Annotated in this window: 81 protein-coding genes and 3 tRNA genes; 21 read left to right on the top strand and 63 right to left on the bottom strand. The window is 37.9% G+C overall.

The window, feature by feature from the left end:
• The 11 genes from tuf to Q0Q99_RS09040 all read right to left on the bottom strand — a co-directional run.
• Positions 1-1,083 (bottom strand): elongation factor Tu (gene tuf, locus Q0Q99_RS09090; protein WP_293894618.1); only part of this gene is annotated, 1,083 nt, incomplete at its 3' end.
• 56 nt (positions 1,084-1,139) lie between these two features.
• A tRNA-Thr gene (locus Q0Q99_RS09085) sits at positions 1,140-1,211 on the bottom strand.
• Between the two features lie 202 nt (positions 1,212-1,413).
• A tRNA-Tyr gene (locus Q0Q99_RS09080) sits at positions 1,414-1,494 on the bottom strand.
• 24 nt (positions 1,495-1,518) lie between these two features.
• Positions 1,519-1,592 (bottom strand) — tRNA-Thr (locus Q0Q99_RS09075).
• Positions 1,593-1,683: 91 nt separating this feature from the next.
• Positions 1,684-1,986 carry a ribosome-associated translation inhibitor RaiA gene (raiA, locus tag Q0Q99_RS09070; RefSeq protein WP_293894615.1) on the bottom strand — a complete coding sequence of 101 codons (303 nt, stop codon included), beginning with the start codon at positions 1,984-1,986 and terminating at the stop codon, positions 1,684-1,686.
• 32 nt (positions 1,987-2,018) lie between these two features.
• A complete protein-coding gene (locus Q0Q99_RS09065) occupies positions 2,019-2,915 on the bottom strand; it encodes a tyrosine-type recombinase/integrase (RefSeq protein WP_293894612.1) in 897 nt (298 codons plus the stop codon).
• 73 nt (positions 2,916-2,988) lie between these two features.
• Positions 2,989-3,183 carry a 30S ribosomal protein S21 gene (gene rpsU / locus Q0Q99_RS09060; RefSeq protein ID WP_293894610.1) on the bottom strand — a complete coding sequence of 65 codons (195 nt, stop codon included), beginning with the start codon at positions 3,181-3,183 and terminating at the stop codon, positions 2,989-2,991.
• A gap of 212 nt (positions 3,184-3,395) precedes the next feature.
• Positions 3,396-4,565: an acyl-CoA dehydrogenase family protein gene (locus Q0Q99_RS09055; protein ID WP_293894607.1), complete on the bottom strand. Its 1,170-nt coding sequence runs from the start codon at positions 4,563-4,565 to the stop codon at positions 3,396-3,398.
• Positions 4,566-4,592: 27 nt separating this feature from the next.
• Positions 4,593-5,474, bottom strand: coding sequence for a helix-hairpin-helix domain-containing protein (locus Q0Q99_RS09050; protein WP_293894604.1), 882 nt, complete (start codon positions 5,472-5,474; stop codon positions 4,593-4,595).
• A 3-nt stretch (positions 5,475-5,477) separates the two neighbouring features.
• Entirely contained in the window at positions 5,478-5,705 is a 228-nt protein-coding gene (locus Q0Q99_RS09045) for a PspC domain-containing protein (RefSeq protein WP_293894601.1), read from the bottom strand.
• A gap of 22 nt (positions 5,706-5,727) precedes the next feature.
• Positions 5,728-6,996, bottom strand: coding sequence for a DUF2851 family protein (locus Q0Q99_RS09040; protein ID WP_293894599.1), 1,269 nt, complete (start codon positions 6,994-6,996; stop codon positions 5,728-5,730).
• A 55-nt stretch (positions 6,997-7,051) separates the two neighbouring features.
• Here Q0Q99_RS09040 and Q0Q99_RS09035 point away from each other — a divergent pair, with 55 nt between their 5' ends.
• Positions 7,052-8,695: a PNGase F N-terminal domain-containing protein gene (locus Q0Q99_RS09035; protein WP_293894597.1), complete on the top strand. Its 1,644-nt coding sequence runs from the start codon at positions 7,052-7,054 to the stop codon at positions 8,693-8,695.
• A gap of 78 nt (positions 8,696-8,773) precedes the next feature.
• Here Q0Q99_RS09035 and Q0Q99_RS09030 read toward each other — a convergent pair whose 3' ends face one another.
• The 5 genes from Q0Q99_RS09030 to Q0Q99_RS09010 form a co-directional block, all read right to left on the bottom strand.
• Positions 8,774-10,135, bottom strand: coding sequence for a pyridoxal-phosphate dependent enzyme (locus Q0Q99_RS09030; protein ID WP_293894595.1), 1,362 nt, complete (start codon positions 10,133-10,135; stop codon positions 8,774-8,776).
• A gap of 298 nt (positions 10,136-10,433) precedes the next feature.
• Positions 10,434-12,350: a putative porin gene (locus Q0Q99_RS09025; protein ID WP_293894592.1), complete on the bottom strand. Its 1,917-nt coding sequence runs from the start codon at positions 12,348-12,350 to the stop codon at positions 10,434-10,436.
• Between the two features lie 105 nt (positions 12,351-12,455).
• Complete coding sequence (locus Q0Q99_RS09020) at positions 12,456-15,350, bottom strand: M4 family metallopeptidase (RefSeq protein ID WP_293894589.1); 2,895 nt, start codon at positions 15,348-15,350, stop codon at positions 12,456-12,458.
• An 89-nt stretch (positions 15,351-15,439) separates the two neighbouring features.
• The gene (locus Q0Q99_RS09015; protein WP_293894586.1) at positions 15,440-16,885 is read right to left on the bottom strand and encodes a RagB/SusD family nutrient uptake outer membrane protein; all 1,446 of its coding nucleotides are present in this window, start codon (positions 16,883-16,885) and stop codon (positions 15,440-15,442) included.
• Between the two features lie 11 nt (positions 16,886-16,896).
• A complete protein-coding gene (locus Q0Q99_RS09010) occupies positions 16,897-19,908 on the bottom strand; it encodes a SusC/RagA family TonB-linked outer membrane protein (protein WP_293894583.1) in 3,012 nt (1,003 codons plus the stop codon).
• A gap of 181 nt (positions 19,909-20,089) precedes the next feature.
• On the opposite strand from Q0Q99_RS09010, the gene Q0Q99_RS09005 reads away from it, so the two are divergent.
• Entirely contained in the window at positions 20,090-20,746 is a 657-nt protein-coding gene (locus Q0Q99_RS09005; protein ID WP_293894580.1) for a ribonuclease HII, read from the top strand.
• On the opposite strand, the gene lipB is transcribed toward Q0Q99_RS09005, so the two are convergent.
• Positions 20,705-21,418, bottom strand: coding sequence for a lipoyl(octanoyl) transferase LipB (lipB, locus tag Q0Q99_RS09000; RefSeq protein ID WP_293894577.1), 714 nt, complete (start codon positions 21,416-21,418; stop codon positions 20,705-20,707). The genes Q0Q99_RS09005 and lipB overlap by 42 nt on opposite strands.
• Positions 21,419-21,722: 304 nt before the next feature.
• Here lipB and lysS point away from each other — a divergent pair, with 304 nt between their 5' ends.
• The 3 genes from lysS to Q0Q99_RS08985 all read left to right on the top strand — a co-directional run bounded on the left by lysS (position 21,723) and on the right by Q0Q99_RS08985 (position 24,351).
• Complete coding sequence (lysS, locus tag Q0Q99_RS08995; RefSeq protein ID WP_293894574.1) at positions 21,723-23,414, top strand: lysine--tRNA ligase; 1,692 nt, start codon at positions 21,723-21,725, stop codon at positions 23,412-23,414.
• A gap of 100 nt (positions 23,415-23,514) precedes the next feature.
• Positions 23,515-23,952, top strand: a complete 438-nt coding sequence (locus tag Q0Q99_RS08990) for a hypothetical protein (protein ID WP_293894571.1) — start codon at positions 23,515-23,517, stop codon at positions 23,950-23,952.
• Positions 23,953-24,021: 69 nt separating this feature from the next.
• Positions 24,022-24,351, top strand: coding sequence for a hypothetical protein (locus tag Q0Q99_RS08985; protein ID WP_293894568.1), 330 nt, complete (start codon positions 24,022-24,024; stop codon positions 24,349-24,351).
• A gap of 53 nt (positions 24,352-24,404) precedes the next feature.
• Here Q0Q99_RS08985 and hemL read toward each other — a convergent pair whose 3' ends face one another.
• The 4 genes from hemL to Q0Q99_RS08965 form a co-directional block, all read right to left on the bottom strand.
• Positions 24,405-25,691, bottom strand: coding sequence for a glutamate-1-semialdehyde 2,1-aminomutase (gene hemL / locus Q0Q99_RS08980; RefSeq protein WP_293894565.1), 1,287 nt, complete (start codon positions 25,689-25,691; stop codon positions 24,405-24,407).
• A gap of 19 nt (positions 25,692-25,710) precedes the next feature.
• On the bottom strand, positions 25,711-26,613 hold the full coding sequence (locus Q0Q99_RS08975) for a glucosaminidase domain-containing protein (RefSeq protein ID WP_293894562.1): 903 nt from the start codon (positions 26,611-26,613) through the stop codon (positions 25,711-25,713).
• Positions 26,606-27,508, bottom strand: a complete 903-nt coding sequence (locus Q0Q99_RS08970) for a 1-aminocyclopropane-1-carboxylate deaminase/D-cysteine desulfhydrase (RefSeq protein WP_293894559.1) — start codon at positions 27,506-27,508, stop codon at positions 26,606-26,608. The genes Q0Q99_RS08975 and Q0Q99_RS08970 overlap by 8 nt, the downstream gene beginning before the upstream one ends.
• Positions 27,509-27,589: 81 nt before the next feature.
• Complete coding sequence (locus Q0Q99_RS08965) at positions 27,590-27,916, bottom strand: hypothetical protein (RefSeq protein WP_293894556.1); 327 nt, start codon at positions 27,914-27,916, stop codon at positions 27,590-27,592.
• A gap of 27 nt (positions 27,917-27,943) precedes the next feature.
• Between Q0Q99_RS08965 and Q0Q99_RS08960 the strand changes: the two genes are divergently transcribed.
• The 3 genes from Q0Q99_RS08960 to Q0Q99_RS08950 all read left to right on the top strand — a co-directional run bounded on the left by Q0Q99_RS08960 (position 27,944) and on the right by Q0Q99_RS08950 (position 30,774).
• Positions 27,944-28,120 (top strand): DUF5522 domain-containing protein, encoded by a 177-nt coding sequence (locus Q0Q99_RS08960; RefSeq protein ID WP_293894553.1) that lies wholly within the window; start codon positions 27,944-27,946, stop codon positions 28,118-28,120.
• A 79-nt stretch (positions 28,121-28,199) separates the two neighbouring features.
• Entirely contained in the window at positions 28,200-30,176 is a 1,977-nt protein-coding gene (locus tag Q0Q99_RS08955; protein WP_293894550.1) for a urocanate hydratase, read from the top strand.
• A 64-nt stretch (positions 30,177-30,240) separates the two neighbouring features.
• A complete protein-coding gene (locus Q0Q99_RS08950; protein ID WP_293894547.1) occupies positions 30,241-30,774 on the top strand; it encodes a DUF4136 domain-containing protein in 534 nt (177 codons plus the stop codon).
• Between the two features lie 168 nt (positions 30,775-30,942).
• Here the strand turns inward: Q0Q99_RS08950 and Q0Q99_RS08945 are convergent, their stop codons facing one another.
• From Q0Q99_RS08945 to Q0Q99_RS08840, 22 genes are all read right to left on the bottom strand, one after another.
• A complete protein-coding gene (locus Q0Q99_RS08945; protein ID WP_293894627.1) occupies positions 30,943-32,988 on the bottom strand; it encodes a thiamine pyrophosphate-dependent enzyme in 2,046 nt (681 codons plus the stop codon).
• Between the two features lie 123 nt (positions 32,989-33,111).
• Positions 33,112-34,179 carry a branched-chain amino acid aminotransferase gene (locus Q0Q99_RS08940; RefSeq protein ID WP_367175018.1) on the bottom strand — a complete coding sequence of 356 codons (1,068 nt, stop codon included), beginning with the start codon at positions 34,177-34,179 and terminating at the stop codon, positions 33,112-33,114.
• A 4-nt stretch (positions 34,180-34,183) separates the two neighbouring features.
• Positions 34,184-35,458 carry a dihydrolipoamide acetyltransferase family protein gene (locus tag Q0Q99_RS08935; protein WP_293894544.1) on the bottom strand — a complete coding sequence of 425 codons (1,275 nt, stop codon included), beginning with the start codon at positions 35,456-35,458 and terminating at the stop codon, positions 34,184-34,186.
• 1 nt (position 35,459) lies between these two features.
• Positions 35,460-36,056 carry a transferase hexapeptide repeat family protein gene (locus Q0Q99_RS08930; RefSeq protein ID WP_293894541.1) on the bottom strand — a complete coding sequence of 199 codons (597 nt, stop codon included), beginning with the start codon at positions 36,054-36,056 and terminating at the stop codon, positions 35,460-35,462.
• Between the two features lie 79 nt (positions 36,057-36,135).
• Entirely contained in the window at positions 36,136-36,885 is a 750-nt protein-coding gene (locus Q0Q99_RS08925; protein WP_293894538.1) for an enoyl-CoA hydratase/isomerase family protein, read from the bottom strand.
• 123 nt (positions 36,886-37,008) lie between these two features.
• Positions 37,009-39,504 (bottom strand): phenylacetic acid degradation bifunctional protein PaaZ, encoded by a 2,496-nt coding sequence (paaZ, locus tag Q0Q99_RS08920; protein ID WP_293894536.1) that lies wholly within the window; start codon positions 39,502-39,504, stop codon positions 37,009-37,011.
• A gap of 25 nt (positions 39,505-39,529) precedes the next feature.
• The gene (gene pcaF / locus Q0Q99_RS08915) at positions 39,530-40,732 is read right to left on the bottom strand and encodes a 3-oxoadipyl-CoA thiolase (protein WP_293894533.1); all 1,203 of its coding nucleotides are present in this window, start codon (positions 40,730-40,732) and stop codon (positions 39,530-39,532) included.
• 113 nt (positions 40,733-40,845) lie between these two features.
• Positions 40,846-41,253, bottom strand: coding sequence for a hotdog fold thioesterase (locus Q0Q99_RS08910; protein WP_293894530.1), 408 nt, complete (start codon positions 41,251-41,253; stop codon positions 40,846-40,848).
• The gene (locus tag Q0Q99_RS08905) at positions 41,253-42,419 is read right to left on the bottom strand and encodes a 3-hydroxyacyl-CoA dehydrogenase NAD-binding domain-containing protein (protein ID WP_293894527.1); all 1,167 of its coding nucleotides are present in this window, start codon (positions 42,417-42,419) and stop codon (positions 41,253-41,255) included. The genes Q0Q99_RS08910 and Q0Q99_RS08905 overlap by 1 nt, the downstream gene beginning before the upstream one ends.
• Before the next feature lies 1 nt (position 42,420).
• Positions 42,421-43,200, bottom strand: a complete 780-nt coding sequence (locus Q0Q99_RS08900; RefSeq protein WP_293894524.1) for an enoyl-CoA hydratase-related protein — start codon at positions 43,198-43,200, stop codon at positions 42,421-42,423.
• Between the two features lie 7 nt (positions 43,201-43,207).
• Positions 43,208-43,708, bottom strand: coding sequence for a 1,2-phenylacetyl-CoA epoxidase subunit PaaD (gene paaD, locus Q0Q99_RS08895; protein ID WP_293894521.1), 501 nt, complete (start codon positions 43,706-43,708; stop codon positions 43,208-43,210).
• Position 43,709: 1 nt separating this feature from the next.
• Positions 43,710-44,462, bottom strand: coding sequence for a 1,2-phenylacetyl-CoA epoxidase subunit PaaC (gene paaC, locus Q0Q99_RS08890; protein ID WP_293894518.1), 753 nt, complete (start codon positions 44,460-44,462; stop codon positions 43,710-43,712).
• A gap of 1 nt (position 44,463) precedes the next feature.
• Positions 44,464-44,745, bottom strand: coding sequence for a 1,2-phenylacetyl-CoA epoxidase subunit PaaB (gene paaB, locus Q0Q99_RS08885; protein WP_293894515.1), 282 nt, complete (start codon positions 44,743-44,745; stop codon positions 44,464-44,466).
• A 70-nt stretch (positions 44,746-44,815) separates the two neighbouring features.
• Positions 44,816-45,772: a 1,2-phenylacetyl-CoA epoxidase subunit PaaA gene (gene paaA, locus Q0Q99_RS08880; protein ID WP_293894512.1), complete on the bottom strand. Its 957-nt coding sequence runs from the start codon at positions 45,770-45,772 to the stop codon at positions 44,816-44,818.
• 117 nt (positions 45,773-45,889) lie between these two features.
• A complete protein-coding gene (gene paaE, locus Q0Q99_RS08875) occupies positions 45,890-46,963 on the bottom strand; it encodes a 1,2-phenylacetyl-CoA epoxidase subunit PaaE (RefSeq protein WP_293894509.1) in 1,074 nt (357 codons plus the stop codon).
• Positions 46,964-47,078: 115 nt separating this feature from the next.
• Positions 47,079-47,654: a TetR/AcrR family transcriptional regulator gene (locus tag Q0Q99_RS08870; protein ID WP_293894506.1), complete on the bottom strand. Its 576-nt coding sequence runs from the start codon at positions 47,652-47,654 to the stop codon at positions 47,079-47,081.
• Positions 47,655-47,691: 37 nt separating this feature from the next.
• Positions 47,692-48,339, bottom strand: a complete 648-nt coding sequence (locus Q0Q99_RS08865) for a response regulator transcription factor (RefSeq protein WP_293894503.1) — start codon at positions 48,337-48,339, stop codon at positions 47,692-47,694.
• Positions 48,329-50,104, bottom strand: coding sequence for a sensor histidine kinase (locus Q0Q99_RS08860; RefSeq protein WP_293894500.1), 1,776 nt, complete (start codon positions 50,102-50,104; stop codon positions 48,329-48,331). The genes Q0Q99_RS08865 and Q0Q99_RS08860 overlap by 11 nt, the downstream gene beginning before the upstream one ends.
• Before the next feature lie 384 nt (positions 50,105-50,488).
• Positions 50,489-51,913 carry a hypothetical protein gene (locus Q0Q99_RS08855; RefSeq protein ID WP_293894497.1) on the bottom strand — a complete coding sequence of 475 codons (1,425 nt, stop codon included), beginning with the start codon at positions 51,911-51,913 and terminating at the stop codon, positions 50,489-50,491.
• A 62-nt stretch (positions 51,914-51,975) separates the two neighbouring features.
• Positions 51,976-53,814, bottom strand: a complete 1,839-nt coding sequence (locus Q0Q99_RS08850) for a PQQ-binding-like beta-propeller repeat protein (RefSeq protein WP_293894494.1) — start codon at positions 53,812-53,814, stop codon at positions 51,976-51,978.
• Positions 53,815-53,856: 42 nt separating this feature from the next.
• Positions 53,857-54,246, bottom strand: coding sequence for a hypothetical protein (locus Q0Q99_RS08845; RefSeq protein ID WP_293894491.1), 390 nt, complete (start codon positions 54,244-54,246; stop codon positions 53,857-53,859).
• Positions 54,247-54,322: 76 nt separating this feature from the next.
• Positions 54,323-55,264 (bottom strand): GSCFA domain-containing protein, encoded by a 942-nt coding sequence (locus Q0Q99_RS08840; protein WP_293894488.1) that lies wholly within the window; start codon positions 55,262-55,264, stop codon positions 54,323-54,325.
• 145 nt (positions 55,265-55,409) lie between these two features.
• On the opposite strand from Q0Q99_RS08840, the gene Q0Q99_RS08835 reads away from it, so the two are divergent.
• Complete coding sequence (locus Q0Q99_RS08835) at positions 55,410-57,161, top strand: ABC transporter ATP-binding protein (protein ID WP_293894485.1); 1,752 nt, start codon at positions 55,410-55,412, stop codon at positions 57,159-57,161.
• Positions 57,162-57,250: 89 nt separating this feature from the next.
• On the opposite strand, the gene alaS is transcribed toward Q0Q99_RS08835, so the two are convergent.
• Positions 57,251-59,884 carry an alanine--tRNA ligase gene (gene alaS, locus Q0Q99_RS08830; protein ID WP_293894482.1) on the bottom strand — a complete coding sequence of 878 codons (2,634 nt, stop codon included), beginning with the start codon at positions 59,882-59,884 and terminating at the stop codon, positions 57,251-57,253.
• A 179-nt stretch (positions 59,885-60,063) separates the two neighbouring features.
• Between alaS and Q0Q99_RS08825 the strand changes: the two genes are divergently transcribed.
• The 7 genes from Q0Q99_RS08825 (at position 60,064) to Q0Q99_RS08795 (ending at position 65,343) form a co-directional block, all read left to right on the top strand.
• Positions 60,064-61,044: a M23 family metallopeptidase gene (locus tag Q0Q99_RS08825; protein WP_293894479.1), complete on the top strand. Its 981-nt coding sequence runs from the start codon at positions 60,064-60,066 to the stop codon at positions 61,042-61,044.
• Complete coding sequence (locus Q0Q99_RS08820; protein WP_293894476.1) at positions 61,044-61,376, top strand: MerR family transcriptional regulator; 333 nt, start codon at positions 61,044-61,046, stop codon at positions 61,374-61,376. The genes Q0Q99_RS08825 and Q0Q99_RS08820 overlap by 1 nt, the downstream gene beginning before the upstream one ends.
• A 36-nt stretch (positions 61,377-61,412) precedes the next feature.
• Entirely contained in the window at positions 61,413-62,006 is a 594-nt protein-coding gene (locus Q0Q99_RS08815) for a LemA family protein (protein ID WP_293894473.1), read from the top strand.
• 5 nt (positions 62,007-62,011) lie between these two features.
• A complete protein-coding gene (locus Q0Q99_RS08810; RefSeq protein WP_293894470.1) occupies positions 62,012-62,452 on the top strand; it encodes a TPM domain-containing protein in 441 nt (146 codons plus the stop codon).
• Positions 62,449-63,246: a YgcG family protein gene (locus Q0Q99_RS08805; protein WP_293894467.1), complete on the top strand. Its 798-nt coding sequence runs from the start codon at positions 62,449-62,451 to the stop codon at positions 63,244-63,246. Before Q0Q99_RS08810 ends, Q0Q99_RS08805 begins: the two co-directional genes overlap by 4 nt.
• A gap of 103 nt (positions 63,247-63,349) precedes the next feature.
• A complete protein-coding gene (locus Q0Q99_RS08800; RefSeq protein WP_293894464.1) occupies positions 63,350-64,726 on the top strand; it encodes a hypothetical protein in 1,377 nt (458 codons plus the stop codon).
• A gap of 11 nt (positions 64,727-64,737) precedes the next feature.
• Positions 64,738-65,343, top strand: coding sequence for a DUF6705 family protein (locus tag Q0Q99_RS08795; protein WP_293894461.1), 606 nt, complete (start codon positions 64,738-64,740; stop codon positions 65,341-65,343).
• Between the two features lie 40 nt (positions 65,344-65,383).
• Here the strand turns inward: Q0Q99_RS08795 and der are convergent, their stop codons facing one another.
• The gene (gene der, locus Q0Q99_RS08790) at positions 65,384-66,694 is read right to left on the bottom strand and encodes a ribosome biogenesis GTPase Der (protein ID WP_293894459.1); all 1,311 of its coding nucleotides are present in this window, start codon (positions 66,692-66,694) and stop codon (positions 65,384-65,386) included.
• A gap of 121 nt (positions 66,695-66,815) precedes the next feature.
• Positions 66,816-67,700, bottom strand: a complete 885-nt coding sequence (era, locus tag Q0Q99_RS08785; protein ID WP_293894457.1) for a GTPase Era — start codon at positions 67,698-67,700, stop codon at positions 66,816-66,818.
• Positions 67,701-67,938: 238 nt separating this feature from the next.
• Between era and Q0Q99_RS08780 the strand changes: the two genes are divergently transcribed.
• Positions 67,939-68,712, top strand: coding sequence for a S1/P1 nuclease (locus tag Q0Q99_RS08780; protein WP_293894454.1), 774 nt, complete (start codon positions 67,939-67,941; stop codon positions 68,710-68,712).
• Positions 68,713-68,767: 55 nt separating this feature from the next.
• Here Q0Q99_RS08780 and Q0Q99_RS08775 read toward each other — a convergent pair whose 3' ends face one another.
• From Q0Q99_RS08775 to ligD, 4 genes are all read right to left on the bottom strand, one after another.
• A complete protein-coding gene (locus Q0Q99_RS08775) occupies positions 68,768-69,706 on the bottom strand; it encodes a T9SS C-terminal target domain-containing protein (protein WP_293894451.1) in 939 nt (312 codons plus the stop codon).
• Between the two features lie 69 nt (positions 69,707-69,775).
• Positions 69,776-70,354, bottom strand: a complete 579-nt coding sequence (locus Q0Q99_RS08770; protein ID WP_293894621.1) for an HD domain-containing protein — start codon at positions 70,352-70,354, stop codon at positions 69,776-69,778.
• Positions 70,355-70,464: 110 nt separating this feature from the next.
• The gene (locus tag Q0Q99_RS08765) at positions 70,465-70,902 is read right to left on the bottom strand and encodes a hypothetical protein (protein WP_293894448.1); all 438 of its coding nucleotides are present in this window, start codon (positions 70,900-70,902) and stop codon (positions 70,465-70,467) included.
• 232 nt (positions 70,903-71,134) lie between these two features.
• Positions 71,135-73,816 (bottom strand): DNA ligase D, encoded by a 2,682-nt coding sequence (ligD, locus tag Q0Q99_RS08760; protein ID WP_293894445.1) that lies wholly within the window; start codon positions 73,814-73,816, stop codon positions 71,135-71,137.
• Between the two features lie 245 nt (positions 73,817-74,061).
• On the opposite strand from ligD, the gene Q0Q99_RS08755 reads away from it, so the two are divergent.
• The gene (locus tag Q0Q99_RS08755) at positions 74,062-74,481 is read left to right on the top strand and encodes a response regulator (RefSeq protein ID WP_293894442.1); all 420 of its coding nucleotides are present in this window, start codon (positions 74,062-74,064) and stop codon (positions 74,479-74,481) included.
• Between the two features lie 144 nt (positions 74,482-74,625).
• On the opposite strand, the gene Q0Q99_RS08750 is transcribed toward Q0Q99_RS08755, so the two are convergent.
• Positions 74,626-75,825 (bottom strand): kelch repeat-containing protein, encoded by a 1,200-nt coding sequence (locus Q0Q99_RS08750; protein WP_293894439.1) that lies wholly within the window; start codon positions 75,823-75,825, stop codon positions 74,626-74,628.
• Between the two features lie 264 nt (positions 75,826-76,089).
• Positions 76,090-76,527 carry a hypothetical protein gene (locus tag Q0Q99_RS08745; protein WP_293894436.1) on the bottom strand — a complete coding sequence of 146 codons (438 nt, stop codon included), beginning with the start codon at positions 76,525-76,527 and terminating at the stop codon, positions 76,090-76,092.
• A gap of 583 nt (positions 76,528-77,110) precedes the next feature.
• Between Q0Q99_RS08745 and Q0Q99_RS08740 the strand changes: the two genes are divergently transcribed.
• Positions 77,111-77,860 carry a hypothetical protein gene (locus tag Q0Q99_RS08740; RefSeq protein ID WP_293894433.1) on the top strand — a complete coding sequence of 250 codons (750 nt, stop codon included), beginning with the start codon at positions 77,111-77,113 and terminating at the stop codon, positions 77,858-77,860.
• Between the two features lie 73 nt (positions 77,861-77,933).
• Here Q0Q99_RS08740 and Q0Q99_RS08735 read toward each other — a convergent pair whose 3' ends face one another.
• From Q0Q99_RS08735 to Q0Q99_RS08725, 3 genes are all read right to left on the bottom strand, one after another.
• On the bottom strand, positions 77,934-79,040 hold the full coding sequence (locus Q0Q99_RS08735) for a HigA family addiction module antitoxin (RefSeq protein WP_293894430.1): 1,107 nt from the start codon (positions 79,038-79,040) through the stop codon (positions 77,934-77,936).
• Positions 79,041-79,054: 14 nt separating this feature from the next.
• Complete coding sequence (locus Q0Q99_RS08730) at positions 79,055-79,378, bottom strand: type II toxin-antitoxin system RelE/ParE family toxin (protein ID WP_293894427.1); 324 nt, start codon at positions 79,376-79,378, stop codon at positions 79,055-79,057.
• A 199-nt stretch (positions 79,379-79,577) separates the two neighbouring features.
• Entirely contained in the window at positions 79,578-82,577 is a 3,000-nt protein-coding gene (locus Q0Q99_RS08725) for a type I restriction endonuclease subunit R (protein WP_293894424.1), read from the bottom strand.
• 76 nt (positions 82,578-82,653) lie between these two features.
• On the opposite strand from Q0Q99_RS08725, the gene Q0Q99_RS08720 reads away from it, so the two are divergent.
• Together Q0Q99_RS08720 and Q0Q99_RS08715 are read left to right on the top strand one after the other, a co-directional pair.
• Complete coding sequence (locus Q0Q99_RS08720) at positions 82,654-83,496, top strand: HipA family kinase (RefSeq protein WP_293894421.1); 843 nt, start codon at positions 82,654-82,656, stop codon at positions 83,494-83,496.
• Between the two features lie 3 nt (positions 83,497-83,499).
• Positions 83,500-84,384, top strand: coding sequence for a hypothetical protein (locus tag Q0Q99_RS08715; RefSeq protein WP_293894418.1), 885 nt, complete (start codon positions 83,500-83,502; stop codon positions 84,382-84,384).
• Positions 84,385-84,408: 24 nt separating this feature from the next.
• Here the strand turns inward: Q0Q99_RS08715 and Q0Q99_RS08710 are convergent, their stop codons facing one another.
• The 8 genes from Q0Q99_RS08710 to Q0Q99_RS08675 form a co-directional block, all read right to left on the bottom strand.
• Positions 84,409-85,659 (bottom strand): restriction endonuclease subunit S, encoded by a 1,251-nt coding sequence (locus Q0Q99_RS08710; protein WP_293894415.1) that lies wholly within the window; start codon positions 85,657-85,659, stop codon positions 84,409-84,411.
• Positions 85,660-85,766: 107 nt separating this feature from the next.
• Positions 85,767-87,416, bottom strand: coding sequence for an ATP-binding protein (locus Q0Q99_RS08705; protein WP_293894412.1), 1,650 nt, complete (start codon positions 87,414-87,416; stop codon positions 85,767-85,769).
• Positions 87,417-87,433: 17 nt separating this feature from the next.
• Positions 87,434-88,156 (bottom strand): hypothetical protein, encoded by a 723-nt coding sequence (locus tag Q0Q99_RS08700; RefSeq protein ID WP_293894409.1) that lies wholly within the window; start codon positions 88,154-88,156, stop codon positions 87,434-87,436.
• Between the two features lie 2 nt (positions 88,157-88,158).
• Positions 88,159-89,829, bottom strand: a complete 1,671-nt coding sequence (locus tag Q0Q99_RS08695; RefSeq protein ID WP_293894406.1) for a class I SAM-dependent DNA methyltransferase — start codon at positions 89,827-89,829, stop codon at positions 88,159-88,161.
• 447 nt (positions 89,830-90,276) lie between these two features.
• Positions 90,277-91,242, bottom strand: coding sequence for a hypothetical protein (locus Q0Q99_RS08690; protein WP_293894404.1), 966 nt, complete (start codon positions 91,240-91,242; stop codon positions 90,277-90,279).
• A 96-nt stretch (positions 91,243-91,338) separates the two neighbouring features.
• Entirely contained in the window at positions 91,339-92,259 is a 921-nt protein-coding gene (locus Q0Q99_RS08685) for a peptidoglycan-binding protein (RefSeq protein WP_293894402.1), read from the bottom strand.
• Between the two features lie 461 nt (positions 92,260-92,720).
• Positions 92,721-93,461 carry a phosphatase PAP2 family protein gene (locus Q0Q99_RS08680; protein WP_293894399.1) on the bottom strand — a complete coding sequence of 247 codons (741 nt, stop codon included), beginning with the start codon at positions 93,459-93,461 and terminating at the stop codon, positions 92,721-92,723.
• A gap of 148 nt (positions 93,462-93,609) precedes the next feature.
• Positions 93,610-93,872: T9SS type A sorting domain-containing protein (locus Q0Q99_RS08675; RefSeq protein WP_293894396.1), on the bottom strand; the 263-nt coding region annotated here is incomplete at its 5' end.

The following is a 93,872-nucleotide window of genomic DNA, read 5'->3' as shown; positions in this document are numbered from 1 at the left end:
ATCAATAGTTAAGTTATCACCAGGCATAACCATTTCAACTCCTGTAGGTAGAGTAATAACTCCTGTTACGTCAGTAGTACGAACGTAAAACTGTGGACGGTAATTATTATGGAATGGTGTATGACGACCACCTTCTTCTTTTTTCAAGATATAAACCTCTGCTTTAAATTTAGCGTGTGGTTTAACAGAACCTGGCTTACAAATAACCATTCCTCTTTTAATATCTTCTTTTGCAACACCTCTTAACAAGATACCTGCATTATCTCCAGCCTCACCTCTATCTAAGATTTGACGGAACATTTCGATTCCTGTTACTGTAGAAGTTAATTTCTCAGCACCCATCCCGATGATTTCAACAGGATCCCCTGTATTACAAATACCAGTTTCTATACGACCTGTAGCAACAGTTCCACGACCAGTAATTGTAAATACATCTTCAACCGGCATCAAAAATGGTTTTGCTACGTCACGAACTGGCTCTTCAATCCAGACATCAACAGCAGCCATCAATTCAAGAATTTTTGGAGTCCAAGCTGGATCATTATTCAATCCACCTAAAGCTGAACCTTGAATTACAGGGCTATTATCTCCATCATAATCATAGAAAGATAATAAATCTCTGATTTCCATTTCAACAAGTTCTAATAACTCTTCATCATCAACCATATCCACTTTATTCATGAATACAACGATTCTTGGAATACCTACCTGACGACCTAAAAGGATGTGCTCACGAGTTTGTGGCATTGGTCCGTCAGTAGCAGCTACTACCAAAATAGCACCATCCATTTGAGCAGCACCAGTAACCATGTTCTTTACATAATCCGCGTGACCTGGACAGTCAACGTGTGCATAGTGACGGTTAGCTGTTTCATACTCAACGTGTGATGTATTGATAGTAATACCTCTTTCTTTTTCTTCTGGAGCATTATCAATTTGATCAAATGATTTTGCTTGACAGTAACCTGCATCTGATAATACTTTTGTAATTGCAGCCGTTAATGTAGTTTTTCCGTGATCCACGTGCCCAATTGTACCAATATTAAGGTGTGGCTTGTTACGATTAAAATTTTCTTTTGCCATTTTAATTAATTTTAAACTTAGTTATATATATTTATTAGTGTTCAATTTTTAATTTGAGCCAACTACGGGAATTGAACCCGTGACCTCTTCCTTACCAAGGAAGCACTCTACCCCTGAGCTAAGTCGGCTAATGCCTAGTCCAGAAGTTAGATATTAGGATTCAGAAAGACCAAATTCCCATTTCTAAATTCCATTTTTGGATTATCAACTTGACAATCCTGATGGGATTACCGCCTTCGGCGATGATCCTGATAAGGCGTTGCCTTATCCAAACTTTAAAACAGATTTACTCGAAAGTGAACTTTCGGATAAATCCTTTTTTAAAGTTTGTGGGGAGAGCAGGATTCGAACCTGCGAAGTTCTCACAGCAGATTTACAGTCTGCCCTCGTTGGCCGCTTGAGTATCTCCCCTAACCATATTTCAATAAAAAAAAGAGCCGGCGGAGGGACTCGAACCCACGACCTGCTGATTACAAATCAGCTGCTCTAGCCAACTGAGCTACGCTGGCAATATCAATAAAAAAAGTCCGCTATTTCTAACGGACTGCAAATGTATATGTTTTTGTCTTTTAATCAAAACATTTTTTGAAAAAAATTATTTTAAATATGTGTTCTGATTTTTTCTTTTCTTTTAATCAATAATCGCTCTAATGATTCTGCCGAAACCTCTATTGCTTCCTCAAAAGTTTTGCATTGCTTTTTTACCATAAAATCGTCTCCTGGTACATGAATTTTAACCTCAACTACTTTATTTTCTTTATCACTTGTCTTTTCAACCTTCAAAAAAACGTCAGCTGAGACAACTTTATCATAAAATTTCTCTAGTTTACTCAATCGTTCTTGAATAAAATCTACTAGCTTTCTGTCAACAGCAAAATTAACCGCATTAACACTTACCTTCATAATCTACTATTTTATTAATTAAACATTTAGAATTATTTTTTATTTCTAGGATGAGCACCATTATATACTTTTTGGAGTTCGGCTAAACTATTGTGTGTGTAAACTTGTGTCGAAGCTAAACTAGAATGTCCTAATAATTCCTTTACTGAATTTATGTCTGCCCCATTATTTAGAAGGTGTGTCGCAAAAGTGTGCCTTAATATATGGGGACTTTTTTTTACCTTCTCTGAGACATTACTAAAGTAATAATTTATTAACCGATAAACAAACGAATCGTTTAATTTAACTCCATTTAATAGTAGGAAAAAAAAATCGCCATCTTTAACATCTTGAATACTTGATCTTTCAGACAAATATTTTTTTACCTGTTCTTCAATTATTGTTAAAATTGGAATTATTCTTTCTTTGTTTCTTTTTCCCAATACTTTGATAGTATGGCTCGTCAAATCAATGTTCTTTAATTTTAAATTTATTAATTCTGTTCTTCTTATTCCGGTAGTATAAAACAGGTCGACTATTAATTTATCCCTTATACCTTCATATCCTTCTTTATAGATTATTTGATTCAAAACCATATCCAGTTCCTTTTCCGAAAAAGGAATTTGGATTTTTTTTGGTGCTTTTAATGCTTTGTGTTTTAAGAGCGGACTTGAATCAATTTGCTTTGTCTTTAGCAAAAATTTATAGAACGATTTTAGTGAAGAAATTTTTCTGTTAATCGAAGTATTTGAAATTCCATCATCAGAGAGTGAAACAATCCAGGACCGGATTTGGTTGTAATTTACGGTAAGCAAATTATCATCATCGTATTCATTAGCTAAAAAAGATTCAAAAAAACCTAAATCATTTATATAAGCAGTGACCGTATGCTGAGAGTAATTTTTCTCTAACAATAGATAATCAAGAAACTTATTTTTAGAATTCTCCATAAAAAAACCGTTAGCATCAAAGTTATAAAACTTTAATAACTAACGGTTAGTATATTTTCAGAAAAGTTAGTGACTAACTTTCTAATCCGTCTTTCATGTTCTGGATATAAGCAGCTTTTTGAACTTGTGCTCTTTTTACCACTGAAGGTTTGATGAAAGCCTGACGTGAACGCAACTGACGAACAGTTCCGGTCTTATCAAATTTTCTTTTATAGCGCTTTAATGCTCTATCGATATTTTCTCCGTCTTTAATTGGTATAATTAACATAATATAGACACCTCCTCTCGTTAAGGGTGCAAAAGTAATAATTATTTTGAATTATGAATTATAAATTTTAAATTATTTTGGCGTTTCCCTTCGGGTCGCGCTTTCCGCAGTGCATGGCACTTTGCTTCAATCTCTAACGCAAATAAAAAAGACCAAATCACAATCCTGCAAATTTGGTCATTTTCTATTCTCTATTCATTATTTTCTCAACCCTACTTCACCGCCGGCTTATAGTTTTGTTTGTCAATAATCATTTTTGACAAGATTTCTCTAAGAATTTCTGAAGTTCCACCACCTATTGGTCCTAAACGGCTGTCTCTTAATAAACGAGCCAATGGATATTCTTCCATATAACCATAACCGCCCAACATTTGCAAACAACTGTAAATTGCTTCATCGGCTACTTTTGTAGATTTTAATTTAGCCATAGTAGCTTCTTTTACTACATATTCGCCTTTGTTTAATCGAGCAACAGCAGCGTAATTAAACACTTTACAATGTTCTACTTCTGTGGCATGGTCAACCATGGTATGTCTTAATGCCTGAAACTTATTGATTGTAGTTCCAAACGCTTGTCTTTGCGACATGTAATCTATGGTATATTCTATAGCATATTCGGCTCTTGCGTGTGCATTTATTGCCATAATTAATCTTTCTAAAGCGAAATGCTGCATAATATAAGGAAATCCTTTTCCTTCTTCTCCCATTAAATTTTCTTCAGGAATTTCAACATTATCAAAAGCAATCTCAGCAGTATCTGAAGCTCTCCATCCTAGTTTATCCAACTTTGTAGCCGTAATTCCTTTTAAGTTTGTATCCATTAGGAACATACTTATTCCTTTATTCCCTAAATCCGGACTTGTTTTTGCCGCCACTACATAATAATCGGCGTATATCCCATTAGTAATAAATGTTTTAGATCCGGTTATAATATATTTATTTCCTTTTTTAACGGCAGTTGTTCGCATACCTGCAACATCACTACCACCAAAAGGTTCAGAAATACACAAAGCACCTATTTTATCTCCGGAAATACTTGGCGCTAAATAATTCTGTTTAATTCGTTCATCTCCTTCGGCATTTAGATGCGTCATTGCTAAATAAGCGTGTGCCCACATGGCAGCTGCAAAGCCCGAAGATTTTATTTTTTGAAGTTCTTCCAGGAACACTACGGTATAAAACAGATCAAGATTCAATCCACCATAAGCTTCAGGATATGCCAGTCCAAAAAAGCCCATTTCACCAAACTTCTTCCAAATAAAGCGCTCAATCGTTCCAGTTTTTTCCCATTTCTCAATATGCGGAACTACCTCGGTACGCAAAAAATCTTTCAAACTGGCTCTGAATAATTCGTGTTCTTCTGTAAAGTAAATTGAATTCATATAACTAAGGCTATTTTTATCTTAATTTTAGAATTCCAAATATAAGGCTATTATCTTGATTTTTTCTACGGGAAAACCTTTAATTTTTGTCAAATCCTCAATCTTAATTTCGCCTTTCATGGTTCTGTAAATAACAATATCCTTTGCTAATTGATATCTGAAAAAGGGGAATTGACTTAACTCTTTGACTGACGCATTATTAATATTAATCTTTTTGGCATTTACGGTTGATTTTATCACAAAAGATGTTTTCAGTTTTTCTATTACTTCTGGTGACAATCCCCAAATATCATTCATCTGTTCTATAGAAACGAAAGCGCCATATTTTTGTTTCTCACCCAAAATTCTATCGGAAATTTTATCACCAATTCCATAAACCTTCATCAAATCTTCTTTTGAAGCCTCATTAATATCCATAACAATGACTTTTTCCGGCTTTGAAAAATCTTTTTTTGCAAATGTTTGAAAACTGTTCTTTTTATTAGTAACCCAATCCGGAAATTTAAAATAAGGCGAAAAGGTTCGCAGTAAAGAATCGGAAACTTTTGTCACTGCCTGAAATTCTTCGGCAGAATTAACAAATTTATTTTGATTTCTAAAGGCAAGTAAGCGATCGATTTCATCAACAGACATTCCGAGTTTGTATCCTTTGAAATCAGTTATGAAATTGGGATTGAAGGGATAAATAGTTGGTTTATAATTTTTGTTATTGCCTTTTAAACTATCTATTGTGCTTTGATTCGCCAACCATTTAAATTGTTCTTTGTCAATGGTTTCCTTAATTGTAAAGTCATAGAAAAAATAAATTCCCTGAACCAGAATGATAATCCCAAAAAACAATAGGATTCCAATCCGTTGACTTTTCGAATAGGTTAAAAAGGATTTTATTATTGAATCATTTGTTTCCAAACTTTACAAATCAAAAACAGACGTTCGTTTGCCCCGAATCAAATCTTTCAACCTAATCCAAAAAGCTAAAGTAAGATACACCCCAAACCACAAACCGGCCGTTACGAAAGTGATGTAGATAAAAAACAAACGCACATTGGAAGCCCGCATTCCAAGCTTATCCGCCAAACGGGAAGAAACATCAAAACCGTATTTTTCGAAGAAATATTTTAATTGAATAACTACTGACATTCGTTTTATTTAAAAATTAAAATTACGATTTTAAAAGTTGAATTCCAACAACGCATTGTAAACATTTACTGTAATTGCAATACTCGTTTTTGAGTTGCAATAACGATTGGGCTTCAAAAGCATTCTTTGCTTTAATTCCAAAATTGGAAAATTTTTCTATAATTATATTTTTCTCGGCAGCAATTTCCCGAAGTAAATCCAGTAAAGATTCCGATGTCTCTTTTCCATGACTTTTGGCATACGCAAACTGAATTGGGACAATGGTGTTGATGACCAGCAAATCGATGAATGACTTGGAAAACTGTTTTTTCTTCTTTGGACTTTCTTTATCAAACTGATAATGCGTTTGCCAATATTCAGAAATTGTAATTTCAAATAGTTGATGTAACTCTTTTAACGTTTTAGAGGCAATCACTTTCGAAAATAAATTTTGCTGTTTATGATATAACATTGCCAATTGTGCCAACCGTATCGTCGGAAAATTATCGGGCCTATGTTTAAAAAACTGAACAGGTTCAATGATTATCTTTTTCAACTTGTGCTTTTGAGAGGTATATTCAAATCGGTTTTTTAAATCTTTAGTATAGTTGTCCTGAATATCGAACGGAAATAAATCGGCTGTTCCAAAAAGTAGGCTTTCTAAATTTTCGACTTCAGCACTTTCCTTTCTAATTATTGAAAACGGAAATGATTTGGCTATTTTAAAGAACGTTTCTCCATTGGTATTCAACCCGAAGTTCTTTGCCAGCATACAAAACAAAACCGCTTCCCAATTATTTTCTGTCTCCTCTAGCAATTGTTCAATCGGAATATATTTTCGTTCCAGCCTTTCAATAAATAACCGTTGCTGCCAATTCAACAAAACAAAACTATCAACAGTCGCAATTTGACTTTCACAATAAATCCAGGATTTTGGCGACACTAATGCCTGATAATTTTCTAAATCTTTTTTAGATATGTAATTCTTAAGTTCCAAAACAGGAATTTCAGAATTGTCTTTTCTGAAGACTGGCGTGTCGTGGTTCCAAACGACATGCAGAATTACATTCTCATAATTCGGGTCTTTCTCGTGATGATGCAGATACCAATCAGAAGATTTTATATGGATTTCAATATTTCCGGCCCATTTTTGATTTCCTATAACAATTTGAGCGTTAAAAAAATCCGGTCCACTTTGTTGCAAATAATTACCACAATGCGTTATCGTTAATAATTCTCCGGAAACGGTTGTTAGGTTAGAAAAGTCAAACTTCTTATATTGCCATAAATAATGGAGAAAATCTTCTTTCACGTTTCCAAATTTTCATCTAAAGTAAGAAATTTACTTTAATAAAAATCATTTTGTAATGAAAAATTTACTTTTATTTGTTTTGTTGATAGTTACCACAAAATTATTTTCACAAAGTTATAAAATCAGTTACCTGAAAAGTTCTAACGGGAGTTTGATTGAGGAACAAGATCGAATTGTTGTTTTTGCCGGAACCACACATACGCTATTGATGACTGAAAACATTAATAATCAAAATGAAACTTATCCTTTTGAGCATACCTGGATAAATAGGACAACTAATTCTTTTAAGCAGTTTGCCTCCTTAAAACGTGGCGTGATTTATACGAAAGATACCGTTTCATTAGCTGCACAGACTTTCGATTATTTGAATGAAACAAAAAAAATATTAGGTTATACCTGCAAAAAAGCAAAGACCATTGTCAACTCTAATACGATTGAGTTGTGGTATACGAATGATTTAAAAGTAAAAGGTTCTCCAATAATCTTGGGACAAAATTTAGGTTTGGTATTGGAAATAATACGAAATGGAAATTTTGTAATATCAGCAGTTAAAATAGAAAAAAATAAAGATTTAGATACTACCGAAATACGCGGTAAAGAAGTTGATGCCTTAACTTATAAAGACTTGCTGTGGAAAAGCCGCTTTACTACAATCAATGTTTTTAAAGACCAAATTATCAACTTTTCGGATGCTTCCAAATCAAACGATACTATTCTTCGATTTGCTAATGGAACTATTGCTGTTAGAAAGATTAAAATTCCACAAATAAAAGTTGGTAGCCAGATTTTTGTAGACGTAACGGAACAATCCAATGGCGATGCTTACGACAGAACGGGTTCATTTTTCATTATCCCGACGGATAGAGGAAAGTCATTTTTGGATGGCTTAAAAAACGGAGCAAAAACATTACCAATGTATAACAACGGAAATGGAAAGGAATATCAAGGAGTTGTTGCAACAGAAGATTATAGCCCGATTGTAGAATTGATGCGGTTCTTTACTCCTTTTGGCGTAAAGCAATACAACACATTACAACTTAAGGATAAAACATGGGCAGAAAATGTGCTGTATCGTCAGGATGTTTCCGATTTGAGAACCTTGTTGAGCAATCAGGAAGTTTGGATTGGAATCAATATTGGTAATTATGACAAAGGCGGTCACAAAGTGTCGGCTAATATTACGATTCATGAAGAAGAAAGCAAAGTTATTCCAACTCTAATTGTTCCTCTTTTCTGCACTACTAATATTATGGAAATGGCCGGGCAGGAATATGGAACGATGTTTAGTTCAGATAAAGGTTTGGAAGTTACTTTCAAATTAAACAAGCCAATGAAAAACTGCAAACTTCGTTACATAGCTACAGGTCACGGCGGTTGGGAAAATGGAGATGAATTTGTGACAAAGAAAAACTCAATTTATTTAGACGGTGCTGCAACATTTAGTTTTACGCCCTGGCGACAAGATTGTGGTTCCTATCGTTTGTCAAATCCAGCATCTGGAAATTTCCCTAACGGATTATCATCATCCGATTACAGTCGGGCAAATTGGTGTCCGGGAACGGTAACCAATCCAATTTTTATTGATTTAGGAAACTTAGAAGCAGGAACTCATACCATACAAATTAAGATTCCGCAAGGATTACCTGAAGGAAGCAGTTTCAGTTTCTGGAATGTTTCGGGAGTTTTGATTGGAGAATAAGAATTAAATAAAAGAAAAAAGAGGCAAGAAAAAAGATATTACTCTTGCTTCTTGCCTCTTATATCTTGCTTCTAAAAATTACTTGATAGAGCTGATAATATCGTGTTTCGTAATAATGTGATGTTTTCCGTTGCCTAAATCTACCAAAACGGCTTGGTTATCTTTGTTGATTAACTTAGACAGTTCTTCAATTGGCGTATTTGCTTTCACAATTGGATAAGGTTTACCCATGATCTCACGAATTGGCTTGTCAGCAATATCGCTGTCTTCTACGTAACTTCTGAACAAATCTGTTTCATCTAAGCTTCCCACAAAACCAGTGATATCAATTACCGGAATCTGAGAAATATTATATTTTTTCAAGCGCTCGATAGCATGTGAAACCAATTCTTCTGTACGCACAATTACCAACGGTTTGTCTTTGTGATCTTTGATAACGTCTTCAGCTGTTGTAATGTTTTCGTCCAAAAAGCCTCTTTCACGCATCCAATCATCATTGAACATTTTCCCAACATAGCGACTTCCCGAATCGTGGAATAAAACCACCACGACATCGTCTTTAGTAAAATGCTCTTTTAACTGGAGTAATCCTTTTACACATGACCCCGCAGAGTTACCCACAAAAATTCCCTCTTCCAAGGCAATTCTTCTTGTGTAAACTGCAGCATCTTTATCGGTTACTTTGGTAAAACCGTCAATGATTGAAAAGTCTACATTTTTTGGCAAGATATCTTCTCCAATACCTTCGGTGATATACGAATAGATTTCGTTCTCGTCAAAAATTCCCGTTTCATGGTATTTTTTAAATACAGAACCATAGGTATCAATTCCCCATACCTTAATATTTGGATTTTTTTCTTTCAGATATTTTCCAATTCCGGAAATAGTTCCGCCAGTTCCCACTCCAACGACGAAATGTGTAACCTTCCCATCGGTTTGTTCCCAAATTTCAGGTCCGGTTTGTTCGTAATGTGCCTGGGCATTTGATGGATTGTCATATTGATTTACGTACCATGAATTTGGAATTTCGGTGCCTAATCTTTTGGATACGGAATAATACGAACGCGGGTCAGTTGGTTCAACATCTGTAGGGCAAACAATAACTTTAGCGCCAACAGCACGTAGAATATCCATCTTTTCCTTGGATTGTTTATCTGTAATTACAAAAATACATTTGTAACCTTTTACAATGGCAGCAAGTGCTAAGCCCATTCCTGTATTTCCTGATGTTCCTTCGATGATGGTTCCTCCTGGTTTTAATCTTCCGTCAGCTTCGGCATCTTCAACCATTTTAACAGCCATTCTGTCTTTGGTGGAATTTCCCGGATTGAAGGTTTCTACTTTGGCTAAAACCAAGGCGTCAATTCCTTCTATAACTTTGTTAAGCTTTACTAATGGCGTGTTACCGATAGTTCCTAATATGTTTTCTGCGTATTTCATTATTTAGAGAATAGAGTAAAGAAGAAAGAAAAAAGATTTTCTTCTTATTTTCGACAAATGTACTGTCTATTTTGACGGTTTCCAAAAATTCAAATGGATTATCGTCTAACCCTGATTATTTGATATTAAGTGGAGGACTGCCAGTGGCAGTCAGGTATGTTTTTGTTTACAAAAAATAAAATGGTTTAATAACTAACCCTGATTGGAGAGTTTGCCGTGCAAACCGTAAAGCAGGAATTACGCCGGCTGATAATGCCCGAACCTTTCGTTCTAGATTGTTTCGAGCTTCGCAATGACTTTATTGAAAGAAATTCCAAACCAAACCAAACCGGATCATGAAATCACGATACGGATAATTTGGTGCTGTGTAGAAATTGTTTCCTGTTATTTTGGAGTTGAAATGTTCTGCTTTTAAGAAAATCCTGGTCTGACGAATCCTTGCATTGATAAAGAAATCCAGCATGGGAAAATCACCAACTTTTGTTTGATTCTGCACAAACGCTTCGGTAGTTACCGGATTGTAATCGTTAATATAATATTTGGTAAAATAATTAAACGTAAAACCCGTTTGCAGATACAGTGCTTTTTTGAAGTAATAGTTGGTAAAGTAAAGTGAATTCCTGGTCACGATTTTTGGTACATTCAGCACGTCATCTTGTTGGTCAACCTGCTGATATAATACTGTATTGTCTAAAGCCAATTTCCACCATTTGAATTCGCGGCTTACTTTCACCGACAAGTAATTAATGGTTTTATCGTATTGTTTTGGCGAGATAATTTGCTGCTGCGGGTCGGTGGCATCGTTGCTAAAATACAAATGGTCATTGATGGAACTTACCTGCAATGAAGCATCAAGCCATTGGGTTTTGGCCGTAGCTTCGATGTTATTTATTTTTTCATTTTTGAAATCATTGTACCAATTATAATCAACATAACTACTTTGATACAGATTATAAATATGATCCGGAATTTTACTTATCATTTGGTATTGAAAAACAAACTCGTTTTTATCATTGAGTTTATAGTTCAGTTTGGCATCAAAATTTGACATCGGCTGATTAGAAATCGAATTGGAATAAGTAAAGGTTCCGTTCCATTTGTTTTTTCTGTAGTCGTATTGCCCACCAACAGTGTTGATCTCGTCATTCAAAGAACTTGGAATTGTTCCTGAATTTAAAATCAATATTTTGTCGTAGTAATAATTATACCTGAAATTCTCGGCAAAAAACTGGAATTTTCCAAGCAACGAATTTTCATAAATGGCGCCAACTTTATTATACAATCTGTTATAACGTGTGTGGTCATTAATGTTTGAAGTAACATAGGAAGTGCCAAAACGTTTTACGTCATCGAGATCGCCAACAGTAGAAAGAACCGTTTGTTGATTGTATTCAAAGAATTTGTTTTCGTAATTGAATTGGTGTGTTATGTATAAATTGTTATCGGCCTTTTTGGCATTAATCCTGAAATTATGATCAAAGAAAATCCTTTTACCCTTCATAAAAGATTTGGCATCCTTTAAGTATACTTCAAGTCGGGCGCGGTTTGAATAGGCTCCATCCGCGCTTTCGAAATTCTCAATGGTAGTAATTCCGCCGTTTTCTCCATTTAAAAAATCCTGTCCGGTGAAATGAAAATTTAGATAATACCTTTTGTTCAGCGTATTATAACTTGACGTAAACCTAAAATTTCCTGTGCTTGAAAGTTGGTTGATATATTTTCCCAAAGAACGCAATCCTTTGAAAGCAACTGACATGTTAAATCGTTCCGAAGTATTTACCGTAATAAAAGCATCAAGAGATTGTCCTTGTTCCATCACGGTTTTGAAATACAACTCGGTAACCGGCGTTGCGACAGAATAATATTTAATATCGTTAACCCCTAAATAATTAAATTGTTTCCCTGAAAAGCCAATTTCAGGAAAGGAATTAAAGTTTTTCAATCCGAAATCGAGAACTGTATAGGTTTGCCCTTCGTTAGCAAAAGGCAGAAGCCCGAAAATGTCCTTGCGCAAATAATTGTATTCGTATTCTTTTTTGATGGTCAAAGAAGTGTCTACATAAGTAGTATCCTTTTGCAACGTGATAATCCTATATTGGTTGAAAGCTGCTTTAGGTTGCTTCTTTGGGACGCTTTTAGCAGCAACAGTTTGACCATCCTGAGAAAAACCAACTGAAACAATCAATAAAAAGAGTACGGTTAATAAGTATTTCATCTTAAAATATTACGGAGCAAAAATACACAAAACTATTTGTAATAAAATCATAAAAAAACCACCCCAATTAACTGGGATGGTTTTTTTAATATAATTGATTAAAAGTTACTCTTTAATAAATTTCTTACTAACCGAACCTTTGTCAGATTTAAATGTTACAAAATAAACTCCCGAAGAAAGGCTGGAAACGTCTATTACGTTATTAATCGTATTTCCTGATTTGTATATCTCTTTACCCGAAACATCATGAATGGTAATGGCGGTTAAAACAACCTGATCACTAATAGTGTAATTTAAAATTCCTTTTACCGGGTTTGGATATATGTTAGTATCGTTAATTAAAAATTCATTAGTACCTAATGAAGTTTCAATTACGAAATTATCTATAAGTGCCCCATCGTAGCTATCTGTAGCATCTGATTGGAAAACAAATCTGAATAACATATTTGACTGCGGACTTGGCGATGTAGCACCAAATGCGGAAAGATCATAACTATATTCCCTTTTTGTGCCATTGGTTGAACCACTTGCATTCATACTACCTGCATCACCCGTCCATTCACTGCCAATGCAATTTGCACAACCTGAGTTACTTGTATACCAATTAGTATTCGAATCTGTACCTAATAAATTCCATGAATTACCTCCATTCGCTGAATATTGCATGTACAAAATATCAGCACTGTATTGTAAATCAAACGCCATATCAAACTTTAAAATAGGATTTTGTGCCTGGGACAAGTCATAGCATCTTGAAGTTAGGTAAGATTTGGTGTCCGATGGATAAGGATTCGTTAAACCAGTGGCATATACATTTGAGCTGTCTGTTAAATTGGGCTTGTTCATAATACCTCTTTGCCAAACTGACAAAACAGAAATAGGTTCATTAGACGCCAATAAATTATCTGATGCTGATTCAAATGTATTTATCTGGTTAACACTTGCTGATTGATTAACAAAAATATAAGTCGATTTAGCATTATTTGAAACAACTGCATCACCTGATGTAGTGGTAGTAACATTTAATATATGTGTTCCTGCCGATAAACTTGATGTGTTGATTGTTATTTGTTGACTCCCTGTTGCGCAAGTGGAAAGACTTCCATTCCAAACTATGTTTGTATTTGTTCCTCCATCTAAGTTATAGGATATGGTAACAGATGTAAGTGTACTTGTCCCAAGATTTTTAAAACTAACAGTTTGTATAACACTTGTAACACCACAGTTCACAGAGTTATTTACGGGAAGGCTTTCCTGACTAACATCATTTGCAACACTAACATAACTATTTCCAACATTTACAGCAAACCATGCATTAGTAACTCCAGCCACTTCAGGACTGGCACTACAGTACAAACTTTTAGCTACTTCAATTGTGGCATCTCTAGCATCAAAATAAGTGGAATTTGGTGTTAGATAATCTCTTTCTGCATAATAAGCAATTTGAGACGATTTAACAATTCCTATACCTGTTACATTGTAAGTATCTCTATCTGCAATAGGAGCATTATTCGTACCTGAAGCACCCATTGTCAAAACATAAAACCAACGATTCATAACACCACTATTGCTATGTACACCACAATAATCATTTGATGTGCCTGATGGTATACAGGTTCCTTCATCTCCTGTTACTTTCCAGTTTGTCCCTTGAAAACAATCTGGATCCCCATTTGTATTTGGAGTTACCATAGAACGTAAACCTCCACTAGTAATATCTTCGCCTATTTTCCATACGGAAGCAGCTGGAACGCCTGAAAAATTTCCGGTTTTTCCAAAATGTTCAATACAGGCTCCCCAAATATCAGAATATCCTTCATTCATGGCACCAGATTGATTTTGATAAGCAAGATTTACTGTATAGGTACAAACAGCATGTCCTATTTCATGCCCACATATATCTATAGCAGTAAATGGTTTGTTAACACCGTCTCCATAGCTCATAACAGAGCCATTCCAAAAAGCATTGCTTAAAGTAGCCGCAGTTCTCTGAAAATGAACATAGTTTTTAATGATTGCATTATTGTTGTCATACCCATTACGGTTAAAAATGATTTTCCAAAAATCATATGTCATCTCAGCACCCCAATGGGCATCCAAAGCAGCATTGTCAAAGTATGAATTGGCATGTTCTGTGCTTGTCCAATTATTATCATTATCCTGAAAGTGAACATTTTGATACGTATTAACCAGTCTTTCGCAATTATAGGTCACGACCCCATTTCCTCTTGTAATATCAGATAAAACATATTTACCTAAACTGGTATTAAAAACGGTTTCAATACTTCTTGAACCACTATACTTAGTCGCAGCAGTCCCAGTTAACAATGCCTCTAATGATATCGCATTTTCATTTATACTTTTAGTTGTTTCGGATAAATGTTTAATGATTGGATTTTTATATAGTATTTTGCCCGAATGTGCATCTACAAAAATTTCTATTCTTGATAGTGGTTCTATAGAGTAGATATCAAACTTATAAGCCAATGTTATCTCACCTGTTTTAACAATTGGGAAAAACACCAGTTCTCCATTTGGCTTTTCGTAATCCATTATTTTGGCTTGCTCATTATCCTCCCAAAGGTATTTTTGAGCCCCAATATTCAACAATGCTTTATTGAAAGCAATTTGTGAAGTTAATGTTGGTACACTATTTACAGATTTAGGATTATATAACTCTGAATTGATAGAGATAACATTCCCGTTTAAGGTATGTGTTATCAATGTTCCGAATTCAATTTTAATTCCTTTGTAAAATTGTTGGTTTCTTTGGTGAACCATTCCACTTTGATCTGTTGTTTCTTTTTTTGATACAAAAGAAACCTCTGTATCTAAGCCATTCCTTTTCAAATAAAAAGCAATAGCCTCTCCCCTATTAACGGTGTTATTGAATTTATAGGATTTCTGAATACCGCTATTCTCGTTGTATTTTGTTTGTGAATTACACAAATTAAAGGAAGAAAAATAAACAACTAATAAAATTATATAATACTTTTTCATGACACAATTTTTTATTCGGGCTAAATTACAAAAAAAAAATAAAAAAGCCGACTTAAAAAAGTCGGCTTTAAAACTATAAATCAAAGTTATTAGTAACCTGGATTTTGTTGAAGATTTTCATTGATATCTATTTGATCCTGTGGAATAGGAAATTGCCATCTGAAATCACCAGCCGGTAGGTTGGTAAATTCTGCAGGTGTTCCCGTTCCATTAGAATAATGTCCATCAGTTGCACTTCTTACAACTGGTAAATTTAATCTTTTCAAAGTATAAAATCTATCCATCTCAAAAGCAAACTCCAAACGTCTTTCTAGTTGAATGGCATCATACAGTGCCTGACCTGTTTCTCCTCCGGATACAAATGGAGAATATCTATTGGAACGTATTTTATCTAATGAAGCTAAACCACCACCGTTTAGGTTGTATTCAGCCTCGGCTTTATTCAAATATACTTCTTCAATTCTCAATACTTTTATATCAACAAGATTTCTCGTTCCCGTACCTCTACCATCATATTTAGATATGTTGTTATAAGTATTCCCGGAAAAAGGACCTGTTTTTATGTAAGCCGCTTTTCTAATATCTGTAGCTAGGAATTTATCATAGAATTCTTTAGAAACTACATATTCTGATTTTATTTGAGCTCCTGCAGCTTGAGAATAAGCAACTCCTGGTGTTACACCATCAACAACATCTAATCTCAATTTGAACAATACACCCGCAGCATTAGAGTCCTCCCACAAACCATTAGTTGCGCTGGTATAGAATTGAGCACGTGTAGCAACATCTCCTGAGAAAGTTGAAATAGCTAAGTTAGCGTTATCAATACAGTTTTGCCATTGTCCCATGTATAAATATACCCTAGACAATAATGCATAAACTGCCGCTCTTCCAGGGTGACCAGTAGTAATTGTATTATCACCGATTTTATCTTTTGCAATCAATAAATCAGCTAATACCTTATCATATGACTCCTGAACTGTTAATCTTGAAGGTTTTGAAACAGGATCAACTACTTCATTATAAGCAATACCAAGTGATGCCAAGGCATCAGCAGATTGTGTTGGAATCTTTCCATAATTTCTTAATAATTCAAAGTGGTTGATTGCACGAATAAATCTTGCCTCTCCTTCAATATTATCTTTAAAAGTTCCAGCTTCTAAAACATCAAGTCTTTGTAATGTTAAATTTGCCATATTTATAGCTCTGTAACCAGAATAATAAAAATCAAAATGGCTACTACTTGGTGTAGAAGTAAATCTAAAACCATCTTTATTGGACTGTCTGCCTTGAGGATTAAGAATCAAGTTGTCTGTTGCAACTTCTGAGTCAATTAATAATTCTTCACCAAAACCATCAGCCCCACCTCTTTTAATCATGTAAGCGTAAGCTCCATTAATTGCATTGGTAAAGTCTGCTGGTTTAGCTAAAACTGTTGCATCACTTACAGCATTATATGGATAAAATGTTATATCATCTTTATTGCAAGAAATAAAAGACAATAACAAAACCGAAAATAAAAATATTTTTTTCATATTTTTTAATATTAGAAATTAATTGTTAAACCAAATAAAACAGACTTAACAGTAGGGTAGGAATATCCAGCATATGTACCAGGTATAGCAGTACCTGATTCACCATTACCAATACCAATCTCAGGATCTCCATTAAATTTTGACCAAGTGTGTAAGTTCTGCATTTGTGTGTAGATTCTAACTTTGTCTAAAGGCAAATTTTTTAATAATTTTTTACCAAAAGTATAACCAAAATTTAAGTTTCTGAAACGAATATAACTTGCGTCTTCTAGGAATCTTGTTGAATCTTGATTATTATCAACACCCGATAATTGCAATGGTGCTGGTTGTGATGCGTCTGTATTAGTTGGAGTCCAATAATCTAAAGCAGCGGCTGCTTGATTATCAGCAATAGAAACACCATCCGTTAATAAATCTCTGTATCTTAAGTTATATGTATAGTTGCCTTCTTTGAATACAAAGTCCGTAGAAACATCAAAACCTTTAAATTCAAATTCCATACCGAAACCACCTTCATATTTTGCATAAGGAGTTTTATCATCTAATAAAACTCTATCGTTAGCACTGTACACATTTGTGACAGCACCATTAACATCATAATACAAAGCATCTCCATTTGTTGAATCAACTCCTGCGTAACGAACTAGGTAAAATGAATCCGGGCTATATCCAATTCTATTTATTGTAAATCCTCTAATTGCTTCAGTAGTTGGATCATTCAATTTAATGATGTGTCTATCAAACTTTGCAGCATTAACATAGAAAGATAAGTTTACATCTTGGCTCTTAATTGCAAAAGCTTTTAACTCAATTTCAAATCCTTTTGCTTCCCAGTCACCAGCATTTCTTGTAACATTGAGTTCTTCTCCTGGAGTAGTAACATCTGCAAAAAGGAAGGCTTTCCTTTTGTCTTTAAAATAAGATGCCGTTAAAGCAATATAGTCTTTGAATAATCTGGTTTCAAAACCAAGATCTAATTTTTCTACTTGTTCAAATCGCAGAGAAGTATTACCAATTCTATCATTATTATATACAGTACCTATACCTCCACCATAGTTAGTAGTTACATAAGTTGATATGTTTCCATATCTAACAGCTCCGTTTGTTGAGTTTAATTGTCCTAACGAAGCTCTTAATTTCAAGAAAGTAATTGGTTTGAATTTAAAGAAACTTTCTTTGGATACAACCCAACCAATGGATCCTGCTTTTGCAAAAATATTATTAGTGTTAGCACCTAATAATGAAGACCAGTCATTTCTTCCACTAACAGACAATAAATATTTGCCTTTATAATCATAATCAACAACACCTAGAATTGCATAAGCTGCTTCTTCTGATCTTCCTGAAGTGGCAGCTGTTGGTATAGTTCCAGCTGTTGGATAATCCCCTGCAAATCCTTTTCGGGTGGCAGCATATGATCTAAAATTGCTATAAGTATAATCATAAAGACCTCTAACATCAAAATTGTGGTTTTCACCAATTTTAAATTTGTAGTTAGCAGTGTTAGTCCATTGCATATCTATATTGTCATAACCATTATCCGTTTTAGAACCTGGTGCTGTTGGATCTCCCACATAACCATCAAGAACAGAACCTGGTTTGTTAAAATACTCTCTTTGGTATCTTTCGTAATTGATAGCAAAACTAGTATTAAAAGTTAATCCTTTTAATAGTTTTAACTCAATATAAGGTCTTACATATGATCTGAAAAATCTTGTTTCTTCAGGATTGTTTCTTAATGCTTCGCCAATAGGGAAACCAGTATGTGTTAAATTATAAGTCGGATTACCATCCGCATCTAAAACTAATTCACCAGTATCAGGATCACTATCAAACTCAGGCTCATAACCATTATACCACATCATAGCAGCAAAAGGGTTTTGCGAATTGTATCTATCTCTTGGTAATGTGTTAGTTTCATAAGATCCTCTAACGCTAAAACCAAATTTAAAATAATCCGTAGCTTGGTAATCACTATTAAATGCTGCAGTTATTTTATTGTAACCTTTGATTCCTTTAATAATACCTGTATCTTTATTATATCCTAATGAAAAGAAATTAGAAGTTTTCTCAGTCCCACCACTAACAGAAAAACTAAAATTCTGTAAAGCACCATGTCTAAGTAATGTATTCTGCCAATTATGATCAAACGATTGTAATATGGCTAATTGAGCCGGAGTAGCATCAAAACCTGGCCCCTCACCTAAATCTTGCTCATATTGTAATTTTTGAGCTGTAGTCATCATGTCAAAAGGATCTTTAAGTCTTTCAGTATAGCCAATTGAATTTGTTATTTCAAATTTAGCTTTTGAACCCGTTTTACCTCTTCTGGTTGTAATGACAACAACACCATTACCTCCTTTTGCACCATATAGAGCAGCAGCAGCAGCATCCTTAATAACAGATACCGTTTCAATATCTCCCGGAGCAATAGCTGAAGCCTCAGATTCACTTACATAAGCACCATCTACCACATAAGCAGCACCTGCATATCCGCCCGTAATACTCACGTTACCTCTAATAGTAACATAAGCGCCTTGACCTGGCATACCATTTCTAGCTGTTACCTGTACACCTGCAGCTTTTCCTTGAAGCGCATTTGTGAAGGCTAACGAAGGAGTCTGCTTTGTAAATTCCTCACCTGAAACAGTTGAAATTGAAGAAGTAACCTTGTTAGCGTCTTTCTTGAAATAACCTAAATTGGTTTGAATTACAACTTCGGCAAGTTCCACTCCTTCCTGAAGTTTAACGTTAACGTTGTTTGCAGCCCCAACAGTAACTCTTGCGTCAGACGAACCAACATAAGAAATTACAAGAACTTCTCCTGCTTTTGCCTTAATGGAATATTTTCCATCAAAATCTGTTTGTGTACTTCTAGTTGTTCCTTTAACGACAACATTTGCACCAGGTACCGGTCCAGAATTATCCGAAACAACACCCGTTACAGTTTTCTCTTGTGCAAACGAAAACTGCATTGATAACGCTAATAATAGCGTAAAAATCCATTTGAACTTCGATCTCATATTAATTTTATTTGAGTTAGTTATTTTGCAAACTTCTTAATTATTTCTTAATTAACCAAATATTAACAGTAAATAATGGTTCTAATTAATGTTAATGTTTTCGTTTGTTTTGTAACTCTCGATGATGATACAATTATTTGTGAAGGGTTGCGTCCGTTTTTATATTTTTGCAAAAAAATAAATGCTCAAATTTAAGTTTTCAGATTTTGGGGTGGAATGTGGTACTGATGAAGCTGGGCGTGGTTGCCTTGCTGGTCCGGTCACCGCTGCAGCTGTTATTCTGCCTGATGGATTTGAATTAAGTTTGTTAAATGATTCCAAACAACTTTCTGAAAAAATAAGAGAACAGCTTAAACCACTAATCGAAAGCAAGGCAATCTGTTTTTCGGTCACTCATCTCGAAGCGGGTATTATTGACGAAATAAACATTTTAAATGCTTCTATTAAAGCGATGCACCATTGCATAGACAAATTGAATCCCACACCTCATTACATAATAGTAGACGGGAATAGGTTCAAGGACATAAACAACATCCCGTATTCTACCATTGTAAAGGGTGATAGTAAATTTATGAGTATAGCCGCTGCTTCTGTCTTGGCAAAAACATATAGGGACGAATATATGTGTACCATTCATGAGGAATTTCCAATGTACAACTGGAAACAGAATAAAGGGTATCCAACAATTGAACACCGCGAAGCCATAAGAAAATATGGCACAACGAAATACCATCGGATGAGCTTCCGCCTGTTACCGGAGCAATCCGAATTGGAATTTGAAAATGATGAGGCTTTTTTAGATTGCAGCGTTAAGTTTGTGAAGACTGCATTCAAATAGCGTAGCAAAATGTTTTAGTATCTTTGCTTTAACTTCTTCTTCATTGACTTCCTTTCCAAGCTCTACATGCATTGAAGTAACTGCTTTCCCTTTTATGCCACAAGGAATAATATTATCGAAGTAACCCAAATTCGCATTTACATTTAAAGCAAAACCATGCATCGTTACCCAGCGGCTGGCACGAACACCCATGGCACAAATTTTTCGGGCAAATGGTGTTCCCACATCAAGCCATACTCCAGTTTCGCCTTCACTCCTCGTGCCTATTATAGCATATTCAGCTAAAGTCAGTATGATAACTTCTTCCAGAAAACGCAAATATTTATGGATATCGGTAAAGAAGTTTTCTAGATCCAATATTGGATAACCAACAATCTGTCCCGGGCCATGATAGGTAATATCTCCGCCACGGTTAATTTTATAAAAGGTTGCGCCTTTTGCTTCCAATTGCTTTTCAGATAAAAGCAGGTTCCTCATATCGCCGCTTTTTCCTAAGGTATAAACGTGTGGATGCTCAACAAACAGAAAATAGTTGGGCGTTTCCAATTGGGTTTCGTCCCTTCGATTTTGAATTTTTATATCTACAATATGCTTAAATAATTCTTCCTGATAATCCCAGGTTTTTTTATAATCCTTATTCCCTAAATCCTGAAGTTGAATTTCCTTGTTCATTTTTTCAATATGAGATTACAAAATTACGATTTTCTATTGGGTTTTCTCCCACCTTTGTTCGGATGTTGTTCCCAAAAAAGGCCTGTTTTGCGAACAATACCCGAACGATACCCGAACAACACCCGAAGAGAGGTATAAAAACTGTCGGTTTTAGGTGTCATTAGGTGTCAAAATGCGTCGTTGGGTGTCAAAATGGACCATTAGGTGTCACTAAGTGTCATTAGCTGTGATCGTTCTGCAAAAAAAATTTCCACTTTGAAACTTTAACACTAATACCTATCTTTGCTCGCTTAAATACAAGAACATGCAACTTTCGGAACAAGAAATCATCAGAAGAGAAAAACTGAACGCACTTCGCGGACTGGGAATCAACCCTTATCCAGCGGATTTATTTCCTGTAAACCATACTTCAAAGCAGGTTAAGGAAAACTTTGAGGAAGGTAAGAAGGTTATCGTTGCCGGTCGTTTGATGAGTGTTAGAGATCAGGGAAAAGCGTGTTTTGCCGAACTACAGGATAGCGAAGGCCGAATCCAATTGTATTTAAACCGTGATATGCTTTGTCCTGAAGAAGACAAAACTTTGTACAATCAGGTTTTTAAAAAACTAACCGACTTAGGTGATTTCATTGGCATTGAAGGTGAATTGTTTACAACCCAGGTTGGTGCCAAATGCATTCGCGTGGAGAATTTTACCTTTTTAAGCAAAACATTACGTCCGTTGCCATTGCCAAAAACAGATGAGGAAGGAAATGTACACGATGCCTTTAATGATGCCGAATTGCGTTACCGAATGCGTTATGTTGATTTGGTGGTAAATCCACACGTGAAGGAAGTTTTTATGAAAAGAACAAAACTGTTCGCCGCAATGAGAACCTTCTTTAACAACGCCGGTTACATTGAAGTTGAAACGCCGGTTTTACAATCTATTCCCGGTGGAGCAGCAGCTCGTCCTTTTATAACACACCACAATGCGTTGGACATTCCTTTGTATTTGAGAATTGCAAATGAATTGTATCTGAAAAGATTAATCGTTGGTGGATTCGACGGTGTATATGAGTTTTCGAAGAACTTCAGAAACGAAGGAATGGACAGAACGCACAATCCTGAGTTTACTGCAATGGAAATTTATGTAGCCTACAAAGACTACAACTGGATGATGGAAATGACCGAAAACTTATTGGAATATTGTGCCAATGAAGTAAACGGCACTACTGAAGCAACATTTGGCGAACACAAAGTGAACTTCAAAGCACCTTATGCTAGAGTTACAATGACCGATGCCATCAAACAATTTACGGGTTTTGATATTTCGGGAAAAAACGAAGCAGAACTGTTTGAAGCTGCAAAATCAATGCATATTGAAGTGGATAAAACCATGGGCAAAGGAAAGCTGATTGATGAAATCTTTGGAGCAAAATGCGAAGGGAATTTTATTCAGCCAACGTTCATTACCGATTATCCAAAAGAAATGTCTCCGCTATGCAAAGAACACAGAAATAATCCGGAATTGACAGAACGTTTTGAGTTGATGGTCTGCGGAAAAGAAATTGCCAATGCCTATTCAGAATTGAATGATCCAATTGACCAACGAGAGCGTTTTGAGGCACAAATGGCTTTGGCAGAAAAAGGTGATGACGAAGCAAACGGAATTATAGATGAAGACTTTTTAAGAGCTTTAGAATACGGAATGCCGCCAACTTCAGGATTGGGAATTGGAATGGACCGACTGATAATGTTCTTGACCAATAATCCTTCCATTCAGGAAGTGTTGTTCTTCCCGCAAATGCGCCCGGAGAAAAAACAATTAGATTTGACCGAAGACGAAAAACTCATTATTGGGTTATTAAAAGCAGAAAATAATCAACCTATAACGCAACTCAAAGATAAATCAGCGTTAAGCGGGAAAAAATGGGATGCCGCCATGAAAGGTCTGGCAAAACATGGTTTAACCAAAGTTGCTGTTGACGGAGAAAATAAAACGGTGGTTTTGAATTAACGAAAATCTCAATTGAGTTCTTCTTCATAAAATTTCGTTAGTCATTAAACCTTTTAAAACCATCGTCGTCCTATGGACACAAATTATAAAAACATATAAAATGAAAAAAGTAATTGTCGCTGCATTATTAGTTGTTGGAATAACAGCATTTGCACAAGAAAAAGAAGGAAGAAGAGCTGGAGGAGGTGAATTAACTTCGGAACAAAAAGTTGATTTTCAGGTAAAAAAATTGACTAAGGATTTGGACTTAAACGAAAAGCAAGTCAAGGATGTTAAAGTTTTAGTGAGTAAAGAAGTAGAAAAAAGAGAAGCCAAAAGAGCCGAAATGAAAGAGCTTTTGACAAAAAAAAGAGACGAAATGAAAGCTCGAAGAGAAGCCGAACAAGCTACTCTAGCCGCAGAAATGAAAAAAATATTAACTGCGGAACAGTATACTAAATGGGAAAAGATACGTGAAGAAAGAAAAGATAACTTTAAAGAAAAGATGACAGAAAGAAGAGAAAAAAGAAAATCACACAATCTTCCGGAAAGTAAATAAAAATAAATTTTGAGTTTACACCAAAATAAATTAGTTTTGGACTTATTAATTCAACTAAAAATTTACACAATGAAAAAAATAATTGCTGCTTTAACATTTATGTTAGCATTTTCTATTAATGCAAGTGCCCAAGACAAAAACACTCCATCAGCATATGATAAGGGGAAAAAAGAAGCCGCTGAGTTAAGTGAATTTTTAGGATTAGAACAAATTCAAAGTGATAATTTCGCAAGACTTTTTGAACAAAAAATAATTGTTCTGGATGACAAAAATCTTTCTCCGGAAAGAAGAGCAGAATTTTCAAGAGTTGTCGAAGCAAAAATAAGAGCGACTTTGGACGGAAAACAAATGGAAAAATTAGAAAAAAACACAGTTTTGTTAGAAAAATTAACACACTAATATTTTCAATATTAGCAATAAAAAAAGTCCCATTAATTTGGGACTTTTTTTATTTATAACGTCTTAGCGACTTTATCTATAGCAGCAATGGTAAAATCCAAATCATCATAGGTTAAGGCATCAGTGATAAACCAGGTTTCGTAGGCCGAAGGCGCAATATAAACCCCTTCATTCAACAAACCATGAAAGAACTTTTTAAACGTTTCATTATCCCCATTCTTAGCCGTATTAAAATCATAAACGGGATTCGCGTCAAAATGTACTGAAATCATAGAACCCACTCTATTAATTGTAAACACAACATTATTAGAAGTTAGTACTTTCTCAATTCCTTTGTGTAGATACGCCGTTTTTTCATCCAATCTTGTGAAAATATCCGAATCATTATTTAAAGTCTGGAGCATCGCAAAACCGGCAGCCATTGCCAACGGATTTCCGGAAAGCGTTCCGGCCTGATAAACCGGCCCAAGCGGTGATAAATAATCCATGATTTCCTTTCTTGCTGCAAACGCACCAACGGGTAAACCGCCACCGATAACTTTACCAAAACAAACGATATCGGCTCTAACATTGAGCAATTCCTGAACGCCGCCTTTTGCCAATCGGAATCCCGTCATCACTTCGTCAAAAATCAGCAATGTGCCGTTCTCGTCACAAAGTTGTCTTAACGATTGCAAAAATCCCGCTAATGGCGGTACACAACCCATATTTCCGGCAACGGGTTCAATAATGATAGCAGCAATTTCACTTTTATTGGCATCAAATAATGCTTTTACATTTTCTACATCATTAAAAGCAGCAAGCAATGTATCCTTCGCTGTACCTTGGGTTACTCCGGGAGAATTTGGTGTTCCGAAAGTACTTGCGCCACTTCCGGCCTGAATTAAAAAAGAATCCGAATGCCCGTGATAGCAGCCGGCAAATTTTATGATTTTATCTCTTTTTGTAAAACCTCTTGCCAAACGAATAGCGCTCATACAAGCTTCGGTTCCGGAGTTTACAAAACGTATTTTATCGATATTTGGCACCATTGAAACTGCCAGTTCAGCAATCTTAGTCTCCAATTCAGTTGGCATTCCAAATGAAGTTCCTTTTTTAGCCTTGTCAATTATGGCATCAACAACGGGCTGAAAAGCATGTCCTAAAATCATTGGACCCCAGGAGTTGATATAGTCAATTAACCTATTATCATCTTCATCATAAAGATAGGCACCTTTGGCACTTTTGGCGAAAATTGGGGTTCCGCCAACACCTTTAAACGCGCGTACCGGGGAATTTACGCCGCCGGGAATAACTTTTTCAGCTTCAGCAAATAACTGACTGCTTCTTTGATAAATCATATTTGGAATGTGGATTTTATTATTTGACAATAATACTTTGACCGAGAGAAATAGTATTATCAGTTAAGTTATTTTTCTTTTTCAATTCGTCAATTGAGATGTTAAATTTCCTGGAAATAGAATACAATGAATCGCCCTTGATAACCGTATATTTTTGAACATCATCGTTGTATGCAATTGATTTACTTACAACCGTTGTGGTGGGTACAAAATCTTTTCCTAAAACTTCCGCGTCGAATTTATTTAACTGGTATTTTTCTATTAATCCAATAAGTTTGTCTGGATATTTTGAATCGGTTGCATAACCCGCTGCTTTCAGTCCATAAGCCCAACTTCGATAATCGTCTTTTTCAAATTCAAAAAGCTCGGCATATCTTGGCCTGCTGGTTAAAAAATAAGAATGATCTTTAAAAGACTCACTTGGTTGGTCGTATTTTCTAAAACATTCATCTTCAGCATCATCAGAATATTTAATACTTGGCCCCGTCCATTCCTTATGGCATTTAATACCAAAATGATTATTGGCCTGAACGCTCAACGGTCCGGTTCCCGCTCCCGATTCTAATAGTGCCTGACCCAATGTGATACTGGCAGGAATTCCTGATCTAACCATATTCTCTTTCGCAACATTTTTATAATTTTCGATGTAGGCTAAGACCATTGCAGTAGTAACTTTTACTCTTGTTGTAGCTTCTAAAACTTCAGTACCATTGGAGTAATTGGCAACATTTGGTGAATCTTTCTTTGTAATTGCAACTGAATTATTCACAGTGGCAGGTCTATAAATTGGTTTTCTGACGCGTTGAACCACCGGAGCTTCTGACTTTCTTGGGTCAGGTTTTGTTGTTCTGACAACTGAATGATTTGCACTACACGACGCAACGAAAATCATAAGCAGTACTAAAAGTGTTTTCTTAATCATAAATTGTAATTTGTAATTGTTTTTTGTGTTTCAATAAATTATTCATTCCGGCAATTCCTTGTAAACCACCGGTATGAATAACCAGTACTTTTGAGTTTTCGGGAAAATAATTCTTATCAATTAAATCCATAACCCCAAACATCATCTTTCCTGTATAAATTGGATCTAACGGGATTTTATATTTTTTATAAAATTCATTAATAAAGAGTATCAATTCTTCCGAAACTTTAGCATAACCCTCAAAATGATAGGCCGTAATCAAATCCCATTTTGTGCCGGAAACAAATTTACAAATATCTTCTCTTAGAAAATCACCTTTTAATACAGGGAAACCCAAAACTTGTTGACTATCTTTTGAACAATTTATTAGGCCCGAAACGGTTCCTCCCGTGCCAACGGCACAACAAATATAATCGAACTTGTCTTCAGTTTCTGTTAAAATTTCTTCGCAACCTTTAACCGCTAAATCGTTGGTTCCGCCTTCCGGAATTAAATAAAAGTCTCCAAATTTTTCTGTCAATAGCCGGGTGAATTCCGGGCTGCTTTTTTCTTTGTAAATTTCTCTGCGCACGAACTCAAAAACCATTCCGAGATCGCTGGCCTTTTTCAAGGTTGGGTTTTCTAAAACCTTATCTTTCAGTTCTTCTCCGCGGATGATTCCAATAGTTTTGAATCCTTGTTCTTTCCCCGCAGCCGCAACTGCCAGAATATGATTGGAAAAAGCACCTCCAAAAGTCAAAAGCGTTTCTTTATTTTCATTTTTCGCCTGCTGGAGATTATATTTTAATTTTCTGATTTTATTTCCTGAAATAAGCGGATGAAGTAAGTCTTCCCTTTTTATATAAAGCGAGATATTGGTGTTTTCTAAATTGATTTTCTGATTATAGCTTTCCAAAAAAATATTTTTTCAAAAGTAGCTTATGTAAATCATTTTACACAATTTCAATTAAATGAATCTGTAATTGTTGACCAACGCCTACAAATAGTTTAAAAACTTCCAAAAAGACCTACGCGTTAAATAGTTTAGGTCTTTTTCATTTGCATACGCTTCCCGTTCAAAAGAAATATTCCTATATGCGGCATTCTTGTCTTTATAAATAAACCATTTAACCAAATACTCTATTCCGTACCAAATAAAAAAAGGCAAAATTAATAACTGCATCTGCTGACGGATATGGATTTTTTCATGATTAATCATTACCGGATTTTGCTTCAAATGGTTTTCTGAAACGATAATAAAAGGGAACAAAGTTATCCCTCGAAAACCTTTTGGAATTAAATATCTTGAAACGATTACAAACATTTGTTATAATGCTTTAAATTTGTGGCTATGGATGAGCAAAATAATGAAAATAAACTAATCGAAGGTGAAGATTTCTATTTCACACCCGAAGGTTATAAATGTTTCACCGAAAAATATCACTTGAGACGCGGCTATTGCTGCAAAAGTGGCTGCCGTCATTGTCCATACGGATTCGATAAAAAAACAGGAACTATTAAAAAATAATTGGGCGTTACCACAAGGGTCGGGCTGTCCGCGCTACACGGTAGCCAGCTCCCATCCCTAACGCGAAACACAGCTTAAAATGACATTTCAGGAACAAATACAACAAGGAATTCCAGCTACACTGCCAAATCCTAAACCATACGAAGCCGAAATAAATCACGCGCCAAAACGAAAGGAAATCCTTTCTGATGAAGAGAAAAAACTAGCGTTGAAAAATGCCTTGCGCTACTTCGAGCCACAACATCACGCCACTTTACTTCCCGAATTCAAAGAAGAATTAGAAAAATATGGTCGCATCTATATGTATCGTTTTCGTCCTGATTATAAAATGTATGCGCGTCCCATTTCTGAATATCCGGGGAAATGTGAACAAGCAAAAGCCATTATGCTGATGATTCAAAACAATTTGGATTATGCAGTTGCTCAACATCCACACGAGTTAATTACCTATGGCGGAAATGGAGCTGTTTTTCAAAACTGGGCACAATACCTACTTACGATGCACTATTTGGCAGAAATGACCGAAGAGCAAACCTTGACGATGTATTCTGGTCATCCAATGGGATTGTATCCATCTCATAAAGAGGCACCAAGAGTTGTCGTTACTAACGGAATGGTAATTCCAAATTATTCGCAACCTGACGATTGGGAAAAAATGAATGCCCTGGGCGTTTCCCAATACGGACAAATGACTGCCGGCAGCTATATGTATATCGGCCCACAAGGAATCGTTCACGGAACAACAATTACTGTTCTTAACGGATTCAGAAAAATTAAAAAAGTACCAAAAGGCGGTTTATTTGTTACTTCCGGTTTAGGCGGAATGTCGGGCGCACAACCAAAAGCGGGAAACATTGCCGGATGCGTGACCGTTTGTGCCGAAGTCAATCCAAAAATTACACACATCCGTCACTCACAAGGCTGGATAAATGAAGTAATTGAAAACATCAACGATCTAGTTACAAGAGTCAAAAAATCGCTTCGTGATCAAGAAACAGTTTCTATCGCCTATTTAGGAAATATAGTTGATGTTTGGGAAAGTTTCGATCAGGAAAATATACATATTGATTTAGGTTCTGATCAATCTTCCCTACATAATCCATGGGCTGGCGGCTATTATCCGGCTGGAATTTCTTTTGAGGATGCCAACGAAATGATGGCGAACAATCCGGCTAAGTTCAAAGAAGAAGTCCAAAAAACTTTACGACGTCACGCCAAAGCTATCAATAAACACACCGAAAAAGGAACCTATTTCTTTGATTACGGAAATGCTTTTCTGTTAGAAGCTTCCAGAGCTGGCGCCGATGTAATGGCTGCAAACGGAATCGATTTCAAATACCCGAGTTATGTGCAGGATATTATGGGACCAATGTGTTTTGATTACGGGTTTGGACCGTTTCGTTGGGTTTGCGCCTCCGGAAATCCTGAAGATTTAGAGAAGACGGATAAAATTGCCTGTGATGTTCTGGAGGAAATGATGAAAGACTCACCTTCCGAAATCAAACAGCAAATGGCAGATAACATCCAATGGATAAAAGGCGCACAGGAAAATAAATTAGTCGTTGGTTCACAAGCCCGAATCCTATACGCCGATGCAGAAGGACGAATAAAAATCGCAGAAGCTTTCAATCAGGCAATTGCCCTTGGCGAAATTGGTTATGTAGTTCTAGGTCGTGATCATCATGACGTTTCCGGAACGGATTCTCCTTATAGGGAAACTTCCAACATCTATGACGGTTCGCGGTTTACTGCTGATATGGCAATCCAAAACGTAATTGGCGACAGTTTCCGTGGTGCTACCTGGGTTTCTATCCATAATGGCGGAGGCGTTGGGTGGGGCGAGGTAATTAACGGGGGATTTGGTATGGTTCTTGATGGATCTGCGGACGCGTCAAGACGCTTAGAGTCAATGCTTTTCTGGGATGTTAATAACGGGATTTCAAGAAGAAATTGGGCCAGAAATGAAGGAGCAATTTTTGCAATAAAAAGAGCCATGGCTACGCAACCTTTATTAAAAGTTACCATCCCTAACATAGTTGACGATTCGTTGTTTTAGTTTGGAATTAAAGTTTTTGATTCTAAGCTAAATTTTGAACTAGAAACTTAAATAAATTATAGCTATGAAAACATTAAAAATTTTACCGTTACTTCTTCTCTTTGTTTTTTCCTCATGCTGCTCTGTTAGTGTGAATTCCGATTATGACAAAAAAGTAGATTTTTCGCCCTACAAAACTTATGCTTTCCATAAAACCGGAATAGACAAAGCCGAGATTTCCGATTTAGATAAAAAGAGAATCCTTCGCTCTATTGATGAAGTAATGACTTCAAAAGGATTTACAAAAAGTGAAAACCCTGATTTGTTGATTGCCTTTTTTACCAAAGAAAGAGAGCAAGTTAATGTAAACCAATACAATGCCGGATGGGGTTATGGCTGGGGCTACGGATGGAATCCTTATTTATGGGGCGGAAACACATCAGTTTCAAGATATACAGAAGGAACTTTATACGTCGACATCATCGATGCAAAGAAAAAAGAATTGATTTGGCAGGGTGAAGGTCAGGGCACTTTGACAAAAGACACCAATAAAAAGGATGAAAAAATAAAGGAGTTTGTTTCTAAGATTTTAGAACAGTATCCACCGCAGAAGAAGTAGGCAGTTCGCAGTCACAATTAGCAAAAATAGATAACCGTAACATTTATTATTACGGTTTTTATTTTGTTTTTTCTAGCCCCGATAGTAATGGAAATCCTTTTTTGATTTTCCTGTAGCGAAGCGAAAGGGAAACCCAAAAAAGATTGCAATGAATAGCGGGAATAGCTCCTAATACTGCAACAACTCCTCCATCTTTAGCTTCACTTTATACTCATTCGGAATCATCGTGAATTCCAAAGTGCTGTTTAATGGAATAGCCGGCATGTTTTCAGAACCGATAACCATTACCGGAGCGTCGAGGTGTTTGAAACATTTTTCCTGTATCATTCCTGCCAAGCTTCTCGCAAAGGAATTATTCGTTGGTTCTTCGGTAACAACCAGGCACTTTTTAGTTTTTTTAACCGATTTCAAAATCGCTTCTTCATCTAACGGAAATAAGGTTCGTAAATCAATAATTTCTACTTGATTTTTCATCCCTGCAGAAGCGTTCAATGCCCAGTGAACTCCCATTCCGTATGTTATAACTGAGATTGTTTCTTCCGATTCCTGTCCCCAGATTTCCTGAACGATATTGGCTTTGCCAAAAGGCAGAATATAATCTTCACTTGGTTCATTTACCCGCGCAGCATCGGTACCTTTTCCTTTACTCCAATATAAGCCTTTGTGCTCCAGCATCACCACGGGATTTGGGTCGTAATAGGCTGCTTTTAGTAATCCTTTTAAATCGGCGCCGTTACTTGGATACGCTATTTTTATTCCGCGAATATTTGTAAGCACACTTTCCACCGAAGACGAATGATACGGACCACCACTACCGTACGCACCAATCGGCACACGCAAAATCATACTTACCGGCCATTTTCCATTGGATAAAAAACTGGAACGGCTCACTTCGGTAAACAATTGATTAAGTCCAGGCCAAATGTAATCAGCAAACTGTACTTCTACAATTGGTTTGAGACCAACGGCTGACATTCCAACTGTAGAACCTACAATAAAAGCTTCCTGGATTGGCGTATTGAAAACGCGCTCGTCACCAAATTTCTGGGCCAAAGTCGCCGCTTCCCTGAAAACGCCGCCCAAACGTCCGCCTACATCTTGTCCGTAAAGCAAACATTCTTTGTGCGACTTCATCAATTCTTCCACAGCAAATAAAGCGCAATCGACCATCACAACTTTATCTTCGCGTTGCGGATTTCTTTCGCCTGTTTCTTCGGTAATTGGAGTTGGTGCAAAATCATGCGTAAACAAATCTTCGGGTCTTGGATCTTCGGCTAATTGGGCTTTATCAAAATCAGCTTGTACTTTGGCTGCAACCGAATTTTCTATATTCTCTATTTCTTTTGTCGTAAATCCTGCATCCAATAATTGCTTTTCCAAAACAGGAAAAGGATCACGCGACTGTGCTTCTTCCAAATCGTCTCGATACCATTCCATACGAACGCCAGATGTGTGGTGATTCAGTAATGGTACTTTGGCATGAACTAAAAACGGTCGTCTTTCGTTTCGAATAGTAGCAACTACCTTTTGAATCGCTAAATAACTTTCGGTAAAATTGGCACCATCAATCGAAATCGCTTCAATTCCGTGGAAACCTTTGGCATACTCAAACGCATTTTGTGCTCGTGTTTCAGCCGCATTTGCTGAAATATCCCAACCGTTATCTTGTACCAAATACAAAATCGGTAATTGCTTCAATGCCGCCATTTGAAACGCTTCAGCAATTTCACCTTCCGTTACCGAAGCATCGCCAAGCGAACAAACGACAATCGGAGCTTCTTGATTTTTATCTTCAATTCCAATGTTTTCCTTATACCAAAAACCCATCGCAGCGCCTGTTGCAGGAATGGCCTGCATTCCTGTTGCTGACGACTGATGTGGAATTTTAGGTTTATCATCATCTTTCAAACTTGGGTGACAGTAATATGTTCGCCCTCCTGAAAAAGGGTCGTCTCTTTTGGCCATCAATTGCAGCATCAGATCATAAGGCTGCATCCCAATTCCGAGTAACATTGCATCATCACGATAATACGGAAAAGCATAATCCTGTGGCAGTAAATGCAGCGCCATCGCAATCTGAATGGCTTCGTGCCCGCGCGAAGTGGCGTGAACATATTTGGAAACAATCTTAAAATTATTTTCATACAAGTTGGTCATTGCTTTGGCAGTGGCCATTGTTGAAAATGCTTTTTGGAGGATGTTTTTATCTAACATTTTTTTATTTTGAGCTAAATAATGATTTGCTTTATTAACCATTAAGATATTAAGTTTCATTAAGTTTTCCTTAACTTTCTTAATATCTTAATGGTTAACAAAATTATATTTACAGTGATTAACTTACTTTGCTGCAACCAACCAGCCAAATTTATCTTCTAATTCTTGTGTTTTTATGCCTTCTAAAGTGTTCGCTACCATATCCGAAACCGGATTCTCTGCTGGGAATTTAATCGACAAATCTTTGTTTCCAATTTCTTCAATTCGAGCAATACCAACTGCAGTTCCGGCACCAAAAGCTTCTTCCAAAGTTCCGTTTTCTGAAGCTTCAATGATTTCAGTAATAGTAATCGGACGTTCGGTAACTTCATATCCTTTATCTCGCAAAATGTCAATCACGCTCATTCGGGTTATTCCCGCCAGAATTGAACCGCTCAAATCGGGCGTAATGAACTTACCTCCTATTTTGAAGAAAATATTCATCGTACCCACTTCCTGAATGTGTTCAAAATGTTGCGCATCTAACCACAACACTTGGTCATAGCCTTTTGTTTTGGCATGCTCGGTCGGACGAATAGCAGCGGCATAGTTTCCGGCTGCTTTCGCTTCTCCGGTTCCACCATTTACGGCACGAACATATTTTTTTTCTGCATATAATTTAATTTTTTTGTGAAAGAAAGGCCCGGTTGGCGATGCCATAACAATAAACTTAAAGCTAGTCGCCGCACGCATTCCGATAAAAGGTTCGTCGGCATACATAAACGGGCGCAGATATAAAGCGCTACCTTCCTGTGTCGGAATCCATTCTTTTTCTATCGCTACAAATTGTTTTAATGCTTCAACGAATAAATCTTCAGGAAACAAAGGCATTCCCATTCGGTCCGCACTGAAATTCATTCGTTTGGCATTCTCATCGGGACGAAATAATAACGGCGTTCCGTCTTTTCCCATAGTGGCTTTCATTCCTTCAAAAATCGCCTGACCATAATGCAATGCCATAGCCGCCGGATGTGTCGGAATCATAGCCAATGGTTCAATTCTCGGATTTTGCCATTCGCCATTCTGATAATCACAAATAAACATATGATCTGAAAATCGGGTTCCCATAACGATGTTGTGAAAATCAACTTCACTTGCTTTTGACTGCATTGCTTTCGTTATTTTAATTGAGTTTGTCATTACTTCCTGCATGATATTATAGAGTTGTGTTGGTATCAAATTGTTCTAAATAATCGCCTACTTTTTGCAAAAAAGACCCACCTAAAAATCCGTCAACCACCCTGTGGTCAAACGAAAGAGAAAGAAACATCATACTGCGGATGGCAATTTCATCGCCTTTGGAAGTCATAATTACTTCCGGACGTTTTTTAATGATTCCGAGTGCCAAAATCGCTACTTCCGGCTGGTTTATAATTGGCGTTCCCATCAAACTTCCAAAGGTTCCAACATTCGAAATCGTGAATGTACTTCCTTGAATTTCTTCCGGTTTTAGTTTATTATTTCGGGAAGCATCTGCCAAATAATTAACGGCTTTTGCAATAGTTACTAAATCTTTTTCGTTGGCATTTTTTACCACCGGAACGATTAAATTTCCGCTTGGCAATGCTGTCGCCATTCCAATGTTGATGTCTTTATGGACGATGATATTTTTCTCATCAACGGAGACATTAATCATCGGAAAATCCTGAATTGCTTTAGCTACAGCCTGAACAAAAACAGGTGTGAATGTTAGTTTTTCGTTGTGCTTCGATTGGAATTTATCTTTATTTTCATTTCTCCAGTTCACCAAATTCGTCACATCCACCTCAATATAAGAAGTCACGTGAGGCGACGTTTGCTTTGAATATACCATATGATCCGCAATCATTTTGCGCATACGGTCCATTTCTACGATATGGTCTTTTCCTTCTGTGAAATTTATTTTTGGTTTTGGAAAAGTTGTCTGCTGTCGGTGGGCGGTTGTCGGTTTGCTTTGAATAGGATATTTCCTATTTTTTAAATACTGAAAAACATCGCTTTTTTGGACGCGCCCGTCCATTCCTGAGCCAGTAATACTTTGCAGTTCTTCTATTGATAGATTCTCTTTTTGCGCAATTGAAATGATTAATGGGGAAAGAAAAGCATCGGGATTGGATTTGACTTGTATTTCTACTTCTGCCTTTTTGCTATCATTCGGCATTGACTTGGTTTCCGTTTTGCCAATCGTGATTTTCTTTCCTGCAACCTTCTCACTAGCATCAATTAATGCCAAAACTTCTCCAACGCCTACAATAGCATCCTTGTGAAATCGAATTTCCGTAATCGTTCCTGATATGGGTGACGGAATATCGCTGTCGACTTTATCCGTCGCCACTTCCAAGAGGGTTTCTTCGGCGTTGACAAAATCGCCTACGCTTTTCAACCAAGTGATGATTGTAGCTTCCGAAATGCTTTCACCCATTTTAGGCATTTTAAATTCGATTATTGGCATTTTATTTTTTTCTAAATTCTTCTAATGTTTTGTAAAACGCTTCCTGTGTTGGTCGATTGGTTGGAATTTCCCTTAATGGTTCTACTGCTTTTAAGGTTTCGTAACATTCCTTTGGCAATTGCTGATACAAAGCCGTTCCCTTGGTTTTCCAGTCAATCATTTCATCAGAAACATCCTTGATGATAACCGCCGGATTTCCAACAACCATTTTGCGGTTCGGGATTTCCATTCCGGCTTTGATAAAACTCAATGCTCCTATGATGCATTCATCGCCAACATTTACATCATCCATAATAACCGCGTTCATTCCAACCAAACAATTTGCCCCGATATTCGCTCCGTGAATAATCGCTCCGTGGCCAATATGCGCGCCGGCTTTTAATACCATCGATTTTCCGGGAAACATGTGGATAGTGCAGTTTTCCTGAACGTTGCAACCGTCTTCAATGATGATTTCGCCCCAATCACCCCGAATGGCAGCGCCCGGACCAACGTAAACATTTTTTCCAATAATCACATTTCCGGTTACCGCGGCTTGCGGGTGGATGAAACTGCTTTCGTGTATAACGGGGATAAATCCTTTGAATTCGTATATCATTTTTTCTTAGATAATAGATGATAGACGGATAGATAATAGATTTCTGTCTGTCATCTCTTCGTCTATTATCTCTTTGTCTTTATTTAAATTTCTTCAATGTTTCTTTTGTAAAATCAGACAGCACTAATCTTCCGCTAATGGCAGCTCTTTCGGCTAATAAATTGTCCCAATCTTCTGTTCCTCGCCAGAAAACCTTTTTCATTTCCACCATTGCCTCAGGATTGTAGGTGCATAGATGCTCGGCGAATTTTTGAACTTCTGCATCTAATGCTTCAATGCTTTCGAATATACTTACATACAAACCTTTTTCTCTTGCCCAACTTGCTTCGTAAAATGTATTGGCATCAATGGCAATTTGCGACATGGCTGAAACCCCCATTTTTCTTTCGATAGCAGGAGAAACTACAAAAGGTCCTATACCGACGTTAAGTTCACTCAATTTGATAGCGGCAAATTGGGTCGCCATACAATAATCGGTCGAAGCGGCAATTCCTACGCCTCCTCCAACGGTTTTTCCCTGTATGCGACCGATAATGAATTTTGGGCATTTTCGCATCGCGTTGATTACATTGGCAAAACCGGAGAAAAATATTTTTCCGGTTTCAGCATCGTTGATGACCATTAATTCCTTAAAGCTGGCTCCGGCACAAAAGGTTCGGTCACCGCCACTTTTAAGGATAACGACTTTTACGTCGCCATTGTTACCAACTTCTGTGATTGTGTGTGCTAATAATTTTAATATATCACTTGGCAACGAATTTTGTTCGGGATGAAAAAACTCGATTGTGGCGATGTTGTTTTGTATTTCGTGTTTAACGTATGCTTCCATTTAATTTTTATTTTTTTAGCCCCGATAGCAGTGGAAATCCTTTTTTGGATTGCCCTGAAGCGTTGGCGAAAGGGAAATGCAAAAAAGATTGCAACGAATAGCGGGATTAGCTTCCATTACTATTTATAAAATTCCGAATTGCCCAAAATGATGATTTAAATGTTTTCTTTCCAACAAATAAGATTCATATCGGTTTAGTTCTCCGAAGACCATATTTTTTAAGATGGCTTTGGGGTTTTCTTTAAAAAACGTTGTATAAGCTTCTCTTGCCTCTAAAAACTTTTCTTTGGCTGTTAAGAAATCCGGATGCATTAATTCTTCAAGTTCCCCTTTTTTCATGGTTGGAAAAGCGCTTCCTTTTGGAAACTTTTCGTAATTGTATAATGAATGGTGCACTTTCTCCAAAATATTTTCCGGTGTTGCAATCTCAAAATCCTGGACTTGTCCCGACAAAATTTTATAACCATCCTCCAAATGTTCTAATAGATGTTGCGGTGTTAAAATACCCCAGTGTGGTTTCATGTTTTCTGTCAACTTGTTAAGCCATTCTGCAATTTTCTCATCGGTTATTTCAACAAAAACTTCTTGCTTTTTCTGCACCATCGTTAAAATTGTAGCTACTGCTACCAATTCGTCTTCGGTATCAAAAACCTCCACAAACCATTTTACAATGCCGCTTGGATGCTCGGCAGAAGCAACATCCCTTTCGATTTTTTGTTTACAGGTCAAACGCACATAAACCGTATCGTTGTGATATAACGGGCGCAGGAAACGGCATTCTTCCAAACCATAATTAGCAGCAACCGGACCTTTATTCGGATGCACAAACAGTCCGGCAGCCGCGGCCAAAATGAAATATCCGTGTGCCGTTCGCTTTTCAAAAATACTTCCGTCAAGCGAGGTAATATCGGTATGCGCGTAGAAATGATCCCACGTTAAGTTGGCAAAATTGATGATATCTGTATCCGTAATGGTACGTTTGTGTGTTTTTAACGACATGCCTGGTTGAATATCCTCCCAATGATATTGGAATGGATGTTGAGCCGATTCTTTGTAGGCCGAATTCGGCTGATAAATGCCGGTGATTTCCGTTAATGTGGTTGGCGAACCTTGTACGGCACAGCGCTGCATATAATGTTTGATTCCGCGAACTCCTCCCATTTCCTCGCCACCTCCCGCGCGCCCGGGACCACCGTGAACCAATAATGGTAGCGGCGAACCGTGACCCGTACTTTGTTTCGCGTTTTCTCTATTCAACACCAAAATCCTTCCGTGATGCGTTGCAGCGTTTATTACGTACTCTTTAGCGATTTCGTCCGAATTGGTTACGATAGAAGATACCAATGAACCTTTCCCGAGTTTGGCCAATTCGATAGCTTCATCTAAGTTTTTATACGGCATAATTGTCGCTACTGGTCCGAAAGCTTCTGTATCGTGAGCTGATAAATTTGTAAACGGATTTTCTTCCCGAAGTAACATTGGACTAATGAACGCGCCTTTGCCGTTGGCTCCGATTAAATTTAATTTATCAAAATCGCCATAGACAATTTTGGCTGTTTTGGCAATTTCGTGTGTTCTGGCTTTTACTTCTTCCACTTGGTCTATAGAAACCAATGAACCCATTCGCACTTCTTTTAATCTTGGGTCACCAATAGTTACTTTATCCAATGCTTTTCCTAAAGCTATTTGAACGTCGTCCATTAATTTTTCCGGAACGATAATTCTTCTTATTGCTGTACATTTTTGACCACATTTTACGGTCATTTCGCTGCGAACCTGATTGATGAATAAATCAAATTCGGGAGTTCCGAGAATGGCATCTTCTCCTAAAATAGAAGAGTTTAATGAATCAGCTTCCATATTAAACGGCACCGATTCGTTAATGATTCTTGGATGGGCTTTCAACATTCTTCCCGTCGTGGCCGAACCGGTAAAGGTAACAACATCCTGACTTTCGACAGTATCTAAAAGTGTATTGGCTGAACCGCAAATCAATTGCAAAGCACCTTCGGGTAAAATATTGGAAGCGATGATTTCCCTAACCACTGCTTCGGTTAAATACGATGTTGATGTTGCTGGTTTTACCACTGCTGGCATTCCGGCCATCCAATTTACGGCACATTTTTCGAGCATACCCCAAATTGGAAAATTAAATGCATTAATGTGTACTGCAACACCTCGTTTTGGCACCAAAATATGATGCGCCATAAAACGTCCACCCTTAGACAAATCAATTGGGTCACCTTCTACATGGTACGGTTGGTTTGGGAATAATTTACGCAATGAGGCGTTTGCAAATAAGTTTCCGAAACCACCTTCGATGTCAATCCAACTGTCTACGCGGGTAGCTCCCGTCCTATAACTCATTTCATAGAATTGTTCTTTGCGTTTGGTCAGATACAGCGCTAGGTTTTTAATCATATTCCCTCGCTCCTGAAAAGTCATTTTGCGGAGTTTTTCGCCACCTTTGGTTCTTCCGTAGTGAAGGATTTCGCCAAAGTCTAGCCCTTGTGTAGAAGCATGACCGACGATTTGTCCAGTCACCGAATCAATTAAAGGAACGCCTTCTCCTACGCCTGATGTCCAATTTCCTAAAATGTAATTTTGTATTTTATTCATTGTGCTGAATTTAGTTCAGTAAATTTTATACTTTTTCAATTATGGCTGCGTAACCTTGTCCCACGCCAATACACATTGTAATTAATGCATATCGTTTTCCTGTTAGCTGTAATTCTAAGGCTGCGGAATACGCAATTCTGGCTCCTGTAACTCCAAGTGGATGTCCAATTGCAATCGAACCGCCGTTTGGATTTAATCTTGGGTCGTTATCCGCGATTCCCCATGCGCGTGTACAGGCTAAGGCTTGTGCTGCAAATGCTTCGTTTAATTCGATAATGTCGATTTGATCTAATGTCAAGCCTGCTTTTTCCAATGCTTTTTTAGTAGCTTCAACCGGGCCGATTCCCATAATTCTTGGTTCAACACCAACTACTGCAGAGCTTACTATTCTTGCTAAAGGTTTCAAATTGTATTTTTTTACAGCTTCTTCGGATGCGATGATAGTTGCTGCTGCTCCGTCGTTTAAGCCCGAAGCATTTCCGGCGGTTACACTTCCGTCTTTCTTGAAAGCTGTGCGTAATTTGGATAAGCCTTCTAATGTTGTGTTTGGTTTTATGAATTCGTCTTTAGAAAATTGAATTGGGTCGCCTTTGCGTTGCGGAATTTCTACAGCAACTATTTCTTTTGCCAATCTTCCTGATGTTTGAGCTGCTGCTGCTTTTATCTGACTGTTCAAAGCAAAAGCATCCTGATCTTCTCTTGAAATATTGTAGATTTCCACCAGATTTTCTGCTGTTTCTCCCATCGCATCTGTACCATACATTTGATGCAGTTTCGGATTGATAAATCTCCAACCGAAACTTGAATCGTACATTTTGGAATCGGTTCCGAAAGCAGCTGATGGTTTAGAAACTACTAATGGTCCACGAGTCATATTTTCGATTCCGCCTGCGATAAAAATGTGTCCGTCACCAGCTTTGATAGCGCGATTTGCGTGGATTATTGCCGACAGTCCCGAACTGCATAAACGGTTTACAGTTTCTCCGGGAACGCTATATGGCAATCCTGCTAAAAGCGAAGACATACGAGCTACATTACGATTGTCTTCTCCGGCTTGATTCGCACAGCCCATGATTACATCGTCGTATGCATCTTTAGGAATATTTGGATTCTTTTCAACTACGGTTTTTATAACCAATGCACCTAAATCATCCGCGCGAACCGATGCCAGTGAACCTTGGTAACTTCCGATTGGAGTACGGACTCCGTCTATGATGTATGCTTCCATTGTATTTTAAATTCTATTCAATTCATTTACTCTTTAGCCCCGATTGCAGCAAGCTGCCATGCAGCGCGGAAAGCGGGAATTACCATTACTGGAAAAGCCCGAACCAACCGCTCCTAATCCTCCCATTCTTTAGCAGTTCTGTAAACAACGCCTTTGAACAGCGCGACCATTTCGTTGCCGCGTTTTACTTCGATAATGTTGAAACCGAGTTTATTGTTTACTTTTTCGATGATGGATTCGGCCACCAGATAATCGCCTTCGTTCACGGCTTCGATATGATTGATTGACGTTTCGATGGAAACTGCGAATCTGCCATGCGTATTTGCGGCAAATCCAAAAGCGGTATCGGCCAAAGAATAAGTAATTCCGCCGTGGGCTTTATTCATACTGTTGAGCATTTCCTTGCGAACGGTCATAGCAACTCTGCAACGCCCAAGTTCACATTCGAGAATTTCGATGCCGAGCCATTGGCTGTATGGATCAAGGCTCAACATTTTGCATGGTATTTTGGTGCCATCCATTAGAAAAAAGTTTTATTAACTGCACTCATTCTTCTTAAAATCGGGCTGCAACGATAGCGGTCTTCATGGTATTCATTGTATAACGCGTCGAGTTTTTCTACGCACCATTTTATGCCTAATTCGTCTGCCCATTCCAATAATCCTTTTGGATAATTTACGCCTTTTGTCATGGCATTGTCGATGTCTTTAGCGGAAGCTATGTTCAGAAACAATGTATCAGCTGCTTCGTTGATAAGCATAACAATAACACGTTCGAATATGGTTTGTGCCAAAGCTAAATCTTCTTTGGGCCTCTCGACTGCGCTCGAGGTGACAGCTTGTTGATTGTAATTATAAAAGCCTCTTCCCGTTTTTCTTCCGAAGAAACCAGCTTCTGTCAAACGTTTTTGTGTAAATGATGGTTTAAATTTGGGGTCAAAATAGAAGGCTGTGAAAACACTTTCGGTTACGGCATAATTGACATCGTTTCCGATGAAATCCATTAGTTCGAATGGTCCCATTCTGAATCCGCCAATAGTTTTTAAACTCCAGTCGATGGTGGCAAAGTCAGCTACGCCTTCTTCATACATTCGTAGGCTTTCGCTGTAAAATGGCCTGGCGACGCGGTTTACGATAAATCCCGGAGTGTCTTTCACTACGGCAACCACTTTTTTCCAGTTGGTTATAGTTTGGATAGTAATTTTTAAAACTTCCTCGCTGGTTTGTACGGCAGGAATAATCTCAACCAACTGCATTAATGGTGCTGGATTAAAAAAGTGAATTCCAATAACGCGTTCCGGCTTATGGCAGGAAGCGGCAATGGAAGCTATTGATAATGAAGACGTATTGGAAGCCAAGATTGTTTCTGGCGACACATAATTTTCGAGTTCAGAAAACAATTTTCGTTTGATGTCAGCATTTTCGACTATGGCTTCAATCACCAAATCGGAGTGCGACAAATCGCCTAAAGCGTGAACATAGGCAATGTTTTGAGTGATTCGGGATTTTTCGCTGGCCTCGATTTTTCCTTTTTCAACTAATTTAGATAAAGTACTTTCTAAAGCCGCCTTGCTTTTGGATAAGGCATCTAGATTGGTGTCGTAAATTTTTACGTCACAACCTGCTGTGGCAGCTACCTGCGCAATACCGCTTCCCATGGTTCCGGAACCTATAACTGCTACTTTCATACTAATTTCCTTTAAACTCCGGCGTTCTTTTTTCTACAAAAGCGGTTACGCCTTCTTTGTAATCGTTGGACGAACTGGCTTCAATCTGCAAATCACTTTCCAATGCGAGTTGTTGTTCCAAATTATTGGTCATCGATTGGTTTAATAATCTTTTGGTTAAACCTAAAGCCTTTGTGGGCATTTGAGCTAAAGTCATCGCTAAATTGCAAACCTCTTCTTCAAATAGTCCCGATGCAATTATTTTATATATCATTCCCATATTAAAAGCTTCCAATGCACTTATTTTATCGCCCAACATCATTATGGCGGAAGCTTTTTGGAATCCGATTAATCTCGGAAGGAAAAATGTTCCGGCGCTGTCAGGAACCAATCCGATTTTACTAAACGCCTGGATAAAACTGGCATTTTCCGCGGCAACCACGATGTCACAGGCTAAAGCTATATTAGCTCCTGCACCAGCGGCTACACCGTTTACAGCGGCTACCACCGGTTTCTCTATGGTCCTGATTCTTTGAATAATGGGACCATAGTGTTCTTCAAGGATTTTTCTGAAACCTGGATTCAGTTCGGGATCGGTAACTTCCTTTAAGTCTTGTCCGGCACAAAAAGCTTTTCCATTTCCGGTGATTACAATAGCGCGAACGTTGGCATCATTATCACAATCGTCCAATATGTTTTGTAATGACAAAGCCATTTCACGATTGAAACTATTAAAAACTTCCGGTCGGTTTAAATTAATAAACGCGATGTTGTTTTCTATTTTAAGAAGTACTGAACTCATCTATACTTTATTTTAAACATTTGAAATAGTCAAACGGCTCCAAACAATCTTCGCATTGAAAGAATGCTTTGCAGGCTGTGGATCCGAACTGACTGACTAGTTTTGTGTTCAATGATCCGCATTGCGGACATTTCACAACTTTTTTGTTTCCTAATAATGCTTCTTTGTCTGCCTCAGCAGTTAACGGAGAAGCAATCCCGTATTTTTCTAAAGCTACGCGTCCTTTTGGCGTAATCCAATCGGTGGTCCAGGCTGGTGACAATACTAACTTAACATTGGTTTGAAACCCTTTCTGTTTGAAGGCTGATTTGATATCATCCGTAATTACATCCATGGCTGGACAACCGCTGTATGTTGGCGTAATTTCGACCTCAACTACGTCATTTACCAATATTGCCGAGTGTACTACTCCCATCTCCATGATGGAAAGTACGGGAATTTCCGGGTCTGATACTGTTTCGAGTATATCAAACAGTTGTTGGTCGATATGAAGTTCAGTTGCCGTCATTTTACCAATTCATGTTGGGATACGTTTTTTGCATGAACTGCATTTCTGTCAAAATGTAACCCATGTGTTCACTGTGAATTCCTAACTTTCCTCCTTTTTGGAAGTATTCAATGGCTGGCTGTTGCAATGTTGCTTCTTCTAAAATAGCATTTATCTTTTGATAAAAACCTGCTTTTAAAAGTGTCACATCTACACCGATTCCTTCGGTAACAATTGCTTTGTCTGCATCTGTCTGGTGGAATAATTCATCTGTAAAAATCCATAAATCATTCATCGCTGTTTGGATACGATCGTGGCTTTCTTCGGTACCATCTCCTAATCTTTTGATCCAGTCAGAAGAGAAACGCGTGTGGTATAAAACTTCCTTGATGCTTTTTTTGGCAATGGCCGAAAGCATTTCATCTTTGCTGTTTTGCAATTGTTCCAATAAAGCCAAATGAAAAATATCGAACAGGAATTGTCTTGTGATGGAATAAGCAAAATCGGTATTTGGTTGTTCAACCAGCAGTATATTTTTGTATTCTCTTTCCAAACGCAAAAAAGCGATGGTGTCTTCGGTGACGTCTCCACCTTGTAATTGCGCCGCGTATTGGTAGTAACTACGCACTTGCCCCAACAAATCGAGCGAAATATTAGTCATGGCAATATCAGTTTCCAAGCTTGGCCCGTGTCCGCAAAGTTCGCCTAAACGCTGGCCCAAAATCAGTGCGTTATCGGCAATTCCGTAGATGTATTGCACTAAATTGTCTTTCATCTTACATGTGTTTTAATTCGTCCGGAAGTTCATAAAACGTTGGATGACGGTAGGCTTTATCTTTTGCAGGATCAAAAAGCTCTGCGCTATTTTCCGGGTTGGATGCTGTGATTTGCGCTGATGGAACGACCCAAATGCTCACGCCTTCCATTCTGCGGGTATAGACATCGCGAGCGTTTTCTAGCGCCATCGTTGCATCACTTGCGTGAAGGGAACCGCAATGACGGTGTTCTAATCCGTTTTTACTTCTGATAAATACCTCCCAAAGTGGCCAGTTTTTCATAGTTTTAAAGTTGTCCGTCGTCGGTTGTCGGTTGTCCGTTTAAAACAGAGAACAGAGAACTGATAACAATTTATACTGCTCTTTCTAATTCTTTATTTGTTTGTTTTTCGGCGTAAGCCATGGCGGCATCACGAACCCATTCGCCATTGCTCCATGCTTTTTTACGGGCATCAATCCTTAGTTTGTTGCACGGTCCGTGGCCTTTAACCACCTGCCAAAACTCGTCCCAATCCAATTCGCCAAATTCGTAATGTTTGGTTTCTTCGTTCCATTTCAATGTTGGATCCGGAATGGTTAAGCCAATCATGTCCGCTTGCGGCACGGTTTGATCTACAAATTGCTGACGTAATTCGTCATTGGTTTTGCGTTTCAGTTTCCATTTCATGGATTGCTCAGTGTGAACTGAGGCGGCGTCAGTTGGTCCCAGCATCATTAATGACGGAAACCACCAACGGTTCAATGCATCTTGTGCCATCGCTTTTTGTTCGGGTGTTCCTTCAGCCAACGTCATCATGATTTGAAAACCCTGACGTTGGTGAAAACTTTCTTCCTTGCATACACGAACCATTGCACGGGCGTAAGGTCCAAATGAGGTTGCACATAAAGGCACCTGATTGATAATGGCAGCACCGTCAACCAACCAGCCAATCGCACCCATGTCGGCCCAGGTTAATGTTGGATAATTGAATATGCTGGAATATTTGGCTTTGCCTGAATGCAGTTGTTCATATAATTCTTCACGGGAAATGCCCAAGGTTTCACAGGCGCTGTATAGGTACAATCCGTGACCGGCTTCGTCCTGGATTTTGGCCAATAAGGCTACTTTTCTTCGTAGCGACGGAGCGCGCGTTACCCAATTTCCTTCGGGCAGCATGCCTACGATTTCGGAATGTGCGTGTTGCGACATTTGACGAATGTGTGTTTGACGGTATTTTTCGGGCATCCAGTCTTTGGGCTCGATTTTTTCGTCGCGGGCGATGCGGGCATCGAATTGTTCTTCTAAATTTTTAACCTCTTTCTCTGACATAATTTCTATTTAATGTTCAGTTATTGTGTACTTATCATTTCTTTTTTAGCCCCGATAGTAGCGGTATCCTTTTGTTTTTTAACAAAAGATATAGCGGATAGCGGGATCAGCTCCTAATTAACCACCAAAATCGACCACAACCTTTTTGGATGTTGGTACGGCTTGGCAACTCAGTATGTAATTTTTAGCTACTTCACTGGCGTCAAGTGCATAATTCACTTTCATTTCGGCAGTACCTTCTACAATTTTGCATCGGCAGGTGCTGCAAACTCCGCCTTTGCAGGCGAACGGCAAATCAGCTCCCGCGGCGATGGCGCTGTCGAGAATGTTGTCATAGGCTTCGTCCATAACGAAATGGAATTCTTTTCCGCCATCGATTACCGTGACTTCTGTTCCTTCGACTTTTTTCTCAACTATTTTGCTAATTCTTTGTTTGTCTTCTTCTGATATTCCTGTGTTGAACAGCTCGAAATGTATTTTTTCCTTGGGCAATCCGGCTGCTGTTAACTCATCTCGCAACAGGTAAATCATTTGTTCCGGACCGCAGATAAAACAATCGTCTGTGGATGGTATATCGATGATTTTATCGGTTAGGATTTGGAGTTTTTCTTTTGAAAATCTTCCGTTCAAAAGCTCAATGTTTCGGTGTTCTTTGGTTAAGAAATGAAAGATTTCAAAACGTCCGAAATATTTATTTTTTAGTTGCTCAATTTCCTCTTTAAAGATAATTGATTTAACGGTTCGATTAAGATAAAACAGTTTAAAAGTGCTTTTCGGTTCGGCAGCCAAATGTGTTTTGATGATGGAAAGTATTGGCGTTATTCCGCTGCCGGCGGCAAAAGCGATATAGTTTTTGGCATGCGCCGGATTGACATTTGTGTGGAAAGCTCCGTGTGGCGCAATTAAATCGAGTGAATCGCCTTTTTTTAACGTATCATTTACGAAAGTGGAAAAAACACCTTCGCTAATTTTTTTAACTGCTACCTGCCATTTGTTTTCCATTGGACTGGAGCATAACGAATAGGAACGTCTTTCATCTTTGCCGTTGATATTGGCTCTCAACGTTAGATGCTGTCCTTGTTTGAATTGGAATTCTTCCTGCAATTCCGCAGGAATATCGAACGTAATTACCGAACAATCTTTGGTTACTTTATAAACATCTGCCACTTTAATGCTGTGAAATTTTGCCATAAATCTGATTTACGATAAAACTAACAATTGTTAGTTTACTATGCAAAATTAAGGAATAATTATTAAAAAGTTACGATAACGTTTGAAAAATTAATAACCGCTGATTATCAGGAAACTAAATAACTACAATTCCGTTTAATAAAACCTTAATCATGTTTGATTTTAAGACTGCAGGATCAGGGCTTTTTTTCTTTCCGTACCAAAGATAGAGTGTACGCAACGTAGAAAGTGTGGAGAAAATAATCACTTCCAGATTGAGGTTTTTGATTTCACCGTCAGCAATTCCTTTTTTGATTATAGTTCGGAAATTTTCTTCATAATCTTCCCTCATTTTGATAAAATACGTCAATTCGGCATCAGCCAAATGCATCCAATCGTTGTTTAAACATGCCAAGGCATTGGCATCGCGCAAGGTAATATCGATGTGTAACTGGATGATCCTTTCTATTTTTTTGATGGTGGTTTCGTTAGAATTTACAACTTCGTTCATGGTGGTGGTGAATTCTTCGGCAATTTCGATAACGATTAAAACCAGAATTTCCTGTTTGGATTTGATGTGATTGTACAAACTTGCCGCTTTGATATCCATGGCTTGGGCAATGTCGCGCATGGTTACGGCGCTGTATCCTTTCTCTTTGAAAAGCTTGGCTGCCACGTTTATGATTTCGGTTTTTCTGTCGGTAATCTTCATCCTTTCAAATATAGAATTTATTTTAAACGGATTAGACTTAAATCAAATTATTGCTTCGGGCTTTTTGAATAGCTTCGAGCTTGTTGTGGACTTGGAGTTTCGTATAAATGTTTTCTATATGTTTTCTAACTGTAGATGGAGAAAGGAACAAATTATCTGCAATCACGTTATAATTCAATCCTTTACTTAATTGCTCTAAAACTTCAACTTCTCTCGGAGTCAATTTGATTTCTTCATCGTTTTTTTGTTCGAAATTTACCGGATTACGCAGCAGTTTCAATGTCTTTAAAGCTATTGAAGGATTCATGGCCGCACCGCCATTTAGTGTTTCAATTATGCCCTGATGGAGTTCCTTTGGATTTACTTCCTTTAGCAAATAGCCATCGGCACCCGCTTTTATAGCATTAAAAATGTTTTCATCATTGTCAAAAACAGTAAGCATTATGATTTTGATTTGCGGATATTTTGACTTAATAATTTTTGTGGCTTCGATACCGTTGCATTCCGGCATTTCGATATCCATCAAAATCAAATCGATGTTTTTATTTTGTTCTAATTTCTGCTGTACTTCATTACCATCATTAGCGGTAAACTTTAAAACCAAATCATCAAAAAATGATAGTTTTTCGGCAATGGCCTTTTGCAGAAAAACATTATCGTCAACAATAGCTATTCTAACCGGCATATTTTGTGGTTTTTAGATGTAATGAAACTGTAGTTCCCTTTTGTTTTAATGAAGTTACTGAAATTTCTCCGTTAATTTCTTTGGCTCTTTTCTTCAGATTATTTAATCCGTTGCCTGAAATAGTATTGACCGAATCAAATCCGGCGCCGTTATCAATAATTTCAATTTCGTAACCGGCATTTTCTCTGCGAACATTCACCGAAACCTTACTGGCATTGGCATGTTTCAGGGCGTTGTTTATAGATTCCTGAATAATTCTGTAGATGTTCATTCCTTCAATAGAAGTAAAAAAAGCATCTTCGAAATCGCCATGACATACAAACTGAAAATCGATACCGTGAGAAGCTATTTTGGCATTTTCTATAAAATTAGAAATCCTGGTTTTTAAATCCTCAAAGTTAATGGCGTCTTTGTTCATTGCCCAAATTGTATCTCGCAGTTCATAAATAGTTTCTTTGGTAAAAGAACTGATGCTGTTAAGTTTGCTTTCAAGTTTTTCGTCTTCTATTTTAAAACCGTATTTCAAATTGTCAATAGATGAGATAATAAAGGTAAGTTGCGCTCCAATATTATCGTGCAAATCTCTCGAAATACGTAAGCGTTGCTCCTGCAGTTTGTTTTGGGTTTCAATTTTTAACAATGCATCTTTCAGTTCATTTTCCTTCTGAAGCTGGGTTGTTTTTTGTTTTTGTTTGTTATAAAAAATCAATCCAATTAAAATAGCAAACATTGCCAGTGAGAATCCACCTAATATCCAGAGGTTTTTTTCGGCAATTTGGGCTCTTTGCAACAAAATTTCTTTCTCCTTTTGTTCGGTTTGGTATTCTGTATCGAGTTCCGCTTGTTTTGACCTTATGTCTAAATTCATAATGCTGTCTTTGTACAACACATGGTTTTTATAGTTCAAAAGCGCCTTTTTAAAATCGCTGTTTCGCGCATACACATCCGACAATTCTTTGTAATTATCTTCCAATAATGATGGATAATTATTTTTTTTGCTCCACGCTACTGCCTGATTAAAGTAATTTATTGCTTCTTTATCGTTTCCAATTTCTTTGAAATAGAAACCATAATAATTGAGATTTTCTGCGATGCCATAAACATCTTTAATCTTCACTCTGATTTGGTAGGCATAGTCCAAAAGTTGCTTTGCTTCCGATGGCTTTTTTTGCATCAATTTTACCAAAGCAATTTTATTAGCACTATATGGAATGCCAAGGTTGTCTTTAATTTTTTGTTTTATAGCCATAGATTTGTTGTAAAAAAACAACGCACTATCGAGTTCCTTATTCATTTCCTTCAAAACGCCATAATTATCATAAATAGCTCCTAACTGGGAATCATCTGAAACAGATTCCGCTAGTTTTATGCCTTTTTGCATATTGCGCAACGCCATTTTCATATCACGGATTTTGAGTTGATATCCATATTCTGCGTAAGCATGCGCTAATTTACTTTTCAATCCCAATTTGTCATACAACCGAATGGCATTGAGCATGCAATTGGTGTTTTTATCATATTTCCCTTGAAAATAATACACCAAACCCAAATTAGAATAGGTATCGGCAATGCCTTGCGGATATTTTGTTTTTTGAGCGTTGGATAAATTTTCAGTAAACCATTGAACCGATTTTGAAGTGTTGGCAATTTTTACATCATACTGAAGATTGTTGATGGAATCGATTTGTTTTTTGGTAACTACTTTTTGTCCCAATGCAAAATCACTCGTAAAAATTAAGAGTGCAAAAAGTATACTTAATTTCATTTTTATACTATTCATCTAAACATTTATGTGGCAATGATTAAAAAAAGGCCTTTTCAAACGTGTGATTTAGCTTGAATAAAACACAGAATGAAAAGGACAACAATAAAAACAACCTAAGTTATTTTATGATAAATATCAATACCACTTGATGAAACAAATTTGCTGAGATAATTTGACAAAAAAAATACGGCATATGCCTTATTTAAATCATTATTCACAATCTGCCAATCTATATATTCTTCAACTTTGATACTTATTTCTGTTCCTTCTTCATTTTTATTTAATAAGATAAATATATTAAAAATGTTAAAGGAAACAGATGTACCTAATTTATTTTTATGGATATAAATCTTCCATCAGATTAAAATATTTCATAAATTGTATTTAATTACTCTTAAACAGGTCTTTTGATACAGCAATACTCTTTAAAACATTACTACCGTCGGTAAATGAAATGAAGTATAGAATTTCATTTTTTTCATCATAAAATGGCAAACCATCAAATTCATTTGTATTAATCCTACTGCCAAGATTTATTGGTTCCGACCAATTCTTCCAGGTGTCATCCAATCGATAAGAAAAATAGATATCAAAATCGCCATAGCGACTGAATCCGTTGCTGCTGAATAACAAGGTCTTGTTATCAGAAAGCAGTTGGGCCATGCCTTCATCTGCCCCTGAATTGATTATTTTACCCATGTTTTGTAAAAATCCATAGGTACCATCTTCTTTTTGTTGCGCGAAATATAAATCGGTTCCACCTTGTGTAAAATCAGTCTCAATACCCATAATAAAAATTTTCTTATCAGCTGTCATTGTAGCGTCAGAAGTGTCTTCATAGTTGTTATAGGCTGTAACTTTTATTGGACCTGTCGATTCATAAGTTCCATTTTTGGTTGAAAAAACTTCATAACCTGTTTCATTTGTTCCTTTAGTGTATGCGTTTCCGCCTTTTAAGAGAAAATCAGTTCCTGCATATTCGACATAATTATATTTTGTGCCTGTATTCAAAGTAGTTTCCAATGTTTTGTTGGTCCAACTGCCATCGTCTTTTTTAGAAAAAGAATAAATCATCTCCACGTCGTTATCCACTGCGGTGATATACATTTTCCTGCCGTCGTTTGTTATTGTTGGGTTTGTTGGTGTTATTCCGTCTAAAGCTACTACAGTTGGAGGAGGCAATTTTTCAAATGAATCGTTCGTGTTTATTTTAGCATCAAGCGGCATTTCCGAATCCGAAATTCCAATAGCGTCTATTTGCTTTTGTCCTGGTAGTAATGCAAAATTGAATTCTACCCGAACACCAACGACACCGGAAACAGCATTTTCCAATATTGCGTTTTCAATTCCGGGATTGAGCACATCCGGTGCTTCCTGAATTTTTCTTCTTTTTCTCCTGAAATAGTATTTGTGGTCAGCCGGAATGGTAGCCTTGAAAGTCGGTGTTTTATAATTCATTTTTCGGGACCAAACCGTTTCATATTTCCCCGAACCTGTATCGACACCAATTTTCACCACGCAACCTGCAGTGAGGTTTTCAAAAACGGCTACTTGCTTAACAATTTGTGGCTTTTCAAAACTCACTTCTACCCATTCGTTTCCATTAAGGGCGTTCTTTGGTGTCCAGGCATTGGGGCTGCTTCCCGCCTGTGGAAAAGCATCCGGTTTTCCTAATATTCTTTTTATTCCGAATTGCTTACCGCCTAAATCGGAAGAATATTTTACCAATTTACTCGCCCATTGAACTTGCTGGGCATTAATGGAAAAAAGAAAAAAGAGGAAAGAAAAAAGGCTTAAAAATGTTTTCATAGGGTTTAATTAAAAAAGGACTGCAAATTTTAAGTTACAGTCCTTTTATTCAAACTAAAATTCTAATTATTTACTTTAATTTTCTCTACTTTTTTCCCTTTGAACGCAAAGATATATTCACCATCAGAAGTAATGTCTATTCCATTTCCGTATTTTGGACTTCCACCTTTTCCTTTAGATTCGACTGAACCTTTGGTCTCACCATTGGCCATATCTATTCCATAAATGATGTTTTTACTGTTTCTTTGATCTCTAAGGAAATAATTATCGCCGATGTGATAGAAATAATCAACTCCTTTTATTTTTTCAGAAGCATAAGCACGGGTACCATCTTTTTTGTTGTAAGCCGCCAATCCTTTTTCAGAAAGCACCACTACTTTGTCATCAAAATCAATAACATCAGTCGCTTTACCAACTTTAGCATCGTTGTGTTTTACATCGTATAGTTGGTTTCCTGTGGCAATGTCATAGCTGTAAAATTCATCACCATCTCCCACAAAAACTGTTTTTTCTCCATCCAAAATCAAGTCAGTAATTCTTTTATCAAATTTTTCTGAACGCCAGGCCGTGGTTCCGGTTTTATCATCGATACACAATACGGAATTCTTCTGTGCTTTGTAATCCCAATAAATATAAGGCACCCACTGCTTAACATTTCCGCCACCGAAACCGCCAAGTGCCGCCATTCCTCCTGCCATTCCTCCTGAACTATTCTCTAGTCGGTATTCCTGAACCTGCACTTTACCACCAACCTGAATTAGGATTTTATCGCCGGCTTTATAAATGTTCGGCATACAAAAAGCGCCCGTAATTTTCTCTGAAGCCCATAATAATTTCCCTGAAGCCATATCGTGTTTTTCAACATATTTTGTTCGGTTGCTGCCACCCAGCATTACTATGTAAACGGCGTTGTCAACAAATAAGGGATCCGCTATAGTCCTGTAATATTTTTTATGGGCACTATTTGAGAATAGTCCGCCTTTGCCTCCCATATCGTTTTCATAATTTACTGACCAAAGTTTTTGACCCGTATTATAATCGTAAACATTCATTCCGTCTAAGTACATGAATATTTTATCACCTTTAATCCATAAATCTATAATCGCTCTTCTGGTAACCAACTCTTTTTCGATAGAACCTGTGAAAGTGGCATCCCAAAGCACGTCGCCATTCGATGCGTTAATTCGGACTAACTGATTTTTAAATCCGGAAAACAAAGCACCTAACGCCGTTGGTTTGAAATTTACCATAATGATTTCATTTCGTTTGGCGTCATAAACATATTTTCCAACACCGCCTTTAAAACGATTGGTTTCCCAGATTTTTTCGCCTGTATTGGCCTTTACCAAAATCACTGAATTTCGTTGTGAAATTAAAAACGAATCCAATTCATTAATGTATTTTACCGTTTCCAATTCGCCTTCATCAGTGCCTTCCTCGGATTTTGCTCCGCCTTTCGGAATTAGATCCTGATATAATTCAGAATTCCACAGCTCTTTTCCGGTCGCTAAATCCAAAACCGCAACTCTGTCCGTTCCTAAACTTCTTTTATCAAAAAGAAAAAGGTAACCGCCTTTGTCTTTCCAGATTGTGTATTGGTATTCCGAATTATTGGTTTTGTTTGTAGTTAGTTTTTTATAATCGCCACTCCAGATAGCTTTCCCGCTCGCGTCTACCACTGTAGCTGAATTGTCATCGGTACCAATAATATAATTCCCGTCGCCATCGCACAAAGCCAATCGCGAAGCTTTGTTATCAAATTCTGATTCCCAAACGGTGGCAAAACTTCCGGATTTTTTTCCGGCTCCTTTACCTTTACCTAATAACTTCCCAAATTGAGCAGTTGCCGGTAATGTGAATGCCAAGCCTAGCATCGTCATTACTAAAATAGTTTTTTTCATTGTTTATTGTTTTTATTGTTTTTATTGTTTTTATTGTTTGTATTAAAATGTAATCGAATAACGAACCTTGTAGCGCTGTTGCTTTTGAAGTTTAAATTGGAATTTGTGCTGCAGAATATAGTCCGACATAAAATTGATGAAGTCAATATTCTTGATGTCGCTATCTACTTTGAAAAAGGAAGAAACCTTTCCGTTTTGCACTACGCCAATATCAATGACCATTGTGCCTTTGACATCAGCAAATTTTTTGTTTTTTCTTTTTAAAAAATCCGCGGATTGAAAAACTTCGTCTATTTCTTTGGTTACTGTTGCCGAAACTTCTTCCTCATCCGTAAGCACGGGTCTTTCGGTAAAAATGTTACTTTGCGCAAAGACGCTGGTAGTGCACAGCATAAAGAATGCAAATACCAGTGTAGTTCTAAAAATTTTCATGGTTTAGGTTGTTAATTACGGGAACAAACCTATAACTAAAACCTATGGGATAAAATACGGCAAATGTCGTATTTTGTTAAAATTGAAAGTGCGGAAACTTTTCTTGTAACCTGATAATCTTGTCGTTAAGATTACTAATAAATTTTAGATGACTATCAGCATCAGGGTTAAATGGGCGATGTGACAATGCTTTTTGAATGCTGCACACTTCTTCCATCATTGAAAAGTTTTCTTCTGAAATATAATTCTCAAAAAAGCGAACCCAAATATAATCTATCGCAGTCTGGCTTGGATGCAACATGTCTTCGGCATAAAATCGATAATCGCGAAGCTCGTCCATCATAATTTCGTAGGATGGAAAGTAATTGTGAATTGCGAATTGTAAATTGTGAATGGCAGTGATTAAATGAGATTTACTTCGTTGATTCTCTACAAAGCCATCTTTGATATGGCGAACTGGCGAAACAGTAAAAATGAAAGCGCAATACGGATTGATTTTTCGGATTATATCAATAGTGTTTTGAATGGATTTCTCGATAGTTTCAACCGTTAGAATCTCTTTGCCAAATTTGCTTTGCATCACTTTATGACAATTGGCTACAATTTTTCCGGACTGTTCATTTCGGTAAACCCAAGAGGTTCCGTAAGTAATTATGATGTGTGTGGAGTTGGTTATTTGGTAATGCGTTGAATCGATTAAAGCATTAAGATTGGTTATAACCATTTCTTTGTTCTGATGACGTAACGCGGAATGCACTTCAAAACAATGCCACAAATCATTGTGAAAAAAAATATCTTCTTCGGTAAATTTTTTATTAGTCACAACTCTCGAAATCAGATTTTCAATTGAAACCGGATTGAAGATTATCCCAAACGGATTGACGATGTTTTGGAATTTAAAATAGCAGAACTTCTCACCCATATTTTCGGCAAAACAAGAACCCAAAGACACAATTCTTGAATTATAATCTATCGGTTTATCTGATTTTGAAATGGGTATTTTTGTAGTGAAGTTCATTTTTCAAAAATACGAAATGATTTTAAAACCAAAACTCTCTATCGAATTATAAAGTAATGCAATCCGAACACAAACTTAGTGGCTATTTATTTTCTACTTTTGAAAAAAATTAATGAGATTGCTTCGTGCCTCGCAATGACAAAAAATGAAACTACTATACGCTTACCTCAAAAAACATAAACTGCTCTTATTTTTTGCCTTATTAATGGCTGCAATCAATATCTGCTTTAGCCTATCCGACTCAGTAATTACGGGAAAACTGATGCAACATTGTGGCGTTGAAATAGCTAAATTCAAAGGCAACCAACTCGGTTTTTTAAAAGAACTTGGTTTTTGGCTCGGACTTTCTTTAGGAGCCGCTATGATTTCGAGAATCACAAAAAACTTTCAGGATTATTTTACCAATATCGTAATTCAGCGAACCGGTGCCGAAATGTATACTGACGGAATTAAAAAATCATTGGATTTGCCTTATGAAGAATTTGAAGACCAACGCAGTGGCGAGACTTTAAGTAAGTTAACAAAAGTACGATTGGATTCTGAAAAGTTGATAACGCTTTCCATTTCGCTTATATTTCAAACCGTAATTGGGTTCATTTTCGTGATTATCTACGTTTCCCGAATAGATTACAGAATCTCACTTATCTTTTTGATTACAGCTCCGGTTATAGCGGTTATTAGTTCCTATTTGGGCAAAAAAATCAAAATCGTTTCCCGAAAGATTGTCACACAAACCAATGCGCTTGCGGGTTCAACTACAGAAAGTTTGCGAAATATTGAGTTGGTGAAAAGTTTAGGATTGACGTATCAGGAGGAAAAACGTCTTAATTTAAACACCCTAAAAATCCTGCAACTCGAACTGCAAAAGATTCGTTTTATACGAAGTTTGAGTTTTATTCAGGGAACTACGGTCCACTTTCTCAGAACATGTGTTGTATTTACCCTTTATTATTTCTTGTTTGGCGGGAAAATAATTGTTGGTGATTTATTGACAATGGTATTTTTTACTTTCTTTATTTTTGGGCCTTTACAAGAATTAGGTGCATTTATCATTGCGCTGAACGAAACCAAAGTTTCTATGGAGAATTTCAATGATTTATTAAATGCCCCAAAGGAATACCGTCCAAAAGATGCCAAACATGTAGGTTCGATTCAGGCATTACATTTCTCGAATGTGAGTTTCAAGCACAAAACCGCCAAACATCCCGCTGTGGAAGATATTACTTTCGATATAAAACAGGGTGAAACCGTTGCTTTTGTTGGTCCGTCCGGAGCCGGAAAAACAACTTTAGTAAAATTGTTGGTTGGATTGTATCCTCCGGCAAAAGGCCATGTAAAATACAATTCGATAGATTCGAGCGAAATTGATTTATTGGATTTGAGAAAACAACTCGGATTTGTAACACAGGATGCGCAGTTGTTTTCGGGAACGATTCGTGAAAACCTATTATTTGTAAAACCATCTGCAACCGATGAGGAATTACTGGAGGTGTTGCACAAAGCCAGTTGTGACAAATTATTGGAACGCGCTGAAGACGGATTAAATTCAACGATTGGGGAAGGTGGAATAAAGGTTTCCGGTGGCGAAAAACAACGATTATCCATTGCCCGTGCCATATTGAGGAATCCACATTTATTGATATTTGATGAGGCAACTTCTGCTTTGGACTCCATTACGGAAGAAGAAATCAACGCGACCATCAGGAACATTTCGGATAAAAACAGGATTACGGTTTTAATCGCACACCGATTATCCACCGTGATGCACGCGGATACCATTTTTGTTTTGGAACAAGGGAAGATTATCGAACAAGGCAGACACGAAGCATTATTAGATAAAAAAGGTTTGTATTATGCAATGTGGCGTCAGCAGATTGGGGAACGAAAAAAAGAATAGGGAACGGATTCTATTTTGTATTTCCACGAAGGCGGGAATCCATTTATAATTATAGTGGGTTCCAGCCTTCGCGGGAAAGACAAATTTATTTATTTCACAAACTCAACAGCTTTTGTCAAGGCTTCCTTAATTCCGGCTACATTCTTCCCACCCGCTGTTGCGAAGAATGGCTGTCCTCCGCCGCCGCCTTGTATGTATTTCCCCAGTTCACGAACTACGGTTCCGGCGTTAAGGTTTTTGGCAGCAACTAGTTCTTTTGAAATATAACAGCTTAATGTCGGTTTTTCGTCCTCGGCAGTAGCTAAAACAAGGAACAAATTGGTTCCCAGAGTTCCTAACTCATAAGCTAAATCTTTTGCTCCTTCCGAATTCAAATCGACTTGCGTTGCCAGGAATTTAATTCCGTTTATGTCCTGCAATTGTGAAGCAAGTTCTCCTTTTAAGCCCTTTGCTTTTTCCCTTAGTAATTGCTCGATTTGCTTTTTCAGTTTGGCATTATCATCCTGTAATGAAACAACAGCTTTTAAAGTGTCCTGCGGATTTTTCAACGTTTCCTTTATGGCATCTAAATCATTTTCCTGTTGAGTAAAATAAGCTTTCACAGCTTCACCGGTAATGGATTCAATTCTACGAATTCCCGCAGCAACTGCACCTTCTGAAAGGATTTTAAAATGCCAGATTTCGCCTGTGTTTTTCACGTGAATTCCGCCACATAATTCTCTACTCTCACCAAATTCAATCATACGAACGTTATCGTCATATTTTTCACCAAACAACGCCATCGCACCTTTTGCCATTGCTTCCCGAATTGGAAGGTTTCTATATTCAGCCAACTGTAGTTGTTCTTCAATTCTTTGGTTTACAAAATCCTCGACCTTGCGAATTTCTTCGTCAGTTACCTTAGCAAAATGCGAGAAGTCGAAACGCAAATGGTTTGGATTAACCAACGAACCTTTTTGCTCGACATGCGTACCCAAAATCGTTCTCAATCCCAAATGCATCAAATGTGTAGCCGAGTGATTTTTGGAAGTGGATGTCAGCAAATCGGTGTTGACTTTTGCTACAAAACTCGCTTCAATGTTTTCAGGAAGCTGTTTTGCAAAATGCAGAATCAGATTATTTTCTTTCTTCGTATCAATGATGTCAATCGTTTCGTTAGCCGAAACCAATGTTCCTTTATCGCCAACCTGTCCGCCACCTTCAGGGTAGAACGGAGTATTATCTAAAACTATTTGGTATAAAATGCCATCTTTTTTAGAATCCACTTTACGGATGCGGGTGATTTTTACCTCATTTTGGGTTTTGTCATAGCCAACGAATGTTTCAACGTTGCCCGGAATTAAAACTTTCCAATCTTCTGTCGAAACTTCAGAAGCCGCACGCGAACGAGCTTTTTGCGCTTTCATTGATGCATCAAATTCACTTTCGTTAAACGACATTCCTTTTTCTTTAAGAATCAAAGCCGTTAAATCTTTTGGGAAACCAAACGTATCGTATAATTCAAATGCTTTTTCGCCCGAAACTTCGATACCTTTTGTTTTGGCAACTACATTATCCAACAACTGTAAACCCTGATCTAAGGTTCTTAAAAATGAGGCTTCCTCTTCACGGATTACATTCGTAACCAATTGTTGTTGTAATTTGATTTCCGGGAAAAACTCGCCCATTTGATCGGCTAAAACTTCAACAAGCTTGTAAATGAAAGGTTCTTTGGTATTCAAAAATGTAAATCCGTATCGAATCGCACGACGCAAAATCCTCCGGATAACATAACCCGCACCGGTATTTGATGGCAACTGCCCGTCAGCAATAGCGAAGGCTACGGCACGAACGTGGTCGACAATTACACGAATGGCAATGTTGGTTTTCTCCTCGACTGCGCTCGGAGTGACAGTATTCGGAAGATATTTAAAACTTGTAATTAGTTCCACTTTTTCAATAAGTGGCATAAAAACATCAGTGTCATAGTTCGACGTTTTACTTTGTAATGCCATGCACAAACGCTCAAATCCCATTCCCGTATCAACGTGTTGCGCCGGTAGTTTTTCTAAACTTCCATCGGCTTTACGGTTGAATTCCATAAAAACATTATTCCAGATTTCAACTACCTGCGGATGGTCATTATTTACTAAACTCTTTCCTGAAACTTTTGCTTTTTCTTCTGCCGAACGAATATCAACATGAATTTCGGAACAAGGTCCACACGGTCCCTGATCGCCCATTTCCCAAAAGTTGTCTTTTTTATTTCCAAGGATGATTCGGTCTTCATCGATTAATGTTTTCCAGATATCCCAGGCTTCCTGGTCAAAAGGAACGTTCTCTTCGGGGTTTCCTTCGAAGACAGAAACGTATAGGTTTTCCTTTGGAATTTTATACACTTCCGTCAATAATTCCCATGCCCAATTGATAGCTTCCTTTTTGAAATAATCGCCAAAAGACCAGTTACCTAACATTTCAAACATCGTATGATGATAGGTGTCGAAACCTACATCTTCCAAGTCATTATGTTTTCCTGACACACGAAGGCATTTTTGCGTATCGGCTATTCTTGGGCATTTCGGAGTTCCATTGCCTAAGAAAAATTCCTTGAATTGCGCCATTCCCGAGTTATTGAACATCAGGGTTGGATCGTCCTTTAGAACGATTGGCGCCGAAGGAACAATTAAGTGTCCTTTGGATTCGAAGAATTGTAAAAACTGTTTACGAATGTCTTGTGATTTCATTTTTTGTGTTAATACGGTTATTTGGTTATACGGTGATTTGGTTTAGGTGATTTCAAATAACCGAATCCACGAATAACCACATCCACTAAAATAATTTAGGGATTGACAGAAACATTTGTTAAATTTGTTCGTATAACCATTGTTTTTAAAACTTCCACAAAAATAGCATAAAATAAAAAATGGCGAAGAAAGTAAAGTATTATTTCGATAGCGAAAGTTTGGCTTACCGAAAAATAAAAACAAAACTGTCCAAAAAGTTGGGATATATTGGTTTGTTTTTACTTGCTTCTTCACTTTTTGGATTTTTATGTTTTGTGGCCTTATTGAACTCATCTTATTTAGAAACTCCGAAAGACAGACTGCAGTCGCGTGAAATTGAAACGATGAAACTTCGCTATGCCATTTTGAATAAAAAAATGGATGAAGTTGCCGATGTTCTTGACGATGTCGCCAACAGGGATAACAATATTTACCGCGCCTATTTTAATACCTCACCCATTCCAACCGAACAGCGTAAGGCAGGTTTTGGAGGTGTGAACCGATACAAAGAACTGGAAGGATTCAACAACTCCGAATTGGTTATAAAGACTTCAAAACGTGTTGACATTATTTCCAAAGAGTTGGCGATACAGTCGAAATCCTTAGACGAAATTTTGAAACTGGCCAAGGAAAAAAATAAATTACTTGCCGCGATTCCGGCTATTCAGCCCGTAAAGAATGAGCAATTAAAACGCATTGCTTCCGGTTTTGGATACCGCAGCGATCCGTTTACGAAAGTTAGAAAAATGCACGAAGGCATGGATTTCACCGCGAGCACCGGAACGCCTATTTTTGCTACGGGTGACGGTGTTGTAGCTGCTGCCGACAATTCTAAATCGGGTTATGGAAATCACATAGAAATCCGACACGGCTACGGTTACTCAACACTGTATGGTCATTTAAGTAAATACAAATGCCGCGCGGGGCAAAGGATAAAGCGGGGCGATGTTATAGGCTTCGTGGGAAGCACCGGAAGAAGTGAAGCACCGCATCTGCATTATGAAGTCCATAAAGACGGCAAGGTGGTTAACCCAATAAATTTTTATTACGGAAATATCTCGGCAGCCGAATATACCGCCATTTCAAAATTAGCTAATCAAGAAAATCAATCGCTAGACTAATGCATATAGAACTCAATCCAGACAAAAGATATTACAGCATTGGAGAAGTCTCCAAAGCCTTTAATGTAAACACATCGCTAATCCGTTTTTGGGACAAGGAATTCGACATCCTGAAACCTAAGAAAAATGCGAAAGGCAACCGAATGTTCACTCCCGAGGACGTGAAGAATCTCCAACTGATTTATCATTTGGTTAAAGAGCGCGGCTTTACGCTTGAAGGCGCCAAAACACATTTAAAAGAAGGGCAAAAGAAAACGCTTGACAAGTATGAAATCATCAGCAAACTGGAAACGGTTAAAGCGCAGTTAGTAAATATTAAAAATCAATTATAGCATCAAAAATTAAAAACAAACTTAAATTAAACAAACATGAACTTTAGAAAATTTTTACCTTGGATTATTGTGGTAGTTGTGTTATTCATATTATACAGCTGGGCTAGCGGCATTTACAATAAGGCTGTGACGCTTGAGCAAGATATAAAAGAAAGTTGGGGTAATGTTCAAACTGCCTATCAGAGAAGAACCGATCTTATTCCGAATTTAGTTGAAACCGTAAAAGGCTATGCAAAACATGAACAAACTACTTTAACAGCGGTTATTGAGGCTCGTGCTAAAGCTACATCTGTTACTGTTGACCCAAGTAATATTACGCCGGAACAATTGGCTTCATTTCAACAAGCACAGTCTGGGGTTTCCTCTGCTTTATCAAGATTACTGGTAAGTGTAGAACAATATCCGGATTTAAAGGCAAACCAAAATTTCCTGAAACTTCAGGACGAATTGGCCAGTACAGAAAATCAAATTTTAACGGCAAGAACCCGTTTTAACGAAACAGTTAAACCTTATAATAACAACATCAACACCTTCCCTAGAAATATTTTGGCAGGAATGTATGGCCTTAAGCAAAAACCATATTTTGAAGCTGCCGCAGGTGCCGACAAAGCTCCGGATGTTAAATTCTAACAGCAATGTCTAAAGTAGAAGAGTTTTTAACAAAAGCCGAAGAACAGGAAATTGTTGAAGCTATTGGCAAAGCCGAAAAAAATACTTCCGGAGAAATCAGGGTACATATAGAGAAGCAATCTTCCATGGCTGCTATTGACAGGGCTATGGAAGTATTCCGTTCCCTTAACATGGAAAACACCCAGGAACGCAATGGCGTTATAATTTATGTGGCCGTAATAAGCAAACAGTTTGCTATTTATGGCGATAAGGGAATTGACGAAAAAGTGGCTGATGATTTTTGGAATTGTACCAAAGACGTTATGCAGAGTCATTTCCAAAATGGGAATTTCAAACAAGGCTTAATCGATGGCATCCTGAATGCAGGAGAGCAACTTCAAAAATATTTCCCTTATGCTGAAGGCGATACCGATGAATTGTCAAACGAAATATCTATAGGAGAATGATACAGTACAAAAAGAATATCTCCATTTTCCTAAAACTGTTTGTTTGTTTTTTGGTTACTCAAGTCAGTTTTGCACAGTATACAATTCCTAAAGTTCCTGAACTGCAAACTTCCGTATATGACTATGCCAATGTTTTAAGTGCTAATGAAAAAATGCAGTTAGAAGAAAAACTGATTCGGTATTCCGACTCTACTTCTACCCAAATTGTGGTGGTAACTATTGAAAGCCTGAAAGGAGAGGATATCGGAATCCTGGCACCAAAATGGGGTCACGAATGGGGCGTTGGTCAAGCCAAAGAAGACAATGGTGTTTTTATTTTGGTTGCCAATAAGGAACACAAAATCTGGATTGCACCGGGTTATGGTTTGGAAGACCGATTGACAGCAGGGCAAAACGGAGAAATCATTAGAAATATTATTATTCCCGAATTCAAAGCAGGAAGTTATTACAATGGATTGGACAAAGGTGCTGATGCACTGTTTAATGTGTTCACAGGAAAATACAAAGCCGAACGAAAAGTAACCAATAAAGAAGAAAGCTTTCCAATTCTACCCATAATCATTATCGTAATCGTTATCCTCATCATTATCTCCAAAAGCAAAAACAACGGGGGAAATTCAGGCGGCGGCGGAATAGGTCTTGCCGATATCATCCTGTTAAGCGCTCTTGGCAGAAGCGGAGGTGGCGGATTTGGTGGTGGTTTTGGAGGAGGAAGTTCCGGTGGCGGAGGCGGATTCGGTGGTGGCTTCGGCGGCGGCGGATTTTCAGGCGGTGGCGCTGGTGGAAGCTGGTAATTATCAATCTATTTAATAAATATAAATATCCCCACTAGTGGGGATATTTTTGTGATTTTTAACTTGTAGGTTTACAGCTTTATCAACCAACTAAATATTATGTATGAAGAAACAACCAAACCGATTTATTTTTTCATTTCTTGGTTTACTTTTGATTGGCATTACTTTTGTCAGCTGTGAAGCCGAAAAAGATTTTGTACAAGAATCTGACGGCGGCAAACAAATGCGGCGAGTGATTTCTTTTCAACAGTTTAAAAACGAAATTGGGCAACCACGTTTTGGCACTGGAATGTCATTATCTCTTTCTGCGAATGCAAGAAATATGGAAGATTTTGATATTGACACAACTCAAGTCAAATCTTTGCAAAACAATTATTTAGTTTATTCAATGAAATTAGACCCTAAATTTGTTCCTGAAGATAGCAAGTTTTACAACCTGTTTGTTTATAAAGACAATACAGATGAAATTGTAAAACAAATTATTGAAATTATGCCGCAAACTGAACTAACCGATCAACAAACAGAAGGTATCTATAATTATTTGAATACCGCTAACAAAGAGGTAATTTACAGTTCTAAAACAATGTATCAAAGTCCAATATGTGTTGGCGTAGTAATGGTTGATGTTTGCACTTGTGGTCCCGAACATCCACGAGAAGCAAATTGTAACTGTCAGACTTTTCATGCCGTGGCGCAAATACAAATAATGGCTTGCCCTAGTTATGGTAGTCCTCCACCGGATGCGCCTGAACCAAATATTGAAAATCCTGACCAAAATAATCAGGAAGGTGGTGGTGGAAGTGTGAGTGGAGAGCCTGTATTACCAAGCCTAGATGGACCCAATCCTTGTGGAAACATGCGAAACTTATTTTCTCCTTTAAAATCAAATATTAAATCTAAAATCCAAACTCTCCAAGCCACATTGAACCAATCTGGAGAGAATGGCGTTTACTTACGAAAATTCCAGAATGGATCATATAGTTCACCACAGGCACCTCCTACTATTTTGAATTCAATAAACCCACAAATTGGCTCTACTTTTTATGGGTTTATGCACACACATCCTTTTAATACATATCCTATGTTTTCTTGGAGTGATGTAATGTCAATGCACCAAATAGCACAATATACAGATCCAAACAATATACAAGAAGTAGCTTCAATATTAGTTTGTAAAGATGACACTGGTTTCATAAATTTGACGTATGCGATTTCTTTTAGTTCGGAAACAGCAAATACTATAGACAATTTATACGGACAAGAAGAATTTCTAGGATGTGAACCAAATAAGGTAACTCAAATTTATGATGATATGTTAAAAGAAAGATATGATAATGATCCAAGTTATGAACGTGATTTTCTTCGTCAAACTTATGGCTTTAATATATCTTTGTATAAAGCCAATGCTACTTTAACTGGTTGGAATAAATTAATATATGATCCTGTTTCAAATTTGGTTAAAACAATACCATGCAATTAAAAATGAAAAAAATGAAAAAAACAATATACTTTGCGTTAACAATACTTGTAACAAGTTGTTATGCTCAAACAGATGTCATAAATATAATAGATAAAGACGGCACCAGAAATACCGATGCATACTATCAAGATCAAAACAATTTGTTGGATTCATATGAAGGCACTTGGGTATATACTAATGGAACCACCGCTCTCAAAATAGTATTAATTAAAAAAACACAGCAATATAACGGTAAATACTATGAAGATTTAATTATAGGTGAATATCAATATATTGAAAATGGAGTTGAAAAAATTAATACTCTAAGCGATATTAATATTGAGTATAATAATCAACGAAAGCATCATATAATTGGGAATTCTATAATCCGAAATACTAGCAAACCGCCATGTCCTACTTGTGGAGTTAATGAGAAAAGATTAAGACTTGGCTTTACAGAAGTAGATAGTGGTTTATTCGGAAGAATAATTGTCAGAAGAATAACTTATAACAGTCAGTTGGCAATCAGTATCAATATAAGAGCAGAAGGTAATTCTACCCCATGGATAGAAGGACAGCCCGAACCACCAAATGATTTTATAGTTCATTCTGGAGACTACATTTTAATAAAACAATAATTTATAATAAAAAAAGCTCGGTCAAATGACCGAGCTTTTTTTATTTCTCTCTAATATAAATATCAATCGGAACCCCTGAGAAATCCCAGTTTTCCCGGATTTTGTTTTCCAGGAATCGTTTGTAGGCTTCCTGAACATACTGTGGCAAATTGGCAAAAAACACAAACTGTGGTGTTGGTGTTGGCAACTGCATGCAATATTTAATCTTTACATATTTCCCTTTTAATGCAGGAGGCGGATGCGATTCGATTAATTTCAACATGAAGTCGTTGAATTTTGAAGTCTGGATACGTTGTTTTCTATTTTCAAAAACCTGAACTGTAGTTTCGAGTACTTTTAACAAACGTTGTTTTGTCAATGCGGATCCGAATATGATAGGCACATCGGTAAAAGGCTTTAATTCTTCACGGATTTTGTTTTCATAATCGCGTGTTGACATCGTATCTTTTTCAATCAAATCCCATTTATTTACCAAAATCACAACTCCTTTTCTGTTCTTTTCGGCAAGCCAGAAAATACTCTGGTCCTGTCCTTCAAAACCACGGGTAGCATCAATCAGTAATATAATTACATCGGAATGCTCAATCGCACGAACGGAACGCATCACCGAATAAAATTCTAAATCTTCCTTTACTTTGGCTTTTCTGCGGATTCCGGCTGTATCAACCAAATTGAATTCAAAACCAAAACGATTGTATTTTGTATCTATAGCATCACGCGTTGTGCCCGCAATATCGGTAACCACAAATCTATCTTCTCCGATTAAGGCATTGATAAACGATGATTTCCCTGCATTTGGACGACCAACGACACAGAATCTTGGTAAGGCCGCTTCTTCTTCTGAAACTTCCGGTAATTCGGGCAATACTTTTACCAATTCATCTAAAAGTTCTCCTGTTCCGCTTCCGCTGATGCTGGCGATGGTAAAATATTCGCCTAAGCCTAAATTGTAAAACTCAATTGCGTCTTTTTCACGCATCGCGTTATCCACTTTATTGACGGCAAGTAAAATCGGTTTGGTAACTTTTCTGAGTAATTTGGCAACTTCTGCATCCATTGGGGTAATGCCTTCTTCCACATCCACCACAAAAATTATAGCATCCGCTTCATCAATAGCCAATTCTACCTGACGACGGATTTCACCTTCAAAAATATCATCCGACCCTTTGATATAACCGCCGGTATCAATTACAGAAAACTCTTTTCCATTCCATTCACTCTTTCCATAATTTCGGTCACGGGTAACGCCACTAACTGAGTCAACAATAGCTTCCCTTCTTTTAATTAATCGATTAAAAAAAGTAGATTTCCCTACATTTGGTCTTCCTACTATGGCTACTATATTGTTCATGCGTTTTGTAAATTTGGTGCAAAAGTACGTATAAAAAGTGGTAATTGATTGTAAGTTGCAAAGTTACAGAGTCGCAAAGTTGCAAAGTTTTTTCTTGCTTCTTGTCTCTTGCTTCTCGCTTCTATTTCTGGTTATACCCAAAACGTCTCAACTGAAAAGCATTGCTTCTCCAGTCTTTGTTTACTTTGACATACAATTCAATATGGATTTGTTTTCCAAAGAATTTCTCTAAATCTTCCCTTGATTGGACTCCAACCCTTTTCAGAGCCGCGCCTTTATGCCCGATGATGATTCCTTTTTGGGTATCGCGTTCCACCATAATTACAGAACGGATTCGGATTATTTTTTCGTCTTCCAGAAATTCCTCCGTCTCAATTTCTACCGCATACGGAATTTCCTTATCATAATTCAAGAGGATTTTCTCCCGAATGGTTTCGTTTACAAAGAAGCGTTCCGGTTTATCGGTTAAGGCATCTTTTGGATAATAGGCAGGCGAAACCGGAAGTAATTCTAATATACGGGCGAATACTTCTTTTACATTAAAATTCTCTAAAGCCGAAATCGGATAAATTTCTGCGTTCGGAACTTTTTCCTTCCATAAGGCGATTTGTTCCTCCAGTTGTTCCTGATTGGATTTATCAATTTTATTCAAAAGCAGCAAAACCGGGATTTTAGCGTGGATGATTTTAGTAAAGAAATCTTCATCCTTCAATTCCTTTTCCCCAATCTCAACCATATAAAGCAACACATCAGCATCCTCGAAAGCCGATTTTACAAAATCCATCATCGATTTCTGCATTTCGTATGCCGGCTTGATGATTCCCGGTGTGTCCGAAAGGATAACCTGGAAATCGTCCCCGTTTACAATCCCCAAAATCCTATGACGTGTCGTTTGTGCTTTTGAGGTAATAATAGACAAACGCTCCCCGACGAACGCATTCATTAAAGTTGATTTTCCAACGTTTGGGTTTCCAATAATATTTACAAAACCTGCTTTGTGTTCCATGATAGTAAAATGAGGGTGCAAAGATAAGCTTTTTAGATGGTTAGATTATTAGAGTTCCTAGATTGTTTGTCAAGCCGACGAAGGAAGTCTCTCGTCAGTTTATTCGGGTCTTTATTGCGGAGACATTGTAATAATTTAAGAAAAGTATGCGTTTTAAGTGTTGTCCTATTTGTTTTAGCAAAATTTTAGCAATCCGAAAACGGGATAAAGATACATTTGGCTTTCCAAACCACAATTTATGAAACATGTATTTACTGCGATGGCTATTGCCGTTGCGCTATTTTCAGGCACTACCCGAGCGTTTGCCTGGGGACAACAGGGACATGCCCTGGTTGCCGAAGTCGCTTTCCACTATATGGACGAAACCACCAAAAACAATATATTGCAATACCTTGACGGCATGTCTATTGAAGATGCTGCCAACTGGATGGATGCCATTAAAAGTGACCATGCCAATGATTATATGAAGCCTTATCATTACCTCGATCTTGAAAAAGGGGCTACGCAAATGCCATCAGGTGACAACATCCTGACGGTTTTAAACCGCACCCTTCAGGAATTAGACCATAAGGAAACGCTATCACATGATGAAATCAAAAGAAGGATATTAATTTTATTTCATCTGATAGGCGATCTGCACCAGCCCCTTCACATTGCTTATCCTTCCGACAAAGGTGGTAATACAATACAGCTGAATTTTATGAGTGGTCATGGCACCAACCTGCACGCCACATGGGATTCAGAGATTATTGAATACAAGGCGACTTCACTGTCGGATGTTTTGAACAGCAAAAAATATACAACCGAGCAAATGGCAGCGGTAGAAAAAATAGATATTATTGGATGGGCGAAGCAATCGCGCGGTTATTTAAAGGAAGCCTATAGCCTTAAAAATAATAAAGCTGATATCCAGTATGTTGATAGCGTGTATCCCATTATAAAATCGCAGCTTTTGGATGCCGGCATCCGTTTGGCAAGTGTTTTAGAGCATTATTTTAAAGCCAATACATAAGTTAAAACAATTTCAACAATTCGGAATCCCGGGACTGACGATATAGAGTAGTATTCTATGGACTAATTGTGACCTTGGAAATCCTCGGTTTATTTCTCCATAGCGTTAAATTGGTGGCTTCACTTATCAGGTAGCAATCTGTTCCGTTGAAACTGGCTACGCCTTCATTTTGTCTAAAGTATCCCCTAACCCTGATTTGTTTCGCGTTGGTTATAGTACCGATTCCCTTTCCCGACAAGTTAAAAGTCACCATTCGGGGTGATAAAAACATGCTGTAGCCGCATAATACCACACGCCTGTTTTCAGATAAGTAGGTAGCACCGGTTATTAAAGTCCGTGTCTTTAGTGTTGTTACGTATTCGGCTATGTGGTGTGTGGGCTTCGCAGGAAGTCGGAATACCCTTGAACAACGTCTCTTTTTAAATTCTTTGGTAAACAGCAGGATAGTATCATTAACGACAATCATTGCTTCGCAGTCAAAATTTATCTTTTTAAGGCTCCCGAAATCATCTGTCTTTGGCCATTCAAAGCTAATGGAATCAAGCACAACCTCATGCTGCAAAAGTTTCTCCTTACTGATGCGGTATATTTGCAGTTGTTCCCTGAGACCTCCATTATTTCCAAAGTTTCCAATATAAAGAAAATTGCGGTCCTGGGTTATTTCTTCCCAATCAACATTTCTCACTGGTAACATAAATTCTTCAAGTATCTTACCACTAAGGGTGTCAATGGCAAAAAGGGTCTGCCTGCCGCTGTCGTTGTGAGTCCATAGTCTTCCATTCCACGCAACCAGTCCGGAACCTTCGTCAATCTTCGAATGAATAGTGTGGGTTGTTTTTTTTAAGGCGCGGCAATTACAATGGGCTGCCCGCGTTATGTTTTCGGGAATTTCCTGACCACAAATTGAAAGTGGAGAAAAAGCGGCAATAAAAAGCAATAATGCCAGCGGACGAAGAATAGTAATAGGTAATTTTGCAAATAAAGTACAATACATCTTGTTAGTTTGAGGCTAAATCCATACTGTAAATTTATTTCTTTTTTCCAAATGCTGCTAATTTTTTGTTTAATTGGATGGAACGGTTGACGTCATCTCTTTTATAGCATAAAGTCCCGACTTTACGCTCTCCAATGCTTTTGAATACAAAATAGAATTTCCCTGGTCTGCCTTTTGCAAAATAGCCAGGCATTCATGAAGATATTCCGGCGCAAAGTCCGGATCACAGGTGGCAATTTCACGGGTGTTATCTACTATATCTGCATACTTTATGGTCTGCGCTTCAGGGCTGATTTTAGTTAGTCTTTCCAATTCCCTTTCCTTGCGTTTTCTACGGTTCAAATTAGGATAGTTACCTGGTACATAAATATCTGTCAGTTGGATAACAAGACGCATTGTTTCGGCTGCATCCTCAGGATCCATAATGTTATGAAGGAATACTGACAGAGCGGTCTCACTAACGATGGTATCTTCCACAACATCGTGCAGCAAAGCAGCGGCGATAACGGGAAGGCGGGAATTAAACGGCATTACCATTTCAGAAACCCTGATAGGGTGTACTATGTACGGATCGGGGGTGTACTTACGCATCTGTCCCTGATGTGCTTTTGATGCAAAACAGCGGACAGTGTCAAGAATTGTATCCATTTGCGGTAAATTCATTGCTAGGAGATGATTAGATCTGATGGTGATTGCATCTTGCATTTATGTATATTGACTAAATTAAAACCGCCGCAATAGACGGCGGTTTTTGTCTTTTACAGACCTGGTGATCTTCCCGGACCGTTACTACCCGCATCATACGCGTCATTTTCGGAATCTTCAGAATCTTCAGATCTGCCTGAGCTTTTCCATTCTTCATGGCTGCCTGAATCCTCGTTCTGGTTGTCGTGACCGCCAGAACGGGAATTTTGTGAAGCATCCATGCCTTCCTGTGAGCGCTCAGAATGATCTGAATGAGAACGTAAATCTGAACCAGATTCTCTGTCATTTTCATTCGAACGACCCGGGCTTGTTGAATCGGAACTTCTTCCACTCTCTGAGTTTCTTTCGTTTTCAGAGCTTCTGGAACTTTCAGTGTCTTGGCTGTTGTGTTCAAATTCAGCGTTTTCTTCACCGTTTGAACGCGACCCCATGTTTCTGTCCTCTGAATTATTGCCTTCCTGGCCATAATTCCGGTTGTTTGAATTTTCCATAACTTAGTTATTTACTGGTTCCTTTGTTGCCGCTTTTGCTGCCGGATTTGCTGCCGCTTTTACTTTTTGACCCACCGCTTTTTTTATCATCCTCTGAGGATGATTTTTCATTTTTTGTGTTCATGATATTAAAATTTTTAAATTAAACATGCCCAAATTTATAACCGCATCGCTTGTTCTACTTACAGCATTAAATAGGAGGCTTATATAATTTCCACATTCTGCAGATAAATTAATTAAATAAACTATCTGATTTATGGACAGCCTTTTCCATATCAATTCCTTTTTGTAGTGTACCTTTAAAAATATCGCCCTGCTCCCTAATTCGCACTACGGCATTTTTAATCGTAAAGTCTTTCATTTGCAGTCCTTTTTTGACCTCATCCCAATGCAACGGCATAGAAACAGTGGCTCCCGGTTTTGGGCGTAAGGAATAGGGGCCGGCAATGGTAGCACCAGGTCGGTTCTGTAGAAAGTCAAGGTACATTTTACCATTACGATTCTTGATAATACGCTCCAGACTTGTAAATTCCGGCAACTGTGCATGCACCAGCGAAACAATCAACTTCCCGAACAACCGTGACTGTTCATAGGTGTATTTGGCACCCAAAGGAATATAAATGTGAATGCCCGTAGATCCCGAAGTTTTTGGATAACCCGGTATGCCTATAGCATCAAGTATCTTCTTGACTTCCTGTGCTGCCACTATCACCTGGTCGAAAGTATTCTTGTCGGGGTCAAGGTCAATCACACAGTAATCAGGGGCATCGGGATGTTGGATGGTGCTGAACCATGGATTCATTTCGATACATCCCAGCGATGCCATCCAAAGCAATGTGGCTTCATCATCGCCAACAAGGAATGTCTTCTCCTCGCTATCATCGGTGGTATACGGAAAAGTTTTTACCCAATCGGGAGCCTTTCCTTTAACATCCTTTTGGTAAAAACTCTGACCATGTATGCCGTTCGGAAAGCGGTTTAGCGATTGCGGCCTATCCTTTAGGTAGGGTAGAATGTATGCTGCCACCTGATGGTAATAGTTGAACATGTCCCGCTTGGTAATGCCGTCTTCCGGAAAGTATACTTTACTGAGATTAGTGAACTTAAGTTCATGTCCCTTAACCTTTTTTACCTGTGTTTCCTCTTTTGGATTCAGCAATGTTTTAGCACCGCCACCTTTAGGCGCGGCTATTATTTCTATACCCTTATCTGACACCTTATCTTTCATAATTTCTTTAGTATTTTCAGCGGTTTCCCGATGTACATTTTCTGCTTTCTTATCAATACGCATTCCTTCAAAGGACGGATGACGAAACACTCCGTCTGAGGTAACTTCGGTAAAGCTCACCTCGCACACCAGTGATGGATTGAGCCAGGTCGCCGTTGCATTGGGAGGGTTGGGGCGAAACCGCGATGGCTTGTTTACATCAGGTTCAACAGCGAAAGGGCTGACATTGGTTATCAAAGGTTTAAATTGTACCATCATTTCGCGCTGTGTCTTATCGGAAAAGCCTGTTCCCACCTTGCCAACATACCGGAAATCCCCTTTTTCGTAAACCCCAAGCAACAAGGAGCTGAATGCTTTGGCACTTCCATCATTGTTGGTAAACCCCGCAATGACTACTTCCTGCCTTTTGTTTGCCTTTATCTTGAGCCAGTCTTTCGAACGTGCATCAGGAACATAAAGACTATCAGCCCTTTTGGCCATGATACCTTCCAGCCCCATTTTTTCCGCAGCCTCAAAAAAATCAATTCCATTTTCTGTAAACACTTGGCTTATGCGGATATTGTCCTCGTTTTCAGGTAGAATTTCTTTTAGTAGCGCCTGCCTGGCTGAGAGTGGCAATTTCGTTATATCCTTCCCTTCATACCACAACAGGTCGAAAGCGTAATAAATCAAATGCCCATCTGCTTCGCTGCGCCAATTTTGAAGTGCACTAAAATCGGCTTTGCCACTTTCCTTTAGTACTACAAGTTCCCCATCGAGAACTGCATTTATAGACCAATTCTTCATTGTGGCTGTAATGGGGTAATATTTATCGGTAAAGGATTTATTGTTTCTGGAAGCCAATTCCACTTCACCTTTGTTAACGTAGGCGACGGCCCTGTAGCCATCCCATTTTACTTCAAAGGTCCAGTCGGGGTTGTCAAAAGGGGCGTTGACGAGTGTCGCAAGCATCGGTTTAACTTTAATAAGCATTGCCGAACGCTTGCCTTTTTTTAGCAGCGCCGCCGCATGGGGCTCATCGCTATCTTTGGTTTCCTCTTTTTTGGTCGTTTTCCCAGCGGCTTTTTTCGGGGTGGTCTTTGCGTCAGTTTTGCCGTAAATAACTGTACTGGTGGCAGCCACTTCTTCCAATGTTTTTCCTGAAACCACCGATTTATCTTTCTTTGTAATATCGGTTATAGCAGTATGTTTATCGTCAAGCTTCATCAGCAGCCAGCTATTCTCTGTACGCCCGTAGGCTTTAACAAGTGCAAAGCCCCCTTTCAGTTTCCTGCCTTTTAGGACGAACTTTAGTTTCCCGCTGTGCAATTCCTTACGCAATTGCCTGTCGTGTGCTTCTTTGGTCTTTCCTTCAGGTTCGAGGGGTTCGTATGTGCCTTCATCCCAAACGATAACAGTCCCACCTCCGTATTCTCCCTGAGGGATAATGCCTTCAAAGCTTCGATAGTCATAGGGATGGTCTTCCACCATCATTGCCAAACGTTTACTATCGGGGTCGGTGGATGGCCCTTTGGGAACGGCCCAACTTTTAAGCACACCTTCCATCTCCAGACGAAAGTCGTAATGAAGATGGGAGGCGGCATGTTTCTGAATGACAAAACGGAGCACATCCTTCGCCACCTTTCCGCCAAACGGCTCTGGTGTTTTGCCTGCATTTCTTTTTTCCTTGTATTTATCAAGAGCCATAATAGTAACGCTTATTGATTTAGTTACCAAGATACTTAGAGTTACGACAACCTTTTTATAACATAGTTTGGAAATATTCCACAATTACCACCTTTTTAAAAACCTGTAAGGTGTGCTGTTATGGGGGTTGTGTTTTTATATCTCATCTGAAACAATTATAATTATGTAACCTCCCTCCGAATATCTATAACATCCGTCCTGCACAAATTCTGAAATTTGTATAACTGATATTAACTGAATTTATTATGAACCCTATTTGTCCCTTTACAATTATAGTTGCCGATGACGACGCGGAGGACCGAGAACTTTTTCGGGAGATATTCCAGCGGAATGAAAAGTTTATCCTGATGGGCTGTCTTACCTCCGGAGTGGAGGTATTTGATGAGATCAGCCGCAAGAAGAATATTCCCGATGTATTGTTGGTTGATATGTATATGCCTTTCTTTAGCGGCATTGATGTGGTCAAGGCACTTGAGGAACTGCATGCCGCGCCAACGATGTACAAATTTGTAATCTCAACTACCAGCAATATCGCCGAAAACGAACCCCAACTCCATAGCCCTTATATCGTGTTTCTTAAAAAACCCAGTAGCAGGCAGGAGATTCAGGCGCTACCAGGTTTAATTATGGGGTATTTGGAACAGCGGTTTTCCCAGGTGTCGTAGGTTAGAGGAAAGGGAAAAGAAGCAAGAGGGAAGAAGCAAGAATATAGAGAAAGAGGAAAGAGGAAAGAAGAAAGAGAAAGAATGATGAATGAAGAATGAAGAAGACCGTTGCTCTGCAAAAAAACACTCTGGACTGATACCTTATCAGGGAACCACAATTTTCCTGTTGTATCGTTTGCCTTCCTGCTCAAGCTGTAAAAGATAGATGCCGTGAGGGAGCTGGTGGGTGAAGACATACTCAGCGTTCCCGTCCTGAAAGTCGGGTGGCAGGATCATTTTCCCGTCGATGGAATAAATGGCTACAGTGTAACTGGTGGGCTGATTGGTGGTGATGGCAATTTGGTCGTGCGCTGAAACTACCGTAAAGGGATCCGTCGCATAATTGGGTACTGTCAGGGTAGGCTCCCAGGAATAAAAGGTGGTGAGGGTCTGGCTGGTGGACGCCCTTCCGTTGCCGACGTATGATTTGCTGCCTAGTGTGAATGTGGACGTCCATATGCGTCCGCCCCCAGGTGTGAAATCGCCTACCTGTGTCCACGAATCGGCAGCATCGTCGTACTGCCAGAGATCAATAGAAAAAGTCCCTGTATAGCCGAGCCCCATATATGCCCTGCCGTTGACCGTAAAAGCGGTTGTGTATTCCCTTGCGCCTCCGGTAAAATTATTCTTTTGCGTCCAGACGCCCGTGGCGGGGTCAAACATAAAGACGTGGTCAGAGGTGTAGTTATTAAACGTGGTGCCACTGTAGGCAATGCCTGTCGCGAAATAGCCTTTTCCGTTGAGCACGAACACGGCGGTACTGTACTGATGCCAGTAATAGTTGATATCGGGCAATTGCGTCCAGGTGTCAGTAATGGGTTCATAACGGTAAAAGTCGAGCTTTCGGGTGCCGGCAAGCCCGAAGCCTGCGTAGCCATAATTGCCTATGCCGAAAGCGATAAGGTTTTCGCGATTGCCACCCGGATAGTTGGCTTTCTGTTCCCATGTGTTGGTTGCAGGGTCAAACGCCCACATATCGTTGTGGTTGACACCATTAGGGAGGGAATCATCGCGCCCTGCGAGCACATACGCTTTACTGCCTACCGTAAAACCACTCGCCCCCCGGCGTTTGCCTCCCGGGAAGCTAGCCTTTTGTATCCAGGTATTGGTAGTGGGATCGTATTCAAAAGTGGTTTCTAAGGTTAAGGTTGTGGTCTGGCCGGTGGTGACATAGCCTTTATTGCCTATTGAAAACGAAACGGCATTATAGCGTTCGGTATTTAAAGCCATCGGCTGAACGGCAGTCCAGGGCTGTGCTATGGCAGTACCCGCTATCATCAACAAAAGCAGTATCATTCTTTTCATAGTGAAGAGTTTGCAGGGAGATTCATTGGTGGTAAAGGTAGTGAAAATAGATAATTATCATTCCCTTCTAAAACGCTTTCAAAACTGAGGTTTAATACATTTAATCCGGGGAATTTTGAAGTTTAGATTTTACGTTTCTATTCCGTTGCTCTGCATAGAAGCACGCGAACTTAGGCGTTGTAGTTATGGCATTATTTGGTCTACTTTTGGAAGTCGAAATTGCCCGGAAGCGGTGGACTAAAGGTCTGGAACAAAATTGAGGGGCTATACGAGGGGCTTCCAGTTTGCGGGGTCAAAGGTTCCCTGTTCCTTCTCGAGTACCATTATTTTTTCGGCGAGTTCTCTCATTGCTGCGGCGTTTGGGGCATTGGTTACTATGCAATCTATCACATATGCTCTTACGCCTTTGGTAGCTTCGTCGATTTCCTGCGCGGCCTTTTCCTGTGCCTGGAGGGCAATCTGTAATTGAGCTTCCGCTAATTTCTCATCGAGTATTTTGTCCTCGTAGTCGTCTACGGCAGCATCAAAAGTAGCGGCGAGTGTAAGGGCCTCTTCCTCATCTTCGGAAAGTTCAAGCAGTAGTTCCTTAAGTTCGCGAAGGATTTCGGGCTGGTCAAGTAATGGCTGTGCGCCGACCCAACGCATGAGTGCGTTTTCATCTTCGTCGTTAATTAGGGTTAAGAGGAGGTTGCGGTGTTTCATGATTTGCGTTTAAAGGAATGGAATTATCAATTCGAGTGGTATATTCATGAACTGGGAGAAGTCATATATTGTTACGGGCTGGTGCTTAGCTTTCCTGAAGAAGACTCTTATATCATTTAAAATGTTTCTGGCATGTCTTTCTGAATATCCGGTGATATTGCAAACGTCTCTGGTATGGAGGCATATTCTGGCTTCTCTTTTAATCATGGTTCCAAAAAATAAAGTTTTTCTATAAGCAGGTGTTTTTTGTTGTGGTATTTATCGTGTTATAATTGTCAAAACAAGAAGTGTGCCAAACGAGATTTGGCTTAAAAATTTGGTAATAGATTGTTTGTAAAATGGTTCATTTCAGATACGCGTCGGAAAACCTTTTACATACACTCTACATACACTATCTATGCTTTATCTATGGAGTATCTATGGAGTATCTATACACCATCCCTTCTAAATCCCTATTTCAGCTACGGCAAAAACGGCAATTTTTACTGCTTTCGGCAAAATGAAGTGGTTTCGGAAAAAGTGACTTTGGGGGTTGCAAAGCCGTTTTAACTTTGGGTATTATTAATCATAAAACTTGTTAATTATGGCAAAGTTAGAAGGAATCATTAAGATTCAGGGAACGTTGGAGAACCTGACGTTTTACAAAACTGCCGATGGGCAATTAGTGCGCACCAAGGGAGGTGTCAGCAAAAACCGTATTAAAAATGATCCCGCATTTAAGCGTACCCGTGAGAACGGAATGGAATTTGCTGAAAGCGCACATGCCGGCAAACTTATGCGCACGGCTGTGGGAACCATGCTGTTCCATGCGAAGGACCGGAGACTTTCGAGCAGGATGCTTGGCATTATGGCGCAAATCAAGAACCTTGACACCACGAGCATTCGTGGTGAGCGGAAAGTTTCTGAGGGTCTTGGTACTGCGGAAGGCAGATTACTGTTAAAAGGATTTGATTTTAACGTACATGCGGCATTTGGCAGTGTTCTTTATGTGCCACTTTCTTTAGACACTCCAAGTGGTAAAGTTACGTTTACGGATTTTATTCCGGCGGAGCAGATTATGTTTCCAGAGGGTGCGACGCATTTCAGTATGCGGTCCGCTTTTGTAAATCTTGATTTTGAAACCGGTGTTTATGAAACAACCATTAGTCCGTTAGAGAATCGCGCGCTTGACAATTCCCTTACTACCCTGACCCTGACGCCGAGTGCGCCAGCTACTGGGAGCGGTACGGCAATTTATGTACTGCTGATTGAATTTTTTCAGGAAGTGAACGGGGTGCAGTATACGCTAAATAATGGTAATTATAATGTGCTGAATGTTTTGGATGTGGTTTAGGTTGTGTTTGTTGAAAATAGAAAGCCTCACGAGAGTGGGGCTTTTTCTTTTAAAAAAATATTAGATAGACTTATTACTTTATGTCGTGACTAATCTTAGTAAATAAACGATAATCATTTAGTGTAAAACAAACCCTTCCTTTTACAATACTTGGGTGAATCTTAACTTTTTTAGCAAACGCCTTAATACTTTCTTCACTCTGGCCAAAATGTATATTTTTACTATACTGTTCCCAATCTTCATTTTTAATTAGACTAGTTTGGGCAAATGTGTTTGCTTGCTTTTCCTCTACTGAATTCTTGTATTCTTCTTCTTCGTTTTTTATGTCTAAATCAATAAATTCTGCAGTATTATTGTTTATTAAATGCTCATAGACATGACCCAATTCATGAAACAAAGTAAATGCGAAATTATCTAGGCGATTATGTCTTAAAGTCATTCCAATAGCAGGGTTTCCTTCGCTCCAGAAAGAAACACCATCAATCGGAGTCTTTTCACCTTTGGTCTGATAAATTAATTTTATACCATATTCATGTAATTTAGCTTGGACTTTATTCAAGACATCTTTATTCTTCGTTAAAATTTCTCTTAAATCTGCAACTAACATCTCTTGATTTTCCTGATTAAAAGGAGGCGCAGTTACATCCTTTGCCTTAAACTGTACGAGCTTTACCCATCCCATGATGTTAATTACATCGGTTTTTAACTTTGTCGATTTCTTAAACCTTGTATAAACTGGCTGCAACTTCATAACTGCCAATTGATCTAAATTAGAAACATCATAGATTTCCTTAATAATTTCATTATCATATTGAGGATTACCTGAAAGTATTTTTTCTTTTTTATAGAATGAAGTAGGAATGAAGTCTTTAACCACATTCCATACCTCAATAGCTTCTAATTGTTGTTTGTTCTTTGCTTCAATGCGTGCTTTATCTAACTCGTAATTTTTTTGGGCTTCGAGCCAATACTCCGCATCTATGCCTAATGCTTTTTCGAAAAGAATAGCTAAATCAGCTGTGATATTTCTTTTTCCTTTAATAATTTCGTTCAGTAGGCTTCTTTTAATATCAATCATTTTGGCAAAGTCGATTTGGGAAAAGTTATTTGCTTCGATTTCATCCACTAAAATAGTTCCCGGATGAGTAGCAAAACTTGGCACTACTTTTTTTGTTGTCATAAATAGGGGTGGTGTTAATTTTCATAATGTTTACTTAGTTCTTCGATTTCTATGATATCGATAGTGGGGTCGCCTGAAGTGGAAGCTACTTCAGTAAAAAGAATCCGATATTGCATATTGACATATACCGCGCTTACTCCTTTGAGATTGCCTTCTTTTTTTTCATAATGTAAACTTTTTAATTGATAGAGTTGCTCAATTTTAGTTATGGCCTTTAACTTATTGATTGTATTAATGTACTGTTTAACCAATTGTGGATTTGATTTGTATTCCTTATAAGGGTTTGCATTTCCCTCATATAGGTGTTTTAAATATTCTTTTACAAACTTTATCTCCATGGTTAAGTACTATCATAATGCAAATATACAAAATGTTCACAAATATGTGAACATTTTGTGTGTTTTTTAATTTTATTTTAGTGAACAAGAAATTATACTTCAATTAAAAGCTTTCTGATTAAGATGTATTTAGTTTGATAGTTTGTTGTAAGCAAGGAAATGCTTTCTATGGTACTGGGTTATATCTAATTTTTAAATTCTAAGCTCTCCACTCACTAAACTGCCCTTCAGCCTGTTCCATTATTTCCTGTAGTATGCCGTTTAATTCGGCTATGTTTACTTTGCCCCTTAGCTCTTTTTTAACTGCTAACCGTATAGCTGCCTTAGCATCTTCCTTATTCATCCAGTCGATTTGTAAATTGCTTTTTACTGCCTTCACGACTCTATGTACAATATCTTGTATTGGTCCACTTTCGTTTATAATTTCTTTTTTGGATGCCAATATATCGTAGAATGCTAATTCCTCATCACTCAAACCTAGTTCCTTGGTTCTGCTGTCTTCATCCTGTAATTGTTTGGCTCTTTCTATCAGCTCCGCAATGGTTGTATAAGAGTCGATAGCATTTTTGTGGTAGTTCTCTAATACTTTTTCGAGTTCTTCTTTTAGTGATGTATACTTTTTGATGTTTTTATGTAATCGCAATTTTACTTCATTCATCAAAATGGTTTTCAGTAAAGCAATTTTAATATCTATGCTGTCTTTTTCCTGTTTGGCTCCTAGTAAAAATTCTTCATTTAGAATTGAAATATCTGCACGCTCTAATCCTGCCATGGCAAATACATCGACTATATCATCTGATTCGATACTTCTGCTTATTAATTCCTTTATTTGATCTTTCTGATTGCCTTTTGTTCCTTTTACCGATTTTGCATTTCTGATTGCTTTTGATAAATGCTGCATGAATAGTACATCGACAGCAAATTCCTGTATTTCGGATTGCGATTTTACGATTGATAATAAGCCCGTTAGTTTCTTTTCTTCTAACATGAATTGATTCGCCTCCTCATCATATTTTATAATCGAGTTCAGGGCTCTTTTTACCAATAGGATTTTATCTCCATCCCGCAATCCTTTCCAATTGCTGTAATCTATAGCTTCAGGAAGAAGTGATTTACAGACTTCAATCTGATTGTAAAATAATTCCAACGCCTGCCTGATATCGATAGTAGGCTTGCCTTTTCCGCCTCCGCCAGTGTATTTACTGGTTGCCGACTTTAACTGGTCGCCAATTCCTATATAATCTACAATAACGCCTGAGGGTTTATCTTTAAAAACCCGATTGGTTCGGGTAATGGCCTGCATCAAACTATGGCCTTTCATGATTTTATCAATATACATGGTGTGTACACAAGGCGCATCAAAACCGGTTAGCCACATATCGCGAACAATTACTATCTCTAAAGGGTCTTTTGGGTTTTTAAATCGCTTCTTTAAAGCTTCTGTCGCGTCTTGTGTCCTGAAGTGCTCGTTCCACGCTATTGGGTCGCTCGATATATTTCCTGTCATTACAACCGCGACTTCGGGGCACCATTCAATAGCTTTTAAGGCATCGTACATTTTCACACAATTTCGACGGCTCATACACACTACCATAGCTTTTCCGGGCAAGGTAGCTGTTCTGTTTTTGAAGTGTTTCAGGATATCGTCCGCAATTTTTTCAACACGTTCTTCTGAACCAGCTGCATCTTCAATGGCTGCCCATTTTAAATTGCTGTCGTCTTCTACATCAGCTGTGATGGCATCTACTTCGGCATCTAAGTTTTCATTCCACAAGTGGAGTTTAGCCAATCGAGGTTCGTAGTAAATAGGCACTGTAGCTTTGTCGTCAACGGCTTGCTTTATATCGTAGATGTGTATTGTTTCTCCGAATACTTCCTGTGTATCGGCATCCTTGCTGTCAACAGGTGTTCCTGTAAAACCAATGAAAGAAGCGTTGGGTAATGCCTTCCGCAAATTAGAAGCAAAACCATCCAACAAACCGTATTGGGTTCTATGCGCTTCGTCTGCCATGACAATTATATTATCCCTTTCCGATAAAATTGGGTGTTCCGTTTCGCCTAATTGCTTGTCGCTGCCCATTTTTAAACGGAACTTTTCTATAGTGGTGAAGATCACCCCGCCACTTCCGGCAGATAATAATCTTCGTAAATCATCGGTTGATTCGGCATGCTGCACATCACCCACTAAATCCTTTGCCAGTACAAAGTTTTCATACAACTGAAAATCTAAATCGCTACGGTCAACCTGTACTACTATCGTCGGATTTTTCAACTCGGGCAAACTGCGAAGTATTCCGGCATAGATTGCCATGGAGATGCTTTTACCGCTTCCCTGAGTGTGCCAGATAACTCCAATTCGTCCATCGCCAAAAGGTTTGATGGCTTTTTTAGCAGCTTCGACGGCAAAGTTCACTCCAAAGAACTGATGGTATTTGGCTCCTTTTTTTATCAATGAACCGTTATGGTCTTCAAAGAACACAAAGTTTTTAATGTAATTAAGAATTCTGTCTTTAGGAAACAAACCATGAATTAGTGTGTGCATCTGGAAATCATCTTCTACTATGGTAGTCCCGTCTATACTTTTCCAAGCGGCATACCATTCAGCTGAACCGTTGAACATACCGTGTTGGGCTTCGTTGCCATCACTAACTATCGTTAACGTATTGTATTCAAACAATAGCGGAATGTCTTTTCTGTAATGTTGTATCTGATTGAACGCTTCGGCAATAGTCGTGTTTTCATCAAACCAATTTTTGAGTTCAAACAGGATTAACGGAATGCCATTGATATAGATAATAATATCCGGGCGACGTTTGTTTTTGCCTACTATACTAAACTGATTGACTGCCCAAAATGTATTGTTATCCGGATTTTGAAAATCTATAGGATAAAGGTGTACTGCCTTTTCGTTGCCATCTTCATCTTTGTACTCATAGTCTAATCCTTTGGTAAGCTTTAAATGAAAACTGCGGTTGCGATAGTCTATATCCGCACCTGCATTATTACAAAAGTCTGCGACTGCCAAGTGTTGAATTTCTTCGGGTAACTGTGGATATTGTTTTTGTATAAACGCGAGTAGTTGCCCTTTTAGGATAACCGCATTGGCATTCTCAGGTAAATCAGGGCCTTTGATATGGATATACCCTAAATCAGTCAACCAATCGATGGTTGCTTGTTCTATTACTGCTTCTGTGGTCATGGGTTGAAAATAATGCTCTAAAATACTGTTTTTTTAATAAATTAGATATATTTACTACAAATTACATCATAACCCTATGGTTGTTATCCCAAAAGTAAGTACTGAGTTTCTGGTGGAAGAAATAAAAACATCAGGTCATTCGCCACTTAAATTTATTTGTGACGATGGGCAAACTTACTATTGTAAATACTTAGTTGATTTTAACCCTAACGAGATTAATTGTTTGGCCTATGAAATAGTCGCTCATTATTTATTAAAAGCTTTAAGTATTCCGACTCCTGATGTTGCCTTGGTTGAAATAGCACAGGGTACTTTAGACAAGACAAAGATTAAGGTAAACCGAAGAGCAAACGAAGGTACTATTTGCTTTGGTTCTAAAAGTGTGGAACCCTCCAATGAAGTTTCAGATTTTGAAGTGTGTAACACTAAAAGAGATTATACTTCTATTGTTAATCCCAAAGACATCGTTAAAATTGCAATGTTTGATTTGTGGATTAATAATGTGGACAGAGGTCGATTTATTGATCCTGGTTTTAATTATAATTTACTTTCTGTAGCGCATGCAAACGGAAGGAAAATTATGGCTTTTGACCATGCTTTTATTTTTGGAGGCGTCAACCAAATAGGGATTTTTAATCCGGCTATGGGAGTAGAACGTTATGATAAATTGCATTTGTCGGACTTTTACAGAAGTTGCATGGCTTATATGGACTATACTACTTTTGTAGAAACTGTAGATAATTTTATACCTTTGTTGCAAGTTTCCCATCAATCGGTTATTGATGATGTAGTGGGGCAACTGGCTGGAATTTGGAATATTATGCCTAATTTGGCACAAAGCATTCACCACTATCTGCATAACGAAGCCCGCATTGCTAGCGTGAGAGAAACCATAATGACAACAAACGATATTTTTTAAAAAATGAAAACATTCTTTAGTACCATCAGTATTCAAACCAATCCAGTCTCGTTAGAGAAAGTGGTGGTGGCGCTATTGGCGGTAACCGAAACCAAAGTATTTTTTCATTATTCTAAAAGCAAACTGAATTTGTTGGATAAGTTAGCTCCTTCTAAAATAGGTATAGGTTCTCTGGCTAAAAAGAGTCTGCAACAAATTAACAATACGGTAACCGAAACCAACAAGACTGTAGAGAAAAACCAAGCTACCATTGTATTTGAAAAGTCTATTTTTTCTAAAGAGTATTTTTCCTATCTGAATAAATACAACAATGGAATTCTGAATTTTTCAGAACCTGCTACTCTGCCTTTTGATTTTACTCAGGAAAAGTTTGAGAGTTATTACCTTAACTTTATAGGTGAACCTACCGAAGTGATTGAAAAGAAAGCGCTTTCATTTACTCAAAAAATAAAACCTGCTTTTGAGAAAGAAGGCTTAACCGATAAAGCAGACGTGAAATATTGGCTTGACCCCTTTACCTTTTCTGGCTTGTTAGAAGAAACTAATGTTTCCCTGATTACCAAAAACGGAGCCATTAGCATTATACAGGCTATTGATTTTAATTTAGGCGAGCAAACTGTGTTAAAGCATTTATACGAAACCAAGTTTGTAAACGATGCGCTTAAAACTTTTGCTAGTAAAAACAATACCGAAGTTAAGCCACTACAAATTGCCTTTGAAGAACCTAAAGCTGGAACAGAACAATATAACCTGTTTGATTTAAGTTATAAAAACTACAAAGACGAATTCTCTTTTATTACTCCTGATACTTTAGAACAGGAAACCGAAAAGATATGCCAGTCAGATAATATTAAATTTTCAGACTATCTTTTACAATTAGAACTATAAAAAGGGCTTAAAAGCCCTTTTGTTTTATACTACTTTTTCTTTAAACTCCTTTAACCGTATCTCACCGTTGATTAATTTGGGCAATAAGGTATCGCGGAGTTGGGTTAAGGATTTGTTTTCTTTTAGGTTGTTACTTTGTTGTTCTTCCCAACAGCCAACAATTGATTGAAATTCATTTTGCAAATCTATACTTGGTAGTGCAAACTGAATATGTCCTACGACATCAAAAGTAATTTGTGGAAATGTTCCTGACCTTGATTCTGCAATATTCTGAAATTCAGCAGTTGTTTCCTCCCTTGTTAATATACGATATAACAATTTGTTATTGATTAAATTGCTATTTCTTATAACCATAAACTTAGTTGAAACCACATAATCTTGTGAATCAAAATCAACATAAGCATATCTTTTATTGGCAGGTCTAATTTCACTAAACAATATATCTCCTGGATAAATAGCTTTTTTTGCTTGTCCGGGCAATTCATCAATATCCATATAATTATTGTGCATGAAAGAACCTTCAAGCACATCACCGGTATTTACGAAGACAACTCTTTCTTTGCCATTAAATTTATAACTTTCAGCTCTTTTATATGCTATCTCGTCCAACCTTTTCAACTCCCACCCCTTAGGAATCAACCCCAACTCACTCTCTACAAATTCACCATTTTGAAACGGACCAAAATCTACAAACCAATGTTTGTATAGTGCCATTGCCATTTCTTCTAAGGTTTTGTTTATGGCTAGGTTGTTTTCTATTTTGTCGTCTATGGTTGAGAGGATGGAGGATATGGATTGTTGTTCTTTATACGATGGGAGTTTTATTTCATAATTCCCAATTTGTCCTAAACTTATGTGTGGTATTGAAGTTCCTGTTTGAATATTATAAATATAATTTTCAAATTGAGAATTATTTATTAATTGCCATATATACTTTTGACAAGATAGGTTTGGAATTGACTGAATTCTAGCAACTCGTTGAGCTAAAATAGATGGTAAATCATTATCTCGCACTATTGCGCGATTCTTTCCTATTTTAGAACCATCCATTCCAATTACAATATCATCTAATTCAACTAGATATTTTGAATATTCTTTTTCAGAATGATTCCAAAACCTTGAGTCATCTGCCCAACGAAGCTTGCCTTCCGTAACATTTATTCCTCTTATTACTTTTAAGGTACCATTATTTTCATAGTCTTTGCTTTTAAAGGCAAAACCAGTAGATAATTTTGTTACTTCCGAGATTTTATATGTTTTCCAGTTGTTAGGCATTTAATTGTTTTATTTTACAAGGCTTGTTTTATTTTACAATCATAAAAAGAAGACAAGCCTTTAATATCAAGGCCTTGCGTTGTTTTATTCTCTTTTTTATTTTTCATTTATTTTTTTTTAGCCAAAGCGTATTTTCTTGTTTTTAAACTACCCGATGGAATTAAATGACCATCCTTTACGAGAGCATAAATACATTTTTGCACATCTTTTTCTTCCACATCCTGAATATTACTGTTTATTTCTGATTTGGATTTTTCACCGTTATATTTTAAAAATTCTAAAATCAAATGCTTCAACTGTTCTCCATCTATAGTTTTTAAAGAAGGAGTAATATTTAATTTAGACTGTGAAAAAAGTGCCGGATTAAGTAGGTATTCAGTTCCTTTCTTTACCCCACGCGTAATCAGTATGGATTTGTCAAGTAAAGAACCTATCCAATTTCTCATACGGTCTTCGTTAGTTAATTGAAGTTTTTGAGTTAACTGCGTGGAAGAAATCTTTTTTTCAGAAGCCACAAGTCCAAGTACCGTGTATTCTTTTTGTGACAGCTTATAATGCTGTCCGATGTACTCAATAATTTCAAGTGCTTCTTTATTTACAATTCCTGAATAAATAGTCACACTAGTTTTATTTAGGGTACTTTCAATCGAGGGGAGTGGTTTTATATCACGAGCTAATTTTTCATAAATCAAATCATAACCTGAACCTTCTCCCTCCATCAACCCTAAATCGTGAAGGGTATTTATGAGATGAGGATTTCTTCTGTGTCTTTCATGCAGAATATTATCTTTTGTAATTCCCATTGGTAATCCCCCAGGATTAGATATTACAAGTCTGTCAGGATAAACTTCAATAAAAATATCGCCAGAAATTGTAAACCGCTTGTGTGCTATAGCGTTGATTAACAATTCACGAATAACCTCTCTGGGATAATTCCGTATCTGTTTTCTATATAAACCATTAGAAATTTCAGTAGTATAGCTTAGTTCAATGGCTTCTTTTTCAATTTCTAATAAAAGAGTTTTAGGATTATGAATGTGAAAATGCCAATCCTTTTTTCTGATTTTCTCTTCAAGGTCATTGTAAACTATATACTGAACAGTGATGGGGTAACTTAATCTAGCTCGCTGGGATGGAGTGCCAAACCATATTACTCCTAAATTAGTTAAATATCTTTCAGAGGTAATTAACTGATAATGTTCTAAAATTTCTTCTGTTGACTTTTCTTTTATAAAATCAGATACTAATTTAGATTTTTGAATATCTTCAACGAAACTAGTTACCTCTTGTATGTCGGAATTCAACCAATTTATTCTTCCATTTGAAACTAACTCCCATTGAAATGCATTCTTTTCGGCGGCTAAATTGGTTAATTCCTCTCCTGAAATTGGGACGCTGTTATCCGTAATTCTTATTAGTACTTTTCCAGATGATGTTGTTGCTATCGTTCTGGAAGAAGGCAATACTCTAAACTTAAAATATTGACCGCCATTAGGATCGTCAATTACTATTGGATTAACAATCGCTACGGCATCTGTCAAATCTCGTAATCGAGAGATGACATTATTAACGTCCTCAATGTTTATAACCTGATTTGCCTCGGGTTTAGTAGCGTCGTTTTCAATACCTACTACAATTTCGCCTCCTTGAGCATTGGCGAAAGAAACACAGGTTTCAGCAAGACTTTTGAGATTTGCTGATTTTCCAATAACCTTCTTTATGCTTTTGTATTCGATATTGCCGTCTTCGATCGCCATCTTATTGAGTTTATTATTTAATGAATTTTAATAGTTTTATCTACAAATAATTGTGACTTAATTACCGGTATTCCAAATTGTCTTAGATAATCCTTCCACGCTATTGTTTCATGTTTTCCCATTCTAGGGTCAAGGTAAATGTCCTTGATAATATCTTTTAAATTAATATGCTTACTTTTTATTCCACTATCTAAGTGGTAAGATTGTACAATAATTCTAGATTCTTCCTCGTATTTAAAAGGTAATCTTTTTAGTAAAAAGGTTTTAATGAATATATCGTTTATTTTGTCGCTTTCTATAGCTTCTTTCAGACCAATTGTATTTTGTAATTCTTCAACAATCCTGGTTTCTTTTAAATATTTCATCTTTCCTAACCAAATCCTATTTCTTTCGTTAAGCATTAATGACAAAAAATCTCTAGTTTTTATTCTAAGTCTTACACAATATCCTTCAGGAGCATACGTTTTCCAGTAAGCCCAGCTATGGGAATTGTGTGTAAAACAAAGAACGTAAAGTTTATTCATGAATGTCTTCGTATTTTTGATATTTTGCCTAAACAAAAAATTATCGAAGGGGTCATTCCATTTTTTAGGGGATACAAAAACCATCTTACCTGATTGCATTGTTTCTAATAGTCTCTCTAATGGTAAGAAACGATAAATATATTCATTATCCGTGCAAAACTTATCAATAGCAGCTTGATTGCTATTATTTAAAATTATGTATTCTCCTTCTTTCATTTTTATAACATATCAAAATTCTCCAATATCGTTTGTTGCAATTCATTCCCTTTAGCAAACTGTGCCTGCAATTGGGTTTTTAGTGTTTCCATTTTATCTTCAAAGGCAATACCGTCGTCTTCTACTTCTTCGGTACCTACATAAATACCAGGAGTTAGTTTGTAGTCCTGCTTTTGTACTTCGGTTTTGGAGGCAGCGTAGCAGTAGCCGTCTATGTTGGTGTAGTCATGGCGAGGTACGAAGCCATTTGTAGTCGTTTTACGTGAGGGTTCAACAGTTTGCTTCGCTGCGTTGCTCTCCGCTCGCAATGACGGTGGGTTGCGCCACGCGTGGTAGGTTGCAGCTACTTTATCAACATCGGCATCGGTAAAGACACGCAGTTTTCGGCTTTCCATTGTTCCCATTTTGCTGGTATCTATAAACAGGATTTCGTCGGTGCGTTTGCGATGTATGCCATCCTTACCATCACGGTTTCGGCTTAATATGAAGATGCAGGCTGGTATGCCGGTGGTTAGAAATAATTTATCGGGTAGTCGCACAATACAATCAATCATATTGTTGTTTACCATAAACTCGCGCACATTCTTTTCGCCTTTGTTGTTTGAGGTCATGGCTCCGTTTGCCATAACCACCGATGCGGTTCCTTTGGCACTCAAATGACTCCAGAAGGTCTGCATCCACATATAGTTGGCGCTGCCATCGGTAGTGAATTCTTCTTTGGGTCCAAAAAGGCGCGGGTCATTTTCGGGCAAGTCTTCCGGGTGCCATTGGCTTACGTTAAAAGGTGGGTTTACTATGATAAAGTCGGCTTTCAAATCAGGAAACTTGTCCTGCAATAATGAATCGCCCAAGCGTACATCAAAGGACAAATCACGTAGGGCGAGGTTCATCTTGCATAAACGCAATGTACCGTCGTATCGCTCCTGTCCGTATATGGCAATATTCTTTTTATCGCCGCCATGGCTTTCTAAAAACTTGAGTGATTGTACAAACATTCCGCCTGAGCCACAAGCCGCATCAAAGATTTTACCTTCATAAGGTTCTATCATTTCGACCATTAGACGCACTATACTACCCGGAGTAAAGAACTGCCCGGCACCAGAGCCTTCGGCCAGCGCAAATTTACCAATGTAATATTCGTAAACACGACCGAGTATATCGCTTTCTGGGTTTTCTTTTTGCGAGAGTTTAGGGTTGGAGAGCAAGTTAATTAATCCTCCAACTTGTCTCGGTGTGAGCTGGCTTTTTACAAAAATACGGGGTAAGATGCCTTTTAAATCGGGCCTGAACTTAGCCAATGTTCCATCTAAAGTATCAAAGGCATCATCAACAATTACTTTTATATTGTCCTGCTCTGCATTGGCTTTTAGGTATTCCCAAGTGGCTTCTTTGGGTATTATATAAATGTTTTTAGACAGATACTCATCGGCATCGTCCAAAACATATTTTATTTCGTCCTGGTTATTGGTGTAATAAGCAGAGGTTTTATCTTGTGTTAATGCTATTAATTCTTCTTTGCGTATTTCGTAACGCTCGGACATGTGCTTAAGGAAAATCATTGGCAACACGTAGTCTTTGTATTGATTTTCAGCTACAGCGCCACGTAATTCGTTGGCAGCTTTCCAAAGTTCCTGTTCAAAATTGATATCGGCTTTTACAGTAGTTTTAGCCATAGAGTTACTTTCTTGTTGTTGGGTTAGGGTTAATCAAACATAGCTAAATTCTTCCACTCTACCATTTATAACAATGATATTTTCTTAATAATTTCCAATGTTGTTTGGGGTATTGCAACTCGTAAAACCTGTGGTATTGAAATTGTTTACGATAGACGAATATATAAAATAATTTTTAATATGAAAATGTATAGTAAAAGTGTACATCGCTCTCAATAAAATTAATTTTGGTTAAAAAAAGCAATGCTAAAACTTCAATATTTTGTTGACAAGATGATAGAAAGTTACTTTAAGGAAAAGCGCGGAGTTTTCCGCGCTTTTTTATTTTAAACTATTCATAAATCCTACCTATCCTCATATAGTGCTTTCTCAGGTAATTTTTTTAATATTCCAGGGTATAATTATAAATTTTTTGGCAAAGGTATCATGTGGAAAATTACGTCATTGTTAGACAAATCTGTTTTTTGACGTTTTGGTAATTGAAGAACCATTAGTAGGTGTAGTCAATACATTTCTAGAATTGAAACCTTTTGATGCCCTAAATATATAGTATTTGCCCTTAACTAGTTTTGATAATGGAATGGCATAAGCCAAAGTGAGAAAACCTTTATTTTGGGGTGCTGTTGTAGTCCCCAGTTCGACTCCGAATCCTAACTGAAAATCCAATACGCTCACTGACAAGGTTGGAGCGAAAATATTCTTTTGTTCGGTTCCGTCTTTTCCTGATGAAAAGAGAATGCCTAAATGAATTCCTATAGTGTTGGTAAAATCGGTATTCAAGGTTTCTCCATTGGCATCTGTTGTTTTTTCGAGTTCGCCCCAGCTGATTCCCACGCCGGCACCTACGGAACTGAATAAGGATACTTCTCCTTTTCGGCTGTCAGTACCATCGTCTTTGGTGAAATTGAAGCGGGCAATCGGTACGACAAAATTGGTATTTAAAATTGTTACCTTATAATGATAAGTTGAACTTATCGGCTGGAATTCGTCTATCTCAGGATTAACAGCAGCAGGAGGAGAAACAGGTACATTCTTAACCGGGAGTGTTATTGTACCTCTTCGAATTCCCTGTATTGCTTCAGCATCGGGAACCGCTGTTATCGTTACATGGGCTGTAGCATTTGTACCATTAAAATCCTCGTTCCAAATAGCGATCGACGGTTGACTCACTCCACCTCCTTCTACAGGAATAGTGGTCAGCGGGGTTTCAAATGTATATTCAAAATATCCATTTTTGTTTACCGGTATGGAGATCACTGCAGTTCCGCCTCCCTTATCCACTTTAACAACCGTATTGGCATCGGCGTTTCCACTGATTTGTGTTAGCGTAAAGAACACATTGGAGGGCGATGCTACTTGACTGAAACTTAAGATTGGGGCAATCATAAAGAGAATAAAAAGTGTTTTTTTCATGAGTTTTATATATTAGAATCTGCCTACTCTTTACCCTTTTCGGCTTCCTGGTTTGTTTTTGTATTATGCTATGTAATCCCCAACTTCCCGAACGTCTTAGGTCCCACAATCCCATCTGATTCTAACAGATGGTGGATTCCTTGTCTGAAACGTCTTAACTGCCTGAAGGGTGGCTACATCAAAACTTCCTGTTACCGGCAGTTTTAATAAAGCGTCTTTGGCGTTTAGCGCCCGTTGCACTTCTGTTACCATAAAACCCACATTGCCCCGGCGGAGATAACTTCCCGATACAAATTTGGATTTCGCTAAGGCGATTTGATTGGCATCTTCCTGCAGGGCACCAACAGTTATAACATCTGCAGCGCCGGTTATAGTCATTGCATTTTTGGTTTGATAGTCCTTTAGCAGGGTTTCGGTCTGGGTGCCAAACCAACCGTCGATTTCAATTTCATAACCCAGCTCGAAAAGGTATTTTTGTAGCTGAGTTACTTTTGAACCCCGATAGCCTTTGACAAGTGTAGTCGTTTCGGGTGTAACGGTTGTATCGGCATAAACTCCCGGATTTATAAAGGACTTTATGAGGTTGCGGGAACGGGTGCGTTTCATTACACGGCCGCCATCGCTGTCATTCGCTGTGGAGGTATTGCCCTCCCACGCTTCGATAGCGGTCTGGTTGGCATTGGTCCAACGGATAAAAATTCCGATATGGTCTGCATGGCCATTGCCCTCCCAATCATAGATTACAATATCGCCGGGTGCGGGATTGGTAGTTAGCTTTCCTTTTTCCTTATAGTAGTTGTGTGTTGACTGACAATGATGGACACCGTTTCTGGTTTGTATAAATCCTAATGGGTGTCCCGCATGATGAAATACCCAACTGACAAACATGGCGCACCATTTTTGCCCGTTTAGTGAAGGTTCATACCACAAGCCGTAAATGGATTTGTTACTGTTTGGAGGGGACTCCGCAGTACCTTCCTGCGATTGAGCCATATTGAGTAAGTCTTGTCTTGACATTATATATATTTTTAAAAGGTTACTTGTAAAAATGATATAAATCAAGAAAAACTACATTCGTGGAATAATCTTGCTTCATACCTAAAATTTTAAAGAATAAAAGTCACAACCTTCTAAGCTCAAAAGAGCACAATGGTACATAACGTTTCCAATAAAATTTGTGTGGTATTTGCATCGTAAAACGATATCCGAATTTAAGAAATAGGTTTCGAACCATCGTTAAAACGTCACTTCTAATCGTTGAAATACAGATAAATTCGATAAACAGTAAAAAACACGCATTTTCAATCGGGATAAACTGCCGCCCTGCTAATTACTTCGCCAGTCGCTTCGCTCGTGTGAGATTAAGAGTAGAATGTCCGGTGGAAATTCGGTTAATATGGATTCCCGCCTACGCGGGAAAGACAATGAGAGGTCGTGTTCAAATAAAAAAACTTGATTTCTTAACCAAAAGTGGCGCCTTAAAACTGTATGCACGCATAGACGCCTTTTTGATTATCCCCCAGTTGCGGAAACAGTGTAACCCTAGTCGTTTTCTTAAAGGGATTCCATTTAATAATAGGATCAAAGGAATAGATTACCTCTGTTACTAAAATACCTATTCCCGCACCTGCCAACACATCAGAAAGATAGTGCTTGTTGTTTGCCATTCGCAGTGCGCCTGTTGTAGTTGCAAAGACATAGCCGCTATAAGCAAGCAATGGGCTTGTATCCTTAAATTCCTCATAGAGTACGGTCGCAGTCGTAAAGGCATTTGACGTATGTCCGGAAGGAAAGGACTCGGCATCAGGATCCCCGTTGGGCCTTGTTTTATGTATATTCTTTTTTAATGTAACGGTTATAACATTTGTTAACAGTAGGGCTAAGATCAAGTTCTTGCTTTGGTCAAACCAATGATTTTTTGCTTTTATGCCAAACGCGTCCGCAGCATACAGCTGTATAATAGGAATGCCCAGGATATAATCATCACTATGGGTACTGAAATCGTTTCCCACTCCGTTGCGAATGTCTTTTTGCAGTGATTTTTCAAAGGCACTGTTGCTTATTAGGACGCCTGCGGTTAGTAGTCCGAGAGGTAAGATGGCTTGTTTTAGCAGCCCTTTTTTAGGGACTGTTTTAACGATCAGTGTATCGGTTTGAGCGCTGCCCTTTATAGCAAAGAAAAGTAGGATTAAGGTTAAGTAAAAAGATTTGGTTTTCATAATGCGGTTTTAACGTATGCGTCGGGGTCAATTAGTAAAGTTACGTTAAATTCAGGGATAAAACAGCGACTCAAAATGGTTTACCATCGACCCACAAAAAAAAGACCCTCGATTTCTCGAAGGTCTTTTTACTTTATTAATTTGATACTTATCGTTTAATAACGCGAAGTGTTTTAACTTCTTCGCCTTGTGTTACAACAACGTTGTAAACTCCGCTAGGATAATGATCTCCGATATGTTGTTCAACAATATCGGTAGCTCTCACTTCTCTTCTTTCAATAAGTCTTCCGGTCATATCATAAACCACGATACCTACTTTCGCCTCACTTGCAGTTGTTAAACTCAAATTGAAGGTTTCACTGTATGGATTCGGATACGCAACTACATTAAATGAAGCCGTAATTCCTGCAT

This window comes from Flavobacterium sp. (assembly GCF_025352425.1).
Taxonomy (GTDB): Bacteria; Bacteroidota; Bacteroidia; order Flavobacteriales; family Flavobacteriaceae; genus Flavobacterium.
Note: the sequence above shows the minus strand (reverse complement) of the source record. Positions and strands in the feature narration are given on the sequence as shown.

Bases quoted from the DNA above. Each gene is read 5' to 3' on its own strand.
- raiA (WP_293894615.1), bottom strand. From the start codon at position 1,986: ATGAAGGTAAGTGTTAATGCGGTTAATTTTGCTGTTGACAGAAAGCTA.
- Q0Q99_RS09065 (WP_293894612.1), bottom strand. From the start codon at position 2,915: ATGGAGAATTCTAAAAATAAGTTTCTTGATTATCTATTGTTAGAGAAA.
- rpsU (WP_293894610.1), bottom strand. From the start codon at position 3,183: ATGTTAATTATACCAATTAAAGACGGAGAAAATATCGATAGAGCATTA.
- Q0Q99_RS09055 (WP_293894607.1), bottom strand. From the start codon at position 4,565: ATGAATTCAATTTACTTTACAGAAGAACACGAATTATTCAGAGCCAGT.
- Q0Q99_RS09045 (WP_293894601.1), bottom strand. From the start codon at position 5,705: ATGTCAGTAGTTATTCAATTAAAATATTTCTTCGAAAAATACGGTTTT.
- Q0Q99_RS09035 (WP_293894597.1), top strand. From the start codon at position 7,052: ATGAAAAATTTACTTTTATTTGTTTTGTTGATAGTTACCACAAAATTA.
- Q0Q99_RS09030 (WP_293894595.1), bottom strand. From the start codon at position 10,135: ATGAAATACGCAGAAAACATATTAGGAACTATCGGTAACACGCCATTA.
- Q0Q99_RS09025 (WP_293894592.1), bottom strand. From the start codon at position 12,350: ATGAAATACTTATTAACCGTACTCTTTTTATTGATTGTTTCAGTTGGT.
- Q0Q99_RS09020 (WP_293894589.1), bottom strand. From the start codon at position 15,350: ATGAAAAAGTATTATATAATTTTATTAGTTGTTTATTTTTCTTCCTTT.
- Q0Q99_RS09015 (WP_293894586.1), bottom strand. From the start codon at position 16,885: ATGAAAAAAATATTTTTATTTTCGGTTTTGTTATTGTCTTTTATTTCT.
- Q0Q99_RS09010 (WP_293894583.1), bottom strand. From the start codon at position 19,908: ATGAGATCGAAGTTCAAATGGATTTTTACGCTATTATTAGCGTTATCA.
- Q0Q99_RS09005 (WP_293894580.1), top strand. From the start codon at position 20,090: ATGCTCAAATTTAAGTTTTCAGATTTTGGGGTGGAATGTGGTACTGAT.
- lipB (WP_293894577.1), bottom strand. From the start codon at position 21,418: ATGAACAAGGAAATTCAACTTCAGGATTTAGGGAATAAGGATTATAAA.
- lysS (WP_293894574.1), top strand. From the start codon at position 21,723: ATGCAACTTTCGGAACAAGAAATCATCAGAAGAGAAAAACTGAACGCA.
- Q0Q99_RS08990 (WP_293894571.1), top strand. From the start codon at position 23,515: ATGAAAAAAGTAATTGTCGCTGCATTATTAGTTGTTGGAATAACAGCA.
- Q0Q99_RS08985 (WP_293894568.1), top strand. From the start codon at position 24,022: ATGAAAAAAATAATTGCTGCTTTAACATTTATGTTAGCATTTTCTATT.
- hemL (WP_293894565.1), bottom strand. From the start codon at position 25,691: ATGATTTATCAAAGAAGCAGTCAGTTATTTGCTGAAGCTGAAAAAGTT.
- Q0Q99_RS08975 (WP_293894562.1), bottom strand. From the start codon at position 26,613: ATGATTAAGAAAACACTTTTAGTACTGCTTATGATTTTCGTTGCGTCG.
- Q0Q99_RS08965 (WP_293894556.1), bottom strand. From the start codon at position 27,916: ATGTTTGTAATCGTTTCAAGATATTTAATTCCAAAAGGTTTTCGAGGG.
- Q0Q99_RS08960 (WP_293894553.1), top strand. From the start codon at position 27,944: ATGGATGAGCAAAATAATGAAAATAAACTAATCGAAGGTGAAGATTTC.
- Q0Q99_RS08955 (WP_293894550.1), top strand. From the start codon at position 28,200: ATGACATTTCAGGAACAAATACAACAAGGAATTCCAGCTACACTGCCA.
- Q0Q99_RS08950 (WP_293894547.1), top strand. From the start codon at position 30,241: ATGAAAACATTAAAAATTTTACCGTTACTTCTTCTCTTTGTTTTTTCC.
- Q0Q99_RS08945 (WP_293894627.1), bottom strand. From the start codon at position 32,988: ATGTTAGATAAAAACATCCTCCAAAAAGCATTTTCAACAATGGCCACT.
- Q0Q99_RS08940 (WP_367175018.1), bottom strand. From the start codon at position 34,179: ATGCAGGAAGTAATGACAAACTCAATTAAAATAACGAAAGCAATGCAG.
- Q0Q99_RS08935 (WP_293894544.1), bottom strand. From the start codon at position 35,458: ATGCCAATAATCGAATTTAAAATGCCTAAAATGGGTGAAAGCATTTCG.
- Q0Q99_RS08930 (WP_293894541.1), bottom strand. From the start codon at position 36,056: ATGATATACGAATTCAAAGGATTTATCCCCGTTATACACGAAAGCAGT.
- Q0Q99_RS08925 (WP_293894538.1), bottom strand. From the start codon at position 36,885: ATGGAAGCATACGTTAAACACGAAATACAAAACAACATCGCCACAATC.
- paaZ (WP_293894536.1), bottom strand. From the start codon at position 39,504: ATGAATAAAATACAAAATTACATTTTAGGAAATTGGACATCAGGCGTA.
- pcaF (WP_293894533.1), bottom strand. From the start codon at position 40,732: ATGGAAGCATACATCATAGACGGAGTCCGTACTCCAATCGGAAGTTAC.
- Q0Q99_RS08910 (WP_293894530.1), bottom strand. From the start codon at position 41,253: ATGGATGGCACCAAAATACCATGCAAAATGTTGAGCCTTGATCCATAC.
- Q0Q99_RS08905 (WP_293894527.1), bottom strand. From the start codon at position 42,419: ATGAAAGTAGCAGTTATAGGTTCCGGAACCATGGGAAGCGGTATTGCG.
- Q0Q99_RS08900 (WP_293894524.1), bottom strand. From the start codon at position 43,200: ATGAGTTCAGTACTTCTTAAAATAGAAAACAACATCGCGTTTATTAAT.
- paaD (WP_293894521.1), bottom strand. From the start codon at position 43,708: ATGACGGCAACTGAACTTCATATCGACCAACAACTGTTTGATATACTC.
- paaC (WP_293894518.1), bottom strand. From the start codon at position 44,462: ATGAAAGACAATTTAGTGCAATACATCTACGGAATTGCCGATAACGCA.
- paaB (WP_293894515.1), bottom strand. From the start codon at position 44,745: ATGAAAAACTGGCCACTTTGGGAGGTATTTATCAGAAGTAAAAACGGA.
- paaA (WP_293894512.1), bottom strand. From the start codon at position 45,772: ATGTCAGAGAAAGAGGTTAAAAATTTAGAAGAACAATTCGATGCCCGC.
- paaE (WP_293894509.1), bottom strand. From the start codon at position 46,963: ATGGCAAAATTTCACAGCATTAAAGTGGCAGATGTTTATAAAGTAACC.
- Q0Q99_RS08870 (WP_293894506.1), bottom strand. From the start codon at position 47,654: ATGAAGATTACCGACAGAAAAACCGAAATCATAAACGTGGCAGCCAAG.
- Q0Q99_RS08865 (WP_293894503.1), bottom strand. From the start codon at position 48,339: ATGCCGGTTAGAATAGCTATTGTTGACGATAATGTTTTTCTGCAAAAG.
- Q0Q99_RS08860 (WP_293894500.1), bottom strand. From the start codon at position 50,104: ATGAAATTAAGTATACTTTTTGCACTCTTAATTTTTACGAGTGATTTT.
- Q0Q99_RS08855 (WP_293894497.1), bottom strand. From the start codon at position 51,913: ATGAAAACATTTTTAAGCCTTTTTTCTTTCCTCTTTTTTCTTTTTTCC.
- Q0Q99_RS08850 (WP_293894494.1), bottom strand. From the start codon at position 53,814: ATGAAAAAAACTATTTTAGTAATGACGATGCTAGGCTTGGCATTCACA.
- Q0Q99_RS08845 (WP_293894491.1), bottom strand. From the start codon at position 54,246: ATGAAAATTTTTAGAACTACACTGGTATTTGCATTCTTTATGCTGTGC.
- Q0Q99_RS08840 (WP_293894488.1), bottom strand. From the start codon at position 55,264: ATGAACTTCACTACAAAAATACCCATTTCAAAATCAGATAAACCGATA.
- Q0Q99_RS08835 (WP_293894485.1), top strand. From the start codon at position 55,410: ATGAAACTACTATACGCTTACCTCAAAAAACATAAACTGCTCTTATTT.
- alaS (WP_293894482.1), bottom strand. From the start codon at position 59,884: ATGAAATCACAAGACATTCGTAAACAGTTTTTACAATTCTTCGAATCC.
- Q0Q99_RS08825 (WP_293894479.1), top strand. From the start codon at position 60,064: ATGGCGAAGAAAGTAAAGTATTATTTCGATAGCGAAAGTTTGGCTTAC.
- Q0Q99_RS08820 (WP_293894476.1), top strand. From the start codon at position 61,044: ATGCATATAGAACTCAATCCAGACAAAAGATATTACAGCATTGGAGAA.
- Q0Q99_RS08815 (WP_293894473.1), top strand. From the start codon at position 61,413: ATGAACTTTAGAAAATTTTTACCTTGGATTATTGTGGTAGTTGTGTTA.
- Q0Q99_RS08810 (WP_293894470.1), top strand. From the start codon at position 62,012: ATGTCTAAAGTAGAAGAGTTTTTAACAAAAGCCGAAGAACAGGAAATT.
- Q0Q99_RS08805 (WP_293894467.1), top strand. From the start codon at position 62,449: ATGATACAGTACAAAAAGAATATCTCCATTTTCCTAAAACTGTTTGTT.
- Q0Q99_RS08800 (WP_293894464.1), top strand. From the start codon at position 63,350: ATGAAGAAACAACCAAACCGATTTATTTTTTCATTTCTTGGTTTACTT.
- Q0Q99_RS08795 (WP_293894461.1), top strand. From the start codon at position 64,738: ATGAAAAAAACAATATACTTTGCGTTAACAATACTTGTAACAAGTTGT.
- der (WP_293894459.1), bottom strand. From the start codon at position 66,694: ATGAACAATATAGTAGCCATAGTAGGAAGACCAAATGTAGGGAAATCT.
- era (WP_293894457.1), bottom strand. From the start codon at position 67,700: ATGGAACACAAAGCAGGTTTTGTAAATATTATTGGAAACCCAAACGTT.
- Q0Q99_RS08780 (WP_293894454.1), top strand. From the start codon at position 67,939: ATGAAACATGTATTTACTGCGATGGCTATTGCCGTTGCGCTATTTTCA.
- Q0Q99_RS08775 (WP_293894451.1), bottom strand. From the start codon at position 69,706: ATGTATTGTACTTTATTTGCAAAATTACCTATTACTATTCTTCGTCCG.
- Q0Q99_RS08770 (WP_293894621.1), bottom strand. From the start codon at position 70,354: ATGGATACAATTCTTGACACTGTCCGCTGTTTTGCATCAAAAGCACAT.
- Q0Q99_RS08765 (WP_293894448.1), bottom strand. From the start codon at position 70,902: ATGGAAAATTCAAACAACCGGAATTATGGCCAGGAAGGCAATAATTCA.
- ligD (WP_293894445.1), bottom strand. From the start codon at position 73,816: ATGGCTCTTGATAAATACAAGGAAAAAAGAAATGCAGGCAAAACACCA.
- Q0Q99_RS08755 (WP_293894442.1), top strand. From the start codon at position 74,062: ATGAACCCTATTTGTCCCTTTACAATTATAGTTGCCGATGACGACGCG.
- Q0Q99_RS08750 (WP_293894439.1), bottom strand. From the start codon at position 75,825: ATGAAAAGAATGATACTGCTTTTGTTGATGATAGCGGGTACTGCCATA.
- Q0Q99_RS08745 (WP_293894436.1), bottom strand. From the start codon at position 76,527: ATGAAACACCGCAACCTCCTCTTAACCCTAATTAACGACGAAGATGAA.
- Q0Q99_RS08740 (WP_293894433.1), top strand. From the start codon at position 77,111: ATGGCAAAGTTAGAAGGAATCATTAAGATTCAGGGAACGTTGGAGAAC.
- Q0Q99_RS08735 (WP_293894430.1), bottom strand. From the start codon at position 79,040: ATGACAACAAAAAAAGTAGTGCCAAGTTTTGCTACTCATCCGGGAACT.
- Q0Q99_RS08730 (WP_293894427.1), bottom strand. From the start codon at position 79,378: ATGGAGATAAAGTTTGTAAAAGAATATTTAAAACACCTATATGAGGGA.
- Q0Q99_RS08725 (WP_293894424.1), bottom strand. From the start codon at position 82,577: ATGACCACAGAAGCAGTAATAGAACAAGCAACCATCGATTGGTTGACT.
- Q0Q99_RS08720 (WP_293894421.1), top strand. From the start codon at position 82,654: ATGGTTGTTATCCCAAAAGTAAGTACTGAGTTTCTGGTGGAAGAAATA.
- Q0Q99_RS08715 (WP_293894418.1), top strand. From the start codon at position 83,500: ATGAAAACATTCTTTAGTACCATCAGTATTCAAACCAATCCAGTCTCG.
- Q0Q99_RS08710 (WP_293894415.1), bottom strand. From the start codon at position 85,659: ATGCCTAACAACTGGAAAACATATAAAATCTCGGAAGTAACAAAATTA.
- Q0Q99_RS08705 (WP_293894412.1), bottom strand. From the start codon at position 87,416: ATGGCGATCGAAGACGGCAATATCGAATACAAAAGCATAAAGAAGGTT.
- Q0Q99_RS08700 (WP_293894409.1), bottom strand. From the start codon at position 88,156: ATGAAAGAAGGAGAATACATAATTTTAAATAATAGCAATCAAGCTGCT.
- Q0Q99_RS08695 (WP_293894406.1), bottom strand. From the start codon at position 89,829: ATGGCTAAAACTACTGTAAAAGCCGATATCAATTTTGAACAGGAACTT.
- Q0Q99_RS08690 (WP_293894404.1), bottom strand. From the start codon at position 91,242: ATGAAAAAAACACTTTTTATTCTCTTTATGATTGCCCCAATCTTAAGT.
- Q0Q99_RS08685 (WP_293894402.1), bottom strand. From the start codon at position 92,259: ATGTCAAGACAAGACTTACTCAATATGGCTCAATCGCAGGAAGGTACT.
- Q0Q99_RS08680 (WP_293894399.1), bottom strand. From the start codon at position 93,461: ATGAAAACCAAATCTTTTTACTTAACCTTAATCCTACTTTTCTTTGCT.